Genomic DNA, 115,343 nt, shown 5'->3' on the forward strand with positions numbered 1-115,343 from the left:
TTTGGTCTGGAGGTTATGCTTTAAGGATTGCAGTTCTTGGCTTTGCCCCTGCAGCTCTTGTTCAAGATCGAGAAGTTCCTGCTGCTGTGCTTGAAGTTCTTGTGTCTGAGAATGCAGCTCCAGCTCCCTAGCCTCGAGCTTTTGCTCGGTAACAAGCAGCTCTTGTTCTTTGGTCTGGAGGTTTTGCATTAAGGATTGCAGTTCTTGGCTTTGCCCCTGCAACTCTTGTTCAAGATCGAGAAGTTCCTGCTGCTGTGCTTGAAGTTCTTGTGTCTGAGAATGCAGCTCCAGCTCCTTAGCCTCGAGCTTTTGCTCGGTAACAAGCAGCTCTTGTTCTTTGGTCTGGAGGTTATGCTTTAAGGATTGCAGTTCTTGGCTTTGCCCCTGCAACTCTTGTTCAAGACTGAGAAGTTCTTGCTCCCGTGCTTGAAGAGCTTGTGTCTGAGAATGCAGTTCTAGCCCCTTCGTCTGGAGCTCTTGATTGAGAGTGAGCTGCTCTTGTTCTTTCGTTTGCAGGTGATCCGCTTGAGAATGCAGTTCTAACCATTGTGTCTGAAGCTCTTGTTCAAGATCGAGAAGCTTCTGTTCCCGTTTTTGTAGGTGTTGCGTCTGAGCATGCAACTCTTGCTCAAGATCGTGAAGTTCCTGCTCCCGCTGCTCCCAATTTGCGCTTGCTTCTGTATACTGCTGTAGGTCAGAGAGTGCCTGCTCTTCCCGTGCTCGTGCGTCTTCCAATTGCTGATTCAATGATTCAATTTTGGATAGTTGCTCGTGCTGCCTCATCTGCGAACTCTCAAACTCTTCATTTACATGATCCAAAGCTTGTTTCCATGTAAGCTGTTGCTGCTCCAGATGTGCGATCATGTCTAAATGCTGCTCGCGTTCATGCAGGATTTCCTCGATTTGACTCAACTGCTGCTGATTTTGCTCGTGTAACTCTTTTTGCCATTGTGCCTCTTTTTGCTCGTAGCTTTGTACACGCCGTTGGAGTAATTCAATGTGCTCGCGCAAGTGTGCTTCCTGTGCTTGATGTTTGGACATGATTTCTTCAAGCCGTGGACCTTTTCGTTGCTCTCTGATCTCGGTTTGCAAGCTGTCGATTGCACTCTTTAGTTTTGCCTCTGTTTCCTGGTGGTCGGTTATGGTATTTTCCCGTTGTTTCAGGAGACGTTCGTAGTAGTCGAGCTTGCTCTTCATTTCTTGAAGCATGTCTTGTGAATCGTTTAAGCGCTGCTTCCATTCTGCCCCTTTGCTGTCCAAATCGTGGAGGGTTTGGTTCAATTGTTCAAGCTGCTCTCTATATGCTCCGTTTTTTTGGGACGTTTCTTCTATCTGCTTCTGTAGGTGCCACACTTCTTGCATGAGTTGGTTTGCTTTGTCCTCGTAGTAGTGTGCTTGTTTTTTAAGCAGGAGGAGCTTCTCATTTTCTTTCGACTTACTCGCATTGGAGATTCTCCTTTTGTACACAGTGTTGTCCTCCTTTTTCCGTCTTGCTTTCCCATATAGACATATGTACGGGGTAGAAATTGGTGCCTGTATTGTAGTGAAGGTTCATCTATAGAAAAAACGGGAGAAGTGCTGGTCTTCTCCCGCCTGATTGGAAACAAATATTTTTTTCTTACGGAGTGGTGATGACAATATCTCCGAACGTGATGCAATCGGCAACCAGTAATTGTTCGTCTGGAACGACTGTAATGGTGCCGCTGAAGACGAGGACACCAGCAGAGTCTGTGAGTGTCAGAATGATAACGTCTGGCAGGCCGAGTCCTGTTTCGGCAAGTGTCAGAGAGTAGGTCAGCGTTTCTTGAGCGCCTGTTGCTGTGAATGTCCGTACACCAGTACCTGTTACGACCAGACCTGTCACAATTGGCAGGATTGGCAGTGTGGTAATGCATGTCGGAGAGCTGATAGTCGTTGGCGAGAAGCTGAAGCTTTGATCACCAAGGACATCAGGCAGGAGAGCATCAAAGAAGTTAAAGGTAAACGAGCTGCTGGATGGATCGCAGCTTGGGCAGATATCCGCGATGAGCTGGACGGTACCGACGGCTGAGGCGAGTGGGATACCAATAGAAATGGAGACGTTTGGTACCAACGCATTGACGGACGCCTGGCAATCGCAGTTGCGTACTGGGAAGATTGGTGGGCATTGTGGCGGGAATGTGATCGGCGGGCAACGGAAAGACGGCGTTGGCGATGGAATTGGAATGTTGTTTGGACGTGGAGAGCAGAATTTCGCCAATACTTCCAGTTTGACTTCTGCTTCTACCTGGATTTCTACGCAGACAATGACGTCGAGTTGAACCATGCCTCCGAGGAGAACAGTACCGGTTGGTGAGCACTCGAAAGCACTGATTCGGCACAAGATATTGTCCTCATCAAGCGGTTCAGGCAGGCAAAGAACGACTTCCTGATCGAATTGCACTGTCGTTGTGAATTCGCAGAGAGGTGTTCCGTCTGCGAAGACGCGAACGAGCACAGTGGCTCCGAACACAAAGCGAACGACTCCGACCCGAACAGTGGTCCCATTGACTGTGATGTTCTCGCGGCGAATACTGACGACTCTGCAAGTAGGACCAGGAGTAACTGGCTCAACGCAGGAGAGCGTGATATCTTGCCCTGCACGAATGGCAGCGTCTACCAGAGCTTGACAATCGTCGGGAAGGGCAATCTTGTTTCGGTAGCTGTTCGCTAATACTACCCAGTCATACACCTTATTGACACGAATGCACTCTTCCTGCAGGTTGTTCGGTATAGGAGGAGTTGCTGTAGGCGTCGGTGTAGGGAGCTGGCGACCCATAATGGGCTTCACGTGATGTTTCACCGTAAGAATCCTTCCTTTCCTAGGGAGTTTGCTTTGCAGTTACATACTATGTGGGCAAAGGGAGTTTGGCATGTTGAGCATGCGCCTATTTTTTAGGTCACTATCTTGTCAGAATGGAATATGAAATTTTTGAAAGAACCAATTGTCGTCGAATTTTCTTTGGGCAGTGTATCGAACACGCTGAGCGGCAGCCCCGCTAGTCAGCACATCATCCGCAATTTCACTGGCATTTGCGTAGAGCACAAGTTTTTTCGTAGCCTCAATCCGCTGCTCGCTAAAATGGCTGTACGCCATTCGAAGCATGTTGTAATAAATGTGCTCATGTGCAACTGTGTAAGGATGAACTTGCCTAAACAAATGCAAGATTTTTACGGATGGCTGGACCATACACGTATAACCGAATAGCCACATTTTGATGGAAAACTCGATATCTTCAAATCCCCATATGCGAAAGCCACGGTCAAAACCCCCGACTTTCATAAAAGCTTCTCTAGTGACCAGGAAGCATCCCCCTGGCAATATCGCAACCGGTGCCGGGCCTGTTGGCTTTGGATACCAGGTGATCTCCAGCTTTTGATTCAAATTTTGCCCATAACCAATTTTATGTGGCTCCGTCATGGAAGCGATTCCCGGAGCAACGCCATCTGCTTTTTTGGTAAGGATGAGCTCCATCATGCGATCGATCCAAAAGTTTTCAAAAGACAGATGGGCATCGCAAAAAATGAAGTAGTTGCCGCGGGCATGATTCACACCCAGGTTTCTTGCTGCTGCAGCACCAATGCCTTCTGTTGTGATTAATTTTATTTTTTCATTTTGCCCTTGGCCTTGTAAAAAGTGACAACCGTTATCTGTTGAGGCATCATCGACTACGATCACTTCATACGGATATGTGGTTCTTGTATTTAAAAGGGAAGTGATGGTAGAACGCACATTGTCCCCCTCATTTTTTACAGGAATGATAATGGAGATTAGGGGCATTTGTGAGGTGGGCATATGACCACTCCTTTCTGTAGCATCGTATGCGCAAAGCGCTTCTTCGGAACAGTCATCGCCAAAAATGTTCACTTTGGACACTAGGCATTCATACAATATCGCGGACTGAAGGAAAGTGTCGTGAGGAGAGATGGAAATGGATGTTGAGGTATATTACAGTGGTCAACGTGGCGGGTCCATGCCGTATGCGGCTCTGCCAGCGTTCCGTTTATTTTGCAAGCAAAATGGCTTTCAATTGAAGTGGGATTCGACGAATAAAAGAGTGGACCTGGATTCGGGGTTGAAAGGTAAAGTTTGCGTCCTTTTTACAGGTATCTCTTCAGGAGGGACCGCCTACGAGTGGGAGGTATTGGGGAACGTTCAAAAATTTCTCTCTGATAGCGGGATGGAGGTCGTCTTAAGCCAAAACAATCCGTCTCTGGCGAAAAATACGGATGTCGCCATACGGTTCAGCTTGAAGGAAATGCGGGCCCTGGAAAAACCTAGACTGATTTTCTTTCAGTCGGAGGATGAAAAGCGGCAAGATTTGGTCAAGTGCTTGCGTTCAGAAATGCAGCAGTCAGGAATCCCGTGTCACTATAAAATAACCAAAAACCAAAAGCAACCAACGATTGTTCACATCCAGTTGCAGTTGCCGCTTTATACGGAAGTGAACAAGCGTAAAATTTATGCGGAAAAAATTGCGCTACACTTAGCGTCAGGGGTTTTGGAGTATTTCCAAAATGGATTGCACATTCAACCAATGGCGTTTTTACCACCCAACATTTTAAAGCTGTTTTATTCCACGATGCTCTTTACCTCTGATGAGGAAAGTCAGCAGGGAGTTAAAGAAAAGGCATTAGCAGAGGAACAAATCATGATTCAGGAAAGTGACCAGCCGAGTGCTGAGGCCAGTGACTCAAATAGAGAAGGAATCAGCGAATCAGACAGTGAACGGGAAGAGTTGCTGATCTTGGCAGAAGAAGAACTGCTGGAACAAGTAGTGACCATTCATCCGGTCGAAGAAGTGCCTGAACAGGTTGAAATGCGTACAGCGGCAGAAGTGTATTTTGATTACACGTTGATTCACTCTGAATCAGTTGAGAAGCCGTACCTGTTGATTGGGACACTTCAGGTGAAGAATACGGGGAATGTAGAACTGAAAAATCCAATCGTTTGCCTGCGTGTCTCGCCTGTCGATTCAATTAAAATGGGAGGGCAGGTATTGCCACCGAAGCTCGTGGAGACGATGGCCGTGCAAGGTACATCGGGCTTAAAAGGATGGAGATACTTGGAGGACGATTGGTTTGCCCAAGCGATGGAGAGAGGGGAATACTGGATAGCGCCGATCCAACCCGTAACCATTACACCGGAATCGACGGAATCGTTCCAAAACTTCCAGATTTCTTTTATGAAACAAGAAACGGGGAAGGGAATCGTCGTCGAGGGTGTCGTGCTGTGCAACGATCAGACGGTACACTTTTCCGCCAATAACCGGATCGCCGTGTCTTTCTAATAGGGAAGAAAAGCCACCATTTCAGTAGAAATGATGGCTTTTCCGTTCCGCGCCTCTATTTTTTCAAGAACATTTGCACGAACGTCTTCCCGTGCGGACCGCCATTCACAACAGCAATGGCTACGTAGTCGTATGTCGGACTCATGATATTGGTTTTGTGCCCGGAGGAATTCATGAACATTTGATGAGCGCTGCTTACAGAGTAGTTTTGAGCAATATTTTCAGCAGCAGCTAAATAGCGAATACCAAAAGCGTCCATCATTTGAAACGGTGAGCCGTAAGTGGGAGAGGTGTGGCTAAAGTAACCTTTGCTTACCATCTCTTGGGCTTTCACACGTGCAACGTTCACCAACTGCATGTCCACTTGATAGGGGGCGAGGCCGCGGCTGGTGCGTTCTTGATTCACGAGCTGAACCATTTCTTTTTCCTCAGCCGTCAAACCAGCGGGAAGAGGAACTTGCGTGTCAGCACCAGGGTTTTGCGGTTGCTCAGGCTTGCTTGGTGTTACGGGAGTCGTTGGATTTGTTGGCGTGGTTGGTTTTGTATCTGGCCCGGGCTGCACTGGGTTGTTCTTGTATTGGGTTTGAATGGCCGTATAGGTTTTGGCATCAGCTTCACCAGTCAACGGCTGTTTATTGCGCGACTGGAATAGCATGACGGCAAAGCGCGTAGATTCATCGTAATAACCCGAGGCAGTTACTTTGTATCCGAGGCCAGCGAGCATTTTTTGCAATTCCTTCACGTTCTCACCGTTAGCACCCAATTTCAGCGTAGCGTAATCATTGGACTCAGCAGGCTTGCTAGGCTTGGAAGGTGTGCTTGGCTGTGTCGGCTGCTCTTGCTTGCGAGCTTGGTACGCGCTCTTCAGTTTATCGTAAGTAGTTTTGTTTACAATTCCGGTTTGCGGCAGCTTGTATTTTTTCTGAAAAGCTTTGACGTTATAAACTGTGTAGCTATTGTATGTCTTGTCCACTACCAGCTTGTAGTCGTAATGGAGTGCATCGAGCATCTTTTCCACTTCAAGCACGCGCGAGCTCTTCATCCCTTTTTTCAAAGAGGTAAAACTTGTTTTCGCAAATGCAGGTTGTCCGATCATGGTTACGAGGACGGACAGGGAAAGGATGGTTGCCATTTTCTTTATGTTGCGATTCATCTCATCACGCCTTTCTCTGGTTTGTCGCATCACAATGGTACTAAATGTGGAACAAATGAGAAAAGCACAAAATATTGGAAAGAGGTGGAGGTGGAATGTTTGACCTCTCTTGGATCGACCTAATCATTCTCGTGCTGGCAAGCTTTCGTCTCACGCATTTGATTGTTTTTGATGAGATCACGTCTTTTCTGCGAAACCCATTTTACGAAGTGCTATATGTACCCGATGAGTCGGGGCAAATGGTTCGGGACTTTCAATTTAAGGGCGGAAGATTGCGCCAATGGATAGGCAGATTGTTGAGCTGCCATTGGTGCGTGGGAATTTGGGTGGGCGCTTTGGTTGTGGGGGTGTATATGTATGTGCCAGCCGCCTATCCTTTGTTGCTCCTGCTTGCCATAGCCGGAGCGGCGGCTGTCATTGAAACGAAGCTATATACGAGTTAAATGGTTAACTCCTTGAAAAAGTTCTGTACACGATCACTTCGTCATACGAAAGTGGAATAATCTCTTCGGCCATGTATCCCCCCACGATTCTCTGCTGGACTTGAGGGGTGCTCGGTACACCGACACTGGAAGAAGCGATGTCCACACGAAGTGTCGTGGCATTCGGATCGAGTGGAATTTCGAGGGCAAAAGTGGGTTTATCAACGGTATAGCTTTTTACATTTATGCCATTCACAAGTGCAGTCAAAACAATCGGCTTCGGCAATTTTACGGGGGAGCCAGGGATTTTGCCCTTCACTAACAACATTTGAGCTGGCGCAGACGGATCTGATTCCACAATCGCGCGCAGGACAGGAGGCGCCCACAAGTCCATTCCCCGATTCATGCTTGTGATTCTGGTTGTATTAGATGGAAAGGACTTATAGAGCCGCAACAGGTCGAGTACACCCATGCCTTTGTATTGTGGAACATACGATATCCAATGGCTGGGGATGGACGAATAATTTTTCGCAAGTGATCGTAATACTTCAGGTACGCCGACAGAATGCCATTGCGTAGCTGATTTGCAGGTCGTGTGGATTCGGGCATTTCCTAAGTAGTGAGGCACGTAACCGATGGGATAAAATTTGGCGATGCGCATCCACAGGTCGTAATCCATGCAAAATTGCAATTTTTCATCCACGCCCCCCATATGCCTGAAAACGTGGGTCCTGATGAAAGCGGATGGCTGGCAAATCACGCAGCTCTGATACAACTTCTTGGAATCAGCTTGTTCTGACGGGTAGGTGGAGGATACTTGACCGTACTCGTTCATCACCTGGCAATTGCCGTGAAGCATTCCCCAGCTCGGGTTACTCGCAAAAGCGTGAACAGCCATCATGATGGCGCCGGGTACATAGGTGTCGTCTGAATTCAGCCAGCCAATGATTTCCCCTCTTGCCATTGCCAGACCTTTGTTTAGCGCATGAGACTGTCCGCGATCCGGTTCGGAAATATAACGGAAGCGCGGATCTTTTTGTGCATATTCTTGCAAGATGGAGAGCGTATCGTCAGTCGAGCCTCCATCTACCACGATATGCTCAAGGTTTGCATAGTCCTGGGTCAATATGCTATTTATCGTCTCACGAATAAACCGGCCTTGGTTGTAAGAGGGGGTAATGATACTCACTAATGGTTGCTGTGAGTGGGACACGAGATTCACTCCCATCTTTCCATCATAAAAATGCATGCACTACCTTCAGACTATGAAAGAATGGAAAAACGGGTACACAAGCATCGTTGATCTTGTGCACCCGATTTCATTACAAATAGTCTGGAATGATCCCTGGATTGCGGAAAATACGGAGCAATTCCGCGTGACAGTTAGGGTCGATCGAGCTGCCAGGAATGGCTCTTGCCACGAGGCTGATACGACCTGCATCGTAATTGTTTATTTTGCCAGAGGGGATGGTCCGAACCGATTCAGGAATAACTTCAAACAATGTGCCCTTCAGCATCTCCTCAATGCAAAGGACGGATGGCAACCACCAAGTCGTATCGTCCCTATAAATCCGGTTCATTTGTCCAGGAGCTCCGTTGTAGACCATGATCGATTGGTTTGTATCCAAAATACAGGCAGTTTCCAACAAGAGGTGCCCACCTGGTTTAATTACGCTTCGGCATTGCGACAATGTCCACATTGGATCACGCAGATGATAGAGCAGTCCAAGATGCTGGACGACATCAAATTGATTGTGCCGTATTTGTTGAGGAAATGGCAGTGGTTCTATAAAGTCGTCCATCAGCAAAACTTGCAGCCCTTCCCATAGTTTATAAGGGCTGGTATTGTACAGCGGCAAAACTTTGCTTTGCAGGATATTCTTGCAAAACTCGAAATTCAAATAGAGTGGCTGCATACAGTCCGTAGCTACGACAAGACTCGCCCCTCGCTGCTCCGCTTCAAAAGCCCACATACCATCAAAACTAGCGAGATCAAGGACGCGTTTCCCCGCGTAAGGGATGTATTCTCTGGATTGTCTCGTCATATTCCATACATTTTCCAGCAGCGTAATCCCGGGAGTGACAATACCAGGTCGCAGCGCGATTTTATGGTACCATCGTCGTTTGTTGATCTCATCGAGGATTTCCTGATCTGTCCAAAATCTTCCCATCGACATGTCCTCCTTCATTGCAGAGTGCTTGCCCTATACGATATGTTCGGACAGTGCTGGGGGGAATGATATAAATGCATTAATTTCGTCCCCATCAAGTGTAAAGTTGCTTGCCAGCATGCAGGTTTCCGGAAAAGAGGCATATGCCCGTTTCTCGTGGTCTTTCACTTACATAAAGTATGGGGAGAAAAAGGAGGCGGAAAGAGTATGTCCTTGCCTATCGTGATCATCCATCGAGGGGACGATGATTATCTCACATACAGCTTGCAGCAAGCGAAAAGAAGTAATCCCCATTCGCCCGTCTATCTGATAGGGAATGGAGGAAACAGAAGGTATGCGATAAACGGCGTCATTCACGAAATGATAGACGATTACATGCATGCTGCTGCAGAAATGACGAGAGTCTATAAACATATTCATTTCATGCCCTATGAGTACAATCTGTTTTGTTTTCAACGATGGTTTATTTTGTTGGCGTTTATAAAAAAGCATCAGATTTCGAAATGCTGTTATATCGATACGGATGTCATGCTGTTTACCGACGTGAACCATCAGCGCTTTAACAACTTTACGATGGAATTCGTATGGACAAATTTCGTAGATAGGCAGAAGTTGGAGCTATATTGCGAGTTTATGAAGTCTCACTTTGCCAATCCAATTGCATTCGCGCAAGTCGTTCAATACACAATGCAAAGAAAGGAACATGTACGATTCAATCAGCCTCTCATTACGGATATGGTGCTGGCCTTGCTATTTCTTGACCGGTTCAAGGATTACCAAATCACGAATGGTTTGTTTCATGATGGCATAATTGATGGGAATATTCAGCAGGCTACCTCAATGGAAAACTTGTACGGCTATAAGAAAATTTACTCGATAAATGGTGTGTTGTGCTGTAAGGATAAGGCAACGGGGGGATATCTGCCGTTGTTTTCTCTTCATTTTCAAGGATACACGAAGCACTTTATGAGGTTTTTCACGGCTCCCCATCTTCCCCAAGCAGGTTCTTACATTTTCGATTATATCTCCAATCGTTGGATTCAGTTTCTATAGGCTTCTATCATTCCTCGTGTTATTTGACCATTTTCATTGGACGATAGAGCATCGACTGCGACAGACGCATAAGATGGTGCATACAACACGATATAAACGGATAGAGGTGGCCTGGGTGAAACTGATATTGCTATCGGGTGGTTCAGGGAAAAGGCTGTGGCCGCTCTCCAATGATGTCAGGTCCAAACAGTTCTTGAAGTTGGTAGGCAATGCACATTCCCAACCAGAGGCGATGGTTCAACGAGTGTGGAGGCAACTGGCCTCCCGCAATTGGTCGGAGCCTGTTTATATTTCAACAGGCCGCTCACATGTAGACTTGCTTCAAAGCCAACTTGGAGAAGGCGTTCCTTTGATCGTGGAGCCGGAAAAAAGAGATACCTTCCCTGCCATTGCTTTAGCGGTGACCTATTTGTACTCTGCTTTGACACTGGACCCGGATGAGGTCATAGCCGTCATGCCTGTTGATCCATTCGTTGAGGATCGCTTCATGGACAGGATCAAGGAGCTGGAGAACACTATACTCAAATCAGGCGCGAATCTCGCATTAATCGGAGTGAAGCCTACGTATCCATCTACGAAATACGGCTACATTGTTCCACAGCTAGAATCAGAGTCGGATCAGAGTGAAAGGCCTCATGCCTATCAAAAAGTAAAAAGCTTCAAAGAAAAGCCGTCACTTGAGCAAGCGCAGGATTTAGTAGAAAAGAAGGCGCTATGGAATTGTGGAATTTTTGCTTTTCGATTGGGTTATCTCATTCGCGAATTAGAGCAAAAAGGATTGCCTACTGAATACAACCGCATGCTTGAGCAATATAGCCAAATGCCTGCGATCAGCTTTGACTATGAGATTGTAGAAAAGGCAGAGAGAGTAGTCGTTCTCCCGTATGACGGAGACTGGAAGGACTTAGGGACGTGGAATACGCTCACGGAAGAAATGAGCGAGAATGCAATCGGTAAGGTTTTGCTTGATGAGAGTTGTACGAATACGCACGTTATCAACGAATTGGACATACCTATCGTGTCCATCGGCTTATCGGATATGATCGTGGCGGCCAGCCCTGATGGCATCCTCGTTTCTTCCAAGGAACAAAGTCATATGGTCAAAAATTTGGCTTTGGATTGGACAAAGCGCCCAATGTATGAAGAGCGGCGCTGGGGATGGTATCAAGTTATGCATTTTCAGAAGAATGAAGACGATGTGGAAGTATTAACGAAAAGAATCCATGTATACGCAGGGAAAAATTTGAGCTATCAGTACCATCACCATCGTAGCGAAGTATGGATCATCGTAGAAGGCTGCGGCGAGTTCATCTTGGATGATCAGTTGAGCCAGGTTGAACCAGGTGACGTATTGCAAATCCCGGTAGGAGCCAAACATGCAATCAAAGCCACGACCGAGCTGGAATTCATCGAGGTACAGATGGGAAGTCAGCTAGTGGAAGAAGATATCGTTCGACTCGGAATGACGTGGTCAGCGATTCGGGAGCAGATCGGGAAGCACGGTGATCACGATGATTGATCCAGCGTTTTGGCGAGACAAAAAAGTGTTGATCACAGGTCATACCGGGTTCAAAGGGGCATGGCTATGCTTATGGCTGCATCATTTAGGGGCGAAGGTAACAGGGTATGCGCTGTCGCCGCCGACGAATCCGAGTATTTTTGAGTGTGCCCAAATCAGCTCATTAGTTGATTCGATCATTGATGATATCAGATCGAAGGAAAGTGTTCAAAAAGCGATCAACCAAGCAAACCCGGATATCATCATTCACATGGCCGCCCAGCCGCTGGTACGTTTGTCGTATCACTATCCAGCGGAAACCTACGAAATCAATGTCATGGGTACGGTGAATGTATTCGAAGCGGCGAGAGTGGCTGTGCAAAACGGAATGAACATAAAAGCGATCATCAATGTGACGACGGATAAGGTTTACGAAAACCGGGAGTGGGTGTGGGGATACCGTGAGCAGGATGTGTTGGGGGGCTATGATCCGTACTCGAACAGCAAAGCATGTTCGGAGCAAGTGACTGCCTCCTATCGCAATGCTTTCTTTCACCCCGACCAGTATCACCAGCATGGTGTAGCCGTTGCTTCAGTGCGAGCAGGTAATGTAATCGGCGGCGGTGATTGGGCTCTTGATCGCTTGATACCGGACTGCATGAGTGCCCTGATAAAGGGAGAGAAAATCACTATCCGAAATCCAAAAGCGATTCGGCCGTGGCAGCACGTCCTTGAGCCGTTAACAGGGTATTTGATGCTCGCCGAAAAAATGTGGGGAAATGGCAAGGATTACGCTCAGAGCTGGAATTTTGGTCCGAATGAGGAAGAGGCCAAATCGGTAGAGTGGATCGTCCAGCAATTGTGTGAGCGATGGGGAGCTGGTGCCCGCTTTGAAGTAGAGCGAACCGATCCACAATGGCACGAAGCCCAATATTTAAAGCTGGACTGTTCCAAAGCCAAAAGCGTACTAGGCTGGAAGCCCAAGTGGTCACTCGAACAGACCTTGGACAGTATCATTTCGTGGCATAAGGCTTATCAGCAAAAGCAAGACGTAAGGGAGATCTGTTTGGCCCAAATCGCAGCGTATACAGATAGGGCCCAGTGAACACCAGAGGAAGGAGGGCAGCCAATGAAAGTCGTCATCCTAGCAGGAGGGTATGGCACACGCATTGGAGAAGAAACGCATCTTCGTCCGAAACCGCTCATTGAGATCGGTGAATGGCCCATCATTTGTCATATCATGTCCACTTATTCCAAGTATGGTTTTCATGATTTCATCATCTGTCTCGGGTACAAAGGCTATATGATCAAGGAATACTTCGCGCACTACTTCCTTCACCATTCTGATGTGACTTTTGATTTTCGTAACGATAATCAGGTCACTTTTCACAATCATAATGCTGCTCCGTGGCGAGTCACATTGATTGATACAGGGAAAGACACAGGGACAGGTGGAAGGGTGAAGCGGATACAGAAGTATGTGGGAGAAGAAACCTTCATGCTGACGTATGGAGATGGCTTATCCGACATTGATATTGAAAAGCTAGTAAAATTTCATCGGACGCATAAAAAACTCGCAACGATCACCACGACTCAACCGCCAGGCAGATTCGGAGCATTGGATATTGCCGATGGGAGCACTGTAACAGGATTCCAGGAGAAGCCAAAGGGGGACGGCGGGTGGATCAATGCTGGTTTTTTTGTCATGGAACCGGGCGTATTCGACTATATTGCGGGTGATGAGACGGTATTGGAAAAAGATCCGCTGGAGAGCTTGGCCAAGGCGAATCAACTGATGGCCTTCAAGCATACTGGTTTTTGGCATCCGATGGATACGCTCAGAGATAAAAACTACCTGGAAGAACTGTGGAAATCCGGAAAAGCAGCATGGGCAACCAGCCGAACATGAAGGAGGAAGCAGGAGTGGGCGGATTAAACGAGAACAGTGAAGAGGTTTTTTCTCCGATCGGATACGGTGACATTACCATCGATTGTGGGGCAAATTACGGGGTCATTTCTCAAAAAATGGCGGATAAAGGCGCCCTTGTCTTTGCGTTTGAACCGAATCCATACGTATTTGAGGAATTGAAAAAAAGGGTTGGCTCCTATCCCAATGTCGTATGTATAAACAAAGCGGTTTGGCATAAAAACGACAAGCTGCGCTTGCATTTGCATGAACATTACCATACAGATCCGGCGGGGTCTGCGTATGCCTCTTCCCTTTTGACCAATCATCCGGTTACGAATCCTGAAAAGTATGTAGAAGTAGAGGTCATCGATTTGACACAGTTCATCCAAATGCTCAACCGCCCGATCAAATTGATCAAAATCGATATTGAGGGGGCAGAATTTGAACTGTTGGAAAAAATCGTGGAGCAAAATTTACACCTTCACATAGAAAAAATCGTCGTAGAAAATCATGAATGGCTGATCGAAGGCTTGAAAACGAAAGCCGATCACTTTCGGAGGGTCATGCAAGAAAAACAAATTCACAACATTGACTTGAACTGGATATAAGAAGAGTGCCAAGCAGGTGAAGGGGAGCGATCCCAAATGAAGATACTAGTGACCGGTGCGACAGGCTTTCTCGGAAGCCAGCTCGTAAAAGCGCTGCGATTGGACGGACATACTGTCATCATTTTAAAAAGGAGCACTTCCGATTGCTCGCGTATCCAGGACATATTACCTGATTTGATTACCTATGATACGGATCGAGGTCAATGGGAAGCTCCTTTTTTCGAGCAGGGGAGAATCGATGCGATTATCCATACAGCAACCTGTTATGGACGCAACAACGAAAGCAATGCCACGATCGTAGATACCAATGTGACCTTTCCGCTGAAACTGCTGGATGTGGCCATACGCTCTGGAACCCCTGTTTTTCTGAATACAGATACGTTTTCCAGTGCGCCCGTCCGATTACCCAAACATCTACAACCATACAATTTGACGAAGCGTCAGTTTCGAGAATGGGGAAAATGCCTAGCAGATACATCTTCCCTGCAATTCATCAACGTCAGGCTGGAGCATGTGTATGGTCCTTATGACAAAACGAATAAATTTGTCTCTACTGTCATGAAAAGCTGTCTCGAAAATCAGCCCGAACTAAGGCTTACAGAAGGAAAGCAAGCAAGGGACTTTATTTATGTGGATGATGTTGTTTCTGCCTTTCGTGTGTTGTTGGCGCATGCTGCTCGTCTACCGGCAGGCTTTACGGAATACCAGGTAGGGACAGGTACAGCAACCTCCATCCGAGAGTTTGTAGAACTGGTTCATCAGATTACTCAATCAAGCACGGTTCTAAATTTCGGATCGATTGCGTATACCGACATGGAAATCATGCATTCACAAGCAGATATTCGACCGCTGCAAGCTCTAGGGTGGAATCAGCGTGTAAAGCTGGAGGATGGATTGAGAAAGGTAGTGGCCACTTTCAAATAGCAACGAAACAAAAAACATGGCGAGCCTGCAGCCATGTTTTTATCATGTGTGCTTAATCGAGGAAAGTCTTGTTCGTACAGAACAGATCAGCGTGGAAAGGTTTCATTTCGTCTAGCAAGTGGTTGTAGTTCTTCACTTTTACCACCGTATTGTCCCGCTTAAACATATACAGGTGGGTAAACAATTTCTCCAGCAGTGTGTATAGCACGAGTGGATGTCTGCCGAAGTTTTCCTTGATGCTATCTGGGTTGAATTCAATGATGACATCCGGGTCCCACTGCTTAAGTGTTCGCAGGGCACTTTCCAAAACGACGACCTCCGAGCCTTCTACGTCAATTTTAATGAGGTCGATGCGCGAGATCATATTCTGCTCTACCCAGTCATCCAGCCTGACACATGATATGAATTGGGTGGATTTCTCCACGGCTTCTGGCCCATGCGGGATATAAGACCATCCACCTCCACGCGGGTCGTCAGTAAAATGAATGTTCCCGTTCCGGTCCGCTATTCCAAGCTGGAGTGGCTCGACATTGGTGATGTGATTCTCAGCAAGATTTCGCAGGAGATAAGGATAATTGACATCGGAGGGTTCGAATGCGTATACCTTGCCTTGAGGCGCGAGATAGCTTAGTGCGAGCGAGATCGGACCGATGTTCGCTCCGATGTCTAGGCAAACATGGTCAGGTTGTACGATTTTTCTCAGAGGAAGGATAACGTAGTCTTCATAGTATCCTTTGTAATACTCCATAAAGTACAGGACGCTTTGATCGGAGCCGTCCCCATAGACGGTAAAGGTTTGATTGTCAAACGGCAGGTGAAAGTCAACTTTCTTCATCGAATTTGATGCTCCTTCAAGTGGATTGTAGATCATGATGATGTCATTTCCTACGACGAATAAGAGGTCGGGACGAAGAGAATGAACGAATTCTCGTAGTTGCTGGATCGTGGGGTAATCGTTCAACAATGGATTGGGACCAATAAAGCAACGAGCATCATCAATCAAAATGACGTGATTTTGAACAGAATGCTGCAGAATGGCAGTAAGTTCCTTCAAGATAGGGGTATCCAGGTCTCCTTTGGCTGCCTCAGATGAGCGGGGAATGTAATGGCCGTCCAGCCAAAACAGACAAGGTGTTGTGACAGAGTGCATCAGGTTGGTCAATATTTCTCCACTGTCACCGTGGAGGATATGGATGTGGCTGTCGCCTGAAAATCTCTCTTTTGCCGTGATAAACAAGGCTTCATCCAGCTCGATGGAAATGAGCAAGTCGAAATGGTATTTCATCGCTTGCAGCATGTCGCCCTTAAACGTACCGGTCTCGATCAAGGTGCGGATGCCCATCGTTTTTGCGATATGCTTGATCTTCGACTTTTTCAAATCGTTTGTCGGTGCTTCCAACAGCCAAAAATCCCAAGTCTCTTGTTCAGTTAATGGAAACGGGATTCGACGCTCCTTCCTCCACGTCTCCCGAATTTGCTGCATGCGTGACATACAAAGATGACCTCCTTTCACATGACATTAGCGTGCGACGGAAGAAAAGACAGCCAGTGTTTCACGTGCGCATTTCTCCCACGAAAAATGCTTGGCTTGATGGATACCTTTGGTAACCAGGTCTGCTCTTGCCTCAGGTTTCAAATAAAGATGGGCGAGCTTCACTGCGATATCATCAGAAATATTCGGGTCGAAGGTGAGAGCAGCGTCACCCACGACCTCAGGAATGCTCCCTGCATTGGAGCATACGATTGGAATGTTGGACTTCATGGCTTCTACCAGCGGAATGCCAAAGCCTTCGAAGAGGGAAGGGAAGCAAAGGAACTGAGCATTCCGGTACAAATAAGGCATCTCTTCCTGCGGTACGTAATGGAGCCATTTGACTTGGTCCCATAGGTGGTTATTTGTGATGTAATTCATGACGTTTTGATGAGCCTCTTGAGCAAAACCGGTGAAAACCATGGGAATTCGTATATTGTGTTTATCCCGCAAAGTGACAAGTGCTTTGAATACATTCAGGTGATTTTTGTGATGCCATGTATTCGCGGGGAAAAAGCCGTATTCGCTAGGCAGCTTATACTTTTGTATGACCTGCTGGTTGAGCGCCTCATTATGCGGTAAGGAAAATTCTCGCGAGGCATCCAGGTGAATCGCATGTACTTTATGCGGAGGAAGCCCGAATTTTTGGAGGATCGTTTGCCTGGAAAATTCCGAGAGAGTCAGCACGGCACTGCAACGCTCTGCAGAGGATTTGTAATTGTCTAGTCGCCAGCGCAAGGAATGAGCATCGAAAAACTCGGGGTAATACTCGTGTTGGATATCAGGAATGTTGATAACAGAAGGGATTGTGACATCGGCTGGATTCAATACGAGCAGCGGACAAAACCACAAATTCAACTTCAGGGAGTTCATCCAAAAATGAAGCATCGCGTGTGCATTACCGTGGTCGGGGACCATGAATTTGCGCACGTTTTTTTGCGCCTCAAAGGTATGGAAATTGTGTGAGGATAAAAAAAGAAACCACTGATGGCCGTCCCCAGCATTCATCGAGTAGGCCAGCAAGTTCCTGACATACTGTTCCATCCCGCCGATTTTGCCAGGAATCACTGACATTAGGTTTATTCCGACTCTCATGTAGGGATCCTCCCTTGCATGTGCGGATGTGCCATGTACCAAGCAATCGTTTTCTCCAAACCAGCAAGTAAGGACGTTTGTGCCGCGAAGCCGAACCGTTCTTTTGCTTTGGTCACATCTAAAAGGCGGCGCGGTTGTCCGTCTGGCTTGGTTTTATCCCATTCGATCTCTCCTTGGAAGCCGCTTAGCTGTTTGATTGTTTCCGCTAAGCTTTTGATGGAGATTTCATGACCAGAACCGATATTGACCGGTTCAGATTGATCATAGCTCATAGTTGCAGCAATAATCGCCTGTGCGGCATCTTCGACATAAATAAACTCCCGTGTGACGCTGCCTGTGCCCCAGAGAACGATCTTCTTCTCGTCATTGCGAATTGCGTCCACACATTTTCGAATGATGGCAGGGATGACGTGTGAGGTTTCCAAATCGAAGTTGTCGCCTGGACCGTACAAATTGACAGGAAGCAAATAAATGGAATTGAACCCGTATTGCTCGCGATAGGCTTGCGATTGCACCAGCATCATTTTCTTGGCTAAGCCATAGGGAGCATTGGTTTCTTCTGGGTAACCATTCCATATATCTTCTTCCTGGAACGGTACAGACGCATGCTTCGGGTAGGAGCAAATGGTTCCGATGGCTACGAATTTTTCGACACCGAATAAGCGGGATTGCTCCATGAGCTGAGTCCCCATGATCAAATTATCGTAAAAGTATTTTCCGGGGTTTTTTTGATTCGCCCCGATTCCTCCGACGACGGCAGCTAAGTGGAGAATGATATCGGGACGGAAATCTTGCAACATCTTGTTCACATCATGTTCTTTGCGAAGATCGTATTCATGGCTTCTAGGGATGAAGATGTCCGTACAGTCCAGCTTGCGCAATTGATGAACGACGTGGCTTCCTAGAAATCCTGATCCACCAGTAACCACAATCCGTTTTTTCGCCAGATTCAATTCGTGTCAACCTGCCTTTCTCGTCCGCATTTAAATTCGAGGCGAAGGGACTCTGCGATTTACCCAATTTTCGATATGGGTCTTGCCTTTGGTAAATTCCTGATAAAATTGGTATTCCTCATAGGAAAGCGGGAGGATTTCTTCCAGGTGGTAGCTGACAGATCGTTTGATTTCAGGATTGTTGGGGTGGTTCTGAAGGATCTGCTGGCTGCAAAAAATACTCACTTCACATTGCTGTCCCTCTGAGGTAATGGGAATCACGACTTGAAAACGCCCTTGGGTAACTTGGAATTTGTATACGAATTTTCCATTCCTCATGACATGGAAATGAAGAAGGGCGGCGATATCTTGGTTGCTTCCTTTGATAAGCAAAGCGTTCATCGGTCCATGGCTGGCTTCGATAGTCATTCGCAGGTTTTGGGGAGCCCACGCGTCCGAGTAGCGGTTGGATGCAATGATTCGAGGAGAGGGCCCGAAAGCATGATACGCTTTTAGTTTATTGAGAAACCAAAAGGCTCCTTGCTTGTAATGATTCTGCGTATAGTGATAGAGCCATTCATTTGAGATGGTGCCATGATGCTTCACGCTTGTTTTCAAAATTTCGGAAAACCCTGGTTCTAATTCATAGACAAACGTTTTGCACGCGTCATATAAGCGTGAGTTAGCCAAGAATTCCGGAATCGTTCCAATCGGATAATGCAGGGAAATTCGGTTCCACAAATCGTAATCCATGCACCAGTCGTGTTCTTCATTTACACCACCAACTGCTTCAAAGGCATGCTTTCGCAGGAAAGCTGCGGGTTGGCAGATGATGTTGAAATGAAACAATTTTTTTCTGTCAAACTCCACCCAAATGTACGGATATTTTACTTTGTCATCCTCATCAATGTGGAGCCCTTTTCCGTATACTACGCCCCAATCGGGATGCTGCTGCAAGGCTGCAACAGCCTTTCGAATGGCACCGGGAAAATACGTATCATCTGAATTGAGCCATCCGATAATCTCACCACGTGCCATTTGCAATCCTTTATTGATAGCATGGGATTGGCCGCGATCTGGTTCGGAAACGAAGCGGAAGCGGTCCCCAAGATGGCTGTATTGCTGCAAAATATTCTGTGTACCGTCAGTGGAGGCTCCATCGACTACTATATGCTCAATATGGGGATAGTCCTGTGTCAGTACACTTTCGATTGTTCGTTTGATAAATTTTGCCTGATTGTACGAAGGGGTGATGACACTGACGAGAGGAAGGGATTGCATGGACATAAGAAGTTCCCTCCTGATTTTTTCTACTCATCCACTCGACGTTTTCAAGGGCTGATCTGTTGGCGTAGGACAGAGCGCCAGTAATTCAATAAATCTTCCATCGTTTGCTGGAAAGAGACCTCGGGCTCCCATCCCGTCTTTTCTCGAAATAGCGAAGAGTCTCCCAATACGATGTCTACATCAGAGGGGCGCAACCGATTGGTGTCAACGTGTATTTCTACTTGCACATCAGTCAAGGCCAGTAGCGTCTTCAACATGTCCTCGATGGTATAACGAGTACCTGCGGATATATTGTATACATCACCCGGTTCGCCCCGGGTAATCGCCAACCAATACGCCTTGACAATATCTCGTACATCCGTGAAGTCTCGAATCGCCTCAAGATTGCCGACATGTACTTTTGGCTCTTGCAGACCAAGCTCAATCTGGGCAATTTGTTTGGCAAAATTAGAGGTCACATAGCTTTCGCCTCTTCTCGGACCTGTATGATGAAATGTGCGTGTACGGATGATCGCCAGACCGTAGCTGTGATGATATTGATACCCGAGATAATCCTGGGCAATTTTACTGACCGCGTATGGATTGAGAGGACGGAGGGGGTTGGTCTCCTTAATGGGGATTTCCTCCGGATAAACCAGACCGTATTCCTCACTGGAGCAAGCAATTTGAATTTTGCACGGAACAGCATGGTTGCGTACTGCCTCGAACAAATTTAACTGTGGCACAATATTGTTCACCATCGTATCTGCAGGAGACGACACCGAGGTGGGGACGAAGCTCTGAGCGGCCAGGTGAAAAATGAGATCGGGCTTTATTCTCTGGATGAGTTCATTTACAGATTGGGGATCTTTTAATTCACAGTTTTCCATTTGCACGCGGTCCATCAGGTGCCCCAGCTGCTCTTTTTTGGTAAGGGACCGGAATGTGCCGTAAACATCTACATCTCCCCGCGACAGTAGATACTCAGCCAAGTGACTGCCGGCAAATCCCGTTACTCCGGTAATCAATGCTTTCATGAGTCGAATCCCCCCTGTCCATGATGCTCATAGCGAAGGATGAACAGCTTAACATATTATGAATATGGAAAAACGTGAAAAAAGGGAACGGCGCACAGCTCGTTTCCAATGGGAATTTTATTGGGATCAGGGTTGGGCCGGCACCCATTTGCAGGTCGGATAATCGAAATACATGAAATCATCTGTGTTCGGGATGTCCTGTGAGCGAAAGTAGGGGATATATGCTTTCGCATGCCCTTGAAAGTGCAAGGAATAAGCGCTAAGGTAGTCGGTCGTGCCCGTTATTTTGCAATAAAGGGCGCCATTCTTCTGATAAATCTGCTTCTTCCCATCTAGGTTGTCAGCCTGCGGGCAGGCTGGAGCAAAAGGACAGTTGAGATTATGATCGAAAAAGCCGTTGGCAACGATACCATACGTAGCTTTGCGGCGAAGCGCGTAATTGTGAAACAGGATAAACAACACCATGTCAGAAACGGGGGCATCTCCGATTTCTTTTGCGAATTGAAGCAGAGTCTGGTAGTGAAGAGGATCGCGAAAAAATTTGGTCGCGTAATCGCAAAATTGATTGAGTTTTTCCAGGTCGCAAACGGTCGTCCAGGTATACTCAAATGTAAAGTCATCGAATTCCTCGTTGTCTCGCTTACTGATATCGGTGTATAGCATTACGTCCGAGTCTAGGTAACAGCAACGTTCTATCCCTTGACTCCTCATAAAATCGCGCAAAATAAACCAGCGCTGGAAGCAAAACAGATTGTATTCGTAGGTGTTGGAAGTGGAGTGCTTGTAAACATAAGAAAAAGCTTGGGCGCTTTGGTAGAAACGACTCAACAGGAAGTGCTCAGTATTTTCCGCAGAAAGATACTTGTTTTCTGGGCTTCCGATGAGAATGACACGCGAGGAAGGATTGCTGTATTTCGCCTGTTGCATGCATAATCCTACATGCTCTTCAGCCGTTCTGTGAATAAACACGATGGGCAAACTCACAATTATACATCTCCTCTGTCTTACAAAATGCCTACTAGGCTCCTATTGATAAACTTTATCCTTACTATATTGTCCCGAGGAGGGCCTTGAAACGGCTGGCGCCTCTTACTTGGAACATTTTGTATGAGATGCAGGCAAATAGCCTGTTTTGCAGCCTGTTCATTAAATGACCAATCGTATCCGTCAAAAGAAAAATAAGATACGTAAAGACGGATGTTGTAAATGGAGGTATGGAAAGAATGGATGTGTTAAACCGATATGAAAAACGAGTGTATTCCCAAAACGGAGAAGACGGCATCATTGAAGAAATATTTTCGCGAATCGGAACTACGAATCGCTATTGTGTAGAATTCGGAGTTGGAGATGGCTCGGAATGTATGCTCAAAAATCTCGTCGCGCAGCACGGATGGAGTGGATTGGCGATGGAAGGCGACCTGAACAGTTGCAATAAAATGTCTACGGATTATGCTTCCTATCCCCAGGTCATCATCAAGAATGAGTTGATCACGAGAGAAAATATTGCTGGGTTATTCGAAAAAAATGGTGTCCAAAAAGAATTTGATCTGCTTTCTATCGACATTGACGGCAATGACTACTGGGTATGGCAAGCTCTTTCTGCTTACACCCCGCGACTTGTCGTGATTGAGTACAATGCGGCTTTTCCGCCTCCACAAAAAATGGTGATCGTGTATCAACCGGATTTTAAATGGGGGGGTAATACCTACTATGGTGCCAGCTTGAGTTCCTTGGCCATTTTGGGAACCAGCTTGGGATATGCCTTGGTAGGGACAGATTCGAAGGGCGTCAATGCTTTTTTTGTAAGACGAGACTTGCTTCTTCAGTCAGGTTTTCCTGAACGAACACCAGAACAAGCTTATCATCCTCCTCGTTACGGAACAGTCGCGGGCGGACATCCTCCTCAATCCGGTCCGTACCTGGAGATCTAGTCCATACTAGAATCCGATCAACTGCAAGACAGCGTGTTTCAAGGTGAAAAGCTTTTCTTGGCTTTCCTGCTTACTCGTTCCTTTCACGCCTAAATAGATTTTGATTTTTGGCTCCGTGCCTGATGGTCTGACACAAAACCACGAATGATCGTGGAAAAAGTATTTGATGGTATCTGATGCAGGCAAGGTGAGCGGCGTGGTTGTACCTGTTTGACAATCTGTGCGGATTCCGCTGGCATAATCTTCGATGGCTATGATGGGGTGGGAGGCGATTTGGGAAGGTGGCTGATTGCGCAGGGAAGACATCGTTGCCGATATTTTTTGCATGCCATCTCCTCCTTTGCACGTGAAAGAAATCAGCTCTTCCGCATAATGACCGTAACGGTTGAATAAGTCATTCAGTGTGTCATCGAGGCTTTTGTGCTGAGATTTGTAATACGCGCACATGTCAGCAAGCAACAAAGCAGTTTGTACGGCATCCTTATCCCGGACAAAATCGCCGATTAAGTATCCGTAACTTTCTTCGTAACCAAATTGGAAGACGTAGGCTCCACTCTTCTCGTAGGCTTCGATTTTTTCACCAATATATTTGAAGCCTGTCAAAGTGTCTTCTGTCGATACACCGAAGCCTGTCGAGATGGCTCTGCCCATTTCGGACGTGACGATTGTTTTCAATACAATGCCGTTAGAGGGGAGCTCCCCCTTTTTTTGTTTGGTTTCCAGCAGGTAATGAAGAAGCAAGGCTCCCAATTGATTCCCTGTCAGAACGCTGTAGTCTCCTGCCTGAGTTTTGACGAGCACACCGAGACGATCTCCATCAGGGTCCGTCCCCATGATCACGTCGGCATCCACCTGTTTGGCGTATGAAATCGCGAATCGAAAGGCCTCAGGCTCTTCGGGATTAGGCGAGGATACGGTCGAAAAGTTAGGATCGGGGACAGCTTGCTCTTCCACGACACTCACTTGTGTATATCCAAACAAGTCCAATCCACGCGTGATGGAGTCATGCGTCGTGCCGTGCAAGGGAGTAAAAACGATTTTTACTTGCTCCCGTATCGCAGGAGATAAATCTGGATGGACGCGCAATTGCTTTACTTTTTCCAAATATGCATGCAAGAGAGAATCATCAATGTAGTGGAGAAGTCCATTTTTGTACAGCTCTTGTTCATCGGCTGGGGTGATTTCGAGTTCATTTCCGGCTGAGACCATCTGTTCCATCAGTCGTTCGGCTGTCGCGAGCGTAATTTGCCCCCCATCAGCACCATAAATTTTGTAGCCGTTATATTCCGGCGGATTGTGGCTTGCTGTAATGACAATGCCCGCACACGCACAATAGTGGCGCACGGCAAAGGAAAGCAGAGGGGTAGGCGTCAATTGTTTGAATATACATGTAGTAATCCCGTACTGACCGAGAACTTTGGCGGTTTCTTTGGCAAACAACTGTGAGTGTTTCCGTGAATCATAGGCAATGACGACTTTTTTGACCGCATGATCCGGGTAAGTCTCGAGCAAATAAAGAGCCAGCCCTGCGCTTGCTTTGCGAATCGTGTATAAATTGATGCGGTTTATTCCCGGCTCCATGACCCCTCTCATACCTCCGGTTCCAAATGCAATCGGGGCAGAGAAGCAATCCGCAAGCTGCTTTTCATCAGCCTGCATGGCGGTTAACTGCTGACGAAGCTCTGGATCGAGGGATTCACACTCGTTCCAGCGTGTGTAGTGTGCGTGCCAGTTTGCATTCATGTAGAGTTCACTCCCGCGTGTAGAGTACGACATCATTTACTAGGGTATTAACGAAATGGTAAGTGAGTGAGTGGATGTGATTAAGACGGGAGGGTGTGAGTCTAACATGAAGGTGGATTGGCTGATTGTCGGAGCTGGATTCACGGGTGCTACACTCGCAGAGCGGATTGCCAATGAGCTTGATCAGAAAGTATTGGTGGTAGAGAGGCGTAATCATATCGGGGGAAATGCCTATGATTGCTATGACGAGCAGGGGGTACTGATTCACAAATACGGTTCGCACACCTTTCATACGAATTCCAAGCTGGTCTGGGACTATTTGTCGCGTTTTACCCAGTGGCGGCCGTACTTTCATGAGGTGCGTGCCTATGTCGATGGCATAAAAATACCGTTGCCTTTCAATCTAAATGCATTGTCCGCTTTGTTTTCCCCGCAACATGCGCAGAAACTGGAGAGCTTACTGATCCGTCACTATGGATTCGGGGCGAAGATTCCGATTCTGAAGCTTCGGGATAGTGCACATGAAGAGCTTGGTTTTTTGGCTGAATTCATTTATCAAAAAGTCTTTCATCGGTATACGATCAAGCAATGGGATTTGAAGCCGGAGGAGCTGGATCAGTCTGTTTCCGCAAGGGTTCCTGTGTATGTCAGCAGGGACAATCGGTATTTTCAGGACACGTATCAAGGAATTCCGCTGCATGGCTTTACGGCAATGATTCATCGCATGCTCCACCATCCGAATATAAAGGTGCTCCTCAATACGGACTATCAAGAAATCGCGGATGAAATTAGGTATAAACGAATGATCTACACAGGCCCGATCGATACCTTCTTTGGCTATAAGCATGGACGGTTGCCTTATCGGAGCCTGCGCTTTCATTTTGAAACGCATCAAAAGGCATGGTACCAAGAAGTGGGGACTGTCAATTATCCCAATGAGTATGATTTCACCAGAATCCTCGAACAAAAGCACCTCACAGGTCAAGTCGTTCCTCATACAACCATATCCTTCGTATATCCACAGCCGTATTCACCTGGCGAAAACGAGCCTTATTATCCCATTCCGCGTAAGGAAAATAGCCAACGATATAGCCTCTATAAACAAGAAGCGGAGCAAATACGCGATCAAGTACTTTTTGCGGGCAGGCTCGCGGACTATCAATACTACAACATGGATCAAGCTGTGGCGCGGGCATTGACCTTGTTTAAACAGATTGTCGCAGAATAGTTAGGAAGGCTTTTTTTTCGGAATGAGCTCGTTTACATAAATCCATCCCTCGGGTGTGTACACAAAAACAGGCTCGTACTCGTCGCCCCATAGTTTCAAGATTTTCGTAAGGATGTACTTTCTTGCTTTTGTCCATTGCGGCCAGTTTTTTGTGTGGGAATTGTTGCTCTCGTGAATTAAATAATGATAGAGGTTCGCATCGACCCAGTGAATATCACCTGTTCCGATCAATTTTAATAACATGTACTTGTCATGAGAAAACCTTCCCTGCATAGGATCATCACATTCAAATCCGCCGACATCACGAACCGCTTGTGTCCGATAAAAACGAGGCCAAACCATCGGAGCTTCCAGGTAATCATACTTATCTTTATAGATCGGAGGCCGCATGATTTCGGACAGTTCTCGCGTGTCACCCACTTCCTTCCAAAAAACAGTGTTGGAGAACACGACGTTCGTGGTTTCGGGCTGGCGTTCCATTTCATCCAACAAAATTTCTAAAGTCTTTTCGTCGAACCAGTCATCCGAATCAAGTGAGACAAAGTAGGGTGTGTCAATTCGTTCCAGAGCAGCAGCCATTGTTTTGCCGATCCCTGAATTTTCAGGGAGTAGCACGTAGTGAATGCGGGGATCATCGAGGTACTTTTCTACGATGGCATGCGTGTGGTCTGTAGAGGCGTCATCTACAATGAGGAGCTTCCATTCCCTGTGCGTCTGGTTTAACACACTTTCGATGGCTGTGGGAAGATACTTTTCCCGATTATAGGTTGGAATCACGACAGTAATGCGCGACATAGCAGTCGAAACACCTCTTTTGGTTAGTTTAAAATATTTATCACTTGCTTATCTCCTCCTTGATCAATGACAATGGTTTGCCTTCATTAGTTTATTTCGGACTTCTATTCTTGACCCTATCCTGACAACTGAACGTATGAACATGGTCCGGCATAAGCTTAAGAGATGCTCAAGGGAACTTACCGGAATGAACAGTACAGCACAGCCTGAAGAAGGGGAGTGGAAGCGGATGAAAACAGCTTTCCTTACAGGAATCACAGGTCAGGATGGCGCTTATCTGGCAAAATTTTTGCTGGAGAAGGGGTACCATGTGGTAGGGCTGGTACCACGCCGGAGCACGGTGGACAGGTGGCGGCTGGAGTATTTGAACATCGCAGATCACGTAGAGTACAAGGAAGGTGATCTATTGGATGTGTCGTCGTTGACGCGTGCACTGAAGGCATGTAGACCAGAGGAAGTGTATCATTTAGGTGCGCAGAGCTTTGTCGGTTCGTCGTGGGAGCAGCCTATTTTGACCGCGCAAGTAACAGGAATGGGCGTCCTGCATGTTCTGGAGGCGATTCGGGAAACGGACCCTGCCATCAAAATGTATCAGGCTTCATCAAGTGAGCTGTACGGATTAATCCAGGAGCCACAGCAATCGGAGCAAACGCCTTTTTACCCAAGAAGCCCATATGCAGTCTCCAAGCTGTTTGGCTACTGGATGACCAAAAACTATCGGGAAAGCTTTCAGATGTTTAGCACCAACGGCATTTTATTCAATCATGAATCACCTTTGCGTGGGTTGGAATTCGTAACGAGGAAAGTGACACATGCTGTCGCAAGAATTGCCTCGAACAAGCAAAAGGAGCTGCGGCTGGGGAATATCCAGGCGAAGCGGGATTGGGGCTTTGCTGGCGATTTTGTGGAAGCGATGTGGCTGATGCTCCAGCAGGAAAAGCCGGATGACTATGTCATTGCGACAGGAAAAACTTCGACGGTAGAAGAGATGTGCAAAATCGCCTTCGACTATGTTGGGTTGAACTACCTGGATTATGTCGTGATCGATCCGGAATTGTATCGGCCAGCTGAAGTGGACATTTTGTTGGGCAATCCGGAAAAAGCGAAAAGAGAGCTCGGCTGGACACCGAAAACGAGGCTGGAAGAGCTCATTCACATGATGGTCGAAGCGGATTTGCAGCGCGTTGCCAAACAATAAGAGAAAGGCTATTCAGGACACCCTATTTCCGATTGCGGGATACAAAGGGGTGTTTTTCTTTTGTTTGATGATAAAGGTAGCCTAATCATTTAAAAGGACAACTCATTAATGTATATAGGGTGGCTTATTTATCGTGCGGTCTGTTATTTTTGTCCCGTTACTCATAGGTAAAATAGCAGAAAATTCATTATTAACTGTCATATCCTTGCGTTGGCACGTTAATTGCTTACTGTAGAAAAGTACAAACATTCTACTATTCACACTCAAAGGAGACTTGCTATGAACGTCGTTGCCAACGTATACCGGGGAGAACAGGTAGAGAGCTCACATCTCGGACATATCGCAGTCGTTGATTCGCAGGGGACATTGCTCTATTCGTATGGTGATCCCCATCGCCTTACATATGCACGCTCCAGTATGAAGCCGTTGCAGACGATTCCGGTAATCGAGACGGGTGCGGCAGATCGGTATGGTTTTGAGCCGGCTGATCTTTCGCTCTGTTGCGCTTCTCACAGTGGAGAGCCACGCCATCGCACGCGGGCGCTCTCGATGCTTGCGCGAGCAGGTCAGCCAGAAGCGGCATTGCAATGCGGGACACATGTGCCACGTCATGAGGAGAGCTACAAACAACTGATTCGGGAAGACAAGCCGCTTACACCCATCTTCTCGAATTGCTCCGGCAAGCACTCCGGCATGGTTGCCACCGCAACACATATGGGGGAGGACGTGACTACCTATCATTTGCCTACGCATCCAGTGCAGCAAAGGATTCTCGAAGTAGTCGAGGACATAACAGGCTACCCCAAAGACAAAATCAACCTCGGGACAGATGGATGTGGGGTTCCCGTCCATCAATTGCCGCTCGCTCATTACGCGTGGGCATTCGCCAAGCTGGCGAGACCAGAGGTGATCGAGAATTCAGAGCGACGAAAAGCGGTTCAGCGAATTACGGATGCCATGACCACTCATCCCGAAATGGTTGGAGGCGAGAATCGATATTGCACAGACCTCATGTCAGCCTTTGCCGGGCGTATCGTAGGGAAGGCAGGCGCAGAGTCCGTGTATTGCCTGGGCGATAGAGAAACAGGATTGGGCATTGCCATCAAAATCGAGGATGGAGGACCACGGGCGATCAATCCGGTCGTCAATGAAGTGCTTCGTCAACTGGGAATCGGCATGGACGGTCCTTTGGACAAACTCGCGGAATACACCAACCCGCCCATTACAAACATGAGTGGTAACGTTGTTGGACGGATTGAGACATCCTTCCGTCTCGCCAAGACAGATTTTTCTTTACGTGTATAAATGGCATTCCCAGCGGTGCCGTTTATTCATAAAGCAACAGAGATTCATCGTTGTTCAAAAAGAAAAGGGGGTCACATGCAATGAACATGCGAAAAGGATGGAAGCTGCTTAGTACCGCTGCACTTGTCACTGTCCTTGCCATTACAGGTTGTAGTCAGTCGGCAACGCCGACACAGCCAGCAGGGGGAGGGACAGCAGGTCAAGTGTCCACAGATACAGGTGGACAAGCCAACGCCGCTGCAAAACTCAAGCTCAACCTGAAGACCGAACCACCTTCGCTCGATCCGCCAAAAGGCTTTGACAGTACTTCCAATGAAGTGTTGAATGCCACAATGGAAGGCTTGGTTCGACTGGACAAGGATCACAAGCCGCAAGCAGCCATGGCCGAGAAATGGGCAGTGAGTGAGGATGGGAAAACGTATACCTTTACATTGCGCGATAGCAAATGGTCGAATGGTGACCCCGTGACAGCGCAGGATTTCGAGTTTGCGTTTAAGCGCATTGTCGATCCGAACAATGCATTCCCGTCTGCTTTCCTCGCCTATTACATCGATGGAGCAGAAGCGTTCAACAAAGGAACAGGAAATGCAGACGGCGTACAGGTAAAAGCCGTAGACGAGAAGACGTTTGAGGTAAAGCTGAAGGCACCAACAGGTTACTTCCTCCACATCCTGACGCAGCCGACCTTCTTCCCGGTGAATAAAAAAGTCGTAGAGAGCAATCCGAAATGGGCGGAAGGCGCTGCAAGCATCGTAACGAATGGACCGTTCAAAATGGAAGATTGGGTACATGACCAATCAGTAAAGCTGGTGAAAAACGACGGCTACTGGGACCGTGATTCGATCAAATATGCGGGGATCGAGTTTGTCATGGTCAACGATGAAAATACGCAATTCCAAATGTACAAAACGGGTCAGCTCGACATGATCCAGACTGTCCCTAATGATATGAAGAAACAGTTGATCGATTCTGGAGAAGCAAAGGTAGAGACGGAAGCGTCCATCTACTACTACCGGATGAACACCACAATGCCTCCATTCACGAACGCCAATATTCGGAAAGCATTTGCACTGGCCATCGATCGTAAGACACTGATTGACAATGTCGTGCAAGGGAAACAAACACCTGCCATGGCTCACGTGCCATTGGGCTTCCCGGAGCCAGACGGAACGGATTTCCGCACAAAGGGTGGCGATTTCTTCCAGGATAACGATGTAGAGCAAGCAAAAGCACTGCTGAAAAAAGGGATGGAAGAAGAAGGCTGGACAACCCTCCCACCTGTCACCATGACGTATAACACTAGTGATGCGCACAAGGCCATCGCACAAGTTTTGCAGGAAATGTACAAGAAAAATCTCGGGGTAGATGTGAAGCTGGAAAACAAAGAATGGAAAGTATTCCTGGCAGAACAGCGTGCTCGCACTCTCCAATTCTCCCGCTCGACGATCCCTGCCGACTATGGAGACCCGGTCAACTACCTTGAGCTATTCGTGACTGACCATCCTGGAAACCGTATCAATTACAGCAACAAAGAGTATGACGCACTGGTCGAGAAGATTCGCAACACTGCCGACGAACCCGAGCGTTTCAAGCTCATGCATGACGCGGAGAAAATTTTCATGGATGATATGCCACTCGTACCTATCTATTTCGGCACAAAAGTATTTATGGAGCAGCCAAACATTAAAGGCATCATTCGCCATCCAGTCGGCACGATTGACTACAAATGGGTAGAAATCGGCAATAAGTAATAAGTAAAATAAGCGAAGACAAGAACGAATATTTGAAACGTTCTTGTCTTCACTTTACATCTTGGAGCGGCTGATATGGACAAAAAATCGATCATATTTATTGCAAGAATGGATGAGTTTCTACAGTCCGTTGTTAGTCAATATCATGAATTGGGAATCGGCGATGATATCCATGTCGAGGCGATGCGAGTCGACCAGCTTCCGTTGCGCCCGATCACGCCTGGTGCCCTCGTTATTGTATCCACCAAAAGCATCGTCCCACTTGTACAACCGTATGTGCCGAAAGAATCCAGTATCATCGTAGCCAAGCGAATGCTGCCGTATCATAATTTGCGCGGCATGCTGGAGATTCCGAAAGGCGTGAAAGTGCTTCTCGTCAGTGACACCAAGGAGACTGCTAAAGAAAATGTGGAATTGCTACGTGCCTCTGGGATGGATTTTGAACTGTATCCTTATTATCCAGGTGCTGACTATCCATCTGACATCGAGATTGCGGTAACGCCAGGAGAGGCAGAGCATGTCCCCCCGCATATTCGCAAAGTGGTCGATATCGGGTATCGGATCATTGATTTATCTACGTGGCTTGCCATCTACTCTCATTTTAAATACGGCAATTTTCAAAAGGTAACCGCACGCGCCATGCAATCGCTGGTCGATATCACCAAAGAGCTGAACAACGAGATTCAGCATGCGCATCTGTTGAGCAAATATTTAGAGGCCATCGTCAATCGGATCGAGGACGCAGTGATTGCCATGGATGAAAAAGAAAACATCCGTTTTGTCAATCAGAAAGCAATCGATACGTTGCAGATGGAAGGGAATGAAGTCGTCGGTGAACGGGCGTCCAATTGCTTGCCTGCGAATTTTTATCAGTTGATCCGGCAGTGTGAAGAGAATAAGGATGTTTTGGTAGATTGGGCGAACAAAACCTACTTTTTCCGCAAAATGCACATCGTCATGGAAGGCAGCTTTCTCGGGAGTCTGCTCTTGTTTCGCCAGGCTGCAGAAATTGAAAAGCTGGAGCATGATTATCGCATGCGCCTTTACAGCAAAGGATTGGTAGCCAAATACCAATTTGATGATTTCTATGGGGAGAGCGCGCCTGTACAAAAAGTCATTCAGATTGCCCGCAAAATCGCAAGAAGCAACTCCACTGTGCTGTTGTTGGGAGAAACAGGGACAGGGAAGGAATTGCTCGCCCAGGCTATCCACAATGCTTCGCCACGTCGAAGAGAGCCGTTTGTTGGGGTCAACTTCGCTGCCATATCGGAATCTCTTTTGGAAAGCGAGCTGTTCGGCTATGAAGAAGGAGCTTTTACCGGAGCACGTAAAGGTGGACATATCGGCTGGTTTGAATTAGCTCACAAAGGAACCATTTTTCTTGATGAGATTGGAGATGCCAGCGCGGCTATTCAAAACCGACTGTTGCGTGTATTGCAAGAACGCCAGATTATGCGCGTAGGCGGCAGCAAGATCATCCCGACAGATATTCGCGTCATCGCAGCAACGAATCAAGATTTGCAACGGATGATTACAGAAGGAGCCTTCCGAGCTGATTTGTATTATCGCCTGAATATCTTGCCGATTCATTTGCCGCCTTTGCGGAACAGAAGGGAGGATATTCCGTGGTTGGCTCATCAATTTATAAAGAAATACTCCTATGATTTGCGCCGCCCACCGTTTACGTTGACCAATGAAGCGATGCGGGCACTCCATGAGTATGATTGGCCTGGAAATATTCGCGAGCTCGAAAATGTGATCGAGTATTTAGCACACGTCGTGGAGGATGAAGCGTATCCGTATCATTTGCCGTTTCTGCGGGAAATACCGGAAGCGCGGTTGCCTGTAGATGGTCTATACAATGAATGTGAAAGTATCGTCACTGCATATAAAAAACGAGGATTTCTGGATGAAATCACGGCTATTTTGCAGGAGTTAGGACAAGGGAGCGGTGGACGCTATACGCTACTTGCGCAGTTGCAAGAAAGAGGCCACTCAGTTACCTTGCAACAGCTACGCTATCGCTTGAAGCTTTTGCAGCAGGATGAGCTGATTCAAGTGGGAAAAGGAAGACAAGGGAGTCAAATTTCCTCGAAAGGTGAATCGTTTCTTGCCTATCTACATCGGATGAAAGCAGGGGAACGCATATGAGTGATTACTGGAAGCAGCAAGCGCTTCTGCAAAGAGAGCAATACCTGGATGATTTGAAATCCTTTCTTTCCATAAACAGCATCGAAGATATGACGACGGCAAAAGAAGGAAAGCCATTTGGTGAAGGTGTTGCCGCGGCGCTTGAAACAATGCTCGCACGCGGTGAGCTGGATGGCTTCCAGACCAAAAACCTGGATGGTTACGCAGGGACAATTGAGTTAGGCGACGGGGAAGACGAGATCGGCGTGCTCGTTCATATCGATGTCGTCACTGTGGGAGAAGGTTGGACGACTCCGCCTTTTGAACCGAGCATTCGCGACGGTCGAATCTATGCGCGTGGAGCGATTGACGACAAAGGCCCAGCGATGGCAGCGTACTATGCGTTGAAGCTGGTTAAGGATTCAGGCTTGCCACTGACAAAACGCGTGCGAATGATCATCGGAACAGATGAAGAGAGCGGTTGGCTGTGCATGAAGCATTTTGCCCAGCATGATCGCATTCCGCCGATTGGCTTTTCACCTGATTCCTCCTTTCCGATGACACATGCAGAAAAGGGACAGATCAACCCGACATTGACGATTCCAGCGATGGAACCAATCGAACGAAATGGAGTCTGGCAGTTAGCGTCATTTGTCTCCGGTGATCAAGGCAACAGTGTTCCCGAAAAAGCAGTCGCACTTGTACGACTGGACTTTCAGGCTCGGCAGGAGGTCGTCCTTTCCCGATTGGCGGAAGAGTGGGAAATGTTTCTGAATGAAAACCACACAACAGGTCGTATGGAACTGGTAGGGCTGGGACAGTTGCAGTTCACGCTGGCAGGAAAGCCGGCTCATGGGATGGCGCCATTCCAAGGCGTGAATGCAGGAACCTTGTTGGCGACTTTTTTGCGCTTGTATCCGTTTGGTGGCTCCTGTTCGTCCTTTCTTACGATGTTGGCCGATGTCCTGCATGAAGATTATTTTGCTCACCATCTACATATGGCTTGCGAGGATGAAGTGTCAGGCAAGCTGACGGTCAACGCGGGGATTTTGCGTTACGATTCCTGCGAAGGGGGGACAGTTCGGCTCAATATACGCTATCCGGCGACTGTTTCCTGTGAGGAGTACGTTGAGAAATTGAAACAAAGGACAGTCGAGCTGGGCTGGACGATTTCCGCTTTACGGACATCCAAGTCGCATTATGTACCCAAAGATCATCCTGTGATCCAAACCTTGTCGCAGGTGTACGAGGAGCACACGGGAGAACCAGCAACCCTCCTTTCCTCAGGAGGAGCTACCTACGCCAAAATCATGCCGTATGGTGTTGCTTTCGGCCCGCTTTTTCCGGGCAAGGAATCCATGGCTCATCTGACTGATGAATATGCCGAGATTGACGACCTGCTGCGTGCTATGGCCATTTACGCGCATGCCATTTACGAGCTGGCTAAGTAAACGAGGAGGACTTCCATGTCAAACTATCTGGTAAAACGTATTTTGATGATGTTCGTCACCCTGTGGATTATCGTGACGCTGACGTTTGCCTTGATGCATGCCATTCCGGGGAACCCGTTTGCCTCCGAGTCGGATCAGCTACCAGAGCAAATTCTCAATAATTTACGTGCCAAATACAATCTGGACGAACCGTTACCTGTTCAATACGTTTTGTATCTGAAAAATCTGTTAATGCTCGACTTGGGCCCATCCATCAAATCAGACTCTCGTGGAGTCAATGACATGATTTCCGATGGCTTTGCAGCATCTGCGTGGTTAGGTGCGCAAGCGATCGGGATCGCACTCCTTTTCGGAATTGCGTTGGGTATTATCGCAGCGCTCAATCGAAATAAATGGCTGGACTACGTGGCTATGGCGCTTGCCGTATTGGGGGTGGCGATTCCGAGCTTCATTATGGCACCGCTTCTGATCAATTTCTTCGCGATCAAGCTGCCGCTCTTTCCCGTTGCGACATGGGGTACCTGGATGCATACGATACTGCCGTCCCTGGCGCTTGCCTTTGGTCCAGTTGCGGTCATTACCCGCTACATGCGTGCCAGCATGATTGAAGTTATGAACCAGAACTACATTCGAACAGCAGAGGCAAAGGGGATACCCATGTTTATCATCGTCGTCAGACATGGAATTCGCAATGCGATTCTGCCTGTTGTCACCTTTCTCGGACCTTTGATTGCCAGTTTGATAACGGGAACCTTTGTCGTGGAGAAAATCTTTGCGATCCCCGGCATTGGCAAGTATTTCGTAGACGGCATTTTCAACCGTGACTATCCGGTCATTTTGGGTACGACGATTTTTTACAGTGCGATTCTGATTTTTACCATTTTCCTGATTGATATCGCATACACCCTGATTGACCCGCGAATCAAGCTGACCAACAAGGAGAGATAAACTGTGGCGATGGAGCACAAAGTGGACCCGTTATTTCGCCCGTTGACGAAAAATACGCAGGCGAATGTCATTGCACGACCGAGTCTCAGCAATGGGCAGCAGGTCGTTCGGAAGCTGCTAAAAAACAAGCTAGCTATGCTCGGGCTGTTCATTATTCTCGCTTTGGTTGGCATGGCGATCATTGGACCGAATCTCGTGCCGTATAGTTATTCCGACCAGAGCTTGCTGACCAAAAATCAGGAAATCTCCGCGGAGCATTGGTTCGGTACGGATGAGCTGGGACGTGACATGTTTGCCCGTACGTGGTATGGGGCGAGGATTTCTTTGACGATTGGTATTGTCGCGGCGTTAATTGACCTGGTCATTGGAGTGACTGTCGGGGGAATTGCAGGCTATATGGCAGGACGAGGCAAGCGAGGGGATCGCATCGATACGATTATCATGCGTATTATCGAGATTTTGTATGGGCTGCCGTATTTGCTGGTCGTCATTTTGCTCATGGTTGTGATGGAGCCGGGTATGCTGACGATTATTATTGCCCTGTCTGCTACTGGGTGGGTCGGTATGGCGCGGTTAGTGCGCGGGCAAATCCTGCAATTGAAACACCAAGAGTTCATTTTGGCTGCCCAAGTACTGGGAGCGAAGTTTTCACGAATTTTGCTGAAGCATCTGATTCCCAACACATTTGGCGTCATTATCGTCAATTTGACCTTTACGATTCCATCGGCGATTTTTGCGGAATCTTTTCTCAGCTTTCTAGGACTCGGTGTACAAGCTCCCGTTGCCAGTTGGGGGACGATGACAAACGATGGCTTGGGCGTTATTTTGACCGGCGATTGGTGGCGACTGTTTTTTCCAGCATTGATGATCTCGCTGACGATGTTCGCCTTCAACGTATTCGGCGACGGCTTACAGGATGCACTTGATCCGCGTCTACGCGATTAGAGACGACAGGAGGAATGAGGATGAATCAGCATTTGCTGACAATCGATAACTTGCGGGTGAATTTCAAAACGTATGGTGGAGAGGTTCAAGGTGTGCGGGGCGTGTCCTTTTACGTGGATAAAGGGGAGACAGTTGCCATCGTAGGGGAGAGTGGATGTGGCAAGAGTGTTACGGCTCAAGCGATTATGGGCTTAATCCCTAATCCACCCGGAAAAATTGTCGGGGGCAAGGTTGTATTTGAAGGAGCCCAAATCAGTCATCTGCCCAAAAAAGAGCTGCTGGGTATTCGCGGAACGCAGATCGGCATGGTGTTTCAAGACCCGATGACAGCACTCAATCCCACGATGAAGGTAGGGACACAAATCGTAGAGGGGTTCGTTCGCAGTCACCAGGTATCAAAAGAGGAAGCGCGAAAGCGAGCGATCGAGATGCTCTCACTCGTAGGAATTCCCGATCCGGAAAAGCGAATCGATCAGTACCCGCACCAATTCAGCGGAGGCATGCGTCAGCGTGTAGTCATTGCGATTGCTCTTGCTTGCCAACCCAAGCTGGTGATTGCTGATGAGCCGACGACAGCACTGGATGTGACGATTCAGGCGCAGATTTTGGATTTGCTCAAGCGACTGCAAGAGGAACAGGAGTTATCTGTTGTGATTATTACGCATGATTTGGGAGTCGTAGCCGAGATCGCTCATCGCATGGTTGTCATGTATGCGGGGATGGTTGTCGAGACTGGGACGGTTGAGGACGTTTTTGCGAATCCTCGTCATCCGTATACATGGGGACTGATGCGCTCCCTCCCTCGTCTGGATGAGGGCGAAAAGCAACGGCTGATTCCCATCGAAGGCAGCCCTCCAGATTTGTTCCATCCGCCAGTCGGCTGTCCGTTTGCTGCCCGCTGTGATTTTGCGATGGAGATATGCGAACAGCAGATGCCCGTGACGGGGGAATTCGGGCGTGGACATCAGGCAGCTTGCTGGCTCCACGATCCACGAGCACCGCGAATAGAGGAGCTAGTGGCAGCAGGGAGGCAGGGCGTATGACAGAGGCTTTGCTTGATGTTCGTGATTTAAAGAAGTATTTTTCGCTAGGAACGGGATTTGATTTGAAAGCAGTCGATGGTGTTTCGTTTACGATCAACAAAGGAGAGACGTTCGGTCTGGTCGGCGAAAGTGGCTGCGGGAAGTCTACGCTAGGCAGGACGATTATTCGCCTGTATGACCATACAGATGGCGAAGTACTGTTCAAAGGGAAGAATGTTCATCAGCTTCGGGGAAAAGAAGCGGGGCAGTTCAATCGGGATGCCCAGATGATTTTCCAGGACCCGCAAGCAAGTCTGAACCCGCGTATGACCGTGGAGGACATCATTGCAGAGGGCTTGGACATCCATCATTTGAATCGCGGGATGAGACGAGAGCGTGTGGCGGAACTGCTCCATCTAGTGGGCTTGCATAAGGATCATGCGCAGCGTTTTCCACATGAATTCAGTGGGGGACAGCGTCAACGGATCGGAATCGCGCGGGCGTTGGCAGTAGAGCCGGAATTTATCATTGCCGATGAGCCGATCTCCGCACTTGACGTCTCGATTCAAGCGCAAGTCGTCAATTTATTGGAGGATTTGCAGCATGATCGCGGATTGACCTATTTGTTCATCGCGCATGATCTGTCTATGGTCAAACATATTTCCAACCGGATTGGCGTCATGTATTTGGGGAAAATGGTCGAGCTGGCATCGAGCTATGAGCTGTACGCTCGTCCGTTGCATCCCTATACGCAGGCTTTGCTCTCTTCTGTGCCGGTGCCTGACCCGACGGTGAAGCGAGAGCGTATCGTTTTGCAAGGAGATTTGCCGAGTCCAGCCAACAAGCCGAGTGGCTGCGGTTTTCGTACACGCTGCCCACTCGTACAACCTCGTTGTGCGGAAGAAGTGCCGAAGTGGCAGGAGGCGCAACCCGGGCATTGGGTGGCTTGCCATTTGATAGAGTCGTAAGAGAGGAAGAAGGGCTGTTCCCGATCGATGGGACAGCCCTTTCTAGTGAGATTATAAATAGTAGAAACAGGTCAGAACAATTGAGAAGACAATCAGTCCAGTACCTGATGTGAGAAAAAGCGAGGTTCCGATTCGGACGAATGACTCTTTCTTTTCCTCGAAAGCAGGGTCGTTAGCTTGAACAATATCACTGTCCATCATGCGAGGTTTTCGGAAAAACATCCCTTTCAGTTGCTTGAATCCACGCAGAAAAATAGTAAAAAATCCAGAGCGTGTAACGACGGCAATACTCCCAACGATTAGCAGGAAAAGACCAATTAAAAAGCTTTGATTAATCAACGGCACCAACGTACCGGCTTGAATGGTAATTCCTAAAATCACACTGCTGATCACGGAGAGAGCAAGTAGGAGAATGAGCCATTTTTTCAACGAAGAAGCACGTCCTTTTTATAGTGTGGGTGCAATGCGCTCTGCTTCCCGCAAAAAAGCTTGAACGGCAGGTGGGGCTTCACGAAGCGAACTTACAGCCAAGCCGATTTGCCGGGAGAGAGGTGGCGTGATTTGTATGACAGCGACATCGGGTAGTTGCGTGGGTAGAGTCAGTGACGGCACGACTGTCACCCCGACACCGCTTTCTACCATGGCCAGTATCGTTGTATTGTCGGCGATTTCATAGGAAACATTCGGCGTAAGCCCAGCCTTGGCAAACTCCGCGCCAATCAACAAGTGACAACCCGCCATGGGCATGAGAAACGATTCGCAGGCTAATTGTTCCAAGGTAAGCGAGCGCTCCGTTGCCAGAAGATGATTGGCTGGCACGACAGCATACAGGGCATCTGTCGTCAGCAGGATTCCCTCCAGCTCGTCATCGGGCCACACATGAAAACCGACATCGACAACCCCTGAGCGAACCCATTCTTTGATTTCTTGATAGCTTCCTTCATATAGCTTTATTTGGATATGCGGATAGCGACTCTGCATCGCCTGTAGCAATTTAGGCAGGAGCTGAGCGGTTACGCTGGGAAAAGAAGCAATCCGGAGCATTGCCTCCAAATGCTCGCTTGATTCGGCAGCCACCTGTTTTATCAGCGAGACGTTTTCCAATATGGTCCGGGCAGCGGCGACTATTTTTTCACCGGCTGTGGTCAGCTTAACACCGCTACGATTGCGGGTGAACAAGGAAATGCCAAGCTCCTTCTCCAGTGCGCCGATGGTATGACTCACTCCCGACTGGCTCAATCCGATTTGTTCTCCTGCTCGTGTGAAGTTACCAGCGTTCGTGATCGCTACTAGGACTTCCATCTGAAACAAAGTCATGGAGCTGCTCCTTTCATGAAGTTTTTATCATGGTTCGTATGCGAAAGCTTCATTTTACAGCGCGGTTACATCCCTTTAAGATGAAAAGCAAGAGAAGCATTCGTTTAAAAAAGGAGAGAGACAACCATGAATCATGTGAGCGTATATCATGTGGACGCGTTTACGAAAGAGCCGTTTGCTGGCAATCCCGCGGGCGTCATCCCGGAAGCAGGTACTTTGACTTTACAACAAATGCAGAAAATTGCCAATGAGTTGAATCTTCCTGAGTCTGCCTTTTTGATGCCGTCCGACCATCCGGAAGCAGATTTTCGTATTCGCTACTTTTCTCCTTCCGTTGAGATCGATTTCTGCGGCCATGCGACAGTAGGTTCTGCTTGGCTATTGGCGACAGAACGGGGATGGTTGGAAAAGGGAAGCCGTATCGTGTTTGAGACAAACGTTGGGTTGATTCCTGTTCAATTGGTGAGGGAGGATGGTCAGTTACAGCGAGTGGAAATGACTCAAATCAAGCCTTCTGTGAAGGAAATTGATTTAGACAGAGAAGAGGTAGCGAGGCTGGTTGGTATTACACTGGCTGATCTGGACGATCGATATCCGATGAAGCTTGCTTCCACAGGTAATAGGCATCTACTCGTTCCAGTCCGCACTCGTCAGGCAATCGATGCAGCGCAGCCATTGTTCTCTTCACTAGCAGAAATGAACAGGGAACACGGCATCACAACCACCCATTTGTTTACGTGGGATGCCCCTGAAGGCTATGACTTGTATACAAGGGATTTTGCGCCTGCGATCGGGATTGCGGAAGACCCTGTGACAGGTGCTGCAAACGGGGCACTGGCTGGCTATCTGGCATTGGAAGAAAGGCTACCTGCTGGAAAAGTGACACAGCTCGTCGTAGGGCAAGGACATGCGATTGGTCGGCCAGGAAAGCTGTATGTAACGGTTGATCGATCTGGAGAGGAGCCTGTTATTCGGGTAGCAGGTGAGGCGCATTTGACGATCGCGGGGCAGATGAGGGTTTAAATGACAATAGATAGAAGTACGTCATGAATAAAAAGTTGAACTCCAAACGAGTAATGAACTACTGGTTTGGAGTTTTCTTATGTGTTTTGGTAAGACCTCTGTCTGAGGGGGCTTAAGTGTAAAATCTTTTCTACCAACAAACATATTTGAAACATAAAACAATGACAAAACTAGAATATTATGGTATTTTCTCTGTAAAAATATGTTACGTCTCGCGTATAATCTCGAGTCGCATGGAAGGGGATCGATAGATTTGCTCATAGCCGTAAACATGATCTTTCTACTTATCTTTGCCTTTATATTGGCAAAAGTTCTCACCCTATTAAAACAAACACGAGATCAGGTCCATCACTTCCACCCTTTCATCCCGGAAACTGGACCTGCAATCGGCACCAAATTGCAATCGCTACCTTTCCTCACGCTCAACGGTCAAGAACAACAACTAAATCATCTGCCCCGTCCACTCATCGTGAACTTCACCCATACAGGCTGCGGGCACTGTGCCAATCACGTACACGAACTATTGTCCGAGGGAAGGGTACTCACAGATGCATCCGTGATCATCTCGACAGAATCCGAACAGCTATCCACTTCCCAATGGCTGCAAGAAAACAACATATCCGGCATCCCTGTCTTAATTGGCAACGAACCTATGCTGGAGGCATACAAGATCAATCATTTCCCCAGCGTTTTGGTAATCGATGAGCAGGACGTCATTCGTGCCAAGCCGATAACTGCCGTGGAAACCAAAAAGAAGCTCCTGGCGCTAGCAGGTGAACCGGCATGACACGTTCTTATTTTGCAAAAACCGTTCGCTTGATTTGGGCACATGGCAAGCTGTGGCTCATTTGTTCCATCGCTCTCAGAATCATCCTGGCATTTTCCCCGTTGGCTACGATCTGGATCATGAAAGAAATGGTGAATGAGGTTACTGCCATTGCGCTGGATCAGACGGATGATTACCAGCCATTGCTTTGGCTGCTTGCGGGATTGTTTTCCGTGACGCTGGTGACGAATGCGTTGGAAACGGTCTTACGTGTTCTCGATGCCCATACAGAGCAACGATTGGAATATCATTTGGAGCATTTGGTAGCAAAGAAAGCAGCATCTGTTCCGCTCTCTTATTTCGATGATCCGGAATTTTACAATCATCACCACCGTATCCGGGCAGAGGCAATGGGGGAACGCTTTCTGGACCCTGTGGAAAGGGTATTAGATCTCGGAAAAAATCTGATTACTCTGATTTCCTATTCGGTGTTTTTGCTTAGCATTCACTGGGGATTAGCTGTGATGAGCTTGTTAGCCGTGATCCCACTTTTAATCGTCCAAATCAAATTTGGTATGTCGGAATACTTTCTCGCAAGGCTACAGACGCCAGAGATTCGCGAAGCCTCTTACATCAGCTCAATCCTGAATGAGCGTGACAGCTCCAAAGAGGTCCGACTGTTTCAGCTAAAGGACTTTTTACTAGGTAGATGGTCTCGCCTGTATTTGAAAAATATGAAAGAGGTACTTCGTCTCCTCCACCGCAGGGAAAAAGCACTGATTCTCTCAGGGATATTTACCTCCTCGATGTATATTGGCTGCTTGGGATTGGTCGTATCGCTGCTTCGTGCGAGCGCCCTGAAGGTTGGGGATTTTGTAGCCATTGCACAAGCGGTACAGAATACGCAGCAACTGCTTTCGTTAATGACCTTTAACCTCGCACATATCGTCAACAGATGCCTGTACATCGCTGATCTGTTTGACTTTCTGGAATATGAGGATAAAACGATTCCGCAGCTCACTGGCAAAGCGGAGTTTCCCAACAAGCTGCAATCTGGTATTACGTTTGATCGGGTTTCGTTTTGCTATCCCAAAATGGAACGCAATGTGATCAATGAAGTTTCCTTTACGATTAATCCGGGGGAGCGTATTGCGATTGTTGGCGATAATGGCTCTGGAAAAACGACGCTCGTCAAATGCTTGATGGGACTTTATCCGATCCATTCGGGAGATATTCTGTTCGACAATCAGTCGATTCGTGAGCTCGATATTTCCGACCTGCAACGAAATATCACGGTCATTTTCCAAGACTTCATTCGGTACAATTTCACGGCTGGAGAGAACATTACCATTGGGAGAGTGACGCAGGAGATTAATCCCGCGCAGATGAGGCAAGTAGCGGTTGAGACCGGTGCAGATACCTTTATTCGCAAGCTCCCCAGTGGATACGATACGATTTTGGGTCGGACGCTACAGGATGGCGAAGACCTGTCAGGCGGACAGTGGCAGAAGATCGCGTTGGCTCGGGCTTTGTACAGAAGAGGAGAGATTTTTATTCTGGATGAGCCTACGGCGGCACTTGATCCGCAGGCAGAGCTGGAGGTATTTCAACAATTTGATGCTCTCACACAGAACAAGACGGCGATTTTTATTTCCCATCGGATGGCTGCGGCACGAATGGCGGATCGGATTTTTGTCATGAAGCATGGCCAACTAATCGAAGTAGGGCATCATGATGAGCTAATGGATGCAAACGGAGAATATTCGCGCATGTACCGCATGCAGGCGAAATGGTTTGCGTAATGGAGGAGGGGTGTTATGGAAGAGCTTGGTTTGCTGTTTCGGCTGATTCTCGCATTTTTATTTCTCAGCACGTTTGTCTCAAAAATAAGCGATATGGGCACGCATTTGTCCATTGTGCGAGCCTATCAGATCATACCCTACTCGTGGTCCAAACACTTTACGTATCTTGATCTGGTGTTGCAAGCCACCGTAGCGATTTCCTTGCTGCTTGGTCTTTTTACAACGTTAGGACTGTCCCTGGCGATTTTGTTGCTGGGGGCGTACACACTTGCGATCAGTATCAATCTAGTAAGAGGCAGAAAGAAGATTTCTTGCGGATGCGGCGGAATGGCGGGAAACCATTTTTTATCGTGGAAGCTTGTTTTGCGTAACCTTTTATTCATCAGTCTGGTCGTTTATGTGGGGCAATGGAGCGAGCGCTGGGCGAGTGTTGACCAGTATTTCATGTCCGGCAGTTTCGAAATCACCAATGGGGTAATCGCTATCTTCTTTTCGAGTGTGTGCATCTCACTGCTCATGGCTATTAGCGGAGAAATCAGTACGTTCAAACATATTTTGCGAAAAAGGCAGGGATGAGCATGTCTACAGGCTGGATGATTGGGTTCGGGGTATTATGGGTGACGGTCATCGCGATTTTGGTCGTCTTGTTTCAAGTATTAAAGGTACTCGGGACGTTCATTAACAAAATGGAAGCAGCAGAAGAGAATAATAGAAGAAGCGACAAAAATATTACTTCTTGAAATTTCAGAAAACGATTTCAATTTTCATATAAATATTGTATTATATTCCTGTAAATACATTTTATGTAAAACGAGAGGTGATAAGCATGTTCAAAAAATTACTCCAAAAGCTCGGAGCAAGCGCATTTGCAGGATGCCAAAAAGGATGCGTCAGAAATGGCCCTTTGTGTGAATGCCCTTGGTAGTTTTCAAGGCAAATAAGTAGAACAAGACTGTCTCGCAAGTAGAGAATTCTACTACAGGAGACAGTCTTGTTTTTTGAAACAAATGAAAATTAACGTTGCAAATCTAAATGAAGCAAAGGAAACGGCCTTCCCGAACCATCCAGTTCAGATCTTCCTGTTTGCACAAACCCATACCGTTTGTAGAAAGCGTGAGCCCCTTCGTTTTGTTCGTTGACATCTACTTTCAGATTAGGACCATACTTGCGTTCCGCATGTTCGAGTAATCTGCTGCCAATCCCTTTCCCGTGGTATTCTGGATCAAACGAACAGCATTTCGATTTTCGGTCCATCAAGGCCAATAAAGCCTACAGGCTCTTTCTTTTCGTTTAGTTCCATCCATACTTCAACGGCAGATAGTGCTTCATTTTTTACCATGTTTTTATAAAACGCAATATCTTCTTTCGTCAAAAAATGGTGAGTACGGCAAACAGCACGATACCAAATCTCTACCAATTGATCACGATAGCTGGCTTCATAACCAACAGTTTTGGTATTCATCATGAAACCTCCCGATTCAAATTAAAAACAGATAAGAGCGCTCTTGAGAGCTTATTATATAGAGTCACTAGGAACTTTCCTATCATGTTCACAGCTTTTCTATCCTCCCAGAATAATCTGACGATTGATAGGAGGGAAGGGGGAGGGGAGACTTACCTCGCCACAATCCCCCCAGGCACCTCCAAATACTCCCTCTTCTCCACAAACAACGGCTCTACAATCCCAAACTCATCCTTCAACTGCTTCATTTTCTCCTGAGCCTCAGATTCCGTACGATAATACCCTGCCTCGACAAAGTATCCACCTTGGTTGTCCTTCAAAACTCGCATATTGTCCGCGACCAACAGAGATTCCTCCATAGCCCCGAGCGTCTCTCCATACGGCACGGAAGCGGTCCGTACTGAGTACACAGGCTGCTGCTTTTCTGGCGTCACTTCTTTTGGCGAAATCGTAATCACAATCTGTGCCGGTCCCTTATACTCTTTCACCTCATAAGCAATCGCTTCCTTAAAGGTCACATTAAACCGCACGAGAGAATCGTCCAATGAAATAATCTCGTAGGCATCTTCGATATACGGACTTTGCTTCAATGTCTCGAAATCTTTGACAGCCGAAAATCTTCTCGCACCACCAACAGTAAACGTCATCGTATTCGGGTATTCAGTAAAACTCACGTGGAAGGAGCTGGCGTTCTGCTGTACCTCATTATCCTGGGTAAAGTTCAAGATGATGTTTTCCTGGTCTCCTTGCTTCTGGACTGAAATGAAGCTAACATCTACGGCATCCTGAGGAGTACCGCCGCCTGCACTGCCTTTATTGAATTGCAATATTTTCACCAGCTTGCCGAGACCAGGAACGTTTTCCAAAGCACTTGCGAAAGCGGGCATCGTATTCACGCTGACCGTGAAAAGAACAAAGACAGCGGCTGCGCTTACGCCAGCGTGCTTCAACCAACGGGTTCTTGCTTTCGCACGTTTTCGATGAAGCTTCCCGCGATCGATGGCTTGCTCGGTGACTGCCGCCAACTCTTCGGGAATTTCGATATCGTGATAGGCTTGTTTGTAATCGTCCAATTTTTTATCCAAGAAATTCACGCTCCCCAATGTTCACTTTCAATTTCTCCAGTCCGCGGTAAATGATCGACTTTACGGAACTGAGGGGTATGTCTAGCACATCGGCAATGTCCTTGATGGGCATGTCTTCGAAATATCTCAGCATGATGACGGTTCGGGATTTTTCATCGAGTTGGCCCAAGGCATCATGCAAGTCGATGACATCTTCTCGCGGTTTCTGCTCGTAGCTGCCTTCATGCTCTTTATCCATATAAACGACATTTTTTGCTTTGCGAATGTGATCCAATGCGCAGTTGACAGCGATTTTGGTCAGCCACGTTTGAAAATATTGCGGCTGCTTCAATTTGTGTACGGAGATGAAGGCACGGTAGACAGTTTCCTGCACGATTTCCAGCGCGTCTTCCTTGTTTCGTACATAAGTAAAAGCCATGCGATATATTTTTTCTCTACTCTCTTGGATCAGAAGCGTAAAGCTGTCTTCATCACCGGAAATGGCTCTCTGTGCCAGTTCAGTTTGATTCACGATACTGGACACCCTCCTTACTTCAATGGAAGCATCATTTTATTTTTCATTTCGCCGCTTTCTTGATCGATTTCAAACAGTTCGAGGGTGCTTGGCTTATTTTTGGACAGTTTGCTCAGCGGAATGACAATCTCCTCGGAGAATTCACCCCATTCCGGGCCGCCTTTCGATGCTGTTCCAAAGCCTTTGGCAACTACCTGTTCGCCTTGCTTCACGGCATACTGATAGGTGCCTTCGAAAACGCTAGCTTCGCCAGATACGGTATACACGACAGACGGTGCCACAAGCTTCAGGTTACGAAAAACTTTGGTGTTTTTTACTGTATCGGAGCTATCTAATGGGATCGAAAGCTTGTTGATGATCGCGCCGTTCTCTTGATTGATTTCAAACATCTCGAGCATCAATGGCTCGTTTCCGATCAGTTCACTTCTTGCAATCTTAATCGTTTGCGCAAAAGTTCCCCATTCTGGGCCACCTTTTGAAGCAGTGCCGTAGCCTTTTGCCAAGACGTGCTTCCCTTGCTTGACTGCGTATTGGTACGTTCCTTCAAAAACACTTGCTTCCCCTTTTAAGGTGTACAAGAGAGCAGGCTCCGCTAGTTTGATATTCCGGAACATATTCTGCTTGGCTGCTTCGTTTGCGTTTGTTTCTTGCTTCGTGGTTACTAGGGGAGTAGCCTGGTTAGCCCAAGTCGTGCCGAGAACTCCAGCAAAAACAGAGCAAGTCAAAATAGAAGTAGCAAATACAGTGATGGTTTTTTTATTCATGGTGAGTCTCTCCCTTATATGGCATATGGCCGTTATGATTAGTTGTTTTTTTGTTGTAGCTTCATGAAGGTTACATGGGTTAGACGGGGGAGGGACGCAAAAAGACGCAAGAGATTTTATGGGAAAAAACGGGATCTTCTTGCTTTATTTAGCAGAATTTTTAAAATATTTCAGACATCGATTTGCAGATTGAGCTATACTGTTTTTATGGAACAATCTTCTATAAGTGGGGGCGGAAAGAATGAAAAAACTCGTTTCTCTAGCAGTCGTTGCAAGTATTGCAATCCCGTTACTGAGTCCGACTTTTGTCCAACAAGCTGCTGCAAACGCTATTCATGATTATCGTAACGAAGTTCAGGTCAACCAGTTCCGTCCACATGGGGGAGATAAGCAGGAAGTCAATGATTTCATAGCGTCCTTGGTGAAGCAACGATCCAAACCTGCTGAGGTAGCAAAGCTGGTAGCAGATGACTCCTTGACGAATTTTGCGATGAAAACCTACGTAGAAGGATTGGCGCAATACAAAAACATTCAGGTGATCGAAGCAAAAGTAGACAAGCTGTACACCGTCACGAAGGAAGACGCTTACAATAACTACCGCGCGATTGTGAAATTCAAATACGTCGGGTATACCGCAGATAACAAGGCCATTGAAAAAACGGATTATCTCGGCTTGGCCAGGCTCGGGACAGACCCGGTGAACTGGAAGGCGTGGGGCGTCATTTGGCAGGACTCTGGCATTGATGTGTCAGATGTGAAGCTGTTTCAGTTGGAAAAGCCACGCAAAGGTGAAGAAATATGCGTGATCACGACTGATGCCGGTGTGATCAAGGTGAGACTGTTCCCGAACAAAGCTCCAAAAGCAGTGGAAAACTTTAAGACTCTCTCGAAAAAAGGGCAATACAACAATATGATTTTTCACCGTGTGATCAACGATTTCATGATTCAGGCGGGAGATTTGAAAGGGCCGGACGGCAAGGAGCTGCCGAGTATTTACGGCGATTCGTTTGAAGACGAGTTTAGCCGGGATCTGTTCAACTTCAGAGGAGCGCTCAGCATGGGGAACGCTGGACCTAATACGAACAGCACGCATTTCTACATTGTACAAAGCCCGAAGGTAGATCAGGAGTACCTCGATTTGTCGGCGCTACCTTTGAACGCAGAAGCGAAGTATAAAGAAATTGGCGGGCGAGCTTACCTCGACAATCGCCACACTGTTTTTGGTCATGTATTTGCAGGGATGGAAGTGGTAGACAAGATCGCTGCCCAGAAAACAGATGAGAATGCCAAGCCCCTCCAAAATCCGATCAAGGTGCAAAAGATCGAATTTGTCCCCTATAACGAATAAGTTCCGCCAGCAAAGCAAAAACCCCCTCTCATTCCTGACATTTGGGATGACGGGGGTTTGTCAATGAAGGGGAGATACAAGTCAATAAGGCTCCCAGCGCAGTTTTCGTGCTTTCTCGAATCGCTCTTCCACATAGGGCCAATTGACGATATTCCACCAGTTTTCTACATACTTGTCTCGCTGGTTTTGATACGCCAGGAAATAGGCATGCTCCCATACGTCCAACGCCAGTAGCGGAATCACATCCCATTGTGACAGGTTCTGGTGCTTTTCGGCTGTAAGAATCTCCAGATGATGTGTTCGAGGGGACCAAACGAGGATCGCCCACCCAGGACCTTCTACCTTTTCTGCCGCCTGACTAAATTGTCTCTTAAAGGCGTCATACGAACCGAAATACCGATTGATTGCCGCTGCAAGATCACCAGAAGGTGTGCCACCGCCATTTGGACTCATGGATGGCCAAAAGATCGTATGCAAGTAATGACCGGCCCCATTAAAGGCTAGCTCGCGTTCCCAATGGCGTATGAGATCGAAGTTGCCACTTTCTCGAGCCTCTGCCAGCTTCCGTTCTGCTGTATTGAGATCGTCTACATACTTCTGGTGCAGTTTGGTGTGATGGATTTGCATGGTAGCTTCATCGATGTACGGCTCCAATGCGTTGTAGGCATAAGGGAGCGGAGGGAGGGTATGTCGGCCGACAGCTACGGGGCGTGCTGCACGCACTGGCTCGCGTGCACCGGGATAGGAAACGGGTTCTGGCACAACAGGCACTTGTACTTCTTCCGCGACCGCTGGCTGTGCATTCATGGATTCCTGAACAGGTTCCCTCCCTTCTCCTGCCAAATTTTCCTCATCTTCACTCAACTGAGCCAGTCGTAAAAAGTGATGGAATTGCTCCTGCACTTGTTCTGCGCGAGTGATGAGAGCAGGTAGCTCGTCGCTTTCTTGTGTTGAACCAAGCTTGGATGCTTCCCTTCCGATCCGTGTAAATGTTTCTTCGAATTTGTGCAGATGCCGTTCGAGTTCTCGGTTGAGGGACTTGTGTCTTCGCAAATGCTCGATCCATTGTCGGCCCCATTGGCTCCAGTCCAGCAAATTCTTGGCTTCTTCTACCAAAAGATTCTCCTCCTCGTGGGCACATCATCTCTCCCCACATTATGAAAGGCGCCTAGAGAAGGTGCGACATTTGCGGAGTACAAGAAATTTCATCTCCGCATATGGTAGTAGCACAAATGTTTGAGTGGTATGCTGTACTATATTCATTTCAACAGGGGAGACACATTAGCATGAGTAGAGAACGAGCGATTGCCGTTATTGATTCAGGAGTGGGAGGATTAACTGTTGCGAAGGAAGTCATGCGTCAGCTACCCGAAGAACGGATTGTTTATGTAGGCGATAATGCCCGTTGTCCGTATGGCTCCAAATCGCCGGAAGAGATTCGTGCCTACAGCTTTCAAATGATCGATTATGTGATGCGTACACCGTTAAAAGCATTAGTGATCGCCTGTAATACAGCGACTGCTGTCGTGCTGGAGGAAGCGATGGAGGATTTGCCGCTGCCCGTCATTGGGGTGATTGAGCCAGGCGCGCGTGCGGCTGTTCAAGTCACGAAAAATGGAAGGGTCGGTGTCATCGGGACGGAAACGACCATTCGTACCAAAGCGTATGAGCGTGCGCTTTTACGGATTCAACCGGATTTGTACGTCGCTGGCATGGCTTGCCCCGCGTTTGTGCCACTGGTGGAGAGCCACATGGCGAACTCGGAGGAAGCAAGAAGAGTTGTAAAAGAAACGCTCGCCCCGTTCTTGCACGAAGATTTGGACACGTTAATTTTGGGCTGTACACACTATCCGTTGTTAGCACCAGTCATTTCGGAAGTGATGGGAGATCGAGTACGCTTGATTAACTCCGCAGAAGAGACTGCGCGAGAATTGTCCCTGCAAATTGCGACGGACGCCGAAAGCAAGCAAATAGAACGCCCGGAACATCTGTTTGTGACGAGTGGAGACGCCCACAAATTCCGAACCATTGCAGAAGAATGGCTGGATTGCAAAGTGAACGTCCAGCACAACTCATTGGAAAAATCCGTCCATCCCTGATGGCAGACCTTGTCTGGCGAGACAAACTTTCAACGCATAAACCCAAGCCTAGCTCGTATACATGGTAGTACAAAGTGTTTGGAGGAGGCTGGGGAAATGAAGATAAAGCACATCGGGAAAATGACGGCCGTGCTGGGGGTTAGCGCAGTGCTTTTGTCGGGCTGCGGTCTCTTTGGCCCGGAAAAGGAAACGATTAGTATTGATGCACCGCCACAGTCAGAGGTATCAGTTGATTTGCCAAACGGCACGCCGTCCCCGGATGCTGCAAAAGAAGGCGCACAACCGGTCGTTCAGGAGACTGGAGAGAGAATGGTATATTTGCAGGATGCTAACGGATATATCGTTCCTGTCTCGATGACTCTTCCGAAATCAGAAGGTCCTGCCAAACAAGTATTGAGCTACATGGTAAAAGGTGGTCCGGTAGAGAGCATGCTCCAGGGTGGCTTCTCCGCTGTCTTGCCGAAAGGGACAGAAGTAAAAGGACTTGTCATCAAAAACGGTGTAGCCACTGTCGATTTTTCCAAAGACTTCAAAACGTACGAGGAGAAAGACGAGAAGAAAATTGTCGATGCAGTCACCCGGGCGTTGACCGAATTTAGTAACGTCAAAACTGTGCAAATTTGGGTGAACGGAACGCCGTTGACGGAAATGCCAGCAGCCAAAACACCGATAACGCTATTAGACCGGAATCAAGGAGTCAATCTCGAACTGGGCGATGGGGCGGTACCAGGAGATACCTCCAGCGTAACGGTTTATTTCCAAGGACAGTTGGATGATACACGTACGTATTATGTCCCAGTCACTCGCCTGGTTCCTGAAACGGCTGATATCGCCAAGGCAACCGTTGAAGAGTTGATCAAAGGACCGAAACAAGGATCTCAGCTCTTTAGTTCCTTGCTCCGTACGACACGTGTTCTGGATGTGAAGCAGGAAAAAGATTTGGTGACGGTCAATTTGAGCAGTGACATCCTCAAGTATGACGATGGCAAGGAAGCGAGCCCAGAAGCCCTGCAATCGCTTGTCTTGTCATTGACAGAAACGACGGGAGCCAAGCAAGTGCAGTTGCTGGTGGAAGGAAAACCGCTAGCCAGTGGCGAGTTCACTAAGCCAGTGAGCCGCCCGATTCAACTCAATCCCATACAGATGTAAGGAACGAACCACGCCCGTATTAACGAGCGTGGTTTTTGTTCGCCAATCGTACGTCATCACTCGCGCGTACGGTCCTCCAAATAACAAGTCCGAGCACAAGCGATGGGATCGTGACAAAAAGACCTGCCACAAAGCCGACTATGCGTGGGTCTGCCATCGTCAGAATCCAACCGCCAAGGAGCATGGATAGACCGATCAGGATGTTTGAGATCGTCGCATCCAAGGCAAATACTCTGCCATGGTAGCTGGGGGTGACATGGCGCATGATCAACGTATTCAGGCTGGCGTTCCCCATTCCTCCCGCGACGGTGGATAACGCAAAGAACAGTGCCGTTACATAAATCGTGGGTGAAAAGCTGGTCAATAGCAGTGCAAATCCTTCCAAAGCGAAGCTGCTCGCAGCCACTTCGTTAAAGTATCGTTGAAAGCGCTGAGCGAGCATCCCCCCGATGATGAAGCCAAGTCCGATTGCACCATACAACAGACCAATTCCCCATTCACCGGCAGTAAACACTTGATAGGCATAGACACTGATCAGGACATTGATAATCCCCCCGCCGATTGGCCATACGGCTTTTAGCAACAAGATGGCGTACACAATCGGTGTGGATGTGATGGCGCGGACCACCTCTCCGTAGGTAGAGACTTTAGCAGCCTGACGCTGTTGCACGGTATGAACGGAATCGCCTGGGAAGGAGTGTACCTTCAGTCTAGCCAAAAACAGAGCCGATGCGAAAAAGGAGAGGGCATTGAAAAGAAAAGCGAGATCACTTCCCCATAGTGCAACAAAAATACCGCCGATCAACGAACCGATGGCCATGACAATTCCAAAGATACTTTGGTCAAGTGCGTTCGCCGTCGCCAATTCCTCAGGGTCTACGATTTTGGGGAGCAGGGACATTCGAGCCGGATTGTAGAGCGACGAAAAGGCAACCAACAAGAACGTCCCCGCATAGACGATCCACAAATCTGACTTTTCTGACACGAACAGAAATGAAAGAGCAATGAATCCGCGAACGAGATCACAGGCGACCATCACTTTTTTTCGATCAAAACGGTCTGCCATTAGACCACCGAGCGGACCAAAAATCAAGTGAGGCATCGTACGTAGTGCGAGGGTAATGCCCACAGCGATAGCTGTTCCCGTTGTTTCGAGCAGCAAGGCGAGCACAGCAACGCTGTTAAACCAATCTCCAATTCCGCTTAAGAAATTGGCGGTTAAAAGACGCCGTAAATTCGGCTTTTTCAAGAGAAACAGGAAGCTCATAAGCAGATTCACCTACCATCAAATTAATTGAATATCTAATTAGATGATATTTAAATCCATTGGTGGCCGCAAGTAATTTTTGTATGAGGGAGGAAGTGACAAGAATATTTGCAATTGACGTAAATAAGGAAGAGGCGTTTGTGCAGTGGCAGATCGTTTCCTGCCTCTGGTATAATGAGCGGAGTGTAACAAAGCGATTTAGGAGGAACTTGGAATGAGAGTGGATGGCCGTGCCCATGATCAATTGCGCCCTGTAACGATTACGCGCAATTACATTAAACACGCAGAAGGATCGTGCCTGATTGAAGTCGGAGACACAAAGGTGATTTGTACGGCGACTTTGGAGGACCGGGTACCGCCTTTTATGCGTGGTGGCGGGAAGGGCTGGATCACAGCCGAGTATTCCATGCTTCCCCGAGCAACAGCGACCCGCAACGCGCGTGAGTCGTCCAAAGGAAAAGTCGGCGGACGAACAATGGAAATTCAGCGTCTGATCGGACGTGCTCTGCGCTCCGTTGTGAATCTGGAAGCAATGGGTGAACGCACCATTTGGTTGGATTGCGATGTCATTCAGGCAGACGGAGGTACACGGACAGCTTCGATTACCGGAGCCTTCGTAGCAATGGTAGACGCGATGCAAAAGCTGGTGGATAGTGGCACATGGAAACAGTTGCCGCTCAACGACTTCCTGGCAGCCACCTCCGTAGGGGTAGTCGGCGAGGAAGCAGTGCTCGATCTCAACTACAAAGAAGATTCTACAGCGATTGTCGACATGAATGTCGTTATGACGGGAAAAGGAAAGTTCGTCGAGCTGCAAGGAACAGGGGAGGATGCTCCGTTTTCACCTGAACAGCTACAAGAAATGATTGCCCTTGCAAAAGTCGGCATTGACAACCTGATTAACAGTCAAAAAGAGGCGCTCGCAGATGTTACGCTCTCTTTTGCACAATCAGTAGCGGAGGAAAGTCATGCCTAATCGAAAAAAAGTCGTTCTCGCAACACGTAATCAGGGAAAAGTGAAAGAATTCAACAGGCTGTTTGCAGATGCAGGCTGGGAAGGAATTAGCCTCGCTGAATTTGACGGTGTGCCAGAGGTAGTAGAAGACAAGGACACCTTCGAAGGAAACGCCCTGAAAAAAGCAATTGAAATCTCTATATACTTGAATATGCCCGCCCTCGGTGACGATTCTGGTCTGGAAGTAGATGCGCTGGAAGGACGCCCTGGCGTTTACTCCGCACGCTTTGCCGGGGAAGATGCAACAGACGAGCAGAATTGGCGTAAATTGTTGAAAGAGCTGGAAGAGGTGTCGACACAGGAACGCACAGCTCGCTTCCGTTGTACGTTGGCGTTGGTGATTCCGGGTGAAGAGCCAATCATTGCCACTGGCGCTTGTGAGGGCGTAATCGCGCGTGAGCCAAAAGGTACAAACGGCTTCGGATATGATCCGGTATTCTACATCCCATCGATGGACAAAATGATGGCCGAACTCATGCCAGAAGAAAAGAACCAGATCAGCCACCGCGCTCGTGCCATGCAACAACTGCTTGAAATCATCAAGTAGACAAGAGAGAAAACAGGAGAGTGAGGCGTGATGGGAATTCTCATCATGAGCGATAGCCACGGCTTGGTTCGGGAAGTAAGCCAGGTCGTCAACCGACATCATGTCGAAAAAATTTTGCATTGTGGCGATTTTTGTGTCGACCATCAGCGCGAGCCGTTTTCCAACATGACGCTTGTCCGGGGCAATTGCGATTCGACAGAAGAGGTGCCGACTGAGCAAGAGACCGAATGGCGAGACCTTCACATCCTGCAAACGCACGGGCATCTTTTCGGAGTAAAAGGCTCTCTTCTGCGCCTTCATTACCGTGCAGAAGAGGTCGGAGCAAATGTAGTCGTATTCGGTCACTCTCATGTACCTGTCTGTGGCGTAGAGAGAGACATCTTGTTTCTGAATCCGGGCAGCCTGCAAATGCCGCGCGGTTTCCACGTACCGACATATGCTCATTTAGAAGAGACAGGAACGAGTCCGACAGAAGTTTACATATCCGTGGCGTTTTATGATCATGTAGGCAACCTGGTTTCACAATTGGGAGGGAACTATTCTGTTCGTCGACCAATGAGGTCTTCTTGAAAACTAAAAGATTTGTGCTATACTAGAATGGTTATAATGGCTAGAATATTATCATCCGAGCCTGCGAAGATACCATGGCGCGGCTGGCGATGTTCTGTTGATTCGATTTAGGAGGGGAAGTTTACGTGGCAGCAAATTGGGAAAAGGTAGAGAATAACCAGGGAGTCCTGACGGTTGAAGTAGATGCTACGCAAGTAGACGCAGCATTAGATCAAGCGTTTAAAAAAGTGGTTCAAAAAGTTCAAGTTCCAGGGTTCCGTAAAGGAAAAGTACCACGCAAAATGTTCGAATCCCGTTTTGGTGTAGAATCTCTGTACCAAGACGCTCTTGACATTCTGCTTCCAACTGCATACGGACAAGCTGTTCGTGAAGCTGGTATCGAGCCAGTAGATCGTCCAGAAGTAGACGTAACGCAAATGGAACAAGGGAAAAACCTGATCTTCAAAGCGACTGTAACTGTGAAGCCTGAAGTTAAGCTGGGCGACTACAAAGGTCTGTCCATCGAAGAAAAAGACTTCTCTGTAACAGAAGAGAGCGTTGACGCTGAACTGAAGCGTATGCAAGAGCGTCATGCTGAGCTCGTTGCAGTAGAAGAGGGTGCCGCACAAACAGGCGATATCGCTGTAATCGATTTCGAAGGCTTCCAAGACGGAGTAGCTTTTGAAGGCGGTAAAGCGGAAGATTACTCTCTGGAACTGGGTTCCGGTACTTTCATCGCAGGGTTCGAAGAGCAACTGGCTGGCTTGAACATCGGCGAGGAAAAAGAAATTACCGTAACTTTCCCTGAAGAGTACCACTCTCCTAACCTCGCTGGTAAAGAAGCGGTATTCAAAGTGAAGCTGAACAGCCTGAAGCGCAAAAACCTGCCTGCTTTGGATGATGAGTTTGCCAAAGATGTGAGCGAGTTCGACACGCTGGAAGAGCTGAAAGCAGACACCAAGAAAAAACTCGAAGAAAAAACAGCGCAAGAAAAAGATCAATATGTTCGCGAGCAGCTCGTTCTGAAAGCAGCTGAAAACGCTGAGATCGATTTGCCAGCAGTAATGGTTGAGCATGAATTGGATCAAATGGTAAATGAATTTGGTCAACGTCTGCAATACCAAGGCATGACGCTGGAACTGTACTACCAGTTCTCCGGTATGGATGAGAGCCAACTGCGTGATCAATTGCGTGCAGACGCAACATCCCGCGTTCGCACTTCCCTCACTTTGGAAGCAATCGGCAAAGCAGAAAACATCGAAGCAACAGAAGAAGACGTAAACGCAGAACTGGATAAACTGGCTGGCGTATACGGCCGTCCAGCTGATGAGCTGCGCAAAATCTTCTCTGCACAAGATGGCATGGCTGCTCTGTACCGCGATGTGCAAACTCGCAAAACAGTAGATTTGCTGGTTGCAGAAAGCAAAGTAACAGCATAAGCTTAGAAGAACGCATGATTGGTCAGTGGGCAGGCTAACCCTGACGCTGGCTGTCAAGACCACAAGGCACGAGTGTATCGTGCCTTGTTTTTCCACCATTGACTTTTTTCGGCAAAGGAGGAAAATACATAATGCTAATCCCTATGGTCATCGAGCAAACAAGCAGGGGAGAGCGCTCCTACGATATTTACTCGCGTCTCCTGAAAGACCGGATTATTCTGTTGGGCACCGAGATTGATGATGAAATCGCCAATCTGGTTGTCGCTCAGCTACTTTTCTTGCAGGCGGAAGATCCGGACAAAGACATATCGCTATACATAAACTCTCCAGGTGGTTCAGTTACAGCAGGAATGGCCATCTATGACACCATGCAGTACATCAAACCGGATGTGTCCACGATTTGTGTGGGCATGGCTGCCAGCATGGGTGCGTTCCTGTTGGCTGCGGGTGCAAAAGGCAAGCGTTTCGCTCTGCCAAATGCCGAAGTAATGATTCACCAACCGCTCGGTGGTGTGCGTGGGCAAGCAGAAGACATTCGCATTCATGCGGAGTGGATTATGAAAACGAAGCGTCAGCTAAATGAGATTTTGTCTGAGCGGACAGGTCAGCCTTATGAACGCGTAGAGCAAGATACGGATCGCGACAATTTCATGAGTGCAGAAGAAGCAAAGGCCTACGGATTGATTGACTCTATTATTGAACGCAAAAACTGACCCGTTGTGAGGTGAAGCGCATGTTTAAGTTTAACGACGACAAAGGCCAACTGAAGTGTTCCTTCTGCGGCAAGTCCCAGGAACAGGTGCGCAAGCTGGTAGCTGGTCCTGGTGTTTACATTTGTGACGAATGTATCGAACTGTGCAATGAAATTGTACAGGAAGAACTGGGCACTGAAGAAGAAATCGATATGAAAGAAATTCCAAAGCCAGTGGAAATTCGCAAAATCTTGGATGACTATGTCATTGGTCAGGATATGGCGAAGAAGTCCTTGTCTGTAGCGGTGTACAATCACTACAAACGGATTAATTCCGGGGCGAAGATCGAGGATGTGGAGCTGCAAAAATCCAACATCATGCTGATCGGTCCGACTGGTAGCGGGAAAACGTTGCTCGCGCAAACATTGGCGCGCATTCTGAATGTACCTTTCGCGATTGCGGATGCAACTTCTCTGACAGAAGCAGGCTATGTGGGTGAAGACGTTGAAAACATCTTGCTCAAGCTCATTCAGGCTGCTGACTATGATGTGGAGAAGGCTGAAAAAGGAATCATATACATCGACGAGATTGATAAGGTAGCCCGCAAATCGGAAAACCCATCTATCACGCGTGATGTATCTGGTGAAGGCGTTCAGCAAGCGCTTTTGAAAATTTTGGAGGGGACGGTTGCGAGTGTTCCACCACAAGGCGGACGCAAGCATCCTCACCAAGAGTTCATCCAAATCGACACGTCGAACATTTTGTTCATCTGCGGTGGTGCATTTGATGGCGTCGAGCAGATTATCAAGCGTCGTTTGGGTAAAAAAGTCATCGGTTTCGGTGCAGACTTCGGCGATGGCGTAAAAGGCGATCTGAAAGCCGGAGAATACCTGAAATACATTTTGCCGGAAGACCTGCTGAAATTTGGTCTGATTCCGGAGTTCGTCGGTCGTTTGCCAGTACTTGCTACTCTGGAGCCGCTGGATGAGGAGACGCTTGTGCGTATCCTGACAGAGCCGAAAAACTCTTTGGTGAAACAGTACCAAAAACTGCTGAGTCTCGACGGTGTTGAGCTGGAGTTCGATAACGGTGCGCTCATGCAAATCGCCAAAGAAGCGATTAAGCGCAATACTGGTGCACGCGGACTGCGTGCGATTATCGAACAAATCATGCTCGACATGATGTATGAACTGCCTTCCAGAGAAGACGTCAACAAGTGCGTCATTACTGAAGAAACGGTTCGCGACAAAGTGAAGCCGCAACTGTTGACCAAAGAAGGTCAGGAATTGCACGAAGAGACAGCATAAGTATTGTCTAACAGACCATCTCGTGATAAGCGAGGTGGTTTTTTTGTTGTTGGTTTACGTCTACGCTTGCGGGGCAATACTACTTGATATCGTTCAAGAGAAGCTTTACATATGCACAAAACGGTCATGAACGTATTCCCTCTCTTCGGGGGACAAAAGCTGACCGCAAGCGAAGACGCATGGGAGGGACTGCATATGGACTATACGACATTGGTCATTGCTGTCATTGAAGTGGTTGTTGGTATCGTGATCGGCACCTACTTTTGGAACTTGCTGCGAGCGCAGAGAAACACGAAAACCTCAACCGAAAAGGAATCACGCAAGGATCTTGATTCCATTCGTAAGATGAGAATGGTTGCGTTGACAGAACCTCTGTCAGAGAGAACAAGACCAGCGACTTTGGAAGAAATTGTCGGACAGGAAGATGGGCTTCGTGCGTTGCGTGCCGCTTTGTGTGGTCCCAACCCACAGCATGTCATTATTTATGGACCACCTGGTGTAGGCAAGACCGCAGCGGCTAGGGTCGTGCTGGAAGAAGCGAAGAAAAATCAGCTATCTCCGTTTTCTTCTGATGCCAAGTTTATTGAAATCGATGCGACGATTGCTCGTTTTGATGAGCGCGGCATTGCTGACCCGTTAATCGGCTCTGTACATGATCCGATTTATCAAGGGGCAGGCTCGCTTGGGCAGGCGGGTATTCCGCAGCCAAAGCCAGGCGCTGTGACGAAAGCGCACGGTGGCATGCTTTTTCTTGATGAAATAGGGGAACTTCATCCTGTGCAGATGAATAAGTTACTGAAGGTTCTCGAAGACCGCAAAGTCATGCTAGAGAGTGCTTACTACAGTGAGGAAAATAACCAAATTCCTTCGCATATTCATGACGTTTTCAAATACGGTTTGCCCGCTGATTTCCGTCTGGTGGGAGCGACGACGAGGTTGCCAGAAGAACTGCCTGCTGCGCTTCGTTCCCGTTGCCTGGAAATCTTTTTCCGCCCGTTAAAGGCTGGAGAAATCGGGAGTATCGTGCGTACGGCTGTGCCTAAAATGAATATGAATATTGAAGACGGCGCTGTTTCCGTGATCGAGCGCTATGCGACCAATGGACGTGAAGCGATCAATACATTGCAAATCGCTGCGGGAATTGCCTTGACGGAAGATCGCCAAGACATCCATGCTGCCGATGTGGAATGGGTGATGCACAGCAGTCAAAAATCGCCACGCCCCGAAAAACAGGTGCATGATACGCCGCAAGTCGGATTGGTTAATGGTCTTGCTGTGTACGGTCCGAACATGGGTAGTGTGATGGAGCTGGAAGTGACTGCTTCCCCCGCAGTGATTCCTGGTCAAGGTCGAATGGCGATGACAGGAATGGCTGAGGAAGAGGAGATGGGCACCCGCAGCCGGACGATCCGCCGGAAGTCGATGGCAAAAGGATCGATCGAAAACGTTTTGACTGTCCTGAACAGAATGGGCGTCCGCCCTTATGATTATGATCTGCATATCAATTTTCCAGGAGGTATCCCTGTCGATGGGCCTTCTGCGGGTATTACCATTGCTACAGCAATCTACTCGGCGATTTTGAATCAGCCTGTCGATAATTTACTGGCTATGACTGGCGAAGTGAGTATTCATGGGAAGGTAAAGCCGGTTGGGGGTGTAGTCGCGAAGGTAGAGGCCGCCAAACAAGCGGGAGCGACCAGAGTCCTCATTCCACAGGAAAACTGGCAAAGCATTTTTGCTGACATGAAAGGGATCGAAATCATACCGGTGTCAACTGTCGCGGAGGTAATCGAGCTAGCCGTACCGAAAGCTGCCATGCAAGAAGAAGAAGCGACGGGATTTACTTTGCAAATCCCAGCAGAGGATCTCGCTTCCTCTCCGCTATCCCTGTAACAGTCGGGTATGCTCGCGGATTAGACATCGGATTGTGTTTGCGCTACAATGGAAAAAAGCTTCTGCTTGCAAAGAGCCTGAGGCCTTGCCCGGCCTGAAACGAGCTCCACAAAAAATGATTGCGTATGATCTTTTTTGTCTCGTTTTTTGGGGCCGGGCGGGCGTTTAAAAAACGGCTTTGAGGGCCGTTTTTGTCTGTTATAAGGCTCTTTGTAAGAGGGTAGATCAACAAGGAGAGGTGCATCCGCTTGGGCGAACGTTCCGGTAAACGAGAATTACCGCTTCTCCCGTTGCGAGGATTGCTTGTTTATCCGACAATGGTACTCCATTTGGACGTTGGACGGGAAAAGTCCATCCGCGCATTGGAGCAAGCCATGGTAGACGATAACAAGATTTTGCTTGCGACACAGGAAGAGGTCCATATAGAAGAGCCAGATGCTGAGCAAATCTACAGTATTGGTACTGTTGCGCGTGTGAAACAAATGCTGAAGCTGCCGAATGGGACAATCCGTGTATTGGTAGAAGGCTTGCAGCGCGCGAAGATCGAGGAGTATCTTCAACAGGAAGATTATTTCGTCGTGTCGATTACATATTTGCAAGATGAAAAGACAGAGCAAAATGAAGTGGAAGCTTTAATGCGTTCCTTGCTGGGCCACTTTGAGCAGTACATCAAGCTGTCCAAAAAGGTTTCTCCAGAGACGTTAACCTCTGTGCAGGACATTGAGGAACCGGGACGTTTGGCGGATGTGATTGCTTCGCATTTGCCGCTCAAGATGAAGGACAAACAAGAAATTTTGGAGACGACCAACATTAAAGAACGTCTCGAAATTCTTTTGACCATTTTGAACAACGAGCGCGAAGTACTTGAGCTGGAGCGCAAGATCGGCAACCGCGTGAAGAAACAGATGGAGCGCACGCAAAAGGAATACTACCTGCGTGAGCAAATGAAAGCTATCCAAAAAGAGCTGGGCGATAAGGACGGACGCCAAGGCGAAGTAGATGAGCTGCGTGCTCAGCTCGAAAAATCAGACGCTCCTGAGCGGATCAAAGCGAAGATCGAGAAGGAGCTCGAGCGTCTGGAAAAGATGCCGGCGACTTCTGCGGAAGGCTCGGTCATCCGTACGTATATCGATACCTTGTTTGCACTGCCTTGGACGAAGACGACAGAAGACAATCTGGATATTCTTCATGCACAGCAAGTTCTCGATGAAGATCATTACGGCTTGGATAAACCGAAGGAACGTGTCTTGGAGTATTTGGCTGTACAAAAGCTGGTAAACTCCATGCGTGGACCGATCCTTTGTCTGGTAGGCCCTCCGGGTGTCGGGAAAACATCTCTGGCCCGTTCCGTAGCGCGTGCAATCGGGCGTGAATTTGTTCGCATTTCCTTGGGTGGAGTACGCGACGAAGCAGAGATTCGTGGACACCGCCGCACGTATGTAGGTGCTCTCCCAGGACGAATTATCCAAGGAATGAAGCAAGCTGGTACGATTAACCCTGTCTTTTTGCTGGATGAGATCGACAAGCTCGCGTCTGATTTCCGTGGAGATCCTGCGTCTGCCCTGCTCGAAGTACTCGATCCAAACCAAAATGATAAATTCAGTGATCACTATATCGAAGAGACCTATGATTTGACGAACGTGATGTTTATTACGACCGCAAACAGTCTCGATACAATTCCGCGTCCGCTCTTGGACCGGATGGAGGTCATCTCGATTTCCAGCTATACCGAACTGGAAAAGCTGAACATTTTGCGTGATTACCTCTTGCCGAAGCAAATGCAGGATCACGGTCTGGGCAAAGATAAGCTGAAAATGAACGACGATGCGATGCTGAAGCTCGTTCGTCTGTACACGCGAGAAGCGGGTGTTCGCAACCTCAATCGCGAAGCGGCCAACGTCTGCCGCAAAGCTGCCAAGCTGATCGTGAGCGGTGAGAAGAAGCGTGTCATGGTTACGGTCAAGACGTTGGAGACACTGCTCGGCAAACCGCGCTATCGCTATGGACTGGCGGAGAAAAAAGATCAAGTTGGCTCTGTTACGGGTCTGGCTTGGACACAAGCAGGCGGAGATACGCTGAATGTAGAAGTCAGCATTTTGCCTGGAAAAGGAAAGCTCACCCTGACAGGAAAACTGGGTGACGTCATGAAGGAATCTGCGCAGGCTGCATTCAGCTATATTCGCTCCCGTGCAGAGCAGTGGGGAATTGATCCGTCCTTCCACGAGAAGAACGATATCCACATCCACTTTCCAGAAGGGGCGATTCCAAAAGACGGTCCGTCTGCTGGGATTACGATGGCAACCGCACTCGTATCCGCCCTCACGAAAATCCCTGTGAAAAAAGAAGTGGGGATGACCGGGGAGATTACGTTGCGAGGTCGGGTTCTACCCATTGGCGGGCTGAAAGAAAAATGTATGTCTGCTCACCGTGCAGGTTTAACCACGATCATTTTGCCAAAAGACAACGAGAAGGATATCGAGGATATCCCGGAGAGCGTACGCGGTGAACTGACATTCTATCCAGTTGATCATTTAGATGAAGTGCTGCGTCACGCGCTAACTAAACAGCCAGTAGGTGACAAAGCATGAAGGTAACATCATCAGAGTTTATTATCAGTGCGGTTGGACCAAAGCAGTATCCAACTGATGGTCTCCATGAGATCGCGCTGGTAGGACGCTCTAACGTAGGAAAATCATCACTGCTCAATAAAATGATGAACCGCAAAGGTCTTGCCCGGATTAGTTCTCGTCCGGGTAAAACCCAGACATTGAACTATTTCCGCGTCAATCAAATGCTCTACTTCGTTGACTTCCCGGGTTATGGGTATGCAAAGGTAGCGAAGACAATCAAGGAACAATGGGGAAAAATGATCGAGGGCTATTTGAAAAACCGGAAAGAGCTTCGATTCATTATTCAACTGGTCGATATTCGCCATGCTCCGAGTAAAGACGATATTGCGATGTACGATTGGTGTAAGCAAATCGGAATTCCTACCGTAGTTGTAGCGACGAAAGGTGATAAAATCGCTCGTGGGCGTTGGCTGCAGCATACGAAGATCATCCGTCAAAGCCTGAATTTGCGCGGGGATGATACGATTATTGTATTTTCCTCAGAGACAGGTCAAGGCAAGGATGAACTGTGGGCAGAAATCATGCGTCGTATCCGTGCTAGCGAGGAAATAGCCAAGGAGACGGCTACCAAGGCTGAGGAGACTGCTCCAGCCAATGAGTAATTCTTAGACCCAATTCGTCGTGGGGAAGGGAGCATCTGAGTGAGCGGGAGTGCTTGCTTTGCTGTACGTGGTGTGATCGAAGGCTTTTATGGAACACCTTGGACACATGAAGAGCGGCTGGATATGATCGACTTTTTGCACCGACATGATTACAATGCGTATTTCTATGCCCCAAAAGATGACGAGTATCTGCGGGAACGCTGGATGGAGCCGCTTCCTGCGAAAGCCAATCAACAGTTAGACGAGCTGATTCAGCGGGCACAAACTCGTAACATGCAGTTTATTTATTGCTTGGGTCCTGGACTCAGCATGGAATATACAAATCGTCAGCATTTGGAGCTGTTGGGCAGGAAGTATCGGGATTTGTACAATCGTGGTGTGCGTTACTTTGCGCTATTGTTCGATGATATTCCCATGCACCTGTTGCATGAGAAGGATATAGCCGAGTTTTCCCATTTGGCGGAAGCGCATGCCCATACGACGCTTTATGTGTGGGATTTGATACGTAGCTGGGGCGATCCAGTCAAGCTGGCTGTCTGTCCTACACAATACAACGGGATTGGAAAAGAAGCGTACATCATGTACCTCGGTCAGCATTTGCCGCAAGAAATCGATTTGTTTTGGACGGGACGATTCGTCTGCTCCCCCTACCTGACAGACGGCGATGCGATTCGCTTTCAAGAGTACACGGGTCATCAGCCATTTTATTGGGACAACTACCCGGTGAATGATTTGGCGATGGCGAACGAACTACATATCGGTCCATTGCGTCATCGTGACCCTGACTTATGGCAATACGCAGCAGGCTATGTGGCGAATGCGATGTCTAGACCAGAATGCTCGAAGATTCCTTTGATTACGACGGCAGCTTATTTGCGAGATCCGATCGGCTACGATCCTGAAACGGTATGGAAACAAGCTGTAGAGGAAGTAGCGGGACAAAAGGATGCAGATGCTTTCTTCACCTTTGCGGATAACGTGCAAAGCTCGTTTTTATGCGAGGTGGAATCGCCGCGATTGCTAGAAGCGATCCTGACCTTCCGCTTTCATTTTTTGCAGGGAGATCGGCAAAAAGCCATTGCGGACTTGACGGCTCTTTTTCAAAAGATGGAAGCGGCGGCTGACAAGCTGTTGGCAGGGATGACGAATCAGAAGCTTGCAGAAGAAACGAGGCCGTGGGTGGAGAAGTTTCATCTATGGACCAAGGTCGGTCTGTCGGCAGTCGCACTCATTGATCATGGGACAAGAGGGCGACTGCCACAAGCGGCGTATCATCTGCTCCGGCTCAAGCGGTGGCTCAAACGAACGGAGCGTTACCCGCAAGAAGTGTGCGGACCGGTTATGCAGCTTTTTGTGGATGCCGTAATGCTGGAGGTCAAGAAGAGTTCATAAAAAAAGTTCCTTTCCCGTAGGGGAGAAGGAACTTTTTTGCTTTTCGCATCAGGCAGATTCACGACCGTCATTTGGTTTTCTCTGACGGAAATTCCGCAACCATTCTTGAATCGGCAGCTCAGCCAGAATCATGCCGGCAAAAATCAGGAGACATCCGGTCAACTGTCTTCCACTCAATACTTCATGAATAAAGACGTAGGAGGTGAGTGCGGCAAATACGGGTTCCAAAGCGAAAATGAGAGCGACCCGCGTCGAGCTGGTTTGTTTTTGCAAGGCCGTCTGCGCGAGAAAGGCCAGTGCTGTGGCGAAAATAGAAGTGATGATCAAACCAAAGGCCACCTCGGGTATGAACAAGATCGCCGGATCAAAAGCACGACTCCAATCCTCAAAGAAAAAGGCGTACAGCCAGCTCATCACACCTACCGTACCTAATTGCGTAATAGCAAGGGGCAATGCTGCAAAATGAGGTGCGTATTTGCCGGTAGAGACGATTTGCATGGCGAAGCAGATTGCACCGACGAAGACCAGGGCATCACCGAGATTAAAGGAGAACGACTGGTTCTGCGTCAGCAAATACAAGCCGAACGCTGCTAGAATCACACCGACGATAGCGAAAGGTTTGACGCGCTCACGCAAAAGCAAAAACGAGAAGAGTGGAACCAATACGACGGACAAACCAGTGATAAAGCCAGCTTTGGAAGGCGTTGTATACAAAAGTCCTACGGTCTGCAAGGCGTATCCCAGACAGAGCCAAAAGCCGAGGATGATGCCGGCACGAAGCAGTGGCCCTCTCCATTCAGAGGTCTGCCTACGATGACGATTGCGGATGAAATAGATGATCAATAAAAATAACGCAGCAATGGTAAAGCGTACGGCGTTAAACGTATTGGGAGGCAGCGATGCGATTGCCTGCTGTACGATCAAAAACGTGGTTCCCCAGATAAAAGCGACGAGGAGCAGCGTTATGTCTGCCATCCAAGGTTTTCTCAAAGCTTCTTTCCTCTCCTTTCTGGTATTTTCACAATTTTTCTTCTGCTTTCATGTATAGCCGACATCATAAGGTATTCCTAGAAGGAACGCAAGCGGATTATCTGGGATATACCCAAAGTACACTCCGTTAATAAATTTTTCACAATTACTCCTATCCGATTCGGGACATAATGATATAATAATAGTGCATTTTACATATGCCGCTAACAGGTTTGTTATTCTGGGAGGACATTATGGATATTCTTTTGCTGGGTTTAAACTACAAAACAGCCCCTGTCGAAATTCGCGAAAAGTTTACATTCAGCGACGATGGGACAGCACGCGCTCTTCATCTTCTCTCCCAGACGAAGAGTATCGCAGAATGTATCATCCTGGGAACGTGCAATCGGACGGAAATTTACGTTGTTTGCGACCAGGCGAATATTGGCCGAGACTATACTCGCCGCTTTTTGGCAGAATGGTTCGGCGTGGAGAAAGAACAATTTAAGGATCATCTCTATATAAAAGAGAACGAACAGGCAATCGAGCACTTGTTCCGAGTCTCTTCCGGTCTTGATTCGATGGTAATGGGAGAAACACAAATCCTCGGACAAGTCCGGGATGCGTTCCTGTTGGCGCAGGAGCGTCAAACGACAGGGACTGTCTTTAACACCTTGTTCAAGCAAGCGATTACGTTCGCCAAGCGTGCGCATACAGAGACAGCGATTGGACAAAACGCGGTTTCTGTCAGTTACGCTGCTGTTGAACTGGGGAAAAAAATCTTCGGTTCCTTCGCAGGGAAGTCTGTCCTGATCGTCGGAGCGGGCAAAATGAGCGAGCTGACAGCCAAGCACCTGCACGCAAATGGTTCGGAACGCGTTATGGTAGCGAATCGTACATTGGAGCGAGCACAGCTTTTGGCAGAAAAGTTCAAGGGTGACTCCTGTACGATGGAGCAGTTGCCAGAGGCACTGCTCACAGCAGACATCGTCATCAGCTCGACCGGAGCGACAGGTTATGTCCTCGGCAAAAAAGAACTGGCTCCAATCATGAAACAAAGGAAGCATCGTCCGTTGTTCATGGTGGATATCGCAGTTCCTCGCGACCTGAATCCTGATTTGCATGATCTTGATAACGTCTTTTTATATGATATTGACGATCTCGAGGGCATCGTTGCGAGTAACGTTGCGGAACGTTCTCGTGAAGCGGAACGTCTGGATGTCATGATTCAAGAAGAGATCGTGGCATTCACGACCTGGTATCAGACGCTTGGCGTGGCGCCACTCATCGCTGCACTGCGTGACAAGGCAAATACGATCCAAAGCGAAGCGATGCGAAAAATCGAAAACAAGCTGCCGAACCTGTCTGAGCGGGAAATGCACATCATCCGCAAGACAACCAAGGGTATTGTCAATCAACTGTTGCACGATCCGGTCGTGCGTTTAAAAGAAATGGCAGCTACCAAAGATGGGGAAGAAGTACTGGATATTTTCGAGAAAATGTTTGCGTTGGAGGAGATCCTGGAGCGAAAAGAACAGGAAGCAATCTGGGCTAACGATAAAAATAAACAGACATCTTCTTCTCGGGAGCAGGTATTGGCCTCCCGGTTCCCTGACTAAGCTGACCTGACAATCAATCTATCTGCTACTGTTAGAAACCGATTGGGAAAGTGGGGGGAGAGAGTGCATGGCCGAGGTGAGATGGATCTACGACTTGACGATCTTTCTCTACGCTGCAAGTGTTCTCTTCTATTTTAACGACTTCTTGCAAAGCAACCGGAAAGTCAATCGTCTGGCTTTCGGGTTGCTTGTTGTCGTTTGGGCCTTGCAAACCGCATTTTTTGTCTCGCAAGCAGTCATGAAGGGGTATTTTCCAGTCATTACGCTGTTTGAGACGCTCTTTTTTTATTCATGGGTGCTGGTAGGCTTGTCGCTTATCATTCACTATTTTTTTCGGATTGATTTGCTGGTTTTTTTTACTAATATTATCGGATTCGTCGTGCTCGTCATGTCGATGTTTTTGCCGGAAACGCCGATTGAGGCTGTATCGAGTATCTTGACCTCTGAGCTATTGCTGACACATGTGACACTGGCCATGTTTAGCTACGGGGCGTTCTCGCTCTCCATGATCTTCTCGGCCATGTACTTGCTTCAGCACAAAATGCTCAAGGAAAGACGCTGGTCGCCGCTGCTCAGGCGTTTGCCCAGCCTTGATCAACTGGAAGGCTACGCGTACCGAATGAACATGCTGGGTGTACCGATGCTCTTGCTCTCGATTGTATTAGGGATCATTTGGGGTAAAATGGTTTTGCCGGAGAAATTTCTGCTAGATTCAAAAGTAGTGCTCTCCATGTTGGTTCTTGCGATTTATTCGCTATGGCTGTACCAACGCTATCGGGATACGGTGCAGATGCGCAGACTCGCGCAGTGGAACGTCCTGGCGTTTTTGTTACTACTTATCAATTTTTTAGGCTTCACTACTTCTACATTTCACGACTGGTGGTAGGGGCTGCTCATCAAGGAGGCTGTCATGGGAAAATGGAAAGTGGGAACGCGTCGCAGCAAATTGGCGCTCACTCAAACGAATTGGGTCGTAGATCAACTGAAGGGGTTCGTACCTGAAGCTGATTTTGAATTGCATGAAATCGTGACAAAAGGCGATCGAATCCTCGATGTGACCTTGTCCAAAGTAGGCGGAAAAGGGCTGTTTGTCAAAGAAATCGAGCAATCCTTGTTCGATAAGGAAACCGATTTTGCGGTACACAGCTTGAAGGATATGCCGGCTGAATTGCCAGAGGGCTTGGTAATCGGCGCGATCCCAAAGCGTGTTGATCCTCGGGATGTTCTGCTTTCCAAGGATGGCAAGACGTTGGATGAACTGCCACAAGGAGCTTTGGTAGGGACTAGTAGCTTGCGCCGTTCTGCACAAATTCTCGCACATCGCCCTGACATTCAGATTGAATCTCTGCGTGGAAATATTGATACGCGCATGCGCAAGCTTGCGGAAGGTAATTTTGATGCGATCATCCTCGCTGCGGCTGGACTTGAGCGCGTGAATTTTGAAGGGGAAATCTCGCAGTTCCTGCCTGTTGAAATCAGCTTGCCAGCAGTTGGTCAAGGTGCGCTCGCCATCGAATGCCGTGCAGACGATGAGGAGACACTCGCTCTCTTGAAGCAATTTGATGACGCACCGACTCGTTTGGCGGTAACAGCAGAGCGCAGCTTCCTGCACAAACTCCAAGGCGGCTGTCAGGTGCCGATTGGCGCATATGCGACAGTTGGTGAGAACAATGAAATTACTTTGACAGGAATGGTTGGCTCCCCAGATGGGAAGCAAATGTTCAAAAACACGGCGACTGGCCAAGATCCGTTAGCGCTGGGCATTCAAGTGGCGGAAGCCCTCTTGGCACAGGGAGCGGGAGAGGTGCTTGCGCAAGTCTTGCGGGAGAATGAGCAATGATTGTCCACGGATCGCACAAGCCGCTGACTGGCAAGTGCATCATGGTCACGCGGGCGAGAAGTCAAGTTCGCGAGCTCGTTGAACATATCGAGCGGTTAGGTGGAGAAGCATACGCATTTCCTCTGTTAAAAATGATGCCGCCGACGGACACTGCCAAGCTCGACGAAGCCATCACCCAGTTGCCAACATACGACTGGGTAGTCTTCACGAGTGTGAATGGCGTACGCTTCTTCTTGGAGCGCATGCGCGAGGTCGGGGTAGGACTCGATGCGTTCACTGGTAAAATTGCTGCGGTCGGCCCGAAGACGGCTCAGGCGCTTGAGCATCACGGGCTCGAAGTAGCTGTCATCCCGTCTGATTACGTGGCGGAAGGCTTGCTATCGAGCTTGTATGATCAAATGCTTCCTGGTCAGCGCGTTCTGCTGCCTCGTGCAGATATTGCCCGCAAGGCACTGCCAAAGGAGTTGGCTCGCTTGGGACTTGCTGTGACTGAAGTAGACGTGTATCACACTGTCATTGATGCAGAGCAGGCACCAGACGCAGCGAAAAAACTCCAGCAAGGTCTCATCGATATCATCTTGTTTACCAGCTCTTCAACGGTGACGCATTTTATGGCAGCGATGGAGCCCTATACATCGCTAGACTGGCTCAAGCATGTTCAGATAGCCTGTATCGGACCAATAACGGCAGATACAGCAAAACAAAACGGGCTTTCTGTTCATGTGGTAGCGAGTGAGTACACCGTGGAAGGTTTACTAGCAGCTATCATAGAGAATCTGGGAGGGAATCGACATGGCACAAACATTTGACCGTCATCGCCGTCTTCGCAAAAGCGCGGCAATGCGCAATCTGGTGCGGGAGAACCACGTACGGGTGGAAGATTTGATTTATCCGTTGTTCGTAGTGGAAGGAACCGGTATTAAGAATGAGATTCCGTCCATGCCAGGCGTGTATCAGCTCTCCTTGGACACACTAGCCGAAGAGATGAAGGAAATCGTAGCTCTGGGAATTCAAGCTGTTTTGATGTTTGGGGTACCAACACATAAAGACGCATGTGGAACAGAGGCGTACAATGATGATGCGATTACCCAACAGGCGATGCGTCTGATCAAGGAAGCACATCCAGAAATGATCGTGATTGCAGATACGTGTCTGTGTGAATACACCGATCATGGTCACTGTGGTGTGATTCACGAAGGCGAAGTCGTGAATGACGAAACATTGAAGCTTTTGGGTCAGACCGCGGTTTCTCAAGCAAAAGCTGGAGCAGATATTATTGCACCTTCCAACATGATGGATGGTTTCGTGATTGCAATCCGTGAAGCTTTGGACGAGGCTGGCTTTGAGCACATTCCGATCATGTCCTATGCGGTGAAATACGCTTCTGCCTTCTACGGGCCGTTCCGCGATGCGGCAGGCTCGACTCCACAATTCGGCGATCGCAAAAGCTATCAAATGGACGCGGCCAATGCACGTGAAGGTCTGCGCGAGGCAGCTTCCGATGTAAAAGAAGGCGCGGACTTCTTGATCGTGAAGCCAGGTCTTGCTTTCATGGACATGGTTCTTCGTCTCCGTGAGAACTTCAACCTGCCGATCGTGGCTTACAATGTGAGTGCAGAGTATTCTATGGTAAAAGCGGCGGCTCTGAATGGCTGGATCGATGAAGAGCGTATCGTTATGGAAACGTTGGTTGGTTTCAAGCGCGCAGGTGCAGATTTGATCATTACGTACCATGCAAAAGATGTTGCAAAATGGCTGGCGAGGTGAGCACGAGATGAATAGAGAAAAATCTACTCAGTTATTTGCAGAAGCACAGCATTACATACCAGGCGGAGTAAACAGTCCGGTTCGTGCCTTTAAGAGCGTAGGAGGCAATCCTGTTTACATCGCAAAAGGAGAAGGCTCCCGTATTTTTGATGTGGATGGGAACAGCTATATTGACTACATCGGCTCGTGGGGGCCATTGATCTTGGGTCATGCGCATCCGCGTGTCCTTGCAGCGATTACGGAAGTAGCTGCGCTTGGAACCAGCTTTGGCGCACCGACTGAGCGGGAAACAGAAATGGCAAAGCTCGTTTGTGAGATCGTGCCATCTGTAGAAGTCGTGCGTATGGTGAACTCCGGTACAGAGGCGACGATGAGCGCTCTGCGCCTCGCGCGTGGCTATACCAAACGCAACAAAATCATGAAGTTCGAAGGCTGCTACCATGGTCATGCGGACAGCTTGTTGATCAAGGCTGGTTCCGGTGTGGCTACACTAGGACTTCCAGACAGCCCAGGCGTACCTGAAGGAACAGCACACAACACGATTACGGTTCCTTACAATGATCTGGAAAGCGTCAAACTGGCATTTGAAACGTTTGGCGATGATCTGGCAGCAGTTATTGTGGAGCCAATCGGCGGCAACATGGGGGTCGTTCCTCCACAGCCAGGCTTCCTTGAAGGACTGCGTGAAATTACAGAGAAACATGGGACACTGCTCATTTTCGATGAAGTCATGACTGGCTTCCGTGTAGCATTGGGTGGTGCACAAGAGCTGTACGGCATTACCCCTGATTTGACTACGATGGGGAAAGTCATCGGCGGTGGCTTGCCAGTAGGTGCATACGGCGGCAAACGGGAGATCATGCAGCAAGTGGCTCCAGCAGGACCAATCTATCAGGCAGGGACGCTGTCGGGTAATCCTTTGGCGATGGCAGCAGGCTTGACTACCTTGCAGGAGCTCAGCAAACCAGGCGCTTACGAGCGCTTGGAGAAGATGTCCGCTCGTTTGGCTGAAGGCTTGGCTGACAATGCCAAGAAGCTGGGCATTCCGCATACGCTCAATCGCGTAGGCTCCATGGTTTGCCTGTTCTTCACAGAGACGCCAGTTATCAACTACGACACAGCGAAAACATCCGATCTGGAGCGTTTCTCGACATACTTTAGCTATCTGCTGGAGGAAGGCATCATGATCCCGCCGTCCCAGTTTGAGGGTATGTTCGTTTCCTTGGCACATACTGATGAAGATATCGAACGGACGATTGAAGCAAGCTACAAAGCGATGAAAAAAGCGTTTGAATAAAGAAGGAAAAGAAGGGAGCACTTCCTAGCTGATGCAGGAGGTGCTTTTTTGATTTTTTTTGCAGGATTTTTCCACCCCCTGTCAAAATACGAAGGAAATTGCAGATGATGAGGTGGAGACATGGAAGGGACGATTGTTCACGTACCGCAAAAGCATCTGGTTGGACTTAGCTTCTCTGGTTCGTTTCCGATGCTTGTGGAATACATGCCAAAGCTGTGGGAGACTTTTTTGAAGCGCCAGGATGAGATTCCTCTCGTGATTTCTCCGGATGTTCGTTACGACATCAGCGACGAGAATCGGACGTACCAAATGTATACCGAGTACATAGTAGTGGAAGTAGAGCGTTTCGAACATATCCCTGAGGGCATGATCGGGTTTACGATTCCAGCGAAGACATACGCCCGCTTTACCCACACAGGACCGATGGAACAGGTCCAAGATACGTACCACAGTTTGTTTGGTTGGCTCAAAGCAAGTGACCATCAGGTAGATGAGTATGCTCTTCGTATGGAGCGCTACGATCAACGGTACGTTCCTTCTATGCATGAGTCTGCTCGGGTCGAGAACACGTACGAAATTTTTATCCCGCTTCGGTAAAAGAACAGCGAAGCAGCACCTCTAAACGCCCAACACCTCTTATACCCAAAAACGGGAGGTGTTGGCTGTTTGGTTTCACCAATTGGAATCCAGACTCGTATACTGTAAGAAACAGGACAGGGGTGACAAGTGTGGTGAAATTAAAATGGCATTTTCGAAAGCACTTGCGCAAGCGTTACGGTCGGTTGATTTGGAGTGTTCGCAAACGGAAAAATCGGAAAGGATACTTTAAATCAAATGTTTGGACACATCATCGTAAGAGTTATCGTATTCTTGTCGCAAATGAATACATTGCTGCATACTTGGCCAAAAAACTCGGGTTACCCGTTGCAAAAGTTTTACAGGCTCGTGTAAGAGGACCACGAGGGTATGTGAGACGCGGGCTTGTCTCTATCGAAGCCAACGCCAGGAAGGTTATTCCTTGGAAAAAGGCGAAGTCTTACGTAAAGAAAAAACCGCACAAGTATATCAAAAATGCCAAAAAATTAGCGCGTTTGGTGGCTTTCGATACATGGATTCTTAACCCGGACCGTTCGAATCGCAACTTGATTCTCTACCGAAGAAAATCATGGAAGAAATACAAATGGTATGGCATCGATCATGGCATGTCATTGTTTGGCAATCCTGATAAATGGAATTTTCGCAGAGCAAAGAATAAGTTCTCCTGTAAAAAAGCATACAAATTCTGCTTGCATACCGGAGACAAAAAGAAGCAACGAATTCCCTACGGATTGAAACGTTTCACAAAGGAAAATCGAAAGCAGCTTGCCAAGATGGTGAAAAAAATCCAATCTTTGCCTACCTCGGAAATCAAAAAAGCGATCAAAAGGGTACCGAAAGGATTTTTGAAAAAGTCCGAAAAAAAATTCATCCAAAAAGTGTTGCAATGCAGACGCAAGCAAATGAAAAAAGCACTGAAGCGGGTATCGAAGCGTTTTGCTTAAACATTTTCCCGTTTGTTCGTGTCAATTACGAGAGCAAATGTCCAGCGACTTGTCCAAAAAACAACCAAGTTCATCCATAATAGACTGCAAGACTTGTAGGGAAAGATCAACCTGCAGACCGATGTCTAGGGAGTGCTTTGCGTTTTGCGGCAGATACCGATGGATATTTGGCTTGGAAGTCATGATTCTTTCGAGTGCAGGCTGATGGTAGTGGGGATCGGCAGTACCTGAGACGAGAAAGACATTTTGCTCCAGCGCAAGCAAGTCTGCCACGACCAATTCCTCCCTCAGCAACGGAGTCAACAGGATCGCTGACGAACGGGAAAAACGAGGTTCCTTGAGCAAAGAACATGCAATCGGAACTGTTCCGAGTGATTTACCGAGAAAGAAAACACGTTCATACTCCTGCTGATCTAGTACCTGGGAGACAACCGTTTGCATATCCTCGCTGATCCAAGCGCTTCGTTTTGCGAATGAGCTGGTTTCGAAATCGGGGTTGTCTTTTCCATATTCTGCGTGTACATGGACGAGATCGAACTGTTTGCTCAAAAAAAGCATGGTAGAATAATACAGATATGGCCTGTCGAACGAGTAACTGGCTCCGGGAAAGAAAAAACAGACGGAGCGAGATGGCGTCTGATTTGCCTGAATGTGCGTGTACGTCATTTCTCTCCCATGCCTGACGATCACAGAACCTGTTTTTGGGTATACCATCTACTAGCTGCACCTCTTTCATGTTCTTCGGAACAGGGGTTATATTTCAATCGTAAGGGTCAGTAGCACTTTTTGACAAGAAGTAAACAAACAGTAAAGGAGTAGGATTCGATGAAAAAGGAAGTCCAACTGAGTAACGGCATCAAAATAGCCTATGTAGAAGAAGGAACGGGGGAATCGCTTGTTTTGATCCACGGTTTTTGTGGGAGCGCATCTTACTGGCATAAGCTAGTTCCGTTCTTGTCTAAAACGCATCGTGTCATTGCGATCGATTTGCGTGGTCATGGAAACAGCTCGGCCCCTGATGAACCGTATTCGATAGAGCGCTTTGCAGACGATCTGGCTTTGTTTGTAGATGAGCTGGGTTTAGCGAAGATTCATCTGTTTGGACATTCGCTCGGTGGCTATGTGACCTTGGCATTTGCAAATCAATACGCGGACAAGCTGGCGAGCTTTGGCTTGATCCATTCGACGCCATATCCGGATGACGATGCTGCCAAAGCCAATCGGGATAAAGGAGCAGACAACATCCGCCAAAATGGTATGGAGCCGTTTATCAAAGCCCTTGTACCGAAGCTGTTCGCCCCTTCCCATATCGACACGATGAGAGAAGAAGTCCAGCTAGCAAAAGAAATTGGCTTTGCGACGAGCCCGGTTGGAGCCATCCAAACCTTAATCGCCATGCGTGATCGAGTAGATCGCAATCATGTGCTGCAAGAAACGACCTTACCTGTGCTATTAGTCGCAGGATCAGAGGATCAGATCATTCCCGCTGAAAAAACTTTTACAGTTGATAAAAATAACGTCGAGCAAGTGTTGCTGCCTGATGCAGGGCATATGGGTATGGTAGAGGCACCAGAGAAAATGGCAGAAGCCTTCAAGAGCTTTCTAAACAGAAAGTAAACAAATATCACACCATAGTCCTAGCAAATTTTGCTATAATGAAAACGTTATCCTATTTATTTATACATAGACGAGAGGGGAAATTATCATGAAAAAGGCACGTCGGATTACGATGACGGCGTTTGCATCAATCGTATTTGCATCGCTGATGTCTTCCTCAGCATTTGCAGCACCATTGCATCCCGTACAGCACACTGACTGGATGGTGAAAAAGGCAATTGTATCAGCGGGTCAAAATGGCGATCTTGCTTTGGATCGTGCCGTGACTCTCGCGGAAGCTACTGTTGTTTTCTCCAAATTGAAAGAGGCAAAAGTGGGAGCTGCGGCTAAAGGTGCTCATTGGTCTACTCCTTATTTCGACTGGGCAAAGAGCCAAGGTGCTCTCACACAAGACGACTATAAAAACCCTGCGCAAGCCGTAACGTCTGCCAAGCTGACACAAATGGCTGACAAACTGGGCTATAAAATGAAGCTCGACAACAAAGCGACTGTAACGCGCGGTGAATTTTTCCAGGCATTGGGTGATGCGGCTACCACGCATGTAACGATTGCCCACACCAACGATACACATGGTCATATTCAAGAAGACAAGAACCAAAAAGAATTCGGCTTTGCCAAAATCGCAACCTTGCTCAAGGAATGGCGTGCAGAGAACGAAAACTTCTTGCTCTTGGACGCTGGTGATACCTTCCAAGGTACCGTTTTCGTGAACCAATTCAAAGGCGAATCTGTTGTTCCCATCCTCAACAGCCTCGACTACAACGTAATGGCTGCGGGTAACCACGAGTTTGACTTCGGTTATGAGCAACTGCTTAAGCTACGTGACATGCTCGAGCATCCAGTCATCTCTGCTAACGTGTTCAAGGCAGATGGAAAAGAATTGCTGCCACCTGTTTTCAAAGCAGAGATTGGCGGGAAGAAATTCGCCTTTGTTGGTTTCGTAGCGGAAGACACACCTGTATTGACTCACCCTGACAACGTAAAAGGGCTGATATTCAAAAACCCGGTAGAAGTGGCGAAAGTAGTTGTACCTGAGCTGAAAAAAGAAGTAGATCACGTCATTGTTGTTTCCCACATCGGAGTGAACGTAGACCGTGAAATCGCGAAAAACGTTCCTGGCATTGACCTGATTGTTGGTGGTCACTCCCATACTCCACTGAAAGCACCTGAACTTGTAAACGGCACGTACATCGTACAAGACTGGGAGTACGGCAAGTCTCTCGGACGCGCTGACCTCTACTACCTCGGTAAAGAACTGGTAGCATTCAGCGGCGGTTTGAAAGAGTACGATGAAGCAGTTGTAGCTGATCCGGACGTAGATAAGATGGTAAAAGAAATCGTGGGCAAGATCGATACTGTCATGAATGTTGTCATTGCGAAATCCGAAGTGCCACTCGATGGTGATCGTGCACTGGTTCGTACGAAAGAAACAAACGTAGGTAACCTGATCACAGATATCATGCTGGAGCGCACGCAGTCCATCAAAGGCTATGAGGCAGATGTAGCACTTGCTAACGGTGGTGGAATCCGTACACAACTGCCAGCAGGCGATATTACGAAAAAAGGTTTGTACACGCTCCTGCCATTCGAGAACAATACACTGGCAGTCGTAGAAGTAAAAGGCGAAGAGCTGAAGAAAGCCCTCGAAAACGGCGTGAGCAAGGTAGAAGAGGGAGCAGGACGCTTCCCGCAAGTGAGCGGCATGAGCTTCACGTACAACCCAGCCAAGCCGGCTGGCGAGCGCGTAGTAGAAGTAAAAGTTGGCGACAAGCCGCTTGACCTGACCAAAACGTATAAAGTGGCAACGATCGACTTCCTGGCAGCAGGTGGAGATGGTTACGAATCGTTGAAAAAGCCATTCTTTAACACAGGCTTGTCCATGTACAGCATTGTGGAGGAAGGCTTGATCAAGCGTAAAACTGTCAATCCAAAAGTAGAAGACCGCATTGTTGAAGTAAAATAAGGTTTGACCGGACAGGGATGGAGAAAAACCTCCCTGTCCGTCTTTTATTATGAAGTACCTTGCAATATATAGTAGCCATTTGGTAAGCTCTTACATGGGTGATGTTGATGAACGTACAGTTTAAAAAAGGGGTTCTGGAGCTGTGTGTTCTCGTCTTGACAGCTAAGCAGGACAGATACGGCTACGAACTAGTTGCGAGCATCTCAGAAAAATTCCATATCTCAGAAGGAACGGTTTACCCCTTGCTTCGCCGTTTGACCCAGGAAGGATTTTTTACGACCTATTTGGCGGAATCACAAGAGGGACCCCCACGGAAATATTACCAACTGACAAGTCGCGGTCGTCATTATATGAATGACCTCGTCTTGGAGTGGCGAATATTTAACCGCGGGGTAAATGAGATTATAGAGGAGGGACTCGGATATGACAAGGCGTGAGTTTATGGATGAGTTAAATGCTTTGCTTAGCGCTTTGCCTGATAAAGAACGCTTAGACATCCTTGCCGATTATACAGAGCATTTTCTCTTGGGAATGAAACAAGGGAAGACCGAGTTTGAAATTGCGGAAGGCTTGGGAAGTCCGAAGCTAGTGGCACGCGAGCTTTTGGCTGGCTACCGAATTGATCAAGCACATTCGAACGCATCGGTAGGGAATATGACGAGAGCGATTGTCGCGACGATCAGTTTGGGATTTTTCAATCTCGTCTTTGTTTTGGGACCTTTTTTAGGCTTGATCGGTATACTGATGGGGTTGTATGCGATGACTGCGGTGCTTTTGGTCGCGCCAGTCGGAATATTCTTGGATTACGGGATTCCTGCCCCTTCCCAGGAGAGACTGTTCTTGTTGTTCTCCAGCATGGTTTCCGTAGGATTGGGTGGAATGTTTGCCATCGGCTTGCTGCGATTGACGAAATGGCTGTATCGCCAGTTCTTGCGTTATCTCCAGTTCAACGTGAAGATGATCAGGGGGAAATGAGATGCGAAATTTGATGAAAAGACTCTTTGGAATAAGTCTTCTTTTGTTCATCATCGGTGTATGTGGAATCATCTGGCTCTTTACGAAGCAAGAAAATTTCTCGTTTTCGTTAAAACAAGTCAATGAAGAGCGCATAATCGAACAAGAAGTAAAAGCGATCGAGTTGCTGACGGAAGCGGCTGATGTGGAAATCATGGCAAGCAAGCAACCAAAAGCGAGCGTACGGATGGTTGGGGAAGTATCCGAACAACAGCAGGAGCGACTGGAATTTCAGAGTGTAGTCTCACCAGAGGGTACGCTGCTCGTAGAACTGCGTGAACGCCCTCATGTCAATATGTTTTATCCTCGCAACGGGAAGGTAAAGCTGGAGCTCTTCCTGCCAGAAAAAGTGTATGAGAACGTCCAGCTTGAAACGATGACAGGGGATATCAAGAGCGGAATGCTGCGGGCAAAGAACACGAAAATATCCACCAGCAATGGAGATGTGGACGTGTCGGGCTATGAAGGAGAAGCACTTGACGTTCAGACAGCTACAGGTGATATCAATCTGGCGAATGTTCGCTCGGCTGTTGTAATCGAAAGCTCCACAGGAGAGATTGATAAACTGACAATGCCAGAGCTGACCCATGACGTTTCCATTCGAACGGACACGGGGGATATTCGAGTGACGGTAGCCAAGGAGCCTGCTGCAGCACAGTTGGAAGTTACGACAGATACAGGTAGCATTGAAACCTCCTGGTCTAACCTTACCTATGAAAAGAACGAGGAATACAAAGTGAAGGCATCGATTGGATCAGGTGGACCCAAAATGACTGTGCGAAGTTCTACCGGGGACGTTCGCATTCAATAGGAGAAGTTTGGAAACAATGATGGATAGGATTGGAAATGGAAGAAACGAAAAGATTTTGACACAAAAGAGACATTACTTGTCGAATGACGAATGGTATCATATTGAAGGAAACATAATTGTGCAAAGCGAGGTTTATTCATGACCGCAAAAACTTTTAACGATACGTTTTTGAAAGCATGTCGCGGTGAAGCGACAGAGCATGTTCCGGTTTGGTACATGCGTCAGGCAGGGCGTTATCAGCCAGAATACCGCGCCATCCGCGCGAAGCATAGCTTTTTTGAAATGAACTACATACCGGAAGTTTGCGCGGAAGTGACACGTCTGCCAGTTGAGCAACTGGGCGTCGACGCTGCAATCTTGTTTGCAGACATCATGACGCCACTCAAACCGATTGGCGTGGATGTGAATATCGAATCTGGCATTGGTCCTGTGATCGCGAACCCAATCGAATCCTTGAAGGATGTTGAGCGTCTGCTTGAGCTCGATCCGGAAACGCATGTGCCTTACATTCTTGAATCCATTAAGATTTTACGTCAGCAATTATCTGTTCCATTAATCGGTTTCGCGGGTGCACCATTTACACTAGCTAGCTATATGATCGAAGGCGGCCCTTCCAAGCACTATCATAAGACAAAAGCATTCATGTATACCGAGCCGGTTGCTTGGCAGGCGCTGATGGAAAAACTGGGGGATATGACCATCACCTATCTCAAAGCGCAAATCAAAGCAGGTGCACAAGCTGTACAAGTATTTGATTCGTGGGTTGGTGCATTAAATGACGAAGATTACCGCGAGTACATTACTCCAGTCATGACTCGTATCTTCAACGCACTAAAAGATACGGACGTGCCAACGATCTATTTTGGTATCGGCGCTGGTCATCTTTTGATGGATTGGAACCGCTTGCCTGTTGATGTGGTTGGTCTAGACTGGCGTACTTCGATTACGACTGCTCGTGAGATGGGTGTGACGAAGACGCTGCAAGGCAATTTGGACCCAACGCTTCTATTGGCTCCTTGGGAGAAGCTCGAAGCGAAGGCGAAGGAAATTTTGGACGAAGGCACAAAACAGCCAGGCTTCATTTTCAATCTGGGACACGGCGTATTCCCTGACGCCAAAGTAGAAACACTGCAACAACTGACGAAGTTCATCCATAGTTACAAAAGGGACGTCTAATCAGGAGGGGCGCTTACATGTCAAAGCAGAAGATCGGACTCTTGTTAATGGCGTATGGAACGCCACGCAGTCCTGAACAGATTGAACCATATTATACGCACATTCGCCGTGGTCGTAAGCCACCGCAAGAACTGCTTGATGATTTGATGGCGCGTTACGAGGCTGTAGATGGATTGAATCGATTTGCAGACATTACGGATGAGCAGGTGCGCGCTCTCGAGCAGGAAATGAACAAACGCTATCCAGATCGGGAATTTGTAGGGTACCTTGGTTTGAAGCATATCGCTCCATTTGTCGAAGACGCAGTAGAGCAAATGAAGCAGGATGGGATTACAGAAGCGGTCAGTCTTGTTCTGGCGCCTCATTATTCCAGCTACAGCGTCAAAGAATACAATGGACGAGCACAGGAGCATTCCGCGGCAATTGGCGGACCTGTCATCCAGAGCATTGAGAGCTGGTATCTGGAGCCAGGCTTCATCGGATATTGGGCAGATGCTATTCAAGCGACGTTTGCTACGATGACGGATGAAGAGCGTGGACAAGCAGTCGTGATCTTCTCCGCGCACAGCCTGCCGGAAAAAATCCTGAAGTCAGGTGATCCGTACCCCATGCAACTGGAGGAGACAGCAAAGCTCATTGCGGAGCAAGCAGGGATCACTTCCTATGCAATCGGATGGCAAAGCGCCGGAAATACACCTGATCCGTGGTTGGGACCAGATGTACAGGATTTGACTAGAGAGCTGTACGAAGCAAAGGGCTACCAAGCATTTGTTTACTGTCCTGTCGGATTTATTGCGGAGCATTTGGAAGTTCTGTTTGATAATGATGTGGAATGCAAAGCGGTTACAGATGAGCTAGGGGTACATTACTATCGTCCACCGATGCCTAACGCCAGACCTGCGTTCATTTCCTGTCTGGCTGATGCAGTCGGAAAGAAGCTGGCGAATTAGGGGATCGATCATATGAGCGATAATACCTATCATATTACGATTATAGGCGGCGGCATCACAGGGTTGACCGCTGCTTATTACTTGCAAAAGGAAATCGAAGCAAAAGGCTTGCCCATCCGTTTTCAACTGCTTGAAGAGCAGGGACGACTTGGTGGAAAAATCAAGACATGGCGTCACGAAGGGTTTGTGATTGAGCAAGGTCCCGATTCGTTTCTCGAGCGGAAAACGAGTGCGGCTGAGCTGACAGTGGACTTGGGGCTTGCGGATGATCTCGTTCGCAACAGTACCGGACAAGCTTATATTTGGCATCAGGATCGCCTGAAGGCTATACCAGAAGGAGCGGTCATGGGTGTACCGACAAAGCTCATGCCTTTTGTCACGACCGATCTCATTTCTTGGCCGGGCAAGCTTCGGGCAGCTTTGGATCTGGTTCTTCCTGCATCAAAAGGAGACGGCGATATCTCCGTGGGTGACTTTTTTCGGCGTAGGCTAGGTAATGAAGTTATTGATAATCTTATAGCGCCTTTATTGTCCGGTGTCTACTCCGGGGATCTCGACAAGCTCAGCTTGCTTGCTAGTTTTCCTCAGTTCGCAAAAATGGAGGAACAGCATCGCAGCTTGATCGTAGCGATGAAGCATTCTCGCCCGCAAGTAAAAACGCAAGAAAAGCCAAAAGGCATTTTTCTGACGTTGAAGAACGGCTTGCAGTCCTTAGTAGAGGCAATCGAGAAGAGCCTGCCAGAAGAAGTCATCTCGAAGAATACCGGTGTCAAAGAACTGGTGAAACGGCCAGACGGGAAATACACCTTGGTATTGAAAAATGGAGAAACGATCGAGACAGATACGGTGCTGTTTACCGTACCACATGCTATCGCAGAGCCGTTGTTCCGTCCTTATGTACAAGTTCCTACTTTGCTCCAAGCGAAGCCGCATATGGTTGCAACCATCGCGATGGCATTTCCAGAGTCAGCCATTGATTTAGGGATGGAAGGGACAGGATTTATTGTGCCGCGGCATTCTGGAGCCAAAATTACCGCATGTACGTGGGCGCATCGCAAATGGCCGCATACGACGCCGAAAAACAAAGCCTTGCTGCGTAGCTTCATAGGGAGAGCAGGAGAGCAATCCTTCATGGAGCAGACGGATGAGGAAATTTTGGAGGTTGTCCTCCGCGATTTGCGCAAGATCATGACGATTCGAGCAGAGCCGGATTTTTATAACGTATCACGCCTGCAAAATGCCATTCCATATGTTGTCGGACACCAGGCTTGGGTGCAGGATGTGAACAATCAATTAAAAGAAAAACTCCCTGGTGTTATCGTGGCAGGTGCGTCGTACAGCGGCGTAGGTGTACCCGATTGTATTGATCAGGGGAAAAAAGCAATAGCTGAATGGATCGCGTCTGTAAAACCGGGGAGATAGATAACCCCGGTTTTTCCTTTTTTTTCGGTGCTAAACGGCTCGTCCTGTCCATATAGTATAGGGAAATGTCCTGCACTTGAAAGGAGGAGCACGAATGGCATTACAGGATGGGCAACTCTCTTTTGCCATCAAGGAGACCATTTTCCTCTCATCCGATAGAGCTGGAATAGGTGAATTGCAAGAGCTGGAATTGGTTCCAGATGTGGAAGTGTTGGAAAACGATTCCTACATCTCGATCACGGGTTGCTTGCAATTAGTAGGGAAGTACGAGCCAATCAGGGAAGCCGCAGAAGCGACAGGCGGCGAAGGAGAATCGCTGGTTGAGGCCATGACTTTTACTCCCTTTCGCCAGGAAGCATCGGATCAAGCCTTTTATGGCTGGGAGGAACAGATCGGTCATCGCATTCCGTTGAACATCACCATTCCATTGGATCGGATTACCGAGATCGGAGACATCTACGCAATTGTGGACAGCTTTGACTACAAGCTGGAATCACCACATCAAATGCTGATCGATGCCGATCTGAAGATTTTGGGGATAGTCCTCGGGGATAGAACTGAACAAACAGAGCAGATCGAAACGCAGGCTGCAGGTCCAGGCGAAGGAGCGTGGGAATACAGCTTTGCAACTGGGGATGACGGGCAAGAATATACGGAACAGACGTCCCTCGATGACATTGATCAAAAGCTGAGTGCGTTGGAGGAGGAATTGGAGCGGCAGGCATTGCCAGCATCCTATGAATCAACCGAATCTCCTTCCATGTTCGACACTCCGGCTATTGCTCAATCCGATGAGGATGAACACTACGAGCAATACGGTGATGTGCTGGAAGTGGCACAGCCCAATCCTCCGGAGTCCTGGGAGACTGCTCCTATTTCGTATGATTTCGATTCCCAACAATCTTCGTCGTACGATTCTTCCGTCGCCTATTCCGAACAGTCCGTATTGGCAGATGAGCAAGAGCAGATGAGAGAAATAGCCGAAAAAGAACAAGGACATGAGGAGCCTATACTGGCTTTACACGATCAACAGGCAATCGCATACCAGCAAGTTTCCAACGAATCTACTGGGTCATCAGTCCAAGCAGAGTCGCAGGAAACAGTGCAAGAAGCAGTGCAAGAAGCAGTGCAAGAAGCGGTGGAAGCCAGTGTTGTGTCCGAGCCAGAACCTGAGCAAGAAGCAGAACCAGTCGTTGCACAACCAGAGGCTGCCGCGGAGGATGTAGAAGTGCGAGTGGCGATTTCTGGGAAACCCTCCCAAGAAGAAAGAAGTAACGTGAACATTACTTCCATCTTCTCACAAGCGAGTCGTGCCAAACAGGAAGCGTTGGCGTTGGAGGCGGAATCTTCATCTAGCTCTTCGCGACATGGGTCTGCGGCGAATGCCAACCCTTCTACGATGGAGGCCATGCAAAATCTTACATCGTTTGTCCGAAGAAAAGAAGAGCGTTCCAGTCAACTGAAAATGTGCATTATTCAGCGAGATGAGACGTTAGAGCATATTTCACAACGATACTCCTTGCCTGTTTCCAAAATCATGGAAGTAAACCGATTAGCTTCCGAGCAGCTTGTAGCAGGGCAGATTCTGTACATCCCACAATAGAGGAGTGGGGGACCGTGGATAAAATTGATCTCTCCGAGGTTTGCCAGCAATATCGGGCGCGCGTAATCCGAATTACGCCCCTTGATGATTGCTATTTACTGGAGACAAACCGGGGCCCCAAAGAACTCCACGTTTGGCCGCGTGTAGATGTGATGCGCTGGTCGTTTGCTTGGCGCGAACGACTGGCTCGTCAGGGGTTTCGAGAAGTGGAGCGGTTTATTCGTACGAGAGACACCAAGCCATTTTTGATTTTGGGTAAACGCGGTGTTACCATGACCGACCATCAGAGACAATTCGAAGACTATCAGCCCGGCCAGGACATTGCGAGGGAATGCGGCCGCGTGATCGCGATGATGCATCAGTCTCAGCAGGAAAGTCCTTTACTGTCCGGAAGTGATTTGCTCAAGCAGGAAAAGAAGCAAGTAGAAGAAAAGGGAAGGCGTGCCAAAGAGTTGGTCGAATCATTTCGAGCCAAATCTGGGCGGAATTCTAAGGAAAATCGTTGGGTATCGGAACTCATGACCCCTATGCTGCAAAGAATGGACCGTTCCGCTGCGATGTTGGCCCATGAGCGAATTACTCCGGAGGCGGTTGCTGTATCCCATCGGGACCTTTTGCGTGACAACTGGGGAATGATAAACGGGAAGCTGTACTTGAGAGGTTTTTTCAGGCCGGTGATTTCAGTCCAGCAACGCGATGTTGCCACTTTTTTGCGCGATCACTTTTTAACCCATAAGGATCTGAAGCAGATTGACGCTTTTTTTGACGGCTATGAAGAAGTCAAGCCACTCACCTATGGAAACTATTCGTTGATACTCGCCTTTATGGCTCGTCCTCGTGAAGTGTACAAGAGTATCGAATCATACGTAAAGCGCGTATCGCTGGATCGAGAAGCGTCGATCGCTGGTATTGAGCACGCCTTGCAGAGTCAACAATCTGTTGACTTGCTGCTTCGGCATATTGCAGAGCGGGCCGAGCGTTCGAGGAGGGAGGGAGTCTATGAGTCGGTATGATGACATTGCTCCTTTGTTCAAAGAGTATGACATGTATGCCCAGAGCATTGACGTTTTAAAGGAGCCAAATGTATTTAAGGCGACGACTCCCTACGGCTCCTTCGTATGCAAACGAGCGCAAGTACCCGCTCAACGTCTCGTTTTCGTAAGCGATATGCTGCGTCAATTGCAGCACCGCGGATGGGATGGAGCCGTTCCTTTTACGTACACGAAATACGATGATCCTTTTGTTCAACAGGGTAACACTGCCTTTTACGTAACCCCTTGGCAGCCAGGAAGTGAGGAATGGGCCGAGCAACCTTTGTCTTGGGCGACTCCTGCCTTGGAGCGTTTGGCGGAGCTTCATCATTTGACACAAAACTACCGCTACGATGATCCGAGACAGGTGGAGCCACTTGTCGACTCCTTGTTAAACCGTTGGCAATATTGGCAAGACCAAATGAATAAGGCGGAAACCCTTGCGCAGGAACGCAAATATCCTTCCCCTTTTGATCTGGTGTTTTTGGCTAACAAGGAGTTTCTTGAGGAAATGGCACAAACAGCCACAGACTTATTGACCGATTGGCGAGAGCGACATGAGACGCACGCGCATTTTCGCTTATCGTTGATCCATGGTAACCCGAATCCCGAGCATGTTGTGCCAGATCGATCGGGAAAAGGACGGCTGCTTAATTTTGATCGTGCCAGCTTTGATACACCAGTTCGCGATTTGACGCTATTTTATCGTACTTATTTTCAAATGGCGGGGGATGAGGTTGGGGCTTCTCAGCTATTCCATCGCTACGCCGAGATATTTCCGCTGCGACCAGAAGAAATTGAGCTGTTGGCCTCGTTTCTGTCCTATCCGGAGAGGATCATGAGAGACTTGGATATTTATTATCATCATCCCCGTGAGTGGACCGAGTTTTACGCTGTCCAACGTTTTGAAAAAGATATGGACCGCCTGATGCGCCTGCATCGTTGGGTCCAGCAAGCCTTTTAATAAGCAACGTCTCACCGCGTGGGGCGTTGTTTTTCTTTTTTATAACCATTCAAGGGAGATGGCAACATAGAGCATGGCTAGCAAACCGAGAAGGACGACATCAAAAGAGGTAGGAAACACTACCGTTCGGATAAACTGAAAAACCAACAGCGGAAAGAGCACTTGTTTGCACCCGTATTTGATCCGTAAATACGTGGGGTTATACTTCCAACGAAAATTCATCACAATCACCTCATTCCAGCATATGCGCGGCAACTTTGGACAGTGTCTACAACCTTGAGCAAATGCCTAAAACATTTTGATTAAAAGTAGATAGTGGTTTGAATGGTGCCTGAAAAGGGAAGGTGTAGGGCAGGAAGGCTAGGACGAAACGAATAAAGGTGATCACAATGTTTTTGAAAATTGCCATAACCCTTTTCGCAATTCCCGAAAGAAAGAATTATGCTAAAGTGTGTATGGGAGTGGCTCGGGGATGAATCATCAATTGGTCAAACTAATGGAATTGAAACAGAATTATGAGTATCTGGTGATGACCAGCAATGAGCAAAGCAAGCGCCAAGTCAATTACGAGAGTCTCATGCCATTTATAGAAGAACTGGTCGACACGTGGTTCGTGAAAATGGACAAGCCTTGCTTCTTGTCGATCACGTTTGAATCGGCTTTAGGTGCTGTTTATTTTCGAATCGAGCGTGGAAATAAAGAGAACGCAAAAGTACAGCGCGAAGTAGAAGAGCGCATTGTTGTCTCGGAACAGTGTGACACCGCTCAAACACCGCGCTATGTCCGCTTGTTCGCCCAGAGTAACGTCAATGACCGTGAGCTAAAAGAGCTGGAGAAAGCTTTTTATGGGCTGCTCCTTGTAAATATTCGGGCGTTGATCCTCAGATGTCAACAGGACCAGTCAACAGGGCAGCGAGAAATTGAGATGGAGATGAGGCTTGCTAGACGCATGCAGTCGATGCTCATTCCCACAGAAGAATTGCAGCTAACCAGTTTGCGAACAAGAACGGTATACGTGCCAGTCGACTATGTAGGCGGAGATTACATTGACTATAGACAAATCAATGATCGCTACACCTGTTTTATCATTGCGGATGTGTCCGGGCACGGTTTTTTGGCCAGTATCTGGGCAACGGGGATTAGGATTGCTGTACGGCAGGTTTTGCAGTCCAGTTACTCGCCGGATGAGATTTTGGAACGACTCAATCAGTTGCTTTATGCAGATTTAGTGAAGACCCGTTCTTACATTACGATGCTGGTTGCTGTCTATGATGAGATGGAACACAAAATTCGATTTGGCAGGGCAGGACATCCGCAGCCTTTTTATTTGTCCAAGTCGAATCAAGCCATTTTAGCTAGCAAGGGTGGGGTCGGCCTAGGGCTTTTGCCCGATAGCACGTATCAAATGGAGGAGGTACCCTTAGAAGAAGAGGGCATGCTATTGCTCTACACAGATGGTTTGCTGGATTCAGGGAGAAAAGAAGTGTTTCGAGGTAGCAGACAATGGCTTGAAGAACTATCCTCCTTATTAAATTTGCCTGGTGATAGTAAGCAGGAATCGATGAATCGAGTTGAGGCCTACTTATTGGAGATCACACAGCAGCGAAACCAAACGGATGATATTTCTGTGTTGATTCTTCAATTTGAGCCTGAAGAGAGTATAGCCCTCGTGTAGTTGCGCGTGAATAGGAGGATGAACTGTGATTTTGTGTGAGCGTTGTCCGGACAATCCCACTTGTGATAATTGCCTTGTCGCGCTACGTTCTGGCGGTGCAGCAAACAAAGTAGTTCCGCCCCGCACTGTAAAGGTGACGAACCTAGCAACGAAGGAATCGTTCCAGGCGAAGCTGGTAGCAGTGAGTCGGACGACCATTGGGTTAAGCAGTTCTGATCATGTTTTGCACGGACGCATAGAAATAGAGCTCGCCTATGATTTCCGAATTATTGGTACCGGATTGCGCGGTATAGCAGGTGATCCGTACTACATTATCGATATCGAAAAAGTTTTGCGACGGGAAGATGTTCTGGAGCGGTTGCTTCTGGAAGAATTTCATACATGGCACATGAGTGGCGAATTGGACCCGGCAGACGTCTTGTTACATTGGAAGGATCGAGACGACGAGCGGGGGCGATTAATAAAACAAGAGATTCAGAAGTTATCCATACTGCGTCAGATCGAGACCGTTTTCCTCTATCTTTACGATGAAGGGAAAGTGCGTCCGCTGGGTGACGTTCGAGCGAGTTTGGAAGTAGAGCAAGAAATGCAACGACTGGTCGAAGATGCGGCTGGATCGGGCGGTTCTGTAAGGGAGCAAATTGTCACCACTGATGGCACAAAGGTGTTTGAATTATACACATCTGTATTGCCAGATCGGACCTGTGGTATCGCCTTGATTGATGTCACCGCCGTCATTGCAGAAGAACGAAAACGCAAAAGACGGGAATGGGAGATCTACAGAGATATTCTGGGTGTGGTCACAGAAGGTAAGCTATTGTTGCTTAGTGATGAAGAATTATTTTTCTTGCTTCGGGAAGGTCATAAGCTCTTGGCAATCGACATCCGTTTACCAGAGCAGCTTGCAGAACTGCGTAAATTGTTCAAGCAAGCTTTGGAACCACATGGCATTTCTGATAAGCGCTTGCTGCAGTTTCTCGTTGCGGTCAACGAAGCTGCTTCCAATACGTTGAAGCACGGAAATGGCGGTGTGGTTACGTTATACCTAACAAATGACAGACAGATGTGCCGCGCTGTGATCCATGATGAAGGGCAAGGAATTTTACTCGAGGATATTCCGCGAGCTACCCTACAACAAGGATTTTCTACGCGCCACTCGCTTGGGGCCGGTTTTCACGTGATCTTGCAATACTGTGATCGTGTTTATTTGAGCAGCTCGCTGGCAGGTACCAAGCTTATTTTAGAATGTATCCTTTCGCGTTAAGCAACCATTTCCAAAAAGCCAAATGTTTGCAAGTGAATGAAAATGGGTAATATAGTAAAAGGACGAGCAGATTGGGTGTACCGATACCTATTGAGAGGAGTTTGAGCATGGACTACCGCGCAACAGAGGCGAACGGACAGGCTACATTGTTTTTCGTCGGAGAGTTGGACATGGCTGTAGGAGATCGAGTAGGTGAATTGCTCCAGCAGTATGGAGGGCGAAATCAATCCGTTACCGTCGATTTTCAAGGTGTCTCCTTTGTAGATTCTTCCGGTATTGGAAGCCTGTTTTTTACCACGAAAGAACTGTTGGCTATGGGCAAACAGGTAGAAATCGTTAATGTCCGAGAAGAAATTCTCGATATTTTGGGCGTGCTCGGTTTTACCGAAGCACTGGGCATTGCAGTTGGAAAAGTGGGCGAAACCCGGGTTTGACGCCAAACAGCGTGATTGTATATAATAGTGAAAGCTAATCATACGACAACTACATACGATAGGAACAATGAGTGGGAAGAGTAAGTCAGAACACCTTAGCAGAGAGGAGAATCAGTTGCTGCGAGATTCTCTAAGGTTATGAATGGCTGAAGGTCGCCCAGGAGTTTTTTCGGTGAAAGCATGTGCCTAGCCGAAACCGGTTCGCAACCGTTATCTTGTCAGAGTGAACACACCATAAGCTTGACGTTTATCGTGTGTTAACAAAGGTGGTACCGCGAAAATAATCCTTTCGTCCTTTGCGATGAAGGGTTTTTTTATTTTTTGCAAAGCAAGTCATGCTAATAGGAGGAGTCGTACATGTCTACACAGCCAACAACCGACATCGACCAATTGCTGCCGAAAAACTATGATCCAAAAGCAGCAGAGAACAAATGGTATCCGTATTGGATCGAGAAACAATTTTTCAAGGCAGAACGTGACCCGAATAAACGTCCGTTTACGATTGTCATTCCACCGCCGAACGTAACTGGTAAATTGCACTTAGGCCATGCGCTCGATACGACTTTGCAAGATATCATTACGCGTACCAAGCGTATGCAAGGCTACAGCACCTTGTTCTTGCCAGGTATGGACCACGCTGGTATTGCAACTCAAGCCCGCGTAGAAGCTACCTTGCGTGAAGAAGGCGTCTCTCGCCATGATCTGGGCCGCGAAAAATTCGTGGAAAAGGTATGGGAGTGGAAGCACATCTACGCTTCGCATATTCGTGAGCAGTGGGAAAAGCTCGGTCTTGCCCTGGATTACTCCCGTGAGCGTTTTACGATGGATGAAGGCTTGTCCCAAGCTGTACGCGAAGTATTTGTTCGTCTGTACGAAAAAGGCTTGATCTATCGTGGCAACCGCATTATTAACTGGGACCCTGCTGCCCGTACAGCTCTGTCCGATATTGAAGTGATCTACAAGGAAGTAAAAGGTGCGCTGCATCACATGCGTTACCCATTGGCAGATGGCACTGGTTATATCGAAGTAGCTACAACCCGTCCTGAAACAATGCTCGGTGATACGGCTGTAGCGGTACATCCGGAAGATGAACGTTACAAGGACATGATCGGCAAAACCGTTATTTTGCCAATCGTAGGACGCGAAATTCCAATCGTCGCAGATGACTACGTTGATCCTGAGTTTGGTTCTGGCGCTGTAAAAATTACGCCAGCACACGATCCGAATGACTTTGAATTGGGTCTTCGTCATCAGTTGCCACAAATCGTTGTCATGGATGAGACGGGCACGATGAACGAGCTGGCTGGTATCTATAAAGGCTTGGATCGCTTTGCATGCCGCAAGCAAATCATCAAAGATTTAACCGAGCAAGGTGTTATGTTCAAGGTTGAGGAGCATATTCATCAGGTTGGACATAGTGAGCGCAGCGATGCAGTTGTAGAACCATACCTTTCTACCCAATGGTTCGTAAAAATGCAGCCTTTGGCTGACGAAGCACTGGCTAATGCAAACAGCCCTGAGAGCGTGAAATTCGTCCCAGAGCGCTTCAAGACGAATTACCTGCGTTGGATTGAAAACATCCGCGACTGGTGCATCTCCCGTCAGCTTTGGTGGGGTCACCGAATTCCTGCATGGTATTGCGGAGATTGTAACGAAACGATTGTATCTCGCACGGATGTGACTGAGTGCCCAAGCTGCCACAGCCACAAGCTGGAGCAGGACAACGACGTTCTCGATACATGGTTCTCCTCTGGTCTATGGCCGTTTTCCACACTAGGCTGGCCGGAAGAATCTGAGGACATGAAGTACTTCTATCCAACGAACGTCCTGGTAACAGGTTACGATATCATTTTCTTCTGGGTTGCTCGCATGATGTTCTCAGGTCTTGAATTTACCGGGAAAAGTCCGTTTGAATCCGTCTTGATCCACGGCATTATTCGCGACTCCGAGGGCCGCAAAATGTCCAAATCACTCGGAAACGGTGTCGATCCGATGGAAGTGATTGAGAAGTACGGTGCGGATGCACTGCGATACACACTGGCGACAGGGAACTCCCCAGGAAATGACCAACGATTCTACTGGGAAAAGGTGGAGGCAAACCGCAACTTCGCGAACAAGATTTGGAATGCGTCCCGTTTTGCCTTGATGAACCTGGCAGACTTCAAATACGAGGAAATCGATTTGAGCGGTGAGCTGTCTACACCAGATAAATGGATTCTCTCCCGCCTGCAAGCGACAATCGCAGATGTAACCCGTCTGTCTGACGCATTTGAATTTGGGGAAACAGGCCGTGTGCTGTACAACTTCATTTGGGATGACCTGTGTGACTGGTATATCGAGATGGCGAAGCTGCCGCTGTATGGTAACGATGAAGCGGCGAAGAAAACAACCCAATCCGTTCTGGTAACGGTTCTGGATCAAACGCTCAAGCTATTGCATCCGTTTATGCCGTTCATGACGGAGGAAATTTGGCAGGCATTGCCTCACCAAGGCGAGAGCATCACAGTAGCACCTTGGCCAACCGTTAACGAGCAGTGGATTTTTGCTGAAGCAGAAAGCGAAATGAACCAGTTGATGGATATCATCCGCAGCGTACGCAACATCCGTGCAGAAGTAAACGTACCGATGTCCAAGAAAATTGAGCTTTTGATCAAGCCAAGCGATGCATTGTCCGCTGAGCGTCTGACACGCGGTGAACACTACCTCACTCGTTTCTGCAACCCTGAGCGTCTGGAAATCAGCCTGGATCTGGCTACGCCTGATAAAGCGATGTCTGCTGTGATCACGGGAGCTGAATTGTTCCTTCCACTGGCAGGCTTGCTCGATATCGAGCAAGAGCTAAAGCGTCTGGAAAAAGAAGTGGCGACACTCAACGGCGAAGTGGAGCGCATTGAGAAAAAGCTCAACAATGCTGGATTTATGGCCAAGGCACCGGAAAAAGTAGTCGCAGAGGAAAAAGCGAAAATGGCAGACTACATGGATAAGCGGGATAAAGTGATTGCACGACTTGCCGAATTGAAGGGCGAATGATCCGCTATACCATCGCATATTTTTGAGAATGGAGCATTGTGGTATGCATGCAGAAGAAGGGTTTGTAGAATATACGCAAGCGCTCGACTGGCTGCATGGATTGCTCAGGTTCGGTCAACGGCCGGGGCTTGAGAGAATGCAGTGGGTTTTGGAGCAAGTAGGACATCCTGAGCGGAGAATCCCATTTATTCATGTAGCTGGTACCAATGGAAAAGGTTCAACCTGCGCATTCCTGACGCAAATGCTGATGGAAGCTGGATATAGTGTAGGTACATTTACCTCCCCTTATTTGGTTGATTTCCGTGAGCGCATCCGTTACAACGGCAGCATGATCGCGGAAGAAGATCTATTGCAGTTGGTGAATGAAGTCAAGGTATGGGTGCAACGCTGTGAACAAGAAACAGAGTTCGGCTCCCCTACCGAATTTGAAGTGATTACGCTGATCGCCATTCTTTATTTTTCAAGAGTGGCGAGACCAGCGGTAGTCGTATGGGAAACAGGACTAGGCGGGCGATTGGATTCGACGAACGTCGTCCTTCCGCTTGTTTCGGTCATCACGAATATCGGCATGGACCATACGCAAGTGTTGGGAGAAAGCTTGGAAGATATTGCCCGGGAAAAAGCAGGGATTATCAAGCCGGGTGTTCCAGTAGTCACAGGTGAGGTTAGGCCGGAACTTCTTGCGATTTTTGAGGAGCGCACAAGACAATCGAAGAGTACGCTATATCATATTGGTGAACATTTTCAGGCGGAGCAGGTAGAGGAGCAACTGGGTGAACAACAGTTTCGTTACAAAAGCATTCACCGTCGTGCGGAAGCATCCTACCGTCTTACCATGAATGGCATTCACCAAACAACCAATGCAGCCGTTGCTTTAATGACCATCGATATCCTGCGGAATTACTTCTCTTTCTTGCTGGAGGAAGAAGAAATATCTCGCGGTTTGCAACAAACGCGTTGGCCTGGTCGTCTAGAAGTCATCTCTCCAAGACCAATGGTTATCTTGGATGGGGCACACAATCAGGAAGGAATGGAGGCGCTTGTAAGCAGTCTGGATCGGTTGTTGCCGGACGGAGTACAGTTGCATTTGCTCTTTTCTGGATTGGCAGATAAGCCGCTTGCCAAAATGGCAGAGTCGCTCGCACCAGTAAAGTCAAAAATCAAAAAGCTGCATGTGACAACCTTTGACTTCCCGCGTGCAGCCGAAGCCAATAGCTTACAAGAGTCGTTTTTAGCCGGTGGCTGGGAGCAAGAGTTTCTCGATGCAGTCCCAGACTGGCGGGCGTTTCTCCTTTCTTGGATGCGGGAGAAGCAATCGGCGAAGGCGGATGACTGGTTGGTCGTCTGCGGTTCGCTCTACTTCATCGCCCAAGTACGCGCATTCTTTCCCACTATAGTAGAAGAGGCAGGTGAATAGGGTGGATCAGGCCCAACACGTCCACTTTGTGGGCATCGGCGGTTATGGTATGAGTGCCATTGCCCGCGTCTTGATCGACCTTGGATACAAGGTAACCGGCTCCGATGTCGCCATGAATGATTTGGCGAAAAAGCTGGAAGCAAGAGGGGCGGTCATTCATATTGGCCATAATGCTGCCCACGTGGAGGGAGCAGACAGCATCGTATACTCCACCAGTATTTCCAAAGACAATCCTGAGGTGATCGCAGGTCAAGCATTAGGAATTCCAGTCATGCACCGTTCCCAAATGCTTGCTCGCATATTGAATGAACGCACAGGAGTAGCAGTTGCCGGAGCACACGGCAAGACGACCACGACATCGATGATCTCTCACGTGCTGGAAGAGTGCGGTGTAGACCCGACTTTCATCATCGGTGGTGAATTGATGAGTGCTGGTACCAACGCAAAGGCTGGTGCCAGTGATTATGTCATTGCCGAGGCAGACGAGAGCGACGGTTCCTTTTTGGAATACAGACCGATGTATGAAATTGTGACGAGCATCGAAGCAGATCATCTGGAGCATTTCGATGGCGACTTCAACAATTTGAAACAGGCGTACGTCCAGTTCTTGAGCCATCTCAAACCGAATGGAAAAGCGATCCTGTGTATCGATGATCCACATGTACGTGAAGTCATGCCGTCCGTCGAAAAAACGGTCGTGACGTATGCAGTCGATCCGAATTTTGTGGCGCAAGCACAGTTTTCTGCCACTTCGATTGAATGTGGAGATCGTTGCAGCACGTGCCAGATTTATCACAAGGATGAACGATTGGGCGAATTGTGTCTCGTAGTCCCAGGCAAGCATAATATTGCAAATGCGCTGGCTGCGATCATTGTTTGCTTGGATATTGGCCTTTCGTTTGAAAAAATTGCACAGGCACTGTCTACTTTTAGCGGTGCCAAGCGCAGATTCCAAATTATCGGAGATGTACGAGGCGTCCTGGTCGTAGACGACTACGCGCATCATCCAACGGAAATTATCGCCACACTAAGCGGGGCGAGGGCGTCGGGCAGACGTGTAATCGCTGTGTTTCAGCCACAACGCTACACACGCACGTATTTCCTCATGGATGAATTCAGCCGAGCCTTTGCAGAAGCAGACGAAGTGATCATCACGGATATCTACTCTCCAGCGGGAGAAGAAAAGATTGAAGGAGTTACCTCCGAGGTGCTGGTGCAAAAAATCCGCACCAACAGCCACCCGCGTGCGCAATACATTCCGACGAAGGAACAAATGCAGGAGCATGTCTTCAAAGGATTGCAAGAAGGCGATCTCGTGTTGACAATGGGTGCAGGAGACATTTGGAAATCCGCTTACTGGCTCGCTGAAAAGCTAGAGAAATAACGGATAGAGGCATATGAAGGCTTGGAACCTACGGGTTTCAAGTCTTTTTATTTTCTACGGGAAAGTTTTGGGTAATACTGCTAAGGATGATCTACCTATGTTCTAAAAGGTATCGATAAACCAACAATGCTGGTGAGAAGAAAAAGCACAGGGCTCGTAGACCTTGACAAGGCCTACCCAGTCTCCACTACAAAAAGGGGACCACGCTTGTCGAACACTTCTCCTTTGAGAAACGTCCGCCCGTAGGGTGGCTTTGGCTCGACGGTCCCCTTTTTGTAGTGGAGACGGCCAGTGAATCCCCCTGCTGGCGTGTCAGAGTCGAAGAGAACTGTGCTTTTTCTTCTCCTCCACTATGTTGACTCAAACCAAAATGCCCTTCATAGATTTTTATTTTTAAAATTAGTACCAGATACTAATATCTAGTGTTATAATCAGATCATAGAAAAGAAAGGTGATGATCGGATGATGACAAATACAAGCCCCTTCAAGTCGCGAATTACCGCCATCGGTACGTATGTGCCGAGTCGCGTTCTTACCAATACAGATATGGAAAAGCTAGTGGATACATCGAATGAGTGGATTTTGCAACGAACGGGTATTCATGAGCGCCGTATGGCAAGGGAAGATGAATTTACCAGTGATCTGGCCATCGCTGCAATCCACGATATGATTGCAAATTATGGGAAGGATGTCCGCGATGTGGATATGATTTTGGTCGCAACTAGTACGCCAGACTATCCATTTCCAAGCGTCGCGAGTCAAATCCAGGCGCATTTTCAAGTCGAGCAAGCGGGAGCCATGGATCTCTCCGCTACCTGTGCAGGATTTACGTATGCGCTCCATACGGCAAATGCGCTCATCAACTCTGGGTTGCATCGCAAAGTGTTGGTGGTAGGTGCAGAAACGTTAACAAAAGTAACCGACTATACAGATCGTACGACGTGCATCCTGTTCGGAGACGGAGCGGGTGCAGTGTTGGTTGAGCAAGACTCTACAGCTCCTGGTTTTTTGTCCGCCTATTTAGGCTCAAAGGGGGACGGCGGGATTCATGTGTACCGATCGGGCTTGTCAAAGCATATGGACGGACGAGAATTGAGTGGGAATGGATGCATGGTCCAAAATGGGAGAGAAGTGTACAAGTGGGCAGTAACAACTGTTCCAAAAGGGATGCAGGAGGTTGTGAGCCGGGCAGGCAAAACGCTCGAAGATGTCGACTGGTTCATCCCGCACAGTGCCAATTTGCGTATGATCGAATCCATTTGCGAGAAGAGTCAGTTCCCTCTCGAAAAGACATTGTACAGTCTCACACACTACGGCAACACATCAGCAGCTACCATTCCATTGTCGCTCGCCTTGGGGATCAAGGAAGGCAAAGTAAAGGCAGGGGATACGATCCTGTTGTATGGGTTTGGCGGCGGTCTCGTCCACGCTGGCCTTTTGTTCACTTGGAATCCGTAAAACAAGTTCATTAATCGAGAGGCTGTCCAGGACATTCTGGGCAGTTTTTTTATCCCAGGAATGAAAGGTATTCTTAGGAACAGTTTTCGACTGGGGGAAGAAGAATGGCAAACGCAGTGATATTATTCGGGCTCTGCCTTTACCTCTCGTGGGTAGATTTTCGTCATAGACGAATACCCAATCTTGCATTAGGTGCAGGGTTTGTACTGATTTCTTTTATGGAGTATGTTCTCTCTTCGCCGATGGAATGGCTGATGGCGGGATTCTTTGCGATTCTTAGTTTACTGATGTTTGGATGGATTAGCTGGCACAGGCCGCTCGCGCTTGGGATGGGGGATGTGAAGCTGTTCGCTCTTGTCTGCTATGGACTTGGGGTCCGCGATTTCGTAGTCGTTCTGACCATTGCGAGCATGGCAGCCTTGCTGGTCTCTCTCATTTTGTTACTGATACGAAAAGTAAGTATAACATGCGAAGTGCCGTTTGCGCCTTTTGTGACGATTGGCATAGCAGTCGTTTTGTATATGAACGAAGCCTACTGATATTGCATGTGGAATAAGTAGTAGAAACAAATTTAATAGAATCACTAGATAGAAGTCATAACCCGTCCGAGCAAAACGTATGCTAGTACAAAGAGCCTGTGACTAGGAGGGCAAGCGTATGAGCGGACAAAATAAAAATCGTGTGACGGTCAAAATGAACGGAAGGTTTTGGGATGAAAAGCGGGACGATATCCCAAAGGAAGCAAGTAGAAAGCGCACCCCAAAGGATGACACGCCTCGAGTTCGTATTCAAGCGCCTCCCTTGCCGTTTACTGACCCGTTTAAAGAGAAGGGCAACGAAGCATGGGAACGCATGATGCAACTGCGTGGAGCCGCCGTGAAAGAAACGAAGCCGAACATTGATTTCGATCAGGAGCCAAACGATACCTATGAATCCGATTATTCTTTCGACGATACCGAAGAGAAGGAATACAGGAGTAGTCCGGGGAGTCGGCTCGCAGCGTTATGGCCAAAGGGACCCTTTTGGCGTACGACTTTAACAACAGGTGGGGCTATAGCAATTGGACTCTTGTTCGGATTTCTTGTTTTGACGGTCTTTTCCCAAAAAGAATTTTCCGAGTCGTACGGCAATGTTCTGAGTGATACGGTCCAGACACTTACCGCGCCGGGTGCAGGCACTGAACAAACGGCTGGGAAAAATGGCGTGGGAGGACCTGTTTTGCCTAATGAAAGCCAGCCAACGCAAGAGACGCCGACGAATGGTAACGCAGTGGGTCAAAAAGCGATAGCTCTACAACTGCCAGCCGTAAACATGTACGTTGCACAGGCAGGAGTATTCCAGCCGGATGCATCGCCGCAAACAGCTGTAGAACCACTGGAGAAAGCGGGGATTCCTCATTTGCTTTATAAGGACGCAAGCAAGCAGTACATGTTCGCAGCCGCGGCACCCACAAGAGATGCTGTGCTAGGCTTTGCCACCAGCTTGAAAAACAAAGGCATGGATATATACGTCAAAGAATTTTCCTTTCCCGCCTTTGAAGGGACTGTCCCTGTCGGAAAAGCCGCCAACGCATCCGGTGACCCTAACGTGAATGCCTTTTTCACCCACGGTGTGAAACTCGTCCAAAAACTTTCAGCACAATCAGGGCTGATTATTACGACGGGCCAACTATCGCCAACGGCAAACGAAACAGCAGAATTAAAAGAAATTCACCGCCAATTTCTGGAGGAAAGCCGTAAAATGGAAGCCAAAGAAGCCTGGAAGCCATTGCTAGATGGGATGGTAAATGGGGTAAATCAAGCGCTGGCAGCCAGAGACAAAATGGCAGAAGCAAGCGCTGGCAAAAAAGTAGAAAGCGCCGAATCCTATGCGTGGCAAGTACAGGCGGGTGTCCTTGCCTTTTTCGAGAGCTACGCGAGCTGGATTCAAAATGCGCGTTCTGCCACATAAATGCATGTTTATATGGTCTTCCGCAAGGTTTTCTTGCAGGAGGCCTTTTCTTTCTATACAGTAACTACCAAGAGCAATCAGGGATTGTTTCGCTTCTCCCCATTTGCTAAACTTATGTTTGGCAAAAAGAGAATCCCTTATAAAAAGGGAGTTGGGAAAATGGGGAAAGAAACGCTTACTCTCGTGTTTCTGTTGGTGAGTGGACTTTTGTTTGGCAGCATTATCGGGGAGATTTTAAGTCCCTGGCTACCTTTTTTGACCAAGAGCAAAGAGATTACTTGGTCACCTGCGGCAGATTTAGAAATTTTGAAGTACGAACTGAACTTTCAGGTAAAACTAAATCTAGCCAGTATCGGAGGCTTAGCCCTCGCATTTTGGATACATCGACGAATAAAGTAGGTTGAAAAATGACGAAAAAAAATGTTCCTCTCATTCTGGCTTCATCTTCGCCGCGTCGAAGGGAGCTTCTGCAAACTTTAGGCTTATCATTTACCGTCATCACCAGTGATGTAGATGAGACGACAGCAGAGCATTTATCTGCGAGCGAAGTAGTAGAAGAATTGTCTTTGCGCAAGGCCAAGGAAGTGGCTTCTCGCTTGACGGAAGGCGTCGTTTTAGGATCTGATACGGTAGTCGTTCTTGATGGCCAAATACTGGGCAAGCCTGTTGATGAAATGGACGCATTTCGTATGTTGTCCATGCTTCAGGGGCAAGAGCACACCGTTTATAGTGGAGTCGCCTTGATAGATGTGGAGACAGGCCGTGCGGAAGTCTCACATAGTCTAACACACGTAAGAATTCGAGCTTTAACAGAGCAAGAAATCAAGTCGTACATTGCGACAGGTGAGCCGATGGATAAAGCGGGCTCATACGCCATTCAGGGTATTGGAGCCACGCTCGTGGAAGGAATAACCGGAGACTACTTCACTGTTGTAGGTCTTCCGTTAGGCCTGACGTCTACTCTTTTGACACGTTTTGGGATGCCGATATTGTAAAGTTGTCATGCTTGAAGCAAGCGGCGACGGCCATAAGCCTCATGAACCTCTCCATGTCAGCCGTTTTCGATAATGTGAATATGGCTGGAGGCGGATATAAAATGGCAACAAATACCTGTAACAAAATGCTGTTGAAAAACGTCCCTTACTATGACCGTCCACGTGAACGACTGCTTCGCGAAGGAGCGGTCCATCTGTCTGATACTGAACTTCTTGCCATTTTACTGCGGACAGGCAGGGAACAAGAGACGGCTCATCAGCTGGCTCAGCGCTTGTTAGCCAGGTTTGGAGACCTGCGTGGTTTAGCCCAAGCCTCTCATGCTGAGTTAACAGAGCTAAAAGGAATTGGTCCAGTCAAAGCGATTGAATTACATGCTGCGTTTGAGCTTGGGCGTAGATTGATGGGAGTGCCTCGAGAGTATAGGGCTTCTATCCGTTTACCACGGGACGTAGCTGATTTGATGTCGCCAGAGCTTGCTCATTTGACACAGGAACATTTTGTCTGTCTCTTTCTGAATACCAAGAACCATGTGATTGGCAAGCAGACGATTTTTGTAGGCAGTCTGGACGCTTCCATCGTACACCCGAGAGAAGTCTTTAAAGAAGCGATCCGTCGTAGCAGCGCATCGGTGATATGCCTACATAACCATCCGAGCGGTGATCCGACACCTAGCAGGGAAGACATCGCGATTACGCATACATTGCGTGACGCTGGTGAACTGGTGGGGATTTCATTGTTGGATCATGTTATTATCGGGGAAGGCAAGTACGTTAGTCTCAAGGAGCAAGGGTACTTGTAACATGTTTTTACGTGCAAGATTTATCATCGATACGTTTAGGAATTCTTGTGCGCATGAAACCTTCCACAAAAACGCGGTCGCTCTATCTTAGAGAGGCCTCGATAGAGGTTCTCTTATGCTTGTCATTTGGATAAATATTTGGAAGGAGTTTTTTTATGTTTGGTGGATTTACACGTGACTTGGGGATTGACCTCGGCACTGCCAATACACTTGTTTTTGTGAAGGGTAAAGGAATTGTGGTGCGTGAACCTTCTGTAGTAGCGATTCGTACTAATAACAATTCCATTGAAGCAGTAGGGAATGCTGCGAAAAGTATGATCGGTCGTACGCCGGGTAATATCGTAGCGGTTCGCCCTATGAAAGACGGGGTTATCGCTGACTTTGATACAACTGCAACAATGATGCGTTATTTCATCAATCAAGCACAAAAAAATCAAGGGCTGTTTACACGTCGTCCAAACGTAATGGTCTGTGTACCTTCGGGTATTACTGCGGTGGAAAAGCGTGCAGTCGAAGACGCTACAAAGCAGGCTGGGGCGAAGGAAGCCTATACGATTGAGGAGCCGTTTGCAGCAGCGATCGGTGCAGACCTGCCAGTGTGGGAACCGACTGGAAGTATGGTCGTAGACATTGGTGGTGGTACGACAGAAGTCGCTATCATTTCTCTCGGGGGGATTGTTACATCTCGCTCCATTCGTGTGGCCGGGGATGAGATGGACGAGGCGATTATTCAGTACATCAAGCGCCGTTACAACTTGATGATCGGGGAACGGACAGCAGAAACATTGAAGCTGGAGATCGGCTCTGCGATTGCGCCTGATGAGGTCGAAAACGTTGACATTCGCGGTCGTGACCTTGTAACCGGATTGCCAAAAACGCTCTCGGTAAGCAGCACAGAGATTGCGGAAGCATTGGCGGAAACCATTTCTGCTATAGTGGAATCGGTCAAGGTAACACTCGAAAAAAGCCCGCCTGAGCTTGCGGCGGACATCATGGATCGTGGAATTGTACTCACAGGCGGCGGTGCGCTCTTGCGTAACATGGATCGCCTGTTAAGTAAGGAAACGGGTATGCCCGTGCATGTCGCGGAAAACGCACTGGATTGCGTAGCGATTGGAACAGGTCGTGCATTGGAGAACATTCACCTGTTCAAATCCAAGCAAGGCATCACCTCTTCCCGACTAAAACGGGGTAAATAAACGGAGGGTAGGGCATGTCGTTTTTCGGGAATAAGCGGCTTATCATTGTACTTGTAGGCTTGGTCCTGCTTATCTCCGTCGTGGGCTTCACTTCTCGTGATCGGGTTAGCCTGACCTGGCCAGAAATGTTCTTCAAAGATACCTTCAGCGTGGTGCAGGGCTTTTTCTATCGCCCTGCCCAGGCTGTTTCTGGCTTTTTTCAGGAAATTGAAGACGCGTACGGCGTATATGAAGAAAACAAGGCACTCAAGGCAAGTTTGGATCAATATGCCCGTCTAAGTGCCGAATTGCACACACTCAAGGCAGATAATGAGCGCCTTCGAGAAATGGTGGGGGCAAAAGATTCACTCAAATCTTACAGGCTTCATTTTGCAGAGGTCGTAGCCAGAAACCCTGATACATGGAACAACGTTGTTACCATCGACCAAGGTTTGAAAAGTGGCATCAAAAAGGATATGGCGGTCATCACTGCCAAAGGAATGATTGGGCGCGTACAGAGTGTTGCCAACTTTTCATCTACAGTTGAATTGTTGACGAGCTATGAACGGCGGGACCATATTTCTGCGGGGATTTTGACGCAGGAACAGGTCGGAGGCAAGCCGGTATACCGTCAGATTAGTGGTGTCATCGAGGAATACGATCCGCAAAAGAGATTACTCGTCATGCGTAAAATCCCTTGGGGACAGGCCATTAAAAAAGATCAGCAAGTTATTTCGTCAGGTTTGGGAGGCGTCGTACCTCCTAATTTGCCGATCGGCTATATTGTTCGCGTAGAGCCAGATGATTACGGCTTGACTCAAACTGCCTACATCCAGCCAAGCGCTGATTTTTCACAATTGAATGAAGTCATGGTTGTGGAACGAGATTTTACAATCGCTCCCAATGGCGAATTGATCCCGCAACAGCCAGCCGGCCAGACACAAACGCAGACAACTGTGCCTCCGGCTCCACCTGCTAGCGGGGGTGGTCAGTAATGGCGCGATTTTTATTGACGCTGGGCGTCGTGGTCATGTTTGTACTGGAAGGAACTGTGATGCAAGTATTTTCACCTGGTACTGGGGGTCTGTCTTGGATGATAGTCCCCCGGTTTGCGCTTGTCTGCTGTATCTTTATTTCAATGTATCTCGGCAGGCGTGAGGGCTTGTATTACGGGATTGCCTTCGGATTTTTACAAGATGTCTTGTTTGGGCAACTAATTGGAATCTATACCATGTCCATGATGGTGGCCAGCTACTTTGCAGGGATGATCGTTCTTTTGTTCCAGAGAGGATTCGGGATGGTTTTCATTACTAGCTTCCTGATTTTGTTCGGACATGAGTGGCTTTTGTATTCCTTGTTCCGCTTGTTTTCCGCTGCCCCCTTCGATGTTCAATGGATTTTGACACATCAAATTTTGCCTAGTGTGCTGTTTAATCTCGCTTTTGGCTTACTGGTATACTTTCCGATCAAGAATGTATGCAACAAGATTCTGGCGAAAAAGGAAATGCACATGCAGTAAGGGCAAAGGAGAGGAGAGTTCGTGGAAGAAGTCAAAGAACCGAAATCAGACATACCTATTCGGCTCAATATATTGTTTGTGATTGTATTTTTGTTCTTCGCTGCCATTATTTTACGGCTAGCCTTTGTGCAGTTGGTGGAAGGCGAACAGTACAAGCATGAATTGGAAAAGTTCAGTATTCGTGAACTGCCGATTTCTGCTCCTCGAGGCCGTATCTTGGATAAAAATGGTGAGGTACTCGTTTCGAATAAGCCAGTGTACACCGTTCAATACGTTGAAGAACAAGGGCAGGACATTGACGAAGAGAAAGTCGCGGATCGTCTGGCAAAAATCCTCATTCCCGATGGCGGCAAAATTGGTACGGATAAGGAATTGTTAAAGAAGACGATTGAACTGAGATCAACTTTGCCTGTTGCTTTCAATGCGCAAGAAACAAACGATCTCAAGGTAAAGGTTGCGGCGAAGTTAAAAGCCGTTCCGAAAGTAGAGACCGTCGATCAGATGTCGGACTTTGAGCTGGTAAAAACTGCGGTGTATCTCGGGATGCGCGTCCGTTCTCCTTTTGATGACAAGGAGCGAGCAGATCTTATTAAGAAACTGAATGCTGCCAAACCGGGTACACCCGCTATTACGGAAGCGAACACTACGGACTTCGAGCTGTTAAAAATGGCGATAAACGCCAATATGACCCTCACTTTCAAATTGGACAAGGAAGATCGCAATGACCTCGCCAAAAAAGTGAAGGATCAGATCGGAGTTTTGCCAACCCCTGACGGCTTAGCAGAAAAGTCCGACATGGATTTGCTGCGCTATGCCTCGTTGTTCGACATGGATATCAAGCTGCCGTTGACAGAGCAGCAACGCCAATTTCAATGGCACAAGCTCTCTTTGTTGCAGGAGATGCGTTCACCGCAGATGGCTAGCTACATTCCGAGACGTGTCAAGGTCAACATTACGGAGCAGGAAATGTTCCAAATCGAAGAACGACGTACCGAACTGCCGGGAATTAGTGTGGAGCTGGAGCCTGTTCGCCAAATTTTGGAAGATCCGGATGGTTCGGCATTTGGTACTCACTTTCTCGGGTACATCAATGCCATTCGTCCTGAGAGTTTGAAAGAATATCAGGCACAAGGCTACAACGCTATTGATCGTGTCGGTGTAACCGGTCTGGAGAGCTCCTATGAACGTTATTTGCGCGGCAAAAACGGGATTATGGAAGTACACGTGAACAAAAATTCGGAGACGGTAGAGAAGCAGATGCGTCAAGCCCCTGAGCCAGGAAACGATCTCGTTTTGGCTATGGACTGGCGTTATCAAAGTAAGGTAGAGGCCATCTTGAAAGAAGAGGTTGAAGCATTCAAGAAGCGCCCTTCTACGCCAAAAGAATTTAAAGACGCGCACGTATTGGTGATGAATCCAAATACGGGCGAAATATTGGCGATGGCGAGTTATCCAGATTACGATTTGAATCTGTATTACGACCGTAAGAAATTCAACGAGAATTACGCCTCGCTCATTTTGCCGAATGAATCAAACCGATTCATTTATACGCCGTATCCACCTGCTTCTACCTACAAGCCACTGTCTGTCATGATTGCGCTTCAGGAGGGGCTGACTACACCGAACGAAGTCATCTATGACCGAGGCGGTTTGAAAGTCGGTAACACGTATAAACGCAACTGGAAGGCAAGTGGTCATGGACCTGTTAACGCTCGTCGTGCCTTGCAAGTGTCGAACAATACGTATATGTACGAAATGGCGATTCGCTTAGCAAGAAAAGGGAAAGATGGCTGGGAGAAGCAGTTCTCTGTCTATGATTACTACAATGCCCAGTTTGGTCTTGGTGTGAAAACAGGTGTGGATCTGCCGAATGAACATACCGGTTGGGAAAACCAGAACCTTTACTACGGAAACTTGGCGGACGTGATGATTGGTCAATACGATCTGTTCACGCCGATGCAGCTGGGGCAATACGTATCGACCATTGCGAATGGAGGATATCGGGTACGCCCACATCTTGTAAAAGAAATTCGTAAAGGCACTACCGACCCGAAGAAACCAGGACAAACGCTCTCGGTTATTGAACCACAAGTGCTCAACCGGGTTGATATCGATCCGAAGTATATCCAGGTGGTAAGAGAAGGAATGCGGATGGTTACTCAGCCAGGTGGTACCGTTCAACGTTTCAATGGGTTACCTTTCACAGTGGCAGCCAAGTCTGGTACGGCACAAACGTCGCAGCCAGCGGAAAATGCACTGGTTGTCGGCTTTGCGCCTTATGAAAATCCTCAACTGGTCTTCGTCGTTATTGCGCCGAACAGTTTGAGAGACGGTACATCCAGTTCTGATGCGACTGGTCCGATCTCGCGTCGATTGCTCGAAGCCTACAATGAACTGAATCCTGGTGTCCTTACTGGCGGGGTTCCAAAGCCAAATCCACCGTCCGCGAAGTAACCGCAATGGTTGTCCAGGGCAATCAAGCCCAAGAGAATAATGGAGTCAAGCCCTTGTAAACTGCCACCATCTGACCCGATTCGGCAATTTTTTCATACAGAGCAGGAAAAATCTTTCTGCATGGCGAATGGTATCGGTCGAGGTGAAACCGGTGACGACTGTGAAAAGCAAGGTCACGATCAAAGGGACTAAAGAGGGGCTCGTCTTCTTTATGGATGATACCTGTTCCTTCGACGAACTGCTGGCCGATATGCGTGAAAAAATAGAGCATAGCCACCAACAGATTTTGTCAGGGCCACTCATTCGGGTATCTATAAAATTGGGAAAACGATACTGCTCACCCGAGCAACAAGAGCAGTTGACTCAAATTATTCGAACGAAGGGCAACCTGGTGATCCATACAATCGAATCTGATTTGATCACGCGGGAAGAAGCTATGGCTGAACGCCTGAAAACCCATTTTTCCATACAGGTAAATACGGTACGCTCTGGGCAAGTACTGGAGTTTGACGGTGATTTGCTCTTATTGGGAGATGTCAATCCCGGGGGGACGGTTCGCAGTACAGGAAGCATCTACGTGCTGGGGCATCTCAGAGGGTACGCGCACGCAGGTATTTCCGGTGACTCACAGGTAATTATTGCGGCTGCAGTCATGAGTCCTACCCAGTTGCGGATTGCAGATGTGATCAGCAAACCGGGTGAGGAATGGACGAATAATTCCGGAGGCACAGAATTTGCCTATCTGGAAAATGAGATCATGCTGGTAGCGAAAATGAACTACTTGTCGCGAATCCGCCCTGATTTGGGTGAGAAAAAGCGTGAGGGTTGAGGGAAAGAGGAGGAACGGACGTGGGGATTGGAATTGTCGTAACTTCCGGTAAAGGCGGCGTGGGTAAGACGACCACTTCCGCCAATTTGGGAACGGCGCTCGCATTGTTGGGACAAAAAGTTTGCATGGTAGATACTGATATTGGCTTGCGCAATCTTGATGTAGTCATGGGACTTGAGAACCGAATTATTTATGATCTGGTAGACGTTGCAGAAGGCGCATGCCGACTGCCGCAAGCTCTGATCAAAGACAAGCGGTTTGACAATCTGGCATTACTCCCGGCTGCTCAGACCAAGGACAAATCAGCAGTAACTCCTGAGCAGATGGAGGAAATCATTACGCAGTTGAAGCGGGAATATGATTATGTCATCATCGATTGCCCTGCGGGTATTGAGCAAGGCTTCCGCAATGCAGTGGCAGGGGCTGATCAAGCAATCGTCGTGACCACACCTGAAAAAGCCGCTGTGCGTGATGCTGATAGGATTATTGGCCTATTAGAGCGAGAAAAAATCGGAATGCCGAAGCTGGTTATTAATCGCGTTCGCTCCCATATGGTGAAAAATGGCGACATGCTGGATGTAGAAGACATTTTGGATTTGTTAGCCATTGACTTAATTGGTGTAGTGCCGGATGATGATCATATCATTAAATCCGCGAACCAAGGTGAGCCGGCTGTAATGAATCACGAATCGCGTGCTTCCATCGCGTATCGGAATGTTGCTCGTCGCCTTTTGGGTGAAGCTGTTCCATTACAACCATTGGAAGAAAAAGCGGGCGTGTTCCACAAAATGCGTAAATTCTTTGGATTAAAATAGGTAATACTTGGCTCCCTTCTTTTATAGAGGGGAGTCACGTTTTCTAGGAGGAAACGGATGGACCTGGAAAAACGTCATTTAAAAACAATTGACTGGACCATCATTTTGATTTTGGCAGGGCTGGGTGTCTTCAGCTATTTGGGGATTTCCGGTTCTGCGGCAGGTGTAGATAAGGCGCATCAGCAGGTCCTTTGGTATGTCATTGGATTTATTGTACTAGGTGTGACATTGCTATTTGACTATCGTCTATTCCACAACATGGCTTATGTCTTATATGCGCTCGGTCTGATTCTTTTGATCGGGGTATTTCAAACGAAGCCCATTAACAATACGACGAGTTGGTATGACCTTGGTCCTGTGTTGTTTCAGCCTTCTGAACCAATGAAGCTGTTCACGATCATAACGGTGGCCCGCTTCTTGTCCAAGAGGGCAACGGATCCGGATCGGTTTTACTATTTTTATAAGCTGATTCCGGTAATGGCTCTGGTTGGCGTACCATTGCTTTTAATTTTGATTCAGCCCGATTTGGGTACGGCCATGGTTTATACGGGGATGCTTGCCACTATGCTCATCGTTGGTGGTATACGGATGAAGCATGTATTGTATGTGGGCGGGCTGATTGGCAGTTTTTTTGCCGCCATGACGCTGTTGTATCAATACAAGCAGGATATCTTTTTCAAGATTATCAAGCCGTATCAATGGGATCGGATCGTCTTTTGGATGAACCCGGATCTTGAACCAATGGGACGAGGGTTCCAGCTCAAGCAAGCATTGATTGCCATCGGCTCAGGGCAATTGTTCGGAAAAGGGATTGATACGCCGACGCAAGCGAGCTTTGGATGGGTGCCGGTAGGAGAAAGTGATTTTATCTTTACCGTCATTGCAGAGAAGCTGGGCTTTGTAGGAGCGGGCTTGCTGATGATTCTGTTTTTCGTCTTGATTTATCGAATGATCCGCATCGCGATGGAGGCTAAAGATCCGTTCGGCTCTTACGTTGTCGCAGGTGTCGTAGGGATGCTTACCTTCCAGATCTTCGAGAACATCGGGATGACGATTCAATTGATGCCGATTACGGGTATTCCGCTTCCATTCATTAGCTACGGAGGGAGCTCGCTCGTAACCAACTTCCTGATCATCGGTGTGGTACTCAATATTGGGATGCGTAAGGATAAGTTGCGTTTTGATTAAAGGAGTTTGTTCAAAAGTCTTCAGGTTCTCGCCACTTTCTCGGTGCTGAATAGAAGACTTTTTGAGCACTCATGAAATGCGTGACAAATGCAAATACTTATGCTAAAATCATCCTAAGTTAACCATTTTTACAAGTTATAGTGTTTGATTGATTGGTATGGAGTCGTGCGTATTGTGAGTGACGTCACCAATTGTCAATCGCAATTCGTATGACTTTTTTTCCTTGACGCAAAAGGCTTATCTGTAAAAAAGAGGTTAACGCTACACTCTTTCGCCTCGTGGGGCGTAATGTTCAGGGAGGTTTTGTTTCATGCAACAAGGTATCGTAAAATGGTTTAACGCAGAAAAAGGATACGGCTTCATCCAAGTTGAGGGTGGCGACGACGTATTCGTACACTACAGCGCAATCCAGTCAGAAGGTTTCAAATCTCTTGACGAAGGTCAAAAGGTTGAGTTCGAAATCGTTCAAGGTAGCCGTGGACCGCAAGCTGCTAGCGTAACTAAACTGTAAAATTGACTGATTCAAAGGCAGTCTCTCAATGGGGAGACTGTCTTTTTTGCGTGTTTTCAACCGATAAGCTGGGGCGTTGGAGAGGGCCAGGTCGTCATAAAGCAGGTAGACAAGTCATAGGATGATACTAAAGGCTTGGCCTGCGGAGGGATGGACATGTTTGAAAGAGTAGATCGTGTAAAAGAAAGACGGAGGGAGCGTTTGGAGAGAATCCGAACACAGTCACGAGACAGCTATACTCCCTTCGTCGATGATTGGAAAGATCCCATCGAAGAAACGCCAAACCCATTCAGTTACTCGCCGCGCGAGAATGATATGATGGACCAGCCACCGTCCCATGAAAAGTGGGGCGTGCAAATTTTAGCATCTGTCTTATTGATTGGTACTGCTTATGTTTTGTTTCAAACTACGCTCATCCCTGCCTCTTGGAAAAGCTCCGCGAGGGAAGTCATGACACGGGACTTTAATTTTTCAGGAGTAGCGGACTGGTATGAAGCGAGATTTGGTCCGATTCCGACGATGCTTCCATCGATACCTACCAATCCCCCTGCCGTGCCAGCCACGAGCACAACAAAGGACACAAATGCTGTGTGGAAGCTCCCCGGTAGCTGGAAAGTCGTAAAATCCTATGATCCAGAGAGTGCAAATGTGATCCTGCATACGGGAATGAACGATCAAATCACAATCGGAGAAGCTGGCTGGGTCGCGTTTGTCGGTGAAAAGCCTGATTACGGGACGACAGTGATTGTTCGTTTGACCCAAGGGCGGGAAATATGGTTGGGAAATCTCGATAGTATAGGGGTGACGAAGGACGAGGTCCTTACACCTGGTCAAGTCATTGGAACCGCACGGGTAATGGACCAGACATCCCGTCATTTGTATCTAGGAGCGAAAGTGAACGAGCAATTTGTCAATCCCCTGGAAGTGATACCGTTTGAATAGGGGAGGCTGGCTTGACATTCGGTTTCGCATTCACCTGCTATTTTGGGCGGTGATTGGCTTGTCCATAGTGACAGGCCATTTTTTGGAAGTCATTACCTTGTTTGTCATCGTGCTGATCCATGAATTGGGGCATGTAGCGATGGCGCGTGAGCTCGGATGGACCGTAAAGGAAGTGCAGCTTCTGCCTTTTGGTGGAGTAGCGACGATGGAAGACTCGTACGCCACGGACCCTATGGATGAGATTGTCGTGGCACTTGCTGGGCCCTTCTTGAATATGGTGATGATGGCTGCTTCGTACTTATTTTGGTTTATGGGGATATGGACGGAAGAGTGGGCCCGCTTTTTCTTGGTTAGTAATTTGACGATTGCGCTGTTTAACTTGTTGCCAATCTGGCCGTTGGATGGCGGGAGAATCTTGTTGGCTGTTCTATGCTGGTTTATGTCGTATAGGCAGGCGACGATGATATCGATGACGGGGAGTACGCTGTTTGCGGGCATCATGGTGGGGATGTCCAGCTTGGAGTTGAAGTACAACTTAGCAGTGATCGGGATTTATTTATTGACGTTGAACATTCAGGCATTTGTGCGGTTTCCGTATCAATTTTTTCGTTTTCTTGTGGAAAAATACGACCGGCAGCAAGAGGAAGCTGCCGTTCAAGCGATACGCGTGCATCCTGAGGAGACGGTACTGGCTGTCTCACACAAGCTGCGGCGGGGATGCTCCCATCTTTTCTACGTGCAAGGGGCGGGACTTTTGGCAGAAGAACAGCTATTGCATGCCCTTCTGTTTGAGCAAAAGCACGACGCCGCAGTGGGGAAGCTCCTTTAGCTTTTAGTCCTTAGTCAGCAGGAGCGACCCATTCCATCAGCCAGCAATCACGCATGCTTCCTTCGTGCCATTCGTGCAGAGGAAGCTCTTTTACTTTTCGAAAGCCACATTTTTCGTAGCAACGCAAAGCTCGTTCATTCCAGGCTTGCGGGTCAATTGCTACTTTTTGTGCTCGTTTTTCCGTGTGGAGATAGTGGAGGATGGCTGTAACGAGCTGAGTGCCGATACCGCGATTCCAGTAAGCAGGCTCTCCGATGAACTGGTCCATGCCGTAAACGACATCGTCTTTTGCATACCCATACAGTTGTTTTTCCGGGGTATCGAGCGGATAAAATTGCGCATAGCCAATCGGTTTGTCCGCGTACAAGATCAGGCAGCGAGTTTCACCGTCGTCTTCCGGAAAAAAACTTTGCTGCACGAGCTTCTCGTCATGTGGCCGATCGCGACCTTCATAATAGGCCAAAACGCGCTCGTCAGAAAGCCATTTGACTAAGTGAGTGGAATCCTTGGGGGATAAGGCTCTAATTTTTATATCACCAGTATGAATCATGGATATCTCCTTTACCTTGACTTGGCAGCTATGTTAGATTACTTCCTATGAGCCCGGTTATCCTTCTTTTGGGCAATGTTTGCACGGGGAATAAGGAGTGAAGGCAGTGAAGCAAGTAGCAATCAGTGCACAAGGTGGCAGCATCCGCATTGCATTTATGGAAGACGGGAAATTGCAGGAATGGCGTACACAGGATGTGGGAGCACACGCAGGCGTTGGTGACATTTATCAAGGACGGGTCGCGGATGTGAAGCCAGGTATCCAATCCGCCTTTGTTGATATTGGTACAGGCCAAAATGCATATTTGTATGTAGATGACACGGTCGGTGTGGAGTCGGGTGGAGCAGCGAAACCAAGTATTGCGGAACGTGTTCACGTAGGCCAAAAGGTATTGGTTCAAGTGAGTAAAGAGGCGATGGAAATGAAGGCGCCAAAAATCACGATGCGAATCAGCTTGCAGGGGCGTTATCTGGTATACCTTCCGACTGAAGATAGCATATCGCTTTCGCGTAAAATAACCGATGATACCAAACGAAAACGACTGCATCAGGTGATCTCTTCGACAGTAGCGCAAGGAGAAGGCTGTATTCTGCGCACGGAAGCAGCGGAAGCAGAAGAGCAGACACTCATTAGCGAACTGGTCTATTTGCGTAATCGCTGGCAGGACATGCTGCGAACAGCGGAGGGACTGCGCTCGAGCGGGCGGATTTTTCAGGATGCAGAGTTGATCGAAGTGGCGCTCCGAGATGGCTTGGCAAACGGAATGGACGAGCTGTTGGTAGAAGGTGCGGCGACTCATCAGCAGGTAAAAGCGGCGTTGGCAGCTTTTGCTCCGGAAGTACAAGAGAAGCTTCGCTGGTATCAGGGCAAACAACCGCTCTTTGATTTCCTGGGTGTCGAGGCGGAGCTGATTCGTGCTCGTGATCGACATGTGCCACTCAAGAGTGGAGGGTTTTTGGTCATCGACAGGACTGAAGCGATGTCGGTCATCGATGTCAATACCGGTTCATTCACAGGTGGGGGAGGGCAACAGCGGGAGCAGGCAGTGACGGCGACCAATCTGGAGGCGGTAACTGAAGTTGCCTGGCAACTGCGGTTGAGAGATATCGGTGGAATCGTGATCATAGATTTCATCGACATGAAAGAGCAGAGCAATAAGGAGCGCGTGATCTCGCGTTTGAAACAAGAGCTGAAGAGGGACCCTGTGCCTTCGACTGTTCTCGGGATGACGTCGCTTGGATTAGTCGAGATGACACGAAAAAGAGTGCGTGCGAGCCTGACGGAGCGGCTGACGGAGCCATGTGAGGCTTGCAAGGGCCGAGGGAGAGTTTGGCGAGTAGACGAGCTGTTCCGGCGCTTGTACGGCGAAGTAACCGCATTGGCAAAGAGCCAAGATGCGGAGGCAGTTCTCGTGGATCTGCCGCCAAGATTGTTGGACATGATAGAGGAGTGGGAAAAAGCAGAAGCAATTACATGGCCAGTTCATGTATATAAGCAGCTTGTCCCTTCTATGAACCCAGACGAGTTTCGAATTGGATACGTAGGAAATCGGGCAGAGGCGGAGCGGTTACAATCGAAATAACTTGACTGGGCTATTGTAGCTATGATAACCTAATGGTTGTCATGCAGATATGTCTCGTGCATACTGTAACCGCACGAATCAGGTACATAAGCCGTCGCTCGTCGACGCACCTGTAAAGGCGAGTCTGAGTATAGGAGGTGCACACAGTGTACGCAATTATCGAAACCGGTGGAAAGCAATACAAAGTTGAAGAGGGAGCAGTTCTCTTCATCGAGAAATTGGCTGGCAACGAAGGAGACGTTGTTACTTTTGACAAAGTTCTCTTCGTAAGCAAAGACGGCAAAGTTACTGCAGGAGCTCCTACAGTAGCTGGTGCAACGGTAACTGGTAAAGTAGAAAAACACGGTAAATCTGCAAAGATTATCGTGTACAAATACAAAGCCAAGAAAAACTACCGTCGCAAGCAAGGTCACCGTCAACCATTCACCAAAGTTGTGATCGAGAAGATCAACGCTTAATTGGTGACTTGTTATGATTGAAGTGATCGTGAGCCGTGCGCAGCACGGTATCCATGAAATTAGTATTTCCGGACATGCCAATGCGGGTGCCTATGGGGCAGACATCGTTTGTTCTGCTGTATCAGGCATCAGCTTTGGTATATTAAACGCCATCCAACCTTTGACCGGCATCACTCCTGATGTCGCTGTCGCACAAGAAGGCGGTGGGTTCTTGAAGTGGAGTCTTTCTTCTTCGGATGATGAGGCTACACGCGAGAAACAACAGCTTTTGGCAGAGAGCATGGTTATTGCTCTTTTGTCAGTTGAGGCGAATTACGGTAAATACGTAAAAGTAAATGATCGTAAATGGCAGGGAGGTGTCTGATATGAACATGCTGTTTAACTTGGACCTTCAGTTTTTCGCATCGAAAAAAGGGGTAGGTTCCACAAAGAACGGTCGCGATTCCATTTCCAAACGTCTGGGCGTGAAACGTGGCGACGGGCAATTCGTTACTGCTGGTAACATTCTCGTTCGTCAACGCGGAACAAAGATTTACCCAGGTGCGAACGTAATGAAAGGCGGAGACGACACTCTGTTTGCAACTGCAGATGGTGTTGTTCGTTTCAAGCGTCTGGGCCGTGATCGCAAACAAGTTGTGATCGAGCCAGTTGCTTCCGAAGCGTAAATATTTGTTAAGAAAAACCCAGCGATATAGCTGGGTTTTCTTTTTGTCCGGCTCTTTTTTAACGAGTAGGAATTTTAAAATTTCGGAGCGCATAAAAACTTCCAGTAAAACGCGGTCGCTCTTCTATGATTTTGCCTCGAAAGAGGTTTTTTTATGGTACAATAGATGGGAAAGATATTCTTATCGACTTGGGTGAATGTGATGGGGGACGAGCGGAGGCTGTTTACGCATCAGACAGACCAACTGCTGACCGTTCTGAACAGGCAGCGGCATGACTGGTTGAACCACGTTCAGGTTCTGCTCGGCTATTTGCATTTGAACCGTACTGAACAAGGAGAGGCCCATTTGAAGCGCATCGCACAGATGGCGATGCAGGAATCGATGGTTGCCCGATTGAATAGCTCCTTGTTGTCCGTCTTCTTCTTGACATTTAACGCACTGAACAATGAATTGCTTTTAGAAGTAGACGTGTGCAATCATGTGGATCTCACGCGAGTAGTTTTGGACGAGCAAGACTTGTTTCAGTTGGTGTCAGAGATATTATGCACAGTGAACGATCATGTAGACCAGAGCGGGTACGAAGCAGCCAGCATGCAGGTAAGCTTGCAGATGGATGAGCGTGGCGTTCATTTTCGTTTTGACCTGGCCGGTGTACTTCGTGCATCCGGAATGGAAGAATTGGAAAAGCTGATACGTAAAAGCGAACAGAGTACGGTGGAGGTCACCGAGTGGATACATACGGAAGAAGAATGGGTCCTAAATTTGGTGGTCCCATTCGCGGAATGAAAGAGGTGACACCATGTTTGTCGATCAGGTAAAAGTATATGTAAAAGGCGGGGACGGTGGT

General features: G+C 48.0%; 108 protein-coding genes, 2 pseudogenes and 2 other annotated features (1 of these 112 running past the window's edge). Of the genes and pseudogenes, 84 read left to right on the plus strand and 26 right to left on the minus strand.

Annotated elements, in window-relative coordinates; translation table 11 throughout:
- The 3 genes and pseudogenes from ASG16_RS18365 to ASG16_RS18375 all read right to left on the minus strand — a co-directional run.
- Positions 1–1,467 (minus strand): annotated as a pseudogene (locus ASG16_RS18365) (hypothetical protein); the annotation flags it as partial.
- A gap of 151 nt (positions 1,468–1,618) precedes the next feature.
- The gene (locus tag ASG16_RS18370; RefSeq protein ID WP_056497706.1) at positions 1,619–2,821 is read right to left on the minus strand and encodes a BMQ_0737 family morphogenetic spore coat protein; all 1,203 of its coding nucleotides are present in this window, start codon (positions 2,819–2,821) and stop codon (positions 1,619–1,621) included.
- A 108-nt stretch (positions 2,822–2,929) separates the two neighbouring features.
- Complete coding sequence (locus tag ASG16_RS18375; protein WP_056497705.1) at positions 2,930–3,814, minus strand: glycosyltransferase family 2 protein; 885 nt, start codon at positions 3,812–3,814, stop codon at positions 2,930–2,932.
- Between the two features lie 136 nt (positions 3,815–3,950).
- Between ASG16_RS18375 and ASG16_RS18380 the strand changes: the two genes are divergently transcribed.
- Positions 3,951–5,309 (plus strand): hypothetical protein, encoded by a 1,359-nt coding sequence (locus ASG16_RS18380; protein ID WP_056497704.1) that lies wholly within the window; start codon positions 3,951–3,953, stop codon positions 5,307–5,309.
- Positions 5,310–5,364: 55 nt separating this feature from the next.
- Here the strand turns inward: ASG16_RS18380 and ASG16_RS18385 are convergent, their stop codons facing one another.
- Complete coding sequence (locus ASG16_RS18385; protein ID WP_056497702.1) at positions 5,365–6,462, minus strand: YkwD family sporulation-associated protein; 1,098 nt, start codon at positions 6,460–6,462, stop codon at positions 5,365–5,367.
- A 95-nt stretch (positions 6,463–6,557) separates the two neighbouring features.
- Between ASG16_RS18385 and ASG16_RS18390 the strand changes: the two genes are divergently transcribed.
- Complete coding sequence (locus ASG16_RS18390; protein WP_056497700.1) at positions 6,558–6,905, plus strand: DUF1360 domain-containing protein; 348 nt, start codon at positions 6,558–6,560, stop codon at positions 6,903–6,905.
- A 4-nt stretch (positions 6,906–6,909) separates the two neighbouring features.
- On the opposite strand, the gene ASG16_RS18395 is transcribed toward ASG16_RS18390, so the two are convergent.
- Both ASG16_RS18395 and ASG16_RS18400 read right to left on the minus strand, forming a co-directional pair.
- Positions 6,910–8,097 carry a glycosyltransferase family 2 protein gene (locus ASG16_RS18395; protein WP_056497781.1) on the minus strand — a complete coding sequence of 396 codons (1,188 nt, stop codon included), beginning with the start codon at positions 8,095–8,097 and terminating at the stop codon, positions 6,910–6,912.
- Positions 8,098–8,206: 109 nt separating this feature from the next.
- A complete protein-coding gene (locus tag ASG16_RS18400) occupies positions 8,207–9,055 on the minus strand; it encodes a DUF1698 domain-containing protein (protein ID WP_056497698.1) in 849 nt (282 codons plus the stop codon).
- Positions 9,056–9,262: 207 nt separating this feature from the next.
- Between ASG16_RS18400 and ASG16_RS18405 the strand changes: the two genes are divergently transcribed.
- From ASG16_RS18405 to ASG16_RS18430, 6 genes are all read left to right on the plus strand, one after another.
- Positions 9,263–10,108 (plus strand): hypothetical protein, encoded by an 846-nt coding sequence (locus tag ASG16_RS18405; RefSeq protein ID WP_056497697.1) that lies wholly within the window; start codon positions 9,263–9,265, stop codon positions 10,106–10,108.
- Positions 10,109–10,223: 115 nt separating this feature from the next.
- Complete coding sequence (locus tag ASG16_RS18410; protein ID WP_056497696.1) at positions 10,224–11,627, plus strand: sugar phosphate nucleotidyltransferase; 1,404 nt, start codon at positions 10,224–10,226, stop codon at positions 11,625–11,627.
- Positions 11,620–12,711: a CDP-glucose 4,6-dehydratase gene (rfbG, locus tag ASG16_RS18415; protein ID WP_056497694.1), complete on the plus strand. Its 1,092-nt coding sequence runs from the start codon at positions 11,620–11,622 to the stop codon at positions 12,709–12,711. The genes ASG16_RS18410 and rfbG overlap by 8 nt, the downstream gene beginning before the upstream one ends.
- Positions 12,712–12,735: 24 nt before the next feature.
- Positions 12,736–13,515 (plus strand): glucose-1-phosphate cytidylyltransferase, encoded by a 780-nt coding sequence (rfbF, locus tag ASG16_RS18420; RefSeq protein WP_056497692.1) that lies wholly within the window; start codon positions 12,736–12,738, stop codon positions 13,513–13,515.
- A 14-nt stretch (positions 13,516–13,529) separates the two neighbouring features.
- Positions 13,530–14,123, plus strand: coding sequence for an FkbM family methyltransferase (locus tag ASG16_RS18425; RefSeq protein WP_056497690.1), 594 nt, complete (start codon positions 13,530–13,532; stop codon positions 14,121–14,123).
- Positions 14,124–14,159: 36 nt separating this feature from the next.
- Entirely contained in the window at positions 14,160–15,047 is an 888-nt protein-coding gene (locus ASG16_RS18430; protein WP_056497689.1) for an NAD-dependent epimerase/dehydratase family protein, read from the plus strand.
- Between the two features lie 52 nt (positions 15,048–15,099).
- Here the strand turns inward: ASG16_RS18430 and ASG16_RS18435 are convergent, their stop codons facing one another.
- The 6 genes from ASG16_RS18435 to ASG16_RS18460 all read right to left on the minus strand — a co-directional run bounded on the left by ASG16_RS18435 (position 15,100) and on the right by ASG16_RS18460 (position 21,892).
- Positions 15,100–16,539, minus strand: a complete 1,440-nt coding sequence (locus ASG16_RS18435) for an FkbM family methyltransferase (protein ID WP_056497688.1) — start codon at positions 16,537–16,539, stop codon at positions 15,100–15,102.
- 27 nt (positions 16,540–16,566) lie between these two features.
- Positions 16,567–17,673: a glycosyltransferase family 4 protein gene (locus tag ASG16_RS18440; RefSeq protein ID WP_056497686.1), complete on the minus strand. Its 1,107-nt coding sequence runs from the start codon at positions 17,671–17,673 to the stop codon at positions 16,567–16,569.
- Positions 17,670–18,626 (minus strand): GDP-L-fucose synthase family protein, encoded by a 957-nt coding sequence (locus ASG16_RS18445; protein WP_056497684.1) that lies wholly within the window; start codon positions 18,624–18,626, stop codon positions 17,670–17,672. Before ASG16_RS18445 ends, ASG16_RS18440 begins: the two co-directional genes overlap by 4 nt.
- 30 nt (positions 18,627–18,656) lie before the next feature.
- A complete protein-coding gene (locus tag ASG16_RS18450) occupies positions 18,657–19,892 on the minus strand; it encodes a glycosyltransferase family 2 protein (protein ID WP_056497683.1) in 1,236 nt (411 codons plus the stop codon).
- Between the two features lie 44 nt (positions 19,893–19,936).
- Complete coding sequence (locus ASG16_RS18455) at positions 19,937–20,908, minus strand: GDP-mannose 4,6-dehydratase (RefSeq protein WP_056497682.1); 972 nt, start codon at positions 20,906–20,908, stop codon at positions 19,937–19,939.
- Between the two features lie 126 nt (positions 20,909–21,034).
- Positions 21,035–21,892: a hypothetical protein gene (locus tag ASG16_RS18460; protein ID WP_056497680.1), complete on the minus strand. Its 858-nt coding sequence runs from the start codon at positions 21,890–21,892 to the stop codon at positions 21,035–21,037.
- A 239-nt stretch (positions 21,893–22,131) separates the two neighbouring features.
- On the opposite strand from ASG16_RS18460, the gene ASG16_RS18465 reads away from it, so the two are divergent.
- The gene (locus ASG16_RS18465; RefSeq protein ID WP_056497678.1) at positions 22,132–22,839 is read left to right on the plus strand and encodes a hypothetical protein; all 708 of its coding nucleotides are present in this window, start codon (positions 22,132–22,134) and stop codon (positions 22,837–22,839) included.
- 6 nt (positions 22,840–22,845) lie between these two features.
- Here the strand turns inward: ASG16_RS18465 and ASG16_RS18470 are convergent, their stop codons facing one another.
- Positions 22,846–24,582, minus strand: a complete 1,737-nt coding sequence (locus ASG16_RS18470) for a phospho-sugar mutase (RefSeq protein WP_056497676.1) — start codon at positions 24,580–24,582, stop codon at positions 22,846–22,848.
- 106 nt (positions 24,583–24,688) lie between these two features.
- On the opposite strand from ASG16_RS18470, the gene glf reads away from it, so the two are divergent.
- Positions 24,689–25,810, plus strand: a complete 1,122-nt coding sequence (gene glf / locus ASG16_RS18475; RefSeq protein WP_056497674.1) for a UDP-galactopyranose mutase — start codon at positions 24,689–24,691, stop codon at positions 25,808–25,810.
- Here the strand turns inward: glf and ASG16_RS18480 are convergent, their stop codons facing one another.
- Complete coding sequence (locus ASG16_RS18480) at positions 25,811–26,605, minus strand: glycosyltransferase family 2 protein (RefSeq protein ID WP_056497672.1); 795 nt, start codon at positions 26,603–26,605, stop codon at positions 25,811–25,813.
- Between the two features lie 229 nt (positions 26,606–26,834).
- On the opposite strand from ASG16_RS18480, the gene ASG16_RS18485 reads away from it, so the two are divergent.
- The 9 genes from ASG16_RS18485 to ASG16_RS18525 all read left to right on the plus strand — a co-directional run bounded on the left by ASG16_RS18485 (position 26,835) and on the right by ASG16_RS18525 (position 38,323).
- Positions 26,835–27,803 (plus strand): GDP-mannose 4,6-dehydratase, encoded by a 969-nt coding sequence (locus ASG16_RS18485; RefSeq protein WP_056497780.1) that lies wholly within the window; start codon positions 26,835–26,837, stop codon positions 27,801–27,803.
- A 279-nt stretch (positions 27,804–28,082) separates the two neighbouring features.
- Entirely contained in the window at positions 28,083–29,108 is a 1,026-nt protein-coding gene (locus ASG16_RS18490) for an asparaginase (protein ID WP_056497671.1), read from the plus strand.
- Between the two features lie 80 nt (positions 29,109–29,188).
- Entirely contained in the window at positions 29,189–30,859 is a 1,671-nt protein-coding gene (locus ASG16_RS18495; RefSeq protein WP_056497670.1) for a peptide ABC transporter substrate-binding protein, read from the plus strand.
- Positions 30,860–30,934: 75 nt separating this feature from the next.
- The gene (locus ASG16_RS18500) at positions 30,935–33,010 is read left to right on the plus strand and encodes a sigma-54 interaction domain-containing protein (protein WP_056497668.1); all 2,076 of its coding nucleotides are present in this window, start codon (positions 30,935–30,937) and stop codon (positions 33,008–33,010) included.
- Positions 33,007–34,440: a dipeptidase PepV gene (gene pepV / locus ASG16_RS18505; protein WP_056497666.1), complete on the plus strand. Its 1,434-nt coding sequence runs from the start codon at positions 33,007–33,009 to the stop codon at positions 34,438–34,440. The genes ASG16_RS18500 and pepV overlap by 4 nt, the downstream gene beginning before the upstream one ends.
- Before the next feature lie 15 nt (positions 34,441–34,455).
- Complete coding sequence (locus ASG16_RS18510) at positions 34,456–35,388, plus strand: ABC transporter permease (protein ID WP_056497664.1); 933 nt, start codon at positions 34,456–34,458, stop codon at positions 35,386–35,388.
- A gap of 9 nt (positions 35,389–35,397) precedes the next feature.
- Positions 35,398–36,333 carry an ABC transporter permease gene (locus ASG16_RS18515; protein WP_241970796.1) on the plus strand — a complete coding sequence of 312 codons (936 nt, stop codon included), beginning with the start codon at positions 35,398–35,400 and terminating at the stop codon, positions 36,331–36,333.
- 20 nt (positions 36,334–36,353) lie between these two features.
- A complete protein-coding gene (locus ASG16_RS18520; RefSeq protein WP_056497662.1) occupies positions 36,354–37,376 on the plus strand; it encodes an ABC transporter ATP-binding protein in 1,023 nt (340 codons plus the stop codon).
- A complete protein-coding gene (locus tag ASG16_RS18525; protein WP_056497660.1) occupies positions 37,373–38,323 on the plus strand; it encodes an ABC transporter ATP-binding protein in 951 nt (316 codons plus the stop codon). Before ASG16_RS18520 ends, ASG16_RS18525 begins: the two co-directional genes overlap by 4 nt.
- A gap of 51 nt (positions 38,324–38,374) precedes the next feature.
- Here ASG16_RS18525 and ASG16_RS18530 read toward each other — a convergent pair whose 3' ends face one another.
- Complete coding sequence (locus ASG16_RS18530) at positions 38,375–38,752, minus strand: DUF3899 domain-containing protein (protein WP_056497658.1); 378 nt, start codon at positions 38,750–38,752, stop codon at positions 38,375–38,377.
- An 18-nt stretch (positions 38,753–38,770) separates the two neighbouring features.
- On the minus strand, positions 38,771–39,640 hold the full coding sequence (locus tag ASG16_RS18535) for a LysR family transcriptional regulator (protein WP_056497656.1): 870 nt from the start codon (positions 39,638–39,640) through the stop codon (positions 38,771–38,773).
- 126 nt (positions 39,641–39,766) lie between these two features.
- Between ASG16_RS18535 and ASG16_RS18540 the strand changes: the two genes are divergently transcribed.
- The 5 genes from ASG16_RS18540 (at position 39,767) to ASG16_RS30950 (ending at position 43,971) form a co-directional block, all read left to right on the plus strand.
- The gene (locus tag ASG16_RS18540) at positions 39,767–40,663 is read left to right on the plus strand and encodes a PhzF family protein (protein WP_056497655.1); all 897 of its coding nucleotides are present in this window, start codon (positions 39,767–39,769) and stop codon (positions 40,661–40,663) included.
- Between the two features lie 253 nt (positions 40,664–40,916).
- Entirely contained in the window at positions 40,917–41,450 is a 534-nt protein-coding gene (locus ASG16_RS18545; RefSeq protein ID WP_056497653.1) for a TlpA family protein disulfide reductase, read from the plus strand.
- Positions 41,447–43,231, plus strand: coding sequence for an ABC transporter ATP-binding protein (locus ASG16_RS18550; RefSeq protein WP_056497652.1), 1,785 nt, complete (start codon positions 41,447–41,449; stop codon positions 43,229–43,231). Before ASG16_RS18545 ends, ASG16_RS18550 begins: the two co-directional genes overlap by 4 nt.
- Positions 43,232–43,246: 15 nt before the next feature.
- Positions 43,247–43,807, plus strand: a complete 561-nt coding sequence (locus tag ASG16_RS18555; RefSeq protein WP_056497650.1) for a MauE/DoxX family redox-associated membrane protein — start codon at positions 43,247–43,249, stop codon at positions 43,805–43,807.
- 2 nt (positions 43,808–43,809) lie between these two features.
- Positions 43,810–43,971 carry a hypothetical protein gene (locus ASG16_RS30950; RefSeq protein WP_162630222.1) on the plus strand — a complete coding sequence of 54 codons (162 nt, stop codon included), beginning with the start codon at positions 43,810–43,812 and terminating at the stop codon, positions 43,969–43,971.
- Positions 43,972–44,245: 274 nt separating this feature from the next.
- Here the strand turns inward: ASG16_RS30950 and ASG16_RS18560 are convergent.
- The 4 genes and pseudogenes from ASG16_RS18560 to ASG16_RS18575 all read right to left on the minus strand — a co-directional run bounded on the left by ASG16_RS18560 (position 44,246) and on the right by ASG16_RS18575 (position 47,056).
- Positions 44,246–44,693, minus strand: a pseudogene (locus tag ASG16_RS18560) (acetyltransferase).
- Positions 44,694–44,845: 152 nt separating this feature from the next.
- The gene (locus ASG16_RS18565) at positions 44,846–45,778 is read right to left on the minus strand and encodes a DUF4179 domain-containing protein (protein WP_056497647.1); all 933 of its coding nucleotides are present in this window, start codon (positions 45,776–45,778) and stop codon (positions 44,846–44,848) included.
- Positions 45,771–46,289: a sigma-70 family RNA polymerase sigma factor gene (locus ASG16_RS18570; RefSeq protein ID WP_056497646.1), complete on the minus strand. Its 519-nt coding sequence runs from the start codon at positions 46,287–46,289 to the stop codon at positions 45,771–45,773. The genes ASG16_RS18565 and ASG16_RS18570 overlap by 8 nt, the downstream gene beginning before the upstream one ends.
- A gap of 17 nt (positions 46,290–46,306) precedes the next feature.
- A complete protein-coding gene (locus ASG16_RS18575; protein WP_056497644.1) occupies positions 46,307–47,056 on the minus strand; it encodes a Gmad2 immunoglobulin-like domain-containing protein in 750 nt (249 codons plus the stop codon).
- A 241-nt stretch (positions 47,057–47,297) separates the two neighbouring features.
- Here ASG16_RS18575 and ASG16_RS18580 point away from each other — a divergent pair, with 241 nt between their 5' ends.
- A complete protein-coding gene (locus ASG16_RS18580; protein WP_082517340.1) occupies positions 47,298–48,404 on the plus strand; it encodes a peptidylprolyl isomerase in 1,107 nt (368 codons plus the stop codon).
- A gap of 81 nt (positions 48,405–48,485) precedes the next feature.
- Here ASG16_RS18580 and ASG16_RS18585 read toward each other — a convergent pair whose 3' ends face one another.
- Positions 48,486–49,520: a superoxide dismutase gene (locus ASG16_RS18585; protein WP_056497642.1), complete on the minus strand. Its 1,035-nt coding sequence runs from the start codon at positions 49,518–49,520 to the stop codon at positions 48,486–48,488.
- 170 nt (positions 49,521–49,690) lie between these two features.
- Between ASG16_RS18585 and racE the strand changes: the two genes are divergently transcribed.
- Both racE and ASG16_RS18595 read left to right on the plus strand, forming a co-directional pair.
- Positions 49,691–50,503 (plus strand): glutamate racemase, encoded by an 813-nt coding sequence (gene racE / locus ASG16_RS18590; protein WP_056497639.1) that lies wholly within the window; start codon positions 49,691–49,693, stop codon positions 50,501–50,503.
- Positions 50,504–50,599: 96 nt separating this feature from the next.
- Positions 50,600–51,652, plus strand: a complete 1,053-nt coding sequence (locus ASG16_RS18595; RefSeq protein WP_048032066.1) for a GerMN domain-containing protein — start codon at positions 50,600–50,602, stop codon at positions 51,650–51,652.
- Positions 51,653–51,671: 19 nt separating this feature from the next.
- Here the strand turns inward: ASG16_RS18595 and ASG16_RS18600 are convergent, their stop codons facing one another.
- The gene (locus ASG16_RS18600; RefSeq protein ID WP_056497637.1) at positions 51,672–52,919 is read right to left on the minus strand and encodes an MFS transporter; all 1,248 of its coding nucleotides are present in this window, start codon (positions 52,917–52,919) and stop codon (positions 51,672–51,674) included.
- Between the two features lie 214 nt (positions 52,920–53,133).
- Here ASG16_RS18600 and rph point away from each other — a divergent pair, with 214 nt between their 5' ends.
- From rph to ASG16_RS18650, 10 genes are all read left to right on the plus strand, one after another.
- Complete coding sequence (gene rph / locus ASG16_RS18605) at positions 53,134–53,895, plus strand: ribonuclease PH (RefSeq protein ID WP_048032068.1); 762 nt, start codon at positions 53,134–53,136, stop codon at positions 53,893–53,895.
- Positions 53,888–54,481, plus strand: coding sequence for an XTP/dITP diphosphatase (locus ASG16_RS18610; RefSeq protein ID WP_056497635.1), 594 nt, complete (start codon positions 53,888–53,890; stop codon positions 54,479–54,481). The genes rph and ASG16_RS18610 overlap by 8 nt, the downstream gene beginning before the upstream one ends.
- 30 nt (positions 54,482–54,511) lie before the next feature.
- On the plus strand, positions 54,512–55,051 hold the full coding sequence (locus ASG16_RS18615; RefSeq protein WP_056497633.1) for a metallophosphoesterase family protein: 540 nt from the start codon (positions 54,512–54,514) through the stop codon (positions 55,049–55,051).
- Between the two features lie 125 nt (positions 55,052–55,176).
- On the plus strand, positions 55,177–56,469 hold the full coding sequence (gene tig / locus ASG16_RS18620) for a trigger factor (protein ID WP_048032071.1): 1,293 nt from the start codon (positions 55,177–55,179) through the stop codon (positions 56,467–56,469).
- Between the two features lie 131 nt (positions 56,470–56,600).
- On the plus strand, positions 56,601–57,182 hold the full coding sequence (gene clpP / locus ASG16_RS18625) for an ATP-dependent Clp endopeptidase proteolytic subunit ClpP (protein ID WP_007722241.1): 582 nt from the start codon (positions 56,601–56,603) through the stop codon (positions 57,180–57,182).
- A gap of 20 nt (positions 57,183–57,202) precedes the next feature.
- Complete coding sequence (gene clpX / locus ASG16_RS18630; RefSeq protein ID WP_007722243.1) at positions 57,203–58,468, plus strand: ATP-dependent protease ATP-binding subunit ClpX; 1,266 nt, start codon at positions 57,203–57,205, stop codon at positions 58,466–58,468.
- A 195-nt stretch (positions 58,469–58,663) separates the two neighbouring features.
- Entirely contained in the window at positions 58,664–60,361 is a 1,698-nt protein-coding gene (gene lonB / locus ASG16_RS18635; RefSeq protein ID WP_056497778.1) for an ATP-dependent protease LonB, read from the plus strand.
- Between the two features lie 248 nt (positions 60,362–60,609).
- Positions 60,610–62,949, plus strand: a complete 2,340-nt coding sequence (gene lon / locus ASG16_RS18640) for an endopeptidase La (RefSeq protein WP_056497631.1) — start codon at positions 60,610–60,612, stop codon at positions 62,947–62,949.
- The gene (yihA, locus tag ASG16_RS18645) at positions 62,946–63,593 is read left to right on the plus strand and encodes a ribosome biogenesis GTP-binding protein YihA/YsxC (protein WP_056497630.1); all 648 of its coding nucleotides are present in this window, start codon (positions 62,946–62,948) and stop codon (positions 63,591–63,593) included. Before lon ends, yihA begins: the two co-directional genes overlap by 4 nt.
- 39 nt (positions 63,594–63,632) lie before the next feature.
- Positions 63,633–64,985 carry a protein O-GlcNAcase gene (locus tag ASG16_RS18650; RefSeq protein WP_056497629.1) on the plus strand — a complete coding sequence of 451 codons (1,353 nt, stop codon included), beginning with the start codon at positions 63,633–63,635 and terminating at the stop codon, positions 64,983–64,985.
- A gap of 48 nt (positions 64,986–65,033) precedes the next feature.
- Here ASG16_RS18650 and ASG16_RS18655 read toward each other — a convergent pair whose 3' ends face one another.
- The gene (locus tag ASG16_RS18655; RefSeq protein ID WP_370444404.1) at positions 65,034–65,975 is read right to left on the minus strand and encodes a DMT family transporter; all 942 of its coding nucleotides are present in this window, start codon (positions 65,973–65,975) and stop codon (positions 65,034–65,036) included.
- 233 nt (positions 65,976–66,208) lie between these two features.
- Between ASG16_RS18655 and hemA the strand changes: the two genes are divergently transcribed.
- The 8 genes from hemA to ASG16_RS18695 all read left to right on the plus strand — a co-directional run bounded on the left by hemA (position 66,209) and on the right by ASG16_RS18695 (position 74,018).
- Complete coding sequence (gene hemA, locus ASG16_RS18660) at positions 66,209–67,573, plus strand: glutamyl-tRNA reductase (protein WP_047072881.1); 1,365 nt, start codon at positions 66,209–66,211, stop codon at positions 67,571–67,573.
- Positions 67,574–67,640: 67 nt separating this feature from the next.
- Positions 67,641–68,459 (plus strand): cytochrome C assembly family protein, encoded by an 819-nt coding sequence (locus ASG16_RS18665; protein WP_048032076.1) that lies wholly within the window; start codon positions 67,641–67,643, stop codon positions 68,457–68,459.
- 24 nt (positions 68,460–68,483) lie between these two features.
- Positions 68,484–69,413: a hydroxymethylbilane synthase gene (gene hemC, locus ASG16_RS18670; RefSeq protein WP_056497627.1), complete on the plus strand. Its 930-nt coding sequence runs from the start codon at positions 68,484–68,486 to the stop codon at positions 69,411–69,413.
- Entirely contained in the window at positions 69,410–70,222 is an 813-nt protein-coding gene (locus ASG16_RS18675) for a uroporphyrinogen-III synthase (RefSeq protein WP_056497625.1), read from the plus strand. The genes hemC and ASG16_RS18675 overlap by 4 nt, the downstream gene beginning before the upstream one ends.
- Positions 70,206–71,180, plus strand: coding sequence for a porphobilinogen synthase (hemB, locus tag ASG16_RS18680; protein ID WP_056497623.1), 975 nt, complete (start codon positions 70,206–70,208; stop codon positions 71,178–71,180). The genes ASG16_RS18675 and hemB overlap by 17 nt, the downstream gene beginning before the upstream one ends.
- 7 nt (positions 71,181–71,187) lie before the next feature.
- The gene (gene hemL / locus ASG16_RS18685; RefSeq protein WP_056497622.1) at positions 71,188–72,477 is read left to right on the plus strand and encodes a glutamate-1-semialdehyde 2,1-aminomutase; all 1,290 of its coding nucleotides are present in this window, start codon (positions 71,188–71,190) and stop codon (positions 72,475–72,477) included.
- Between the two features lie 120 nt (positions 72,478–72,597).
- Complete coding sequence (locus ASG16_RS18690; RefSeq protein WP_056497619.1) at positions 72,598–73,074, plus strand: GyrI-like domain-containing protein; 477 nt, start codon at positions 72,598–72,600, stop codon at positions 73,072–73,074.
- A 134-nt stretch (positions 73,075–73,208) separates the two neighbouring features.
- Positions 73,209–74,018, plus strand: a complete 810-nt coding sequence (locus ASG16_RS18695; protein WP_241970793.1) for a hypothetical protein — start codon at positions 73,209–73,211, stop codon at positions 74,016–74,018.
- Positions 74,019–74,039: 21 nt separating this feature from the next.
- Here the strand turns inward: ASG16_RS18695 and ASG16_RS18700 are convergent, their stop codons facing one another.
- On the minus strand, positions 74,040–74,732 hold the full coding sequence (locus ASG16_RS18700; protein WP_056497615.1) for a hypothetical protein: 693 nt from the start codon (positions 74,730–74,732) through the stop codon (positions 74,040–74,042).
- Between the two features lie 111 nt (positions 74,733–74,843).
- Between ASG16_RS18700 and ASG16_RS18705 the strand changes: the two genes are divergently transcribed.
- From ASG16_RS18705 to ASG16_RS18755, 11 genes are all read left to right on the plus strand, one after another.
- Positions 74,844–75,635 (plus strand): alpha/beta fold hydrolase, encoded by a 792-nt coding sequence (locus ASG16_RS18705; RefSeq protein WP_056497612.1) that lies wholly within the window; start codon positions 74,844–74,846, stop codon positions 75,633–75,635.
- 88 nt (positions 75,636–75,723) lie between these two features.
- Positions 75,724–77,598: a bifunctional metallophosphatase/5'-nucleotidase gene (locus ASG16_RS18710; RefSeq protein ID WP_056497610.1), complete on the plus strand. Its 1,875-nt coding sequence runs from the start codon at positions 75,724–75,726 to the stop codon at positions 77,596–77,598.
- A 107-nt stretch (positions 77,599–77,705) separates the two neighbouring features.
- A complete protein-coding gene (locus ASG16_RS18715; RefSeq protein ID WP_056497609.1) occupies positions 77,706–78,035 on the plus strand; it encodes a PadR family transcriptional regulator in 330 nt (109 codons plus the stop codon).
- Positions 78,022–78,573 carry an HAAS signaling domain-containing protein gene (locus ASG16_RS18720; RefSeq protein WP_048032087.1) on the plus strand — a complete coding sequence of 184 codons (552 nt, stop codon included), beginning with the start codon at positions 78,022–78,024 and terminating at the stop codon, positions 78,571–78,573. The genes ASG16_RS18715 and ASG16_RS18720 overlap by 14 nt, the downstream gene beginning before the upstream one ends.
- Position 78,574: 1 nt before the next feature.
- Positions 78,575–79,423 carry a DUF4097 family beta strand repeat-containing protein gene (locus ASG16_RS18725; protein ID WP_056497606.1) on the plus strand — a complete coding sequence of 283 codons (849 nt, stop codon included), beginning with the start codon at positions 78,575–78,577 and terminating at the stop codon, positions 79,421–79,423.
- A 138-nt stretch (positions 79,424–79,561) separates the two neighbouring features.
- Positions 79,562–80,599 carry a uroporphyrinogen decarboxylase gene (gene hemE / locus ASG16_RS18730; RefSeq protein ID WP_056497605.1) on the plus strand — a complete coding sequence of 346 codons (1,038 nt, stop codon included), beginning with the start codon at positions 79,562–79,564 and terminating at the stop codon, positions 80,597–80,599.
- 17 nt (positions 80,600–80,616) lie between these two features.
- Positions 80,617–81,549, plus strand: coding sequence for a ferrochelatase (gene hemH / locus ASG16_RS18735; protein ID WP_056497602.1), 933 nt, complete (start codon positions 80,617–80,619; stop codon positions 81,547–81,549).
- A gap of 12 nt (positions 81,550–81,561) precedes the next feature.
- Positions 81,562–82,971: a protoporphyrinogen oxidase gene (gene hemY / locus ASG16_RS18740; protein WP_056497600.1), complete on the plus strand. Its 1,410-nt coding sequence runs from the start codon at positions 81,562–81,564 to the stop codon at positions 82,969–82,971.
- Between the two features lie 94 nt (positions 82,972–83,065).
- Entirely contained in the window at positions 83,066–84,574 is a 1,509-nt protein-coding gene (locus ASG16_RS18745; protein ID WP_056497597.1) for a LysM peptidoglycan-binding domain-containing protein, read from the plus strand.
- 14 nt (positions 84,575–84,588) lie between these two features.
- Positions 84,589–85,587, plus strand: coding sequence for a YutH/CotS family kinase-like spore coat protein (locus tag ASG16_RS18750; RefSeq protein WP_056497594.1), 999 nt, complete (start codon positions 84,589–84,591; stop codon positions 85,585–85,587).
- Complete coding sequence (locus ASG16_RS18755; protein WP_056497593.1) at positions 85,574–86,569, plus strand: YutH/CotS family kinase-like spore coat protein; 996 nt, start codon at positions 85,574–85,576, stop codon at positions 86,567–86,569. The genes ASG16_RS18750 and ASG16_RS18755 overlap by 14 nt, the downstream gene beginning before the upstream one ends.
- Before the next feature lie 39 nt (positions 86,570–86,608).
- Here the strand turns inward: ASG16_RS18755 and ASG16_RS18760 are convergent, their stop codons facing one another.
- A complete protein-coding gene (locus tag ASG16_RS18760; protein WP_007726679.1) occupies positions 86,609–86,791 on the minus strand; it encodes a YszA family small membrane protein in 183 nt (60 codons plus the stop codon).
- 250 nt (positions 86,792–87,041) lie between these two features.
- Here ASG16_RS18760 and ASG16_RS18765 point away from each other — a divergent pair, with 250 nt between their 5' ends.
- From ASG16_RS18765 to ASG16_RS18875, 22 genes are all read left to right on the plus strand, one after another.
- A complete protein-coding gene (locus ASG16_RS18765; protein ID WP_056497590.1) occupies positions 87,042–88,244 on the plus strand; it encodes a PP2C family protein-serine/threonine phosphatase in 1,203 nt (400 codons plus the stop codon).
- Between the two features lie 25 nt (positions 88,245–88,269).
- Positions 88,270–89,508 carry an ATP-binding protein gene (locus ASG16_RS18770; protein ID WP_056497588.1) on the plus strand — a complete coding sequence of 413 codons (1,239 nt, stop codon included), beginning with the start codon at positions 88,270–88,272 and terminating at the stop codon, positions 89,506–89,508.
- Positions 89,509–89,615: 107 nt separating this feature from the next.
- A complete protein-coding gene (locus tag ASG16_RS18775) occupies positions 89,616–89,942 on the plus strand; it encodes an STAS domain-containing protein (RefSeq protein ID WP_007726674.1) in 327 nt (108 codons plus the stop codon).
- 58 nt (positions 89,943–90,000) lie between these two features.
- Positions 90,001–90,242, plus strand: a binding site (T-box leader).
- A 57-nt stretch (positions 90,243–90,299) separates the two neighbouring features.
- Entirely contained in the window at positions 90,300–92,972 is a 2,673-nt protein-coding gene (locus tag ASG16_RS18780) for a valine--tRNA ligase (protein WP_056497585.1), read from the plus strand.
- Between the two features lie 43 nt (positions 92,973–93,015).
- Positions 93,016–94,389: a bifunctional folylpolyglutamate synthase/dihydrofolate synthase gene (locus tag ASG16_RS18785; protein ID WP_056497582.1), complete on the plus strand. Its 1,374-nt coding sequence runs from the start codon at positions 93,016–93,018 to the stop codon at positions 94,387–94,389.
- 1 nt (position 94,390) lies between these two features.
- Positions 94,391–95,773 carry a UDP-N-acetylmuramate--L-alanine ligase gene (murC, locus tag ASG16_RS18790; RefSeq protein WP_056497579.1) on the plus strand — a complete coding sequence of 461 codons (1,383 nt, stop codon included), beginning with the start codon at positions 94,391–94,393 and terminating at the stop codon, positions 95,771–95,773.
- A gap of 462 nt (positions 95,774–96,235) precedes the next feature.
- A complete protein-coding gene (locus tag ASG16_RS18800) occupies positions 96,236–97,231 on the plus strand; it encodes a ketoacyl-ACP synthase III (protein WP_056497576.1) in 996 nt (331 codons plus the stop codon).
- Between the two features lie 104 nt (positions 97,232–97,335).
- Positions 97,336–97,770: a prepilin peptidase gene (locus ASG16_RS18805; protein ID WP_056497573.1), complete on the plus strand. Its 435-nt coding sequence runs from the start codon at positions 97,336–97,338 to the stop codon at positions 97,768–97,770.
- Positions 97,771–97,888: 118 nt separating this feature from the next.
- Positions 97,889–99,181, plus strand: a complete 1,293-nt coding sequence (locus ASG16_RS18810) for a hypothetical protein (protein ID WP_056497570.1) — start codon at positions 97,889–97,891, stop codon at positions 99,179–99,181.
- A gap of 159 nt (positions 99,182–99,340) precedes the next feature.
- The gene (locus ASG16_RS18815; RefSeq protein ID WP_007726664.1) at positions 99,341–99,580 is read left to right on the plus strand and encodes a DUF4321 domain-containing protein; all 240 of its coding nucleotides are present in this window, start codon (positions 99,341–99,343) and stop codon (positions 99,578–99,580) included.
- Between the two features lie 8 nt (positions 99,581–99,588).
- The gene (locus ASG16_RS18820; protein ID WP_048032103.1) at positions 99,589–100,176 is read left to right on the plus strand and encodes a Maf family protein; all 588 of its coding nucleotides are present in this window, start codon (positions 99,589–99,591) and stop codon (positions 100,174–100,176) included.
- Between the two features lie 101 nt (positions 100,177–100,277).
- Entirely contained in the window at positions 100,278–100,976 is a 699-nt protein-coding gene (gene radC / locus ASG16_RS18825) for a RadC family protein (RefSeq protein ID WP_012685551.1), read from the plus strand.
- A gap of 155 nt (positions 100,977–101,131) precedes the next feature.
- Entirely contained in the window at positions 101,132–102,175 is a 1,044-nt protein-coding gene (locus ASG16_RS18830; protein ID WP_016739188.1) for a rod shape-determining protein, read from the plus strand.
- 14 nt (positions 102,176–102,189) lie between these two features.
- On the plus strand, positions 102,190–103,149 hold the full coding sequence (gene mreC, locus ASG16_RS18835) for a rod shape-determining protein MreC (protein ID WP_056497567.1): 960 nt from the start codon (positions 102,190–102,192) through the stop codon (positions 103,147–103,149).
- On the plus strand, positions 103,149–103,673 hold the full coding sequence (gene mreD / locus ASG16_RS18840) for a rod shape-determining protein MreD (protein ID WP_048032105.1): 525 nt from the start codon (positions 103,149–103,151) through the stop codon (positions 103,671–103,673). The genes mreC and mreD overlap by 1 nt, the downstream gene beginning before the upstream one ends.
- 21 nt (positions 103,674–103,694) lie before the next feature.
- Entirely contained in the window at positions 103,695–106,127 is a 2,433-nt protein-coding gene (locus tag ASG16_RS18845; protein WP_056497564.1) for a peptidoglycan D,D-transpeptidase FtsI family protein, read from the plus strand.
- Between the two features lie 151 nt (positions 106,128–106,278).
- Positions 106,279–106,956 carry a septum site-determining protein MinC gene (gene minC / locus ASG16_RS18850; protein WP_026042972.1) on the plus strand — a complete coding sequence of 226 codons (678 nt, stop codon included), beginning with the start codon at positions 106,279–106,281 and terminating at the stop codon, positions 106,954–106,956.
- 20 nt (positions 106,957–106,976) lie between these two features.
- Positions 106,977–107,771 (plus strand): septum site-determining protein MinD, encoded by a 795-nt coding sequence (gene minD / locus ASG16_RS18855; protein ID WP_048032107.1) that lies wholly within the window; start codon positions 106,977–106,979, stop codon positions 107,769–107,771.
- Between the two features lie 57 nt (positions 107,772–107,828).
- On the plus strand, positions 107,829–108,959 hold the full coding sequence (gene rodA, locus ASG16_RS18860) for a rod shape-determining protein RodA (protein WP_056497562.1): 1,131 nt from the start codon (positions 107,829–107,831) through the stop codon (positions 108,957–108,959).
- A gap of 310 nt (positions 108,960–109,269) precedes the next feature.
- Entirely contained in the window at positions 109,270–109,470 is a 201-nt protein-coding gene (locus ASG16_RS18865) for a cold-shock protein (protein ID WP_005832370.1), read from the plus strand.
- Between the two features lie 156 nt (positions 109,471–109,626).
- On the plus strand, positions 109,627–110,412 hold the full coding sequence (locus tag ASG16_RS18870; protein WP_056497559.1) for a M23 family metallopeptidase: 786 nt from the start codon (positions 109,627–109,629) through the stop codon (positions 110,410–110,412).
- Positions 110,405–111,241, plus strand: a complete 837-nt coding sequence (locus tag ASG16_RS18875) for a M50 family metallopeptidase (RefSeq protein ID WP_056497558.1) — start codon at positions 110,405–110,407, stop codon at positions 111,239–111,241. The genes ASG16_RS18870 and ASG16_RS18875 overlap by 8 nt, the downstream gene beginning before the upstream one ends.
- Before the next feature lie 10 nt (positions 111,242–111,251).
- Here ASG16_RS18875 and aac(6')-35 read toward each other — a convergent pair whose 3' ends face one another.
- Complete coding sequence (aac(6')-35, locus tag ASG16_RS18880; RefSeq protein ID WP_056497556.1) at positions 111,252–111,791, minus strand: aminoglycoside 6'-N-acetyltransferase AAC(6')-35; 540 nt, start codon at positions 111,789–111,791, stop codon at positions 111,252–111,254.
- Positions 111,792–111,897: 106 nt separating this feature from the next.
- On the opposite strand from aac(6')-35, the gene ASG16_RS18885 reads away from it, so the two are divergent.
- The 6 genes from ASG16_RS18885 to obgE form a co-directional block, all read left to right on the plus strand.
- Positions 111,898–113,373: an Rne/Rng family ribonuclease gene (locus ASG16_RS18885; protein WP_056497553.1), complete on the plus strand. Its 1,476-nt coding sequence runs from the start codon at positions 111,898–111,900 to the stop codon at positions 113,371–113,373.
- Between the two features lie 57 nt (positions 113,374–113,430).
- Positions 113,431–113,509: a sequence feature (ribosomal protein L21 leader region), on the plus strand.
- 10 nt (positions 113,510–113,519) lie between these two features.
- Positions 113,520–113,831 carry a 50S ribosomal protein L21 gene (gene rplU / locus ASG16_RS18890; RefSeq protein ID WP_016739197.1) on the plus strand — a complete coding sequence of 104 codons (312 nt, stop codon included), beginning with the start codon at positions 113,520–113,522 and terminating at the stop codon, positions 113,829–113,831.
- 13 nt (positions 113,832–113,844) lie between these two features.
- On the plus strand, positions 113,845–114,195 hold the full coding sequence (locus ASG16_RS18895) for a ribosomal-processing cysteine protease Prp (protein WP_048032113.1): 351 nt from the start codon (positions 113,845–113,847) through the stop codon (positions 114,193–114,195).
- A 7-nt stretch (positions 114,196–114,202) separates the two neighbouring features.
- A complete protein-coding gene (rpmA, locus tag ASG16_RS18900) occupies positions 114,203–114,496 on the plus strand; it encodes a 50S ribosomal protein L27 (RefSeq protein ID WP_005832382.1) in 294 nt (97 codons plus the stop codon).
- Between the two features lie 201 nt (positions 114,497–114,697).
- Positions 114,698–115,282 carry a Spo0B C-terminal domain-containing protein gene (locus ASG16_RS18905; protein WP_048032114.1) on the plus strand — a complete coding sequence of 195 codons (585 nt, stop codon included), beginning with the start codon at positions 114,698–114,700 and terminating at the stop codon, positions 115,280–115,282.
- A 13-nt stretch (positions 115,283–115,295) separates the two neighbouring features.
- Positions 115,296–115,343, plus strand: the beginning of a protein-coding gene (gene obgE / locus ASG16_RS18910; protein WP_048032115.1) for a GTPase ObgE. 1,230 nt of this gene lie beyond the right edge of the window; the window shows 48 of its 1,278 coding nt (coding positions 1–48); it begins with the start codon at positions 115,296–115,298; its stop codon lies off the right edge, out of view.

The organism is Brevibacillus sp. Leaf182 (assembly GCF_001423865.2).
GTDB classification, from domain to species: Bacteria; Bacillota; Bacilli; order Brevibacillales; family Brevibacillaceae; genus Brevibacillus; species Brevibacillus brevis_C.

What these genes read in the sequence shown, in the direction of transcription:
- ASG16_RS18375 (WP_056497705.1), bottom strand. Translation starts at nt 3,814, where the DNA reads ATGCCCACCTCACAAATGCCCCTAATCTCCATTATCATTCCTGTAAAA.
- ASG16_RS18380 (WP_056497704.1), top strand. Translation starts at nt 3,951, where the DNA reads ATGGATGTTGAGGTATATTACAGTGGTCAACGTGGCGGGTCCATGCCG.
- ASG16_RS18385 (WP_056497702.1), bottom strand. Translation starts at nt 6,462, where the DNA reads ATGAATCGCAACATAAAGAAAATGGCAACCATCCTTTCCCTGTCCGTC.
- ASG16_RS18390 (WP_056497700.1), top strand. Translation starts at nt 6,558, where the DNA reads ATGTTTGACCTCTCTTGGATCGACCTAATCATTCTCGTGCTGGCAAGC.
- ASG16_RS18400 (WP_056497698.1), bottom strand. Translation starts at nt 9,055, where the DNA reads ATGGGAAGATTTTGGACAGATCAGGAAATCCTCGATGAGATCAACAAA.
- ASG16_RS18405 (WP_056497697.1), top strand. Translation starts at nt 9,263, where the DNA reads ATGTCCTTGCCTATCGTGATCATCCATCGAGGGGACGATGATTATCTC.
- rfbG (WP_056497694.1), top strand. Translation starts at nt 11,620, where the DNA reads ATGATTGATCCAGCGTTTTGGCGAGACAAAAAAGTGTTGATCACAGGT.
- rfbF (WP_056497692.1), top strand. Translation starts at nt 12,736, where the DNA reads ATGAAAGTCGTCATCCTAGCAGGAGGGTATGGCACACGCATTGGAGAA.
- ASG16_RS18430 (WP_056497689.1), top strand. Translation starts at nt 14,160, where the DNA reads ATGAAGATACTAGTGACCGGTGCGACAGGCTTTCTCGGAAGCCAGCTC.
- ASG16_RS18435 (WP_056497688.1), bottom strand. Translation starts at nt 16,539, where the DNA reads ATGTCACGCATGCAGCAAATTCGGGAGACGTGGAGGAAGGAGCGTCGA.
- ASG16_RS18440 (WP_056497686.1), bottom strand. Translation starts at nt 17,673, where the DNA reads ATGAGAGTCGGAATAAACCTAATGTCAGTGATTCCTGGCAAAATCGGC.
- ASG16_RS18450 (WP_056497683.1), bottom strand. Translation starts at nt 19,892, where the DNA reads ATGTCCATGCAATCCCTTCCTCTCGTCAGTGTCATCACCCCTTCGTAC.
- ASG16_RS18455 (WP_056497682.1), bottom strand. Translation starts at nt 20,908, where the DNA reads ATGAAAGCATTGATTACCGGAGTAACGGGATTTGCCGGCAGTCACTTG.
- ASG16_RS18465 (WP_056497678.1), top strand. Translation starts at nt 22,132, where the DNA reads ATGGATGTGTTAAACCGATATGAAAAACGAGTGTATTCCCAAAACGGA.
- ASG16_RS18470 (WP_056497676.1), bottom strand. Translation starts at nt 24,582, where the DNA reads ATGAATGCAAACTGGCACGCACACTACACACGCTGGAACGAGTGTGAA.
- glf (WP_056497674.1), top strand. Translation starts at nt 24,689, where the DNA reads ATGAAGGTGGATTGGCTGATTGTCGGAGCTGGATTCACGGGTGCTACA.
- ASG16_RS18480 (WP_056497672.1), bottom strand. Translation starts at nt 26,605, where the DNA reads ATGTCGCGCATTACTGTCGTGATTCCAACCTATAATCGGGAAAAGTAT.
- ASG16_RS18485 (WP_056497780.1), top strand. Translation starts at nt 26,835, where the DNA reads ATGAAAACAGCTTTCCTTACAGGAATCACAGGTCAGGATGGCGCTTAT.
- ASG16_RS18490 (WP_056497671.1), top strand. Translation starts at nt 28,083, where the DNA reads ATGAACGTCGTTGCCAACGTATACCGGGGAGAACAGGTAGAGAGCTCA.
- ASG16_RS18495 (WP_056497670.1), top strand. Translation starts at nt 29,189, where the DNA reads ATGAACATGCGAAAAGGATGGAAGCTGCTTAGTACCGCTGCACTTGTC.
- ASG16_RS18500 (WP_056497668.1), top strand. Translation starts at nt 30,935, where the DNA reads ATGGACAAAAAATCGATCATATTTATTGCAAGAATGGATGAGTTTCTA.
- pepV (WP_056497666.1), top strand. Translation starts at nt 33,007, where the DNA reads ATGAGTGATTACTGGAAGCAGCAAGCGCTTCTGCAAAGAGAGCAATAC.
- ASG16_RS18510 (WP_056497664.1), top strand. Translation starts at nt 34,456, where the DNA reads ATGTCAAACTATCTGGTAAAACGTATTTTGATGATGTTCGTCACCCTG.
- ASG16_RS18515 (WP_241970796.1), top strand. Translation starts at nt 35,398, where the DNA reads ATGGAGCACAAAGTGGACCCGTTATTTCGCCCGTTGACGAAAAATACG.
- ASG16_RS18520 (WP_056497662.1), top strand. Translation starts at nt 36,354, where the DNA reads ATGAATCAGCATTTGCTGACAATCGATAACTTGCGGGTGAATTTCAAA.
- ASG16_RS18525 (WP_056497660.1), top strand. Translation starts at nt 37,373, where the DNA reads ATGACAGAGGCTTTGCTTGATGTTCGTGATTTAAAGAAGTATTTTTCG.
- ASG16_RS18535 (WP_056497656.1), bottom strand. Translation starts at nt 39,640, where the DNA reads ATGACTTTGTTTCAGATGGAAGTCCTAGTAGCGATCACGAACGCTGGT.
- ASG16_RS18540 (WP_056497655.1), top strand. Translation starts at nt 39,767, where the DNA reads ATGAATCATGTGAGCGTATATCATGTGGACGCGTTTACGAAAGAGCCG.
- ASG16_RS18550 (WP_056497652.1), top strand. Translation starts at nt 41,447, where the DNA reads ATGACACGTTCTTATTTTGCAAAAACCGTTCGCTTGATTTGGGCACAT.
- ASG16_RS18555 (WP_056497650.1), top strand. Translation starts at nt 43,247, where the DNA reads ATGGAAGAGCTTGGTTTGCTGTTTCGGCTGATTCTCGCATTTTTATTT.
- ASG16_RS30950 (WP_162630222.1), top strand. Translation starts at nt 43,810, where the DNA reads ATGTCTACAGGCTGGATGATTGGGTTCGGGGTATTATGGGTGACGGTC.
- ASG16_RS18575 (WP_056497644.1), bottom strand. Translation starts at nt 47,056, where the DNA reads ATGAATAAAAAAACCATCACTGTATTTGCTACTTCTATTTTGACTTGC.
- ASG16_RS18580 (WP_082517340.1), top strand. Translation starts at nt 47,298, where the DNA reads ATGAAAAAACTCGTTTCTCTAGCAGTCGTTGCAAGTATTGCAATCCCG.
- racE (WP_056497639.1), top strand. Translation starts at nt 49,691, where the DNA reads ATGAGTAGAGAACGAGCGATTGCCGTTATTGATTCAGGAGTGGGAGGA.
- ASG16_RS18595 (WP_048032066.1), top strand. Translation starts at nt 50,600, where the DNA reads ATGAAGATAAAGCACATCGGGAAAATGACGGCCGTGCTGGGGGTTAGC.
- ASG16_RS18600 (WP_056497637.1), bottom strand. Translation starts at nt 52,919, where the DNA reads ATGAGCTTCCTGTTTCTCTTGAAAAAGCCGAATTTACGGCGTCTTTTA.
- rph (WP_048032068.1), top strand. Translation starts at nt 53,134, where the DNA reads ATGAGAGTGGATGGCCGTGCCCATGATCAATTGCGCCCTGTAACGATT.
- ASG16_RS18610 (WP_056497635.1), top strand. Translation starts at nt 53,888, where the DNA reads ATGCCTAATCGAAAAAAAGTCGTTCTCGCAACACGTAATCAGGGAAAA.
- ASG16_RS18615 (WP_056497633.1), top strand. Translation starts at nt 54,512, where the DNA reads ATGGGAATTCTCATCATGAGCGATAGCCACGGCTTGGTTCGGGAAGTA.
- clpP (WP_007722241.1), top strand. Translation starts at nt 56,601, where the DNA reads ATGCTAATCCCTATGGTCATCGAGCAAACAAGCAGGGGAGAGCGCTCC.
- clpX (WP_007722243.1), top strand. Translation starts at nt 57,203, where the DNA reads ATGTTTAAGTTTAACGACGACAAAGGCCAACTGAAGTGTTCCTTCTGC.
- lonB (WP_056497778.1), top strand. Translation starts at nt 58,664, where the DNA reads ATGGACTATACGACATTGGTCATTGCTGTCATTGAAGTGGTTGTTGGT.
- yihA (WP_056497630.1), top strand. Translation starts at nt 62,946, where the DNA reads ATGAAGGTAACATCATCAGAGTTTATTATCAGTGCGGTTGGACCAAAG.
- hemA (WP_047072881.1), top strand. Translation starts at nt 66,209, where the DNA reads ATGGATATTCTTTTGCTGGGTTTAAACTACAAAACAGCCCCTGTCGAA.
- ASG16_RS18665 (WP_048032076.1), top strand. Translation starts at nt 67,641, where the DNA reads ATGGCCGAGGTGAGATGGATCTACGACTTGACGATCTTTCTCTACGCT.
- hemC (WP_056497627.1), top strand. Translation starts at nt 68,484, where the DNA reads ATGGGAAAATGGAAAGTGGGAACGCGTCGCAGCAAATTGGCGCTCACT.
- ASG16_RS18675 (WP_056497625.1), top strand. Translation starts at nt 69,410, where the DNA reads ATGATTGTCCACGGATCGCACAAGCCGCTGACTGGCAAGTGCATCATG.
- hemB (WP_056497623.1), top strand. Translation starts at nt 70,206, where the DNA reads ATGGCACAAACATTTGACCGTCATCGCCGTCTTCGCAAAAGCGCGGCA.
- hemL (WP_056497622.1), top strand. Translation starts at nt 71,188, where the DNA reads ATGAATAGAGAAAAATCTACTCAGTTATTTGCAGAAGCACAGCATTAC.
- ASG16_RS18690 (WP_056497619.1), top strand. Translation starts at nt 72,598, where the DNA reads ATGGAAGGGACGATTGTTCACGTACCGCAAAAGCATCTGGTTGGACTT.
- ASG16_RS18700 (WP_056497615.1), bottom strand. Translation starts at nt 74,732, where the DNA reads ATGGTATACCCAAAAACAGGTTCTGTGATCGTCAGGCATGGGAGAGAA.
- ASG16_RS18705 (WP_056497612.1), top strand. Translation starts at nt 74,844, where the DNA reads ATGAAAAAGGAAGTCCAACTGAGTAACGGCATCAAAATAGCCTATGTA.
- ASG16_RS18710 (WP_056497610.1), top strand. Translation starts at nt 75,724, where the DNA reads ATGAAAAAGGCACGTCGGATTACGATGACGGCGTTTGCATCAATCGTA.
- ASG16_RS18715 (WP_056497609.1), top strand. Translation starts at nt 77,706, where the DNA reads ATGAACGTACAGTTTAAAAAAGGGGTTCTGGAGCTGTGTGTTCTCGTC.
- ASG16_RS18720 (WP_048032087.1), top strand. Translation starts at nt 78,022, where the DNA reads ATGACAAGGCGTGAGTTTATGGATGAGTTAAATGCTTTGCTTAGCGCT.
- ASG16_RS18725 (WP_056497606.1), top strand. Translation starts at nt 78,575, where the DNA reads ATGCGAAATTTGATGAAAAGACTCTTTGGAATAAGTCTTCTTTTGTTC.
- hemE (WP_056497605.1), top strand. Translation starts at nt 79,562, where the DNA reads ATGACCGCAAAAACTTTTAACGATACGTTTTTGAAAGCATGTCGCGGT.
- hemH (WP_056497602.1), top strand. Translation starts at nt 80,617, where the DNA reads ATGTCAAAGCAGAAGATCGGACTCTTGTTAATGGCGTATGGAACGCCA.
- hemY (WP_056497600.1), top strand. Translation starts at nt 81,562, where the DNA reads ATGAGCGATAATACCTATCATATTACGATTATAGGCGGCGGCATCACA.
- ASG16_RS18745 (WP_056497597.1), top strand. Translation starts at nt 83,066, where the DNA reads ATGGCATTACAGGATGGGCAACTCTCTTTTGCCATCAAGGAGACCATT.
- ASG16_RS18755 (WP_056497593.1), top strand. Translation starts at nt 85,574, where the DNA reads ATGAGTCGGTATGATGACATTGCTCCTTTGTTCAAAGAGTATGACATG.
- ASG16_RS18760 (WP_007726679.1), bottom strand. Translation starts at nt 86,791, where the DNA reads ATGAATTTTCGTTGGAAGTATAACCCCACGTATTTACGGATCAAATAC.
- ASG16_RS18765 (WP_056497590.1), top strand. Translation starts at nt 87,042, where the DNA reads ATGAATCATCAATTGGTCAAACTAATGGAATTGAAACAGAATTATGAG.
- ASG16_RS18775 (WP_007726674.1), top strand. Translation starts at nt 89,616, where the DNA reads ATGGACTACCGCGCAACAGAGGCGAACGGACAGGCTACATTGTTTTTC.
- ASG16_RS18780 (WP_056497585.1), top strand. Translation starts at nt 90,300, where the DNA reads ATGTCTACACAGCCAACAACCGACATCGACCAATTGCTGCCGAAAAAC.
- ASG16_RS18785 (WP_056497582.1), top strand. Translation starts at nt 93,016, where the DNA reads ATGCATGCAGAAGAAGGGTTTGTAGAATATACGCAAGCGCTCGACTGG.
- ASG16_RS18800 (WP_056497576.1), top strand. Translation starts at nt 96,236, where the DNA reads ATGATGACAAATACAAGCCCCTTCAAGTCGCGAATTACCGCCATCGGT.
- ASG16_RS18805 (WP_056497573.1), top strand. Translation starts at nt 97,336, where the DNA reads ATGGCAAACGCAGTGATATTATTCGGGCTCTGCCTTTACCTCTCGTGG.
- ASG16_RS18810 (WP_056497570.1), top strand. Translation starts at nt 97,889, where the DNA reads ATGAGCGGACAAAATAAAAATCGTGTGACGGTCAAAATGAACGGAAGG.
- ASG16_RS18815 (WP_007726664.1), top strand. Translation starts at nt 99,341, where the DNA reads ATGGGGAAAGAAACGCTTACTCTCGTGTTTCTGTTGGTGAGTGGACTT.
- ASG16_RS18820 (WP_048032103.1), top strand. Translation starts at nt 99,589, where the DNA reads ATGACGAAAAAAAATGTTCCTCTCATTCTGGCTTCATCTTCGCCGCGT.
- radC (WP_012685551.1), top strand. Translation starts at nt 100,278, where the DNA reads ATGGCAACAAATACCTGTAACAAAATGCTGTTGAAAAACGTCCCTTAC.
- ASG16_RS18830 (WP_016739188.1), top strand. Translation starts at nt 101,132, where the DNA reads ATGTTTGGTGGATTTACACGTGACTTGGGGATTGACCTCGGCACTGCC.
- mreC (WP_056497567.1), top strand. Translation starts at nt 102,190, where the DNA reads ATGTCGTTTTTCGGGAATAAGCGGCTTATCATTGTACTTGTAGGCTTG.
- mreD (WP_048032105.1), top strand. Translation starts at nt 103,149, where the DNA reads ATGGCGCGATTTTTATTGACGCTGGGCGTCGTGGTCATGTTTGTACTG.
- rodA (WP_056497562.1), top strand. Translation starts at nt 107,829, where the DNA reads ATGGACCTGGAAAAACGTCATTTAAAAACAATTGACTGGACCATCATT.
- ASG16_RS18865 (WP_005832370.1), top strand. Translation starts at nt 109,270, where the DNA reads ATGCAACAAGGTATCGTAAAATGGTTTAACGCAGAAAAAGGATACGGC.
- ASG16_RS18870 (WP_056497559.1), top strand. Translation starts at nt 109,627, where the DNA reads ATGTTTGAAAGAGTAGATCGTGTAAAAGAAAGACGGAGGGAGCGTTTG.
- ASG16_RS18895 (WP_048032113.1), top strand. Translation starts at nt 113,845, where the DNA reads ATGATTGAAGTGATCGTGAGCCGTGCGCAGCACGGTATCCATGAAATT.
- rpmA (WP_005832382.1), top strand. Translation starts at nt 114,203, where the DNA reads ATGCTGTTTAACTTGGACCTTCAGTTTTTCGCATCGAAAAAAGGGGTA.
- ASG16_RS18905 (WP_048032114.1), top strand. Translation starts at nt 114,698, where the DNA reads ATGGGGGACGAGCGGAGGCTGTTTACGCATCAGACAGACCAACTGCTG.